Consider the following 115,343-nt stretch of genomic DNA (forward strand, 5'->3'; position numbering starts at 1 on the left):
CCGCAGGACATCGACCACGTCAAGTACGGGCAAACCGCGATGGTGCGGTTGACGGCGCTGAACCAGCGCATCACGCCGATGGTCTCCGGAGATGTCGTGTACCTGTCGGCCGATACGCTTGCGGACGAAAAGAAGTCCCAACAGGTCGGGCCGACCGACATCTATCTCGTCCGCGTCAGGCTCAACGGCGAGGAGAGCAGGAATGTTCCGAATTTCAGTCCGACGCCCGGCATGCCGGCCGAGGTCTACATCAAGACATCGGAGCGAACTTTCTTCCAGTACATCGTCAGGCCGATCCACGACAGCATGACGCGCGCATTCCGGGAGCGCTAGTCATCGCGTGAGAAGTGTAACAAGCACATTGGAAAGGCGGTCGCCGTGCATATCGACATCATCGAAGACCTGCCGTCGCTGGCCAGGCTCGAGGACAACTGGAACGCCGTTTACGACGAGGATCCCGAGGCCCAGATATTCCTGTCGTGGAAGTGGCTGCACGGCTGGCTGTCCTGCATCCATGGGCCGTGGTTCATTCTGGCGGCAAAGGCCGGCAAGGCCGCCGACCTGCCTTATGTTGCGTTCTTTCCGCTGCGGCTGCAGACCACGATCGAGGACGCCGACATTATCCATGACATGAGGATGGCAGGCAATTTCGGCGCGGACTACACCGGCATCGTCTGCAGGCCCGAGGTGGAGAACAAGGTTCTCCCCGCCTTTGCCCGCTACGTCAGGCATATGAACTGGGCGCGCTTGAATCTCGACAATCTACGAATGTCGGAGCGGCGGGTGCGGCTGCTGCTGGCGTGCTTTCCGAAAGCCAGTTTTCGTTATCGGGAGGCCAACGCAGTCAACAAGGTCGACGGAATCGATAACAGCCTCTGCCCCTATGTGACGCTGCCCGGGGACTGGAATGCCTACCTCGAAACGCTGAGCACCAACACAAGGCAGAAGATTCGGCGCCTGCTGAAGCAGATCGACGCGCCGGGCGAATATCGGATATCGGTCTCCACATCAGAAACTTTCGAGCAGGACCTCAAGACCTTGCTGCGGTTCTGGGAGACAAAGTGGCGTCTCCGCAAGGGGGACCGCACCGACAGCCTCGTGCGCTCGAACGGCGCGATGCTGACGCGCAGTTTCCAATCCGGTCTGGTGTACCTGCCGACGTTCTGGCATGGCGAGCGTGCGGTTGCGGCGCTGGCCACGCTGGTGGATCCGCGCAAGCGGACCTTCTCATTCTACATGACCGGACGTGACGAGACGTTCGAGGGACCGCCGGCGGGAGTGATCCTGCATGCCTTCAGCATTCGCCACGCCATCGCGAACGGCTTTTGCGAATACGACTTCCTGCGCGGCAACGAGCCCTACAAATATTCGTTTGGCTGCGCCGAGCGCAAGATCCGCAACACGATCCTGGAGACCAGGGACGGCAGGAATCTTCGCACCGGCATCGATCCGCGGAGCATTCCGGACGTGTTGCAGAAGGCAACCGAACTGCACAGAAAGGGAAAAATTGCTGAAGCCGAGATGGGATACCGGCGGATTTTAGCCGCGCAGCCGAAACACGCCGACGCGTTGCACCGGCTGGGCCAGTTGTTGGCGGCGAAGGCTGATTTTGTCGCAGCCAAGCGGGTGTTCCGTACCTTGACCGCGGTTCGCCCCGGCGCCGCCAAGGCGTGGCAGTGCCTGGGCCAGGTCTGCGAAAGTCTCGGTGAGCATGAGCAGGCGCTGCGTCAGTATCTCGAGTTCATGCGGTTGCTGCCGGATTCGCCCGACGGGTTTGTCGCGGTCGCCAGATGCATGGCGAAGCTCGGGCGAATTGCGGAAATCAATGCCGCGCTGTTGGCCGCAATCGAACCGGCGAGCGGACCGTCGGTGAGGAAGTGGCGCGATTGGCGAAGCATACCGGATCGGCAGGCCCCGGAACGTTCGATCTCGGCGTAGGACGGGATTGATGAATTCCGCAAAAGCGCTTGGTCCCAGAACCGGATCCCGCAAAGGGTCAGCCGATCAACAGCCTCCGCTGTCTGCAGGGACCCGTGTCAGGACGAGTGCGGTCGGAGCAATGCGATGCCCAAATCTCGCCGGCCGGGAAGCGGTTGTCATCGGCTCGGGCCGTTATCGCAGCACCATCCGCGTCATGTTCGACGGTTTCAAGTCGCCGACATCGCTGCATAACAGCTACATCGAACCCGTGGTGGAGGAAGAAGGTTCTTCCGCTCGGGCCAGCGCGGTACGCCTGGGCGCCGGTTCTACCCGACAGGGAGAAGCCGGCGTCCACGTGCGGGGCCGGCGATTTCATTGAAGCCCGAGTCGAGGAGGGGCCAAGTTCCGCACGGCTGGAACCGTCCTGCCCGCAAAACGTTGATTTACCGGCGGGCGGACGTACGCTTTTCGATCCCGCATCTGCTTCCACGTTTTGTCGAGGTGTCGCCTGCTGCGAAGCTCATCGATCCTCATCCCGGGTAAAACCGTCTGGAGAAGGTGCAAGGCAAGGCGGCTGGCAATTCTCAACGACGCAGCCGCGTATTTCGCCGCTTTGCGGGAAGCGCTGCTGCTCGCGACGCGGCAGGTCTACATCATCGGCTGGGACATCCACAGCCTGACCCGCTTTGTCGGGCCTTCCGGGCACGCCGATGATGGTTATCCGGAAGGACTCGGGGCGTTTCTGAAAGCGCTCTTGAAGGCGAAGCCCGAACTGCGCATCAACATCCTGAGCTGGAATTTTCCGGCGCTGTATGCGGCGGAGCGGGAGTGGAATTCGGCCGCCAAATTCACCGCGGAAGCATCGGACCGGCTCTGCTTCTGTTTCGATTCCAGTCTTCCTCTGGGGTCAGCGCAACATCAGAAAATCGTCGTCATCGACGGCGCGCTGGCGTTTTCCGGCGGCCTCGATCTCACGATCCGGCGCTGGGACACCAGCGAGCACAAAACCCATCACCCGCTGCGGACCGATCCCGACGGCAAGCCGTATCCGCCGTTTCACGACGTGCAATGCATGGTGGATGGCGAAGCCGCGGCCAGTCTGACGGAAGTGGTGGAGAACCGGTGGCGGGCCGCCGGCTGTACCGTCGAAACTTCAGAGGCGGTCGCGGGCGACCGCTGGCCGACCTCGGTGCCGGTACAATGCCGGGGCATGACGGTCGGCATTGCCCGCACTGAGATCGCGACCGCAAGCGATAACGGCGTCAACGAGGTCGCGCGGCTGTTCGAGGCCTCGATCAACGCCGCCGATCGTTTCATCTATATCGAAAACCAGTTCACCAGCGCCACCGACATCGCGCGCCTGTTGGCGCAGCGGATGCTGGACGTGCCACAGCTTCGCGTCCTGATCGTCACGCCGAAGATGCATTCGTCCTGGTTCGAATCGCAGGCGATGCAGAGCGGCCGCGGCGGATTCATCGCGGCATTCGTGGCGGCCGGCGTCATGGACCGGATCCGCTTTCTCTATCCATCGACGCAGGAAGGGGACGAAGCCGCCGCCGTCATGGTGCACAGCAAGGTGATGATCGTCGACGACCGCATCCTGCGCGTCGGCTCGGCCAACCTCAACAATCGCTCGATGGGGGCGGACACCGAATGCGATCTCGCGTTCGAAGCCACGTCCGAGGCGCATCTCAAATGTATCGCCCGGCTTCGTCGTCAACTGATCGGCCATTTCTGCGGCGTCGACGAACGGGAAATCGCAAGCAACGAAGCTGACCTGTTCGGATATCTGGATCGTCTGGCCGAAGGTGGCGGCGCGAAATCGTTGCGGCCGATCGATCCGGCCGCGACAGCCGGCAGCATGGCGACCATGGTGCAGCCGGTCGCCGATCCCAGGGAGCCGCTTCATCTCGACCGTGCCGCGACGCGCATGTGGACGCCGAGAACGATTTTGGCCGTATCCGGATTGGCCGCGGCGCTCGCCGGCCTCGCGCTGGCCTGGCAGTATACATCGCTGCGCGATTTCACCGATGTCGGCTTCGTCTCCTCGGTCATTTCGCAGCCTGCGCGGTCGCAATTCGCGCCGCTGTTCGCGATTGCCGCCTTCGTGGTCGGTGGGCTGGTGGTGTTTCCCGTGCTGGTTCTGATCGCCGCGACATCGGCGGCGCTCGGGCCCTGGATGGGGTTCTTCAGCGCCGGCGCCGGCGTGCTGCTCAGCGCGCTCACACTGTTTTCGATCGGCCGCGTGCTGGGTCAGGCGCGGTTGCAGCGGCTGCTCGGCCGGCGGGCTGCAAGGGTTCAGGGCCGCATCATCGGCAAGGGGGTCGTTGCGGTGGCCATGATCCGGATGGTGCCGATCGCCCCGTTCTCGATCGTCAACGTGGTAGCGGGCGCCAGCAAGCTGAGCCTGCGCGATTTCCTGCTTGGCACCGTGCTGGGTATGGCGCCGGGGATCGCCGTGATGGCTGCGCTCGGCGCGCAGATCGCAGATCTCGCCCGAAATGCCTCATGGACGAATGCGCTGCTGCTGGCGCTGGCAATCCTGGCCTGGATCGCGCTGTGCCTTGGCGTCCAGTTCCTGGTGACGTGGATGGCGGGACGACGACCGTGACGGCTACGCTGCGCATCATGACGTGGAACGTGCACGGCATCTTCCACCTCAATCCGGGTTTCGATCTGGACGGCGTTTGTTCCGTCATCCGCCACTGGTCGCCTGATGTGGTGGCGCTGCAGGAAGTCGATTCACGCGGACGAACCGACGACCCCTTTGCCCTTCTCGCGAAGGCCGTCGGCGACCACAGCGTCGACGCAAGATCGATTGTCACGCAGGACGGCGACTACGGACAGGTGCTGTTGAGCCGCTGGCCCTTCGCCGAGCCGCCAACAATCTCCGACGTCTCCTATCAGGAGCGCGAGCCCCGCCGCGCCATCGCCGCGCGCATATTGTCGGACTTCGGGGAGATGAAGGTCATTGCCACCCATCTCGGCTTGAGCATTCATGAACGGCATGCTCAGGCGCACGCTTTGGTCGACCTGGTGCAGCCGACGCGAACGATCGTGCTCGGCGATTTCAACGACTGGTTCTGGGTGAAGTCGGTGCGGGGCGTGCTGGCGCGGATCTGCCCGGTCCGGACGCGGCTACGGACGTTTCCCGCAAGATTGCCGATGATGCGGCTGGACCGGATCTACGCCTCGCGCGATCTGATCATCCGCTCGGCCTGGACCGATCGCAAGGCCCGCGCCTATTCGGACCATCTGCCCGTGATCGCCGACGTCATGTTTCCGGACTGAATGGTGACATCAGGCGGGCTTGGCCGGATGCTGCGTTCTCGGATGGCGCTCATGCAACAGCCTCGCCAGATCGTGACGCAACTCCGACCGGTCGCGCATGGCGGTCTCGAACAGCGCTTCCTGGATGTCGCGCGGCATGTCGCCCCAGACCGCCATCGCAGCCTCGCCGAGCAATGATGCAAAGGTCTGTTCGCTGGTCATGTCGATCCTCCCGATCTTCGACGTTTGACCGGAACGAAGGTTCCATCGACGGGAATCAATCCCGTTTCGTCCGTTGACGAATATGGAGTTACGGACCGGCCTGCAGACCCAGCCGACCGACGCCGGGCAGTTTCAATGCGGGGCGGCGGATGTCGAAGCCGAGGACGCCGCCGAAGAGATTGAGCTCGAACCCCTCGATCCATCCGATCGTCAGCCCGAGATAACCTCCGAGCGAAGCAAACACGCCGGTGCGCGATGGCGTGAAGCCGACCCAGTCGCCATGGTAAGGGTAATCCTTGCCGATCGCAGTCGGCGGCAGCACGGCTTCGAGTTCCGGAACGGCGTTCAGGATCGCCTGGATGAAAGTGTTGGAGTTCGGACCAGGCCAGGCGCTGTAATCCCCATTGGCGCGAAACCTGTAGGTTTCGATGACCGAGCGGATTTTGGGAATGAGCGCTTCCGCCTTCGGACCGTCGACGCTGACGACGGTTTCGGGGATCGCGCCAAACCAGCGTCCGTCGGCCTGAAATCCGTCGATCCGGATCGGCTCGCCCCAGGCCGTGTAATCATAGCGGCTGTAACGGCTGGCGCCGCGCTCCTTCACCACGATCCAGGTGTGAACCGCGAATATCCCGCGCCAGCGTACGGTCCTTGCCGCGAAAACCCGGATGACGGCATCCGCATGCTCAGAGGCCTTGGGAAGCAGCCCGGCGCTTGAACGGTCCGCCGTCTGCCAGTTCTCACGCCTGTCGCCGAGCAGATATTTCACGGCGGAAACAGCCACGGGAACGAGCACGAGGAGCAGAAAAATGACCAGGTATCTTTTCACGGCGGGGATCAATTGGAACGGATTGCAGGCTCTTGATGTAGTCGCTCCAATCCTGATTTCCAGTTCAGCCCTGCCAAGGTAGCAAAACGGGATCAAAAGTGCAGAAAGCCCAGGGCCATAAGCAGAGCGAAGGTCACGGCTGCCGAAAGCAGCAGCGAGCCGAGACATCCCAGCCGGTTCGAGAAAAACAGGAACATTTGGTTGCCTGATTAAGATTTCGCTTCCCCGATCGTGTCCGCCATCGTCGCGCCGCGTCGACCCAGTGGCTTGTTTCCGCCCTCGGTGCTGTCGACTGCGGTCTGATGCTCGATCTCCGAATTGAGTTCAGCGCCGAACAACACGACGATCGTCGACATCCACATCCACATCATCAAGCCGATAGCCGCGCCGAGCGAACCGTAGGTCGCGTCGTAATTGGCGTAATTGGCAAGATAGAACGACAGCAAGGCAGAGCCGGCAAGCCACGCGAGCGTTGCAAGCACGCTGCCGACGGTCAGCCACCGCCATTGCGCCGCGCGGCGGCTTGGTCCGAACCGATAGAGCACGGCGAGGCCCAGAAGCATGGTCAGGACCAGAACGGGCCATCGTCCGAACCGGAACAGAGCATCGGTAACGGCCCCGAGCCCGATGGTTGACAGAACGATCGGGAGTGCGACTACGGAGCCGATGGCGAGAAGTACCGCAACAAGTCCGCCAAAGGTCAACGCGAGGGAAACCGCGTTGAGCTTGAAGAAACCACGCTTCTCGTCCTCGTCATAGACGACATTGAGCGCATCCATGATGGCCTTCAGCCCGCCATTGGCGCTCCACACGGCAAGCAGGAAGGAGAACAGAAAGGCTAGTCCGAGCCTGACCTCACCCTGGGCCAGCACCCGTTCGACCTGATCCCTGACGATGCCGAGAGCGCCTTCCGGCAAGATGCCCGCAAGCATCGTCATGTGGTCGTTGATCGTGCTTGCATCGGCGAAAAGTGCATAGGACGAGACGAGGGCGGTAATCGCCGGGAACAGCGCGAGCAGCCCATAGAAGACGACGCCCGCGGCGACCGCGAGAACGCGGTCCTCGCTGACCTGCTGGTAGGTCCGGATCAGGATGTCCTTCCAACCCCTCCAGGGAATTTGCCACGGCGATACCGCACGGCGGCCGCGGCCCTGATCGTCTGACGACGCTGAAGCGTCCGGCTCGCGCCGCGCCGGTTCAGGCGTCGTGTCGTGCACGTAACTCAGATTGCTCATGCCGGACCGTTCCACGTCTCTACGCCTTAATGCGCACGGAGCGGTGACGTTCCTCGGATCAAGTCGGGCAAGCAGTTAGCGCGGTGCCGGATGACGGTGGCGATCTACCGTCCCCAGCGCAACACCACGGGATCGAGCTGGCGGGCGATTTCGATGAGACCGGCGCGGGCTGCTGGGTGAACCCTTTGCAGGGGATGACGAACCGCGTCCGAGCCGATCACGCCGCCTTCCTTCATCAGGATTTTTGCGGCCTGCAAGCCGCACTGGCGGTTTTCGTAATTGATCAGCGGCAGCCAGCGGGCATAGGCCGCCATCGCTTCGTCGCGGCGCCCCGCGAGATAGGGATCGATGATCTGCCTGATGCCATCAGGATAGCCGCCTCCCGTCATGGCGCCGGTCGCCCCGGCGTCGAGATCGGCCATCAGCGTGATGGCTTCCTCGCCGTCCCAGGGCCCTTCGATGCTGTCGCCGCCGGCGGCGATGAGATCGCGCAGCTTCGCCGCCGCCATCGGCACTTCGATCTTGAAATAGCGGATGTTGGAAATTTCCCGCGCCATCCGCGCCAGCAGATCGACCGAAAGCGGCGTCCCGGCAACGGGAGCATCCTGGATCATGATCGGGATATCGATCGCGTCGGACACGGTGCGATAGAAGTCGAAGATTGCCTTTTCCGGTACGCGGAAAGTGGCGCCGTGATAGGGCGGCATGATCATGACCATCGCGGCGCCTGCGTCTTGCGCCTGGCGGCTGCGCTCGGCGCAGATGCGCGAGCCGAAATGCGTCGTCGTCACGATCACCGGCACGCGGCCGGCAACGTGCTCCAGCACCGCGTGCATCACCTGTTCGCGCTCGGCATCGGTCAGCACGAACTGCTCGGAGAAATTGGCCAGAATGCACAGCCCGTTCGAGCCGGCATCGATCATGAAATCGATGCAGCGCCGTTGCCCCGCAAGATCGAGCTCGCCCCGCTCGTCGAAAATGGTGGGAGCGACGGGGAAAACACCACGATAGGGCCGTTGTGCAGTCGAGGTCATTTAAGGAGGTTCCGTTCGAGGGAGATCAGTGATTGTATGGTCGTCCAGTTCATTCATCAACATGCTAGAAGGCCCGGCACAACCGGGCTGGTAGACAAGGAAAGAGATCGATGGGGGGAGTTCTGGAGGGCGTTCGCGTCCTCGATTTCGGGCGCTATATCGCGGGGCCCTATTGCGCGACATTGCTGGCTGAATTTGGCGCGGAAGTCATTCGCGTGGAAAAGCGCGACGGCAGCGAGGACCGTTTTGTCGCGCCGGTCGGGGCAGGCGGCGAGGGTGCGCTGTTCCTGCAAGTCAACCGCAACAAGAAGTGCATCACGCTCGATCCGATGAAGCCGGAAGGGCAGGAGGTGATGCGCCGGCTGGTTGCTACCGCCGATGTCGTTGTCGCCAATTTGCCGCCGCAGACGCTGCGGGCGATGAAGCTCGACTACGACTCGCTTAAAGCCATCAAGCCGGACATCATCCTGACGACCGCGACCGCCTTCGGTAATCCCGGGCCGTGGTCCGACCGCGTCGGCTTCGACGGCGTCGGCCAGGTGATGTCGGGCTCGGTGTACATGACGGGCAAGGGCGATCCGCCATACCGGGCCGCGGTGAACTGGGTCGATTTCGGCACTGCGCTACATTGTGCGTTCGGCACGCTCGCCGCCCTGATCGAGCGCGGCAAATCCGGGCGCGGGCAGATCGTCGAGGGCGCGCTGCTCGCAACCGCGCTGTCCTTCACCAACGCGACGCTGATCGAGCAGGCGGTGATCGCGGCCAACCGCGTGCCATCAGGCAATCTCGGCCAGACCGCGGCGCCCGCCGATATCTACCGCACCCAGGACGGCTGGGTGCTGTGCCAGGTCACCGGGCACCCGCTGTTTATCCGCTGGGCCAAATTGATGGGCGAGGAGGATCAATGGCTGGGTGATCCGCGTTTTGCTGACGACATCAAGCGCGGCGACAATGGCCCCGTCATCAGCGAACGGATGGCGCGCTGGTGCGCCGAGCGCACCACGCAGGAAGCCGTCGATACGCTCGGCAAAGCGATGATTCCGGCGGGTCCCGTGCTGAGCCCGCAACAGGCGCTGGAGCATCCGCATATCCGCGCCACCGGCTTCATGCAGGATGTCGACTATCCCGGCTTGCCGAATCCCGCGCCGACGGTGCGTGCCGCGGTGCGGCTGTCGGAAACTCCCGGCGAAATCGTCACGCGCCCGCCAACGCTCGGCGAACACACCGACCGCGTGCTGGCCGATATCGGCTATGATGCGGACGCTATCGCCGCGCTCCGCAACAACAGGATCATCTAGATGCAGCGGCAGACGACCCGGCGCCTTGTTCGTTGCTGTGAGGCGATTCTTCGCCTAACCGGCGCGTGGTCGCCTTCGCCATGACGCTCGTGTCGATACCGGTCAATCCTGTTCCAAAGGGCGCGCTTGCCGGAACGATCGGGGCACCGGACGGCACCGCGTTGCGTTTTGCGCGTTGGCCGGCGCCGGCCAAGGGCAGGGGCACCGTCTGCGTGTTCACCGGGCGCGGCGAGTGCATCGAGAAGTATTTCGAGACGGTGCAGGACCTGCGCAAGCGAGGCTATGCGGTAGCGATGATCGATTGGCGCGGGCAGGGCCATTCCGCGCGCCGGCTGCTCAATCCGCTGAAGGGCCATGTGCAGAGTTTTTCGGAGTACGAGACCGATGTGACGGCCTTCGTGAAGCAGGTGGTGCTGCCGGATTGTCCGGCGCCCTATTTTGCGTTGGCCCATTCGATGGGCGGTGCGGTGATGCTGCGCGTTGCCCATGCCGGCAACGACGTGTTCGAGCGCTTCGTGCTCTGCGCGCCCATGGTCGGCCTGCCAGGCCCGCGCGCATCGCTGCCGATGCGTGGTCTGATGCGCACGCTGCGAGCAGCCGGAATGGGCGAGCGGTTTATTCCAGGCGGCAACGTCGACTTGATGAAGCCGACGGGTTTTCCCGGCAATCCCCTGACCTCGGACCCGCGCCGCTATGTCCGCAACGCGGCCATCCTGGAGGCGGACCCGACGCTCGGCATTGCGTCGCCGACCGTGGCGTGGCTCGATGCGGCCTTCGCGGCGATGGGCGAGTTTCGTTCGCCGGAGTTTGCCCGCGGGATTCGCCAGCCTGTCCTGATGCTCGCGGCAGGCAACGACACCATCGTCTCGACCCCTGCCAATGCGGCGTTTGCCCGGCATCTGCCAGCGGGATCGCATCGCCTGATTGCGGGCGCGAAGCACGAAATCCTGCAGGAAGACGACCGCTATCGCGAGCAGCTCTGGGCCGCATTCGATGCCTTCATGCCGGGCTAGATTAGTTAGGGCGTGGACCCATCAGCACGCAGCCAAATTCGGATTGAAGCGCCATGAATCTACTTCCGCTTTCCGGGCATACTGGACACCGGACATGCCGCTGGCTCGACCCGGTCGCGAATGACCCCACACCGGACATCGACGACCAAAGTCGGCAACCGGCACCTGCTGGTCTCCGGAACTTTGGGGTGATTCCGGGAGTTATGAATTGAGCGGTATTGTGCGATTTCGCTTTCGGCTCAACACATATGCCGTCTGTAGTCGCACACGGCGGCATCGCAGGAGGCTCTCATGAGTATCAAGCGAATCCTGGTTCCACTTCCCGGCTCAGCCAGTCACACCGGTCAAATTGAAACGGCCCTGTCTGCCGCGAAGGCATTTGGGGCCTAACGGCCACCGAAATGGGACAAACGGTGACCGCCGCATCGGTGAACTGGTACGCCGAGGAACGCGAGCGAGCTACGCGGCATGCGCGCGAGGTTTTCGCGCAGGCCTGCGCGGTAGTCGGCATCCCGATGCTATCGGCGAACGACGAGCCCGGCAGCCCACTCGCAGCATCCTGGCGCGAAGCCGAGGGATCGTATGTCGAAATCGCGGCGCAACGGGCCGCTGCCTTCGACCTAATCGTCGCCGCAAGCGCCACCGTGATGGAATCGTTCATGGCTATTGCCGAGCAATCGCTGCTGCAGACCCGTCGCCCCGTGCTGTTGGCGCCGGCTCGCCCGCAGAGCGATATGACCGACAGCGTGATGATCGCCTGGGACGAGAGCCCGGAATGCTGGCACGCGGTCTCGGCTTCTATACCGTTCATGCAACTCGCCAAATCAGTGCAGGTCATAAGCGTTGATCGGGACGCCAGCAATCGCCAAGCCTCGCAGGCGGAGGTGCTTGCCTATTTGCGCTGTCATGGCATCGGTGCGACCGCGCAGGTGGTTGCACCGGAATTGCGCTCGGTGGGTGATACGCTGCTCGCGGCGGGGGCAGAGCATGAAGCCGGCCTGCTGATCATGGGCGCCTATTCCCATAGCCGCCTGCGCGAGATGCTTCTGGGCGGGGCCACGCGCCACATCCTTAAGAACGCTTCGGCGCGCCCCGTTCTCTTGGCGCATTAGCCCTCGTCAGAGCGCAATCCCAGTCAGGTTGCCGCCGACGCCAACGCTATGGCCTCACTCGCCGACGGCGGGTTGGGGGGCCGTGCGATTAATGCACCGACGCTGCCAAACGCATCGCCCTCCTCCCCAGCGAATTGGGTCTCCCGAGTTCGGCATTTATGGCAGATCGTGGTCGGGTCGATTTGATCGGTGTCGGTTTGTGGCACCTTTGAGACATGCCGACGGACTCTGAACTTGTCTGCTTATCGGGATAGACCGGAAGTGCTTGGCGCTCCGTCAGAACGACGCGAATGACCCTCAACGGATAGGCGCGTTCAGTGCTCTTCATGAGAGCGCAGACATTTCCTGCCGTTAGCGTGTTCCGCTGCTACGCGCGGGAGCCGTTGCAGAGCAAATGACCGGTTACCATTCAGCGGCCTGAAGCTGAACTAGAATGGTGTTGAAGCCGTGCGCCTCTAGCATCCGATGGCTTGCCCTTCGAAGTGCAGGATCTGTTTGCGAAACTGCTAGAAAAACGATTTGACCGTCAGCCCTGCTGCGCGGGCATCCTGTATGAATGTATGCGCTTCCTCATTGGACATTGTAAGGTCAACGCCGCCGAGGAATTTCTCTCCTTCGGGCGTGTTCGCACGGAACGTCGTCTCGTGTCTGCCTATATGAACCGTATAATCAATGTCGCTTGGTGCTTCGGGCATGGCATCCTCCTCGATCCCGAAGCGAGTATATTGTGTCCATTTCAACCGCTCCTACAAGGCGGCAATTGCGAGATAACGCTGCGGCGCGGTCGATCGTGATTGTGGGGTGAGGAAGCGTGATCAGTATGTCTGCGGGCAGACCTGCCGTATTGATCCGCTTGTGGCACATCGCGTTACTTGGTTGCGATGCGGAGCTTGGTCGCTATCCGGAGCATAGCGGACATCGATCAGGCAGCGCCGATCAAGCTCGATTTTGAGTACGTACCCTGGTTCGAACGAACGTCGTCGATATCGCGGTTGCGAACACAGCGGCCGATCGCGGGGAATCGGCCGATCTCGATGCTTAGGACGCTTGTCACAATGGAGTTCCAGACCGTATCGTGACGTCGCGCAGCGAGCGCGGACGGGGCGATATCGGGGTTTTGCATGGGCTCGCAGGTAAGCTTGCCGCTCTGGGTCGTCGTCCTGATGGCGATCCTCGCAATCCTGGCGGCGCTGGATCGCATCCTGATTCCCAGCGTGCGCTGGGCGCTGCGGCGCCGCGCCAATCGTGCGATCGAGGAACTCAACACCAAGCTCAAACTTCGCATTCAGCCGTTCAAGCTGACCGAGCGTCAGGTGCTGATCGATCGGCTGGTGTTCGACCCGGAAGTGCTGCGGTCGGCCGAGGAGTATTCGATCCAAACCGGCGTGCCGAACGAAGTCGCGATGGAAAAGGTGCGGCGCTACGCCCGCGAGATCGTTCCGGCGTTCAGCGCCTATGCCTATTTCCGCATCGGCACGCGGATCGCGCGCGCCGTTTCCCATATGCTGTACCGGGTGCGGATCGGCGTCCGCAATGACGAGGCGCTGGCCGCCGTCGATCCAGCCTCATCGGTGATCTTCGTCATCAACCATCGCTCGAACATGGATTACGTGCTGGTGACCTACGTCGCCTCGACCTCGTCGGCGCTGAGCTACGCCGTCGGCGAATGGGCCAAGGTGTGGGGCCTCAGCAATTTGATCCGCTCGATGGGCGCCTATTTCATCGCGCGCGATTCCGGCGAGGGGCTCTATCGCAAGGTGCTGTCGCGCTATGTGCACATGGCCACCGCTGCGGGCGTCACGCAGGCGATTTTTCCGGAGGGTGGGCTCAGCCGCGACGGCAAGCTGCGTCCGCCGAAATTCGGACTGCTGAGCTACATGGTGGCGGGCTTCGATCCGCACGGACCGCGCGACGTGGTGTTCATCCCGGTTGCCGTCAACTACGACCGCGTGCTGGAAGACCGCATGCTGACTTCGGCGGCCAACACCGAGCCAGGAAAGAAGCCGGTGTTCGGCTTCAACTTTGCGACCTTTGCACGCCATTTTTTCCGCCATATCTGGCTGGCCATGCGCGGCGAGTGGTATCGCTTCGGCTACACCTGCGTGAGTTTCGGTGTGCCGGTGTCGCTGCGAAACTATGTCGAGGCCAGGAAGATCGACTTTCGCGTTCTCGCAGCCGAGCCGCGCCGCCTCGAGGTCGAGTGGCTCGGCAACGAACTGATGGAGGCCGTTGGCCGCGTGGTGCCGGCGCTGCCGGTATCGCTGGTCTCGACCGCGATCCTTGCGGCTGGCGACCAGCCGCTGACGCTGTTCGAAATCAAGGGCCGCGTTTCGGCGCTCATAGGCGATCTCGAACGACTGGGAAGCTACGTTCACATCCCGCGCGCCGACCGCGACTACGCCATCTCCGTCGGCTTGCGGATGCTGACGCTGCGCCATCTGGTCATCGAGACCGACGACACCTACCGCGCCAACCCGAAAGAGCTCGGACTGTTGCACTACTATGCGAACGCGATTGTTCATCTGTTCAAGGGTGAGGAGGCGAATATCGGCGGCGATGTCGCTGCGCGGTGGACGGAGAGGGTTGCTCCCCCGTAGGGTAGGGCAAAGGCGCGCCAGCGCCGTGCCCACCATGTATGCAACCGCGAGCGCGCCGCCTGGTGGTGGGCACGCTTCGCTTTGCCCACCGGACGTCTGCTGCCGACGGAGCTCTGCATCCACCGTCATTGCGAGGAGCGAAGCGACGAAGCAATTCATCTATCTCCGCGTCGAAATATGGATTGCTTCGCTTCGCTCGCAATGACGCGGATAGGTCGCGGCGTACTGGATACCCCCGCCTGCGCGGGGTATGACGGTCCGGGGCCTTCCTTGCAAAAGCTTGAAGTTTAAAATATATGCTGAACCTTCATCCTGGAGGCCTGACCGATGTCCCAATTGTCGCGTTCCTCCCATGCGCTCGTCACCGGTGGCGGGCGGGGCATTGGTCTTGCGATATCGGCGGCGCTGTCGAAGGCCGGTGCGACGGTCACGGTGCTCGGCCGCAACCGCGCGACGCTCGATGAAGCCGTTGCATCCGGCGTAGCACAGTTCGCGGCCATGGCCGATGTCGCCGACCAGGCGTCGGTCAAATCGGCCGTTACGGAAGCGGCCGCGCGGCAACCGATCGACATCCTCATTGCCAATGCGGGCGCGGCGGAGTCAGCGCCGTTCGGCCGTTCCGATGCGGCATTGTTCCAGCGGATGATGGACGTCAATTTCATGGGTGTGGTCCATGCCGCGCAGGCGGTCCTGCCTGGAATGGTGGAACGCCGCCGCGGGCGGATCATCGCCGTCGCGTCTACTGCGGGGCTCAAGGGCTACGCCTATGTCTCGGCCTACAGCGCGGCGAAGCACGCCGTCATCGGACTCGTCCGTTCACTGGCGCTGGAGACGGCGAAGAGCGGCGTCACCGTCAACGCCGTCTGCCCCGGCTTCACCGAAACCGACCTGCTCGAAGGCTCGATCGACAACATCATCAAGAAGACTGGGCGCAGCCGCGAGCAGGCGATCGCCGAACTGGCAAAGCACAATCCACAAGGACGCCTCGTCGCGCCGTCAGAAGTGGCCGACGCCGTGCTGTGGCTGTGCGGCGAGGGCGCAGGCGCCATCACCGGGCAGGCTATTGCCGTGGCAGGCGGAGAAGTCTGATCGGCCGCCATATTGATAACGATTGAATTCAGGGAGAGATCATGAGCAAGCCCGCAAACCCCGTCACGCTGCCGCTGGCGGATTATTCGCCGAAGCATTTTCTGCTCGCTGTCGTCGATCGCGTCGCGACCGTCACGCTGAACAGGCCCGAGCGAAAGAATCCGCTGACCTTCGAAAGCTATCGCGAGCTCACCGATTTCTTCCGCGCCTGCGCGATGGACGATGAGGTCAAGACCGTCGTCGTGACCGGCGCGGGCGGCAATTTTTCGTCCGGCGGCGACGTGTTCGAGATCATCGGTCCCTTGATCCAGATGGATACCAAGGGATTGACCGCCTTCACGCGCATGACCGGCGATCTGGTGAAGGCGATGCGCGCCTGCCCGCAGCCGATCGTGGCCGCCGTCGAAGGCATCTGCGCCGGCGCGGGCGCGATCATCGCGATGGCGTCCGACCTGCGGCTGGCGGCCACCGGCGCCAAGGTAGCGTTCCTCTTCAACAAGGTTGGGCTCGCCGGCTGCGACATGGGCGCCTGCGCGATCCTGCCGCGCATCATCGGCCAGTCGCGCGCATCGGAACTGCTCTATACCGGCCGCTTCATGACGGCGGAGGAGGGCGAGAAATGGGGCTTCTTCTCCAGGATCGTCACCCCGGAACAGGTGTTGCCGCAGGCGCAACTGTTGGGCAAGCAGATTGCCGAAGGGCCGACTTTCGCCAACACCATGACCAAGCGCATGCTGGCGATGGAATGGGCGATGTCGGTGGAAGAGGCGATCGAGGCCGAAGCCGTGGCCCAGGCGCTCTGCATGACCACGGAAGATTTCAATCGCGCGTTCGAGGCGTTTTCGAACAAGCGGACCCCGGCGTTCCAGGGAAGTTGAAGAACCATGTAGCCCGGGTGGAGTGCAGCGAAACCCGGGACCACAGCCTTTCAGGCGAGAATCCCGGGTTGCGCTTCGCTTCACCCGGGCTACGGGTAACCAACGGCCCCCTTGCCAAAAATTATTTTAGGCTTAAAGTAATTTCCGGACGAGCCCGACAGCCTGTTTCGGAGGCGGCAGATGAAGATCGCGATTATCGGCGGCGGACCGGCCGGTCTCTATGCCGCGATCCTCTTGAAAAAGCAGCGGCCGCAGGCCGAGATCACGGTCTATGAGCGCAACCGCGCCGACGACACCTTCGGCTTCGGCGTGGTGTTCTCCGACGCCACGCTGGACAATTTCGAGAAATACGATCCGCCCAGCTATCGCCGCATCACCGAGGAATTCGCCTATTGGGACGACATCGCGGTGCATTTCCGCGGCACCGTGCATCGCGTCGGCGGCAACGGATTTTGCGGCTGCTCGCGCCGGACGCTGCTGCTGATCCTGCAGGAGCGCGCCCGCGAACTCGGCGTCACGCTGTTGTTCGAAACCGACATCGATGACGAAGCCCGCTTCGCCGATACCGATCTGATCGTGCTCGCCGATGGCATCAACAGCCGCTTCCGCGACAAGCACATCGAGCATTTCCAGCCGCAGGTCGACCTCCGTTCCAACAAGTTCGCCTGGATGGGCTCGACCCGGCCGCTCGACGCCTTCACTTTCATCTTCCAGGAGACCGAGTGGGGGCCGTTCATCGCCCATGCGTATCAATACGAGGCGGGACGCTCGACCTGGATCTTTGAGACCGATGCGGAGACTTTTAAGCGCGCCGGCCTCGAAGGCCTGGATGAACAGCAATCCGCCGATCGGATGGCCAAGATTTTCGACTGGTTCCTCGACGGCCATCCGCTGCTGATCAACCGCTCGATGTGGCGCAATTTCCCGATGATCCGTAGCCAGCGCTGGGTCAAGGGCAACATGGTGCTGCTTGGCGACGCCAAGGCGACCGCGCATTTCTCGATCGGTTCTGGCACCAAGCTCGCGATGGAAGATGCGATTGCACTGGCTGACGCGATGGCGCAGGCGCCGACCGTCGACGCGGCGTTGCAGACCTACGAGCACGGCCGGCGCGAGGAGGTCGAGAAGACCCAGCACGCGGCCGACGTGTCGCTGGTCTGGTTCGAGCATGTCGACCGCTTCTGGGATTTCGATCCCGTGCAGTTCGCATTCGGCGTCATGACCCGCGCCAAGGCGATCACCTACGATAACCTCACGCTGCGCGCGCCGGGGTTCGTCCGCGAGGTCGACAAGGCATTTGCCAAGCAGGTGCGTGGCAAGGGCTTTGATGTCGATGTCGACAAGCCGGTCGCGCCGATGTTCCAGCCGTTGAAGCTTCGCGAGATGGAGGTCAAGAACCGCGCGGTTGTCTCGCCGATGTGCATGTACTCGGCGAAGGAGGGCGTACCGACCGATTTCCATCTGGTGCATTACGGCTCGCGCGCGATCGGCGGCGCCGGCCTGATCTTCACCGAGATGACCTGCGTCGGCCGCGATGCCCGCATCACGCCCGGCTGCGCCGGCTTATGGAACGACGAGCAGCAGGCCGCCTGGACGCGGATCGTCGATTTCGTGCACGCCAATTCTGCTGCCAAGATCTGCCTGCAGCTCGGCCATGCCGGCCGCAAGGGCGCGACCAAATTAATGTGGGAGGGAATGGACCGGCCGCTGGAGCAAGGCGGCTGGGACGTGATCTCGGCGTCGCCGTTGCCTTACTTCCCCGACAGCCAGGTGCCGCGCGAGATGGATCGTGCGGCAATGGACCACGTCAAGCAGGAGTTCGTGGCGGCCACCTTGCGCGGCGCGGCCTGCGGCTTCGACATGCTCGAGATGCACTGCGCCCATGGCTATTTGCTGGCGAGTTTCATCTCGCCGCTGACCAATCAGCGGACGGACGAATATGGCGGCACGCTCGCCAACCGGCTGCGCTATCCGCTGGAAGTGTTCGAGGCGATGCGCGCGGCGTGGCCGGCGCACAAGCCGATGTCGGTTCGCATCTCCGCGACCGACTGGGCCGCGGGCGGCATTACCGGCGACGACGCGGTCGCGGTTGCGCGCGCCTTCGGCGAGGCCGGCGTCGATCTGGTCGATGTCTCCACCGGCCAGACCGTGCGTGACGCGCAGCCGATCTATGGCCGCATGTTCCAAACGCCGTTCTCAGATCAGGTCCGTAACGAGGCCCGGGTCGCCACCATGTGCGTCGGGAACATCACGACCGCGGATCAGGTGAACACAATTCTCGCCGCTGGTCGCGCCGATCTGGTGGCGCTCGGCCGGCCGCATCTGGTCGATCCGTCCTTCACGATGCGGGCGGCGGCCTGGTATGGCGCCGATGTCGCCTGTCCGCCACAATATCTGCCCGGCAAGGAACAAATCTTCCGCAACAGCGTGCGCGACCGGCAGGATTTTGAAGACCTCAAAATTAAGGGTAAGCCGAAAACCCGCGCCGAGTTGAAAGCCGAAGCGACAAAGCCGCTTGCAGCCGAATAGGCCGAATGGCAGGCTCAGACTCTATCCCTCTCTCTCCCCGCCTTTCGCGGGGAGAGGGTCGGGGTGAGGGGCTTTCTCCGCGAGCAGTGAACGCGGCGAGTGCAGTATCCCCTTACCCGGATCGCAAGGGCGATCCGACCTCTCCCCCGCAAGCGGGCGAGGTTGAGGGAAGAGAGTGGAGTAGCGCATGAAAGCACTCATCGTCGGAGGCGGCATCGGAGGCCTCACCACCGCGCTGATGTTGCGCGCCCGCGGCATCGATTGCGAACTGTTCGAACAGTCCGACAGCATCCGCGAACTCGGCGTCGGCATCAACACGCTGCCGCATGCGATCAGGGAATTGACGGGCCTCGGGCTATTGGACCGGCTCGATGCGGCGGCCATCCGCACCGATCAATTGTATTACCTCAACCGCCACGGCCAGGAAGTCTGGCGCGAGCCGCGCGGGCTCGATGCCGGCCACGACGTGCCGCAATTCTCGGTTCATCGCGGCCGCCTGCAGAGCGTGATCCACCGCTCCGTCGAGGAACGGCTTGGTCATGAGGCGATCCACACCGGCTGCCGTCTCGGCGCATTCGCGCAGCATGAGGGCGGCGTGGTCGCGCACTTCTTCGACCGCAGCGGCGCCCATGTCAAAACCGCGCGCGGCGATATTCTGATCGGCGCCGACGGCATTCATTCGCGTGTACGCGAGGTGCTGTTTCCGGACGAGGGGCCGCCGTGCTGGAACGGGCTGATGCTGTGGCGCGGCGCGCGCGACTGGCCGGCGTTCCTGACCGGCCGCTCGATGATCGTGGCCGGCGGGCTGAACGCCAAAGTGGTGATCTATCCGATTGCGGAAGGATCGAGCCCGTCGAGCCGGCTGACCAACTGGGCCGTCATGGTGAGGATCGGCGACGGTAACGCGCCGCCACCGCGCCGCGAGGATTGGTCGCGGCCCGGCAAGCGCGAGGAACTGATGCCGCATGTCGAGCGGTTCAAGGTGCCGCACGTCGACGTGCGCAGCCTGATCTCGGCGACGCCGGAATTTTATGAATATCCGTGCTGCGACCGCGATCCGCTGCCGTACTGGACCTGGGGCCGGGTGACACTGCTCGGCGATGCCGCGCATCCGATGTATCCGGTCGGATCGAACGGCGCGTCGCAGGCGATTCTCGATGCCCGTGCGCTGGCCGACGAACTGGCGCGTAGCGAACATCCGCGTCAGGCGCTGGTGGCCTATGAGCAGAAGCGCCTGCCGATGACGGCGGAGATCGTGCGCGCCAACCGCCGCGGCGGTCCCGAAGGCGTAATCGACGCCGTCGAGCAATTGGCGCCGGATGGCTTTAGCGATATCGAGAAGGTGCTGAGCCACGCCCAGCGCGAGGCGATCGTCCGCGGTTATGCTTCCAAGGCCGGCTTTGCGGCGCCGCCGCTGGGATTGGCCGCAGTTCGGGGGTAATCAAACCCGTAGCCCGGATGGAGCGAAGCGAAATCCGGGGTTCGTTCAGCAGCAGCGGTCCCCGGGTTTTGCTACGCTCCACCCGGGCTACGCGGCGGCAGGAAGTGGATGTTGTGCTCGGCGGCCAGCGCCACCACCGCGTCCGGCGTCTGCTCCTTCATGTTGTGGATCGCCCAGAACAGATCGTACAGCCGCCGCGTCGGCGACACCCAGAACAGCGTCTTGGCGGTGCGGCCGGACTTGTTGAAGATGCCGTGCGGCTTACCCATCGGCAGCCGCACCAGATCGCCCGGGGTTGCCTGCGTGTCGGCGCCGTCGAGGAAGAAGTCGAGCTGGCCTTCCAGGATATAGAGATACTCGTCCTGGTCGGGATGAATATGCGGCGGCACGAAGGTATCGGGCGGGAACGTCGCGTGCCAGGAGAAGGAATGCTCGGTGACGTTTTTCGGCACATAGGTCTGGCCGAGAATGCTCCAGGAAATTCCCTGAATGCCCTCGTTGGCGCGGGTGATGCCGGCGATTTCGGTTTTCATCGTCTTGTTCCCTCCTGTTATTTGGCCGCGCAGTCCTTGGCGTAACGGTCGCCGTAGTTGGAAAACACCTTCTCGACGATCTCGGTCTGGAATTTTCCGTCCGGACGCTTGGCGACCTTGGTCAGATAGAAATTCTGGATCGGATAGCCGTTGACGTTGAACTTGAAGTCGCCGCGCAGCGAGGCGAACTCGGCCTTCTTCAGCGCCGCCGACACCGCCTCCTTGTTCTTCAGATCGCCCTTCACCGCCTTCACCGCGCTATCGATCAGCATGGCCGTATCATAGCCCTGCATGGCGTAGGTGCCGGGCACACTGTTGTAGGCAGCCTCGTAAGCGGCGACGAACTTCTTGCTCTGCGGGTTGTCCATGTCGGGTGCCCAGTTGGCGCCGCCGAACATGCCGACGGCGGCATCCTGCTGCGCGGGCAGGGTGGATTCATCGACGGTGAACGCTGACAGCACCGGGATTTTGTCGGCAAGGCCGGCCTGCCGGTACTGCTTGACGAGGCCAACGCCCATGCCGCCCGGCATGAAGGTGAAGAGAGCATCGACCTTGGAGGAGGCGATCTTGGTCAACTCGACCTGGAAATCCAGCGTGCCGAGCGGCGTGTAGCTTTCCTCCGCGATCTCGCCCTTGTAATCGAGCTTGAATCCGGCCGCCGAATCCTTGCCGGCCTGATAGTTCGGCACCAGCACATACATGCGCTTGTAGCCGCGATCCTGCGCGACCTTGCCGAGGATCTCGTGAACCTGGTCGTTCTGGTAGGAGGTCACGTAGAAGAACGGGTTGCACTCCTTGCCGGCATAGCTCGACGGCCCGGCGTTCGGGCTGATCAGGAACGTCTTGTTCTCGGTCACCGGCCGGTGAATCGCCTGCAAAATGTTGGAGAAGATCGGCCCCACCACGAAATCGACCTTCTCGCGCTCGAGCAGGCCCTTGGCCTTGGTCACGGCGCCATCGGGCTTGAGTTCATCGTCGACGACGACGACCTCGACATCTTTGCCGCCCATCTTGCCGCCGAGATCCTTGATTGCGAGCTGGAGGCCGTCGCGGGATTGCTGGCCGAGCACGGCTGCCGGGCCGGACAAGGTCGTGATCACGCCGATCTTGATTTTCTCCTGCGCTGCGGCGGGAGCCGCGGTAGCACCCAGCACAACGGTAAGTCCGGTCAGCTTCAACGACTGCTTCATGATTATTCCTCCGTTTCGCCTCTGCGGCCGAAACTCACGCCACACCAAATGCTTGAAGCGCAGCTTATTCTGACGTCGACTGCACCTGCAAGCAGAACGCTTCCATGCAAGCCATGCGCCAATTGCTTGAAACCTAAAGAAATCTGGGCAATGATCGCAGAGCTGCGCTCTGTTCGGATCGCCGAACACCCAAGCCGGACAAGATTTGCATCATGACCCTCGATTCAGAGACCAAGGCCGTCGAACTGCCGGAACATCATGGCGATGAGCTCAGGCTGTGGCTTCGCCTGCTGACCTGCACGACCCTGATCGAGGGCGAGGTGCGCAGCCGCCTGCGCGAACGCTTCGACGTCACGCTGCCGCGATTCGATCTGATGGCCCAGCTCGACAAGGTGCCGGAGGGCATGACGCTGTCAGACGTTTCCAAGCGGATGATGGTCTCGAACGGCAACGTCACTGGCCTGGTCGAGCGCCTCGTCGAGTCCGGGCATCTCGATCGCCGCACGTCGGACGCCGATCGCCGCGTTCAGGTGATCCGCCTGACCAAGGCTGGCCGCGTCGAATTCCGCAAGATGGCGGCGGAACACGAATTATGGATCGCCGATGTTTTCGGCGACCTGACACCAAAGGATGTTCGAGATTTGATGCGCCTGTTGGCCAAGACCAAGGCGTCGGCGCAGAAATCCGCGAAGGCGCGGACGGGCTGAGGCTGCGCGGGAAGGATGAAATGAATCATTTTCCGTCATGGCCGGGCATAGCCGTCTGAAGGACGGCGTCGCTTCCGCTCGCCTATGCCCGGCCATCCACGTCTTTTCTTGCTCGATGGGAATAAAGACGTGGATGCCCGGCACGAGGCCGGGCATGACGAGCCATAATCTTGAGATGACGCGTTAGTGCATCCTGCGCAGGGTCGCCGAGGGCGTCTCGCCGAATTTGGCGCGATAGGCGCTGGCCATTCGGCTGAGATGGGTAAACCCGAGCTCGAATGCGATGTCGGTGATGCTGTCGTCAGGGCAGGCGGCGGTCAATCTGCCGTTGAGATGCGCAAGGCGGATGTCGCGCAGCATCTCCGAGATCGATGTTCCGAAATGCCGTTGGAAGCCGAGTTGCAGGGCACGGACGCCTGTGCCGGCGGCTGAAGCAAGCTCTGTGAGGTCGAGCGGCTCGTCCGCATGCGCAGAGAGGAATTCGCGCGCCCGCCGTAACGATTGCGGCAGCGCTTCGGCCCGGCCGCCAAACCGGTCGATCGCGTCGCTCGCGCTGTGGCGCTGGCCGTGGAGCAAGCCGCCCAACAGCGTCTCGCGCAGATCGGCCGCCGCTATCGGCGAAAGCGGCCGTTGCGGTCCAAGGCGTTCGGCGAGATCGACGAACTCCAAAATCCGCGACTGAAGTGCCCGGCCGGCTGCGGAGGAGAGATCGATCGCCGGCTCGAACTCGACCGCGCCTGCCGGCAGGCCCGATAGCGCCGCGGCCCGATGTTCCAGGAGACGGCGATCGACCAGCACAATGATCTGGGCGCAATTGCTCTCCCAGGTCATTCGCGTGGGAATCGTCGGGGATAACAGCGAAGCAAGAGCGCCAGGAAAGGTCGCGATGTCGCGCGAGGCGGTTCGGATCCGCGCTGCGCCGTGCACGGGAAGCTGCAGCAGGAAGAAGCGCTCGAGACAGCCGGGATCAATCGACACCGATCCGCCATAGGCGACATAGTTGACGGACAGGCCGCCAAAGACCGCGCTGTTGTGCAGAGCAAAGAATTCGGGTGACGTGTTGTGTTCGGGCGTCAGTCGATGCGGGCAGAATATCCGCCCGACCGCGTCGGCGGCAGCATCGACACTGTCGGTCGAAACGCGGTTGAACGCGGTCAGCCGAACCGTCGGATCATGCCTGACAATGCTGGTGCCCGTCGCCACGGCTCGGCTCTCCGCATTATTTGAAGCCTATAATATCTGCCGGCGACCGGGTTGGAAAGGCGATTTGGTGGTTGCTGGTGCCTGATCGGAAGGCAGCCGGTGCGATCACGCAGCCTCCCGTTCGCGCCGCAACAATCCGAAATTTTCGTTGCCGGGTCGCGCAGATTCGTTTTGCGGCTAGACGGTCGCCGCGGCCCGATCCAGCCTGCGCGGACCATTCGCAACGTCGCAACCACATCAACCCGCGATACAGGAGATGACAATGGCAGCGCTCGAAAAAGGCATCACCGCCAACGGCACCGGCTATGGCGGCAAGACCTGGAACATCCTGGGTCAGGTCTACTTCCCCAAGGCGGTCACCGATTCGACCTTTGCCTTCGAGACCAACAGCGAGCCCGGCCAGTTCGTGCCAGTGCATGTCCACCCGACGCAGGATGAATTCATCCTGGTGCAGGAGGGCACCCTCGACCTCAAGCTCGACGGCGTCTGGGTGCAGGCCAAGGCCGGCGACCTTGTCCGGATGCCGCGCGGCATCCCGCATGGCTACTTCAACAAATCCGACAAGCCGGCGCGCGCGCTGTTCTGGGTGTCGCCGATGCAGAAGCTCGAGGCGCTGTTCAACCAGCTCCACAATCTGACCGACCCCGCAGAGGTGGTCCGGATCTCGGCGCAGCATGAAGTGAACTTCCTGCCGCCCGAGGCGAACGAGTAGAGCACAACAATCGAGTCCAGGCCAATCCTTGCGGGAGAGTTGTCATGATCAGGCGGAAACAGGTTTGTATCATCGGCGCCGGCGTATCGGGTTTGGCGGCTGCAAAAGCTTTCGCCGCGCGCGGTCATCAGATCACGATCATTGAGCGCAGCGGCGATCTTGGCGGCGTCTGGGAGCCGGCGCGATCCTATCCCGAGGTGCAAACGCAAAGCCCGAAGGATCTCTATCGTTACACCGACAAGGCGATGCCGGATTCCTATCCGGAATGGCCGAAGGGGCCGCAGGTCCATGCCTATCTGACCGAATACGCAAAGGACAACAATCTCCTCGGCGCGATCCGCTTCAACACGACGGTGGTGCAGATGGACCGTCGGCCGGACTCGAAACCGGGATGGCGGCTCGACCTGCGCGGGCCGGATGGCAGCACCAGCCACGCAGATTTCGATTTCGTCGCGGTCTGCACCGGGCAGTTCAACGAGCCGCAGACGCTTAGTCTGCCCGGCGAAGACGCCTTCAAGGCGCAGGGCGGGCGCATCCTGCACTCCTCGAAATACAACGATCCTGATATTGCCAAGGGCCGCAGGGTTGTCGTGCTCGGCGGTTCGAAATCGGCGACGGATATTGCCGTCAACGCGGTCAATTCCGGCGCCGCCGAAGTCACGCTGGTGTACCGCGAGCCGGTGTGGCGGATTCCCTATTTCATCGGCGGCCTCGTCAACTTCAAACGCATTCTCTACATCCGCGCGCAGGAGGAGATGTTCAAAAGCTGGGGTATCGGCGCGATGTCGCGCTTCGCGCATGCCGTCGCAAAGCCTCTTGTCTGGGCCAATTGGCGCGGGCTGGAGAGTCTCCTGAAGGTTCAGCTCAGGCTCGGCAAGTGCGACATGGTGCCGAAGGAGCGGATCGAGGATGGCGTCAACTGCTCGGTGCCGATCGCAACGCCCGGATTCTTTCCGATGGTCGCCGACGGCCGCATCAAGGCTATCAGAGGCAGCTTCGAACGTTACGAGGGCAATTCCATCGTGATGACCGGCGGGCAGCGCGTCCAGGCTGACGTCGCCGTGCTCGCGATCGGCTATAAATTAGGCGTGCCGTTCCTGCCGCAGGCATACCGTGAAAAACTCGTCGATTCCGACGGGCAGTATCGGCTCTATCGCCTGATCGCCAATCCAGACCTGCCGGAAATGGGATTCGTCGGCTTCAACTCGAGTTTCTGCACGGTGTTGTGCGCGGACCTCGCGGCGAACTGGCTGGTGCGTTACGCCGATGGCCAGCTCGCGCGTCAGCCCACGCTTAAGGAAATGCAGGACAACATCGAGATGATGCTGCACTTCAGGCGCGTCGAGCGGCCGGCGGCCGGTGTCTATGGCGGGCTGTGCGTCGCACCCTATCACTTCAAGCATTTTGACGAATTGCTCGCCGATATCGGCGTGTCCGGCCGGCGGGCTAATCCGCTGGTGGAGAAATTCACCCCGCCCGATGCCGCGGCCTATGGCCGCTTCCTCGCCGCGGCGCCCGCCTATCGGGCAGCTTGAGAGGCAGGTTCCCTGCAGGGGGTAACCCCTGCGGGCAGGAAGGCGCGATTCCACCCTTGATTCCGCGCTTGCGAAAAATTGTTTTAAGCCTAAAATGATTTGAGACGGCGTTGCCGGGCGTCCTCGATATTGATCTCGAGCCTTTCGTTGGAAGCGAGGGAGATGAAAATGTCAGGTAGAACTCCCAGCCGGACCGCTAGCCGGTCTCTTGGCCCGTCGGGCCATGTTGACGATTTTGCGCGGCGAAACCTGCCGCCATCGGAGCAATGGCCGGATCTGCTGCTCGACCGGCCGGAGTTTCAGTATCCGGAATATCTCAATGCCGCGGTCGAACTGACCGACCGGATCGTCGAAAAAGGCTGGGGCGATCGGATCGCGCTGATCGGGAACGGGCGCCAGCGCACCTACAAGGAACTGGCCGACTGGTCCAACCGCCTGGCGCATGCGTTGGTGGAGAACTACGGCGTCAAGCCCGGCAACCGCGTTCTGATCCGCTCCGGCAACAACCCGGCGCTGGTCGCGGCATGGCTGGCGGCCACCAAGGCCGGCGCCGTCGTCGTCAACACCATGCCGATGCTGCGCGCGGGCGAGTTGAGCAAGATCGTCGACAAGGCGGAGATTGCGCTGGCGCTGACCGACAGCCGCATCGCCGATGAGCTGGTCGCCTGCGCGAAGACCAGCCGATTCCTCAAGCAGGTGGTGAATTTCGACGGTACCTCCAACCACGATGCCGAGCTCGACCGGGTGGCGCTGAACAAGCCGGTGAAGTTCGACGCCGTGAGAACAGGGCGCGACGACGTCGCGCTATTGGGATTCACCTCCGGCACCACGGGTGAGCCCAAGGCGACGATGCATTTCCATCGCGATCTCATGATCGTGGCCGACGGTTATGCGAGTGAAGTCCTCAACGTTACCGAGGATGATGTCTTCGTCGGGTCGCCGCCGCTGGCCTTCACCTTCGGGCTCGGAGGATTGGCGATCTTCCCGCTGCGGTTCGGCGCGACGGCGACGCTCTTGGAAAACGCGTCGCCGCCCGAGATGATCAAGATCATCGAGACCTACAAGGCGACGATCTGCTTTACCTCGCCCACCGCGTACCGTGTGATGATGACGGCGATGGACAACGGCGCCGACCTGTCGTCGCTGCGGCTGGCCGTTTCCGCCGGCGAGACGTTACCGGCGCCCGTGTTCGAAAGCTGGACCCGCAAGACCGGCAAGACCATTCTCGACGGCATTGGCTCCACGGAACTACTCCACATCTTCATCACCAACCGCGTCGGCGATGCGGTGGCCGGGACGACGGGACGGCCGGTCGCAGGCTACGAGGCGAAGATCGTCGACGACGACATGAACGAATTGCCAGATGGTACCGTCGGCAAGCTTGCGGTGCGCGGGCCGACCGGCTGTCGCTATCTCGCGGATGCGAGGCAATCGAACTATGTGCGCAACGGCTGGAATCTGACGGGCGATTCCTTTGTTCGCGATGCCAATGGGCGGCTGTCCTTTGTCGCCCGCTCGGACGACATGATCGTTTCTTCCGGCTACAACATCGCCGGTCCCGAGGTCGAAGCAGCGCTGCTGTCGCATCCGGCCGTCGCCGAATGCGGCGTGGTCGGCGCGCCCGACGAGGCGCGCGGCATGATCGTCAAGGCTTACGTGGTTCTGGCGGGCGGCGCGGCGGCCGATGCCGCGCTGACGCAGGCGTTGCAGGATCATGTCAAACAGGCGATTGCGCCGTATAAGTATCCGCGCGCGATCGAATATGTCGCGCAATTGCCGAAGACCGAAACCGGCAAGCTCCGGCGCTTTGCGCTGAGGCAGATGGCTGCGGCCAGCCCGGCGTCGCCAGGCGTTGCCGCGGAATAATTGTAACCCTGATGGAGAAAAGCCGGTGATTGCCCCCAAGGGCCCCACGCTGAGCGTAGTGCATCATCCCAAGACCGATACAAAGACCGATACCCCGACGGCCACCCCGCAAGTGCTGCAGCCGAGCGGCTGGCCGATGCCGAAAGGCTACGCCAACGGCATGGCCGCCGATGGCCGGCTTGTGGTGACCGGCGGCGTGATCGGCTGGGATACCCAAGGGCATCTGTCACAGGACTTCGTCGCGCAGGTGCGCCAGATGCTTTCCAACATTGCCGAAATTCTTGCCGAGGGCGGCGCCAGGCCGGAGCACCTGGTGCGCCTGACGTGGTATGTCGTCGACATCGAGGAATATCTCGCCAGCCTGAAGGAGCTCGGCCGCGTCTATCGCGACGTCTTCGGCACGCATTATCCGGCCATGGCGCTGGTGCAGGTGGTGCGCCTGGTCGAGAAGGAGGCCCGCGTCGAGATCGAGGCGACGGCGGTGGTGCCGCGCTGAACCCCCTTGTCGGGGTGTCGTCTTAAAGCTCTGTTCTCAGCTTCCAGAGTTCCGGAAAAAGTTCGACCTCGAGCATCTTGCGCAAGTAGGAGACGCCCGACGTGCCGCCGGTCCCGCGCTTCAGGCCGATAATACGCTCGACCGTCGTGACGTGGTTGAAGCGCCAGCGGCGGAAATAATCTTCGAAATCGACCAGCTTTTCCGCAAGCTCGTAGAGCATCCAGTGTTTCGCCGGCGACGCATAGACGGTCTTCCAGGCCGCTAAAACCTCGTCGTTCGGTGTGCGCTTGACGCGCCAGTCGGTTCGGCGTGCGTCTTCGCCGATGTCAAAACCATTGCGCGCCAATAGCAGCAGCGCCTCGTCATAGAGGCCCGGCTCGGCGAGAATTTCCTCGAGCTTGGCCGTGATGTCGGCGCGGTGGGCGTGCGGGCCCAGCAGCGCCAGATTGCGATTGCCGGCGAGGAACTCGATCGCGCGGTACTGGTATGACTGGAAACCCGAGGATTGCCCGAGCTGATCGCGAAACTCCGAATATTCGCTGGGGGTCATCGTCCGCAACACGTCCCAGGCGGTATTGAGCTGCTCGAAGATCCGGGCGATGCGTGACAGCATCTTGAAGGCGGGCTGCAACTGGTCGTGGCGGATCGCCTTGATGGCGGAACGGATTTCGTGGATGGCCAGCTTCATCCAGAGTTCGGAAGTCTGGTGCTGGATGATGAACAGCAGCTCGTCATGCGCGTCCGAAAGCGGCTCTTGCGCGTCGAGGACGCGTTCCAGATGCAGATAATCGCTGTAGGACATCCGCCCTTCGAACGACATCTGGGCTCCCTCACGCGGGGGGTCGTCGGGCTTGCCGGTCATGTTACGAGCGCCTTCTTGCGGTATTCCGCGGTATCCCAGCGGCGATTGGTCAGGACGTCGGCGATGATGTCGACTGCCGCGCGAACCTCGGCTTCTCCGATGTAGAGCGGCGTAAGGCCGAAGCGCATCATGTCAGGCGCGCGGAAGTCGCCGATCACGTCGCGCGCGATCAATGCCTGCATGATCGCGTAGCCCTCCGGGTGACGAAACGAAACCTGGCTGCCGCGCCGCTTTCCGTCCCGCGGCGAAGCCAGCGTCAGTTCGGGACAACGTGCTTCGACTTCGCGGATGAACAGGTCGGCGAGCGCGATCGATGCATGGCGCACGTCGGTCATGCTGACGCCGTCCCAGACGTCGAGGGCGGCGTCGAGCGCGGCCATCGCAATGATCGGGGGCGTACCGACCCGCATTCGCTCAATGCCCGGGCCGGCCCGATAGTCGAGGTCAAAGGCAAAGGGCGCATGATGACCCATCCAGCCGGAAAGCGCCGGGCGCGCCGTATCGGCGTGCTTCGGCGCGACATAGATGAAGGCCGGCGCACCGGGACCGGCATTGAGATATTTGTAGGTGCAGCCAACGGCGAAATCGGCTTCGGCATTTTCCAACTCGACCGGAAGCGCGCCCGCGGAATGCGCCAAATCCCAGACCGTCAGCGCGCCGGCGGCATGCGCCTTGCGTGTCAGCGCGCGCATGTCGTGCAGCCGGCCGGTGCGATAGTCGACCTCGGTCAGCATCAGCACCGCGATGGTCTCGTCGATGGCGGCTTCGACGTCTTCGGGGGCAACGACCTTCAACTCGTAGCCACGGTCGAGCGATTCAAGCAGGCCGCTGGCGATGTAAAGATCGGAAGGAAAATTGCCGGTATCCGACAGGATCACGCGCCGCGACGGATTGAGCTCAAGCGCCGAGGCCAGCGCCTGGTAGACTTTGATGGACAGCGTATCGCCCACCACCACCGTGCCGTCGGCAGCGCCGATCAACCGGCCGATGCGGTCGCCGATACGCCGCGGCTGCGTCATCCACCCGGCGACGTTCCAGCCCTTGATGAGGTGCTTGCCCCATTCCTCCGATATCATGCGACCGACGCGATCGGCGGCTGCAACGGGCAGGGGACCGAGCGAATTGCCGTCCAGATAGATCACACCGTCGGGGATGGCGAACCGGGATTTTGTTCGCGTGAAATCGGTCATGTCATTCCCTGTTCCGCGCCCCCTGGAATTATTCGCGCTGACATCGATTATTTCAAGCTTAAAATTTATGGCGGGAGGCGCGCTTCCCGGTATAGACTGGTTGCGCGCGTATATCGATCCCGGCCCGACCCACAAGTTCGAATGGAAACAGAACCCGCGTGATTTTTCATCAGATTTCCGACTGGAGCGACGCCTACGCGAATGCTCCGAACATTCCAGGCGGCGACCGCTGGCCGGCCGCGTGGGTGCAGCCCGCGCAGGCCTATCGCGACACACTACAAAGCCGCGGCCGCGCGACGCTCGATATCAGCTATGGCGAGGGCGCACGAAACCGCTTCGATCTCTTTAGGCCCGAAGGCCGGCCCAAGGGTCTGGTCATCTTCGTCCATGGCGGATTCTGGAAGGCGCTCGACAAGAGCTTTTGGTCGCATCTCGCGCGTGGATCGGTTGATAGCGGCTACGCGGTGGCGATGCCTTCCTACACGCTGTGCCCGGCTGTGCGCATCTCCGAGATCACGCGCGAAATTGCCGCTTCCGTCGAGTGCGCCGCCGCAATGATCGAAGGCCGGCTTCTTCTGGCCGGCCATTCCGCCGGCGGGCACCTGGTGACGCGCATGATTTCGGCGACGTCGGCGCTCCCGGGCGATATCAAGGTGCGCATCAGCCACACCGTCTCGATCTCCGGCCTTCATGATCTTCGTCCGCTGATGAAGGCCGCCATGAATACGGAGCTGCGGATCGATGAGGCCGAGGCGCGCGCGGAAAGCCCCGCATTGCTGGAGCCGATGCAGGATGCGCGCGTGACGTGCTGGGTGGGCAGCGCCGAGCGCCCGGAATTCGTCCGCCAGAACGCGCTCCTCGCCAACATCTGGACCGGGCTCGGAGCGAAAACCCGCGTGATCGAAGAGCCGGGCCGGCATCATTTCGATGTCATCGACGGGCTCGCCGATCCCGATCACCAACTCACCAGGACCTTGTTGTCGCCGTAGCCTGCTGAGTTTCCGAAACGAACGGCGGCTGCGGTAGTTCTGATCTGCCGATCATGCTGCCTGAAACGTCCGTACGGCTTGTTGCGCGCCGACCTCGAACAGTTTTTCCAGCGCGTCGGTAACGGCGCTGCGCATGCGAGGATCGGCGCCCAGCGTGCCAAAGATCTGTTCCACTTCCAGCAATGCGGGAGCAAGCAGGTCCGCGACCGGACCCGCGCTCTCGGCGATGGCCTTTAGCTTCGCGGCAAGCGGATCGCGTACGTCGATCGCGCGGCCCTGTTCGTCGGTCCCGGTGACGTAACGCATCCAGCCTGCGACTGCGAGCGCGTGGGTATCGATCGGCAGTCCCATCCGCAGGCGGTCCTGCATCGTGGCGAGCAGCCGTTGCGGCAGTTTCTGCGATCCATCCATCGCGATCTGCCAGGTGCGATGGTGCAGAGCCGGATTGGAAAAACGCTTCAGCAGCGAAGCGCTGTAGGCCGCAAGGTCGGTCCCCTCGGGCATCGCCAGCGTCGGCGCCGCGTCCTGCATCACCCGCAAGGCAAACGCGGCAAAGCGCTCGTCGGTCATGGTGGCCGCGATGGTCTCAAAGCCCGCGAGATAGCCGAGATAGGCGAGCGCCGAGTGGCTGGCGTTGAGCAGCCGCAGTTTCATGTGCTCGAACGGCGTGACGTCGGGAACCAGTTGCACGCCTGCGGCCGCGAAGTCCGGCCGTCCGCCCGGAAAGTGGTCTTCGACGATCCACTGCGTGAACGGCTCGGTGACGACAGGCCATGCATCGGTCATCCCGAGCGCGGAGGAAACCGCAGCGCGATCGGCTTCCGTCGTCTCCGGCACGATCCGGTCCACCATGGTCGAAGGGAAGGCGACCTCGGTTTCAATCCATTTGGCGAGATTGCGCGATCGCAAGGCGGCGAACTGCGTCACGATGCGCCCGACGGTATGGCCGTTGGCGGAGAGATTGTCGCAGGACAGAACTGTAAAGGGAGCTGCGCCGGCGATCCGCCGGCGCGCCAGCGCGACTACCAGGAATCCGACGGCCGAGCGCGGCGTGCCCGGATTCTGCAAGTCGTGAACGATGTCGGGATGATGCTCGTCCAGATCGCCGGTCTGCGGCGTATGGCAGTAGCCCTTCTCGGTGACCGTCAGCGAAACGATGCGCGTCGCCGGGTTGGCCATGAGCGCGATCAACTGCCCAGGTTTCTCGGGCGCGACTTCGCTGGCGAGCACCGAGCCGATGATCCGGTGATCGGTGCCTGCGCCGGAACGAACAGCGAGTGTGTAGAGGCAGTCCTGCGGGGCGAGGGCATCGCGTGTCGTGGGGCTGCGCAGGCTCGCCCCAACGATTCCCCAATCCATCGCGCCACCGGCCAAGAGGTCGTCGATCACCACCGCCTGGTGCGCCCGGTGAAACGCGCCAATTCCGAGATGGACAATGCCCGGCGAGATCAGAGAGCGGTCATAGGCCGGCTGCCGGATCTGGCCGGGAAGCCGGCGAAGGTTGGCATTGCAGAGGCGAAAATCGCCGTCTTTCGAGCCAGATGGCGGGATTTTTGGCGTTTCGCTTGACATAGGGGATTCAATCTATCAATCTTTGGTCAATTGGTAAGGCCAATTGTCCAGATGTATTGGCCTTGGCCCGATCAAAGCAAGAAGAATCGATTCACTCAGGGGATCGTCAAGGGAGCCGAGCGTGCCGCTCGAAGCCGTGGAAGCGCGACGCCTTTATCGCCAGGTTGCCGATCAGCTTCGCGCCTTGATCGACAGCGGCGAATACCGCGTGGGCAGCCGTCTCCCCACCGAACGCGATCTTGCCGAACAATTGAAAGTGTCGCGGCCGACGGTGCGCGAAGCGTTGATCGCGCTCGAAGTCGAGGGCCGGGTGCGGATTCGCGTCGGCTCCGGAATTTATGTCAGCGAACCGGCGACGCTGGCGCCGCCCTTGCCGGCGGCGGCCGAGATCGAAGGCCCGTTCGAGCTGCTGCGTGCCCGCGAATTCCTCGAAGGCGCTATTGCCGAGCAGGCGGCGCGGGTGGCTACGCCAGAAGATATATCGCGCATCGACGCATCGCTCGAAGCAATGGCCACCGTGCAGCATCCCGGCGAAGCCTCGATGATTCACGACCGCGCGTTTCATGTCGCGGTCGCGGGCTGTCTCGACAATGCCGTGCTGGTCCGCGTGGTCGGCGAATTGTTCGACCAGCGGCTCAATCCCTACTTCGCCAAGCTCGCGCACTATTTCGAAAACCCGGCATCCTGGAATGCCGCGCTGGCCGAGCACCGCGCGATCCGCGATGCCATTGTTGCCCGTGATCCGGATGCGGCGCGCGTGGCGATGCGCGAGCATCTGGCGCGTTCGCAAGAGCGCTTCGCGCAAAATTTCGGAGCTGAAGCATCAGCCGCTTCCCGCGTACGCGCGAGCGGCTGAACTATACGGATTCGAACGGTTCGGCGAAGTGCCGAGCCGGTTGAGTAACAAAAGCAAATTGTAGCAACGGAGGAAATTCACGTGTTGAAGAAATTGACGATTGTATCAGCTGCGTCCGCTGCAGCGCTGTTGGCCGCGACCACTTCGGGCATGGCGCAGACCAAGCTCAAATGGGCTCACGTCTACGAAACTTCCGAGCCGTTCCACACCGCTTCCGTCTGGGCCGCAGGTGAAATCGGCAAGCGCACCAACGGGCGCTACCAGATCGACGTCTATCCGGCTTCGCAGCTCGGCAAGGAAACCGACATCAACCAGGGGCTCTCGCTCGGCTCGGTCGACATGATCATCTCGGGCTCGAGCTTCGCGGCGAAGAGCTTTCCGCCGATTGGCGTGACCTATTATCCCTACACCTTCCGCGATGCCGATCATCTGCTGGCCTACACCAAGAGCGACGTCTTCAAGGAGCTGGCCAAGGGCTATGAGGACAAGACCGGCCATCGCATCCTGGCGGTGACCTATTACGGCGTGCGCCAGACCTCGTCGAACAAGCCGATCAAGGCCTGTGCCGACATGAAGGGCCTCAAGATGCGCGTGCCCGACGTGCCGGCCTATCTGGCGATGCCGCGCGCCTGCGGCGCCAACACCGCGCCGATCGCGTTTGCCGAAGTCTATCTCGCCCTGCAGAACGGCACCGTGGAAGCCCAGGAAAACCCGCTCACCACGATTGAAGCCAAGAAGTTCTACGAAGTGCAGAAGCACATCGTGCTGACCGGCCACATCGTCGATCACCTCAACACCGTCATCGCCAGTGGCCTCTGGAAGAAGCTCTCGGAACAAGACCGCAAGATCTTCACTGACGTCGCCCAGGAGGCGGCCGCGAAAGCAACCGCGGAGATCAAGACCAACGAAGCCAAGCTGGTCGATTTCTTCAAGCAGAAGGGCCTGACGGTGACCGAGGTCAACAAGGACGAGTTCCGCGACACCGTGCTCAAGACCGTGAGCTTCGAGAGCTTCGACTACCGCAAGGCCGACTGGGAGCGCATCCAGGCGGTGAAGTGACGACGAAGTCGTCATTCCGGGCGACGCCTTAGCGTCGACCCGGAATCTCGAGATTCCGGGTTCGGCTCTCCGAGCCGCCCCGGAATGACGTGAGCAATCACGCGACCCTACTTGGGGAATAAATGCATGTCGACGGTTGAAGTGCACAAGCAAATCACGGCGGACGAGATCGCCCACACCTTCGAGGACGAAGTCCCCAAGGGCGCCGATCTCAGCGGATATGCGCCCGAGGACTGGCTGGCGCTGGTGATCTTCTGGATCATGGCGCTATCGGTCTTCCTGCAGTTCTTCACCCGCTATGTCCTCAACGACAGCTATGCCTGGACCGAGGAGATAGCGACCTACTGCCTGATCGGCGTGGTCTTCATCGGCTCTTCCATGTGCGTGCGGCTGTCGCGGCACATCCAGGTTGATCTCCTGTTCCGCTATCTGCCGCATACTGCGGGGCGCGCGCTTTCGACCGTCATCGATGTAATCCGGATCGCGTTCTTCGGCTACGCGATCAAGCTGGTCTGGCAATTCACAGAGATCATCGGCGACGAGCGGATGACCACGATCAAATTCCAAAAAGGTTTTGTCTATTACGCCGTGGTGCTCGGCTTCGTGCTGATGTTCGTGCGCTCGATCCAGATCGCGGTCGAGAACTGGCGACGGGGCTATTCGATTCTGGAGCGCCCCGGCGCATTCGACGGAACGGAAGGGTAGGGCGATGCTGCTGCTGCTTGGGGGATTTCTCCTGCTGATGCTGGTCGGCTTGCCGGTCGCGCTGGCCATGGCGGTGTCGTCGCTGGTCTACATTCTCGTCACCGGCATCACGCCTGACGTGACACTGGCGCAGCGCATGATCGCTGGCGTCGAGAGCTTTCCACTGCTCGCCGTGCCATTCTTCATTCTTGCTGGCAATCTCATGAACATCGCGGGCGTGACGGGGCGCATCTACAAATTCGCGGTCGCGCTGGTGGGCTGGATGCGCGGCGGGCTCGGCCACGTCAATATCGTCGGCTCCGTGATCTTCTCCGGCATGTCCGGCACTGCGATCGCGGATGCCGCAGGCCTCGGCACCATTGAGATCAAGGCGATGAAGGACCACGGCTACTCGACCGAGTTCGCCGTCGGCGTCACCGCGGCTTCCGCAACCCTCGGCCCGATCATCCCGCCGTCGTTGCCGTTCGTGATCTACGGCATGATGGCGAACGTTTCGATCGGCGCGCTGTTCCTCGGCGGCGTGATTCCGGGCGTGGTCATGACCCTGGCCATGATGGCGACGGTTGCGTACTTCGCACACAAGAACCGCTGGGGCAGCGATACGCCGTTCTCCTGGCCGCAAATCGGCTCGGCCGGTCTCGAGATCGTCATCGTGCTCGCATTCCCACTGGTCGTCTGGCTTTTGGTTGTCGCCGGGCTCTCGGTGAACATGGCTGTTGGTATCGGCCTCGTGGCGCTGTTGGCGCTCGACTGGTACTACGATTTCTCCGCCGTGATGGCGTTGATGGCCCCGGTCATCCTGATCGGCGGCATGACGCTTGGTTGGTTCACGCCGACGGAGGCTGCGGTTGCCGCGGTGATCTGGTCGCTGTTCCTCGGGCTGGTACGCTACCGCTCGATGACGCTGCAGACGGTGGCGAAGGCAACCTTCGACACCATCGAGACCACGGCGTCCGTGCTGTTCATCGTGACCGCGGCCTCGATCTTTGCCTGGCTGCTCACCGTGTCGCAGGCCGCGCAGACGCTGACGGACGCGATGCTCGGGATCACCCAGAATAAATGGGTGTTTCTGCTGCTGGCGAATATTCTGATCCTGTTCGTCGGCTGCTTCATCGACACCATCGCGGCGATCACCATTCTGGTGCCGATCCTGCTGCCGATTGTGCTCAAGCTCGGCATCGATCCGATCCATTTCGGCCTGATCATGACGCTGAACCTGATGATTGGGCTGCTGCATCCACCGCTCGGCATGGTGCTGTTCGTGCTTGCGCGCGTCGCAAAATTGTCCGTCGAGCGCACGACCATGGCGATCCTGCCGTGGCTGGTGCCGCTGCTCCTGGCGCTCGTCGCCATCACCTACATCCCGGAGCTGACGCTCTGGCTGCCAAAATACATGGGACTCTCAAAATGACATCGATGGCTTTGGCCGCAACGCTGTTCGGCCCGGAAGATCTGCGCATGGTCGAGCGGCCGCTCGATCCCTTGGCATCAGGCATGGTGCGCATCCGTTTCGGCGCGGGCGGCATCTGCGGCTCCGACATGCATTATTATCGCCATGCCCGCACCGGCGATTTCGTCGTGACCTCGCCGCTCGTACTCGGCCATGAGATCGCGGGCGAGGTGGTGGAGAGCGCAGGCGCCGCGCAAGGCGTGAAGGTCGGCGATCGCGTCGCCGTCAATCCGTCGCGCTGGTGCGGCCATTGCAAGCCATGCCGCGAGAACCGGCCCAATCTCTGCGAAAACATCTTCTTCATGGGCTCGGCCTCGAAGACCCCGCATATGCAGGGCGGCTTTGCTTCCTATTTCGACGCTATTCCGGCGCAGTGCGTAAAAATTCCGGACCATGTCACGTATCAGGCGGCGGCGCTCGCCGAGCCGCTCGCGGTGTGCCTGCATGCGGTGGCCCGCGCCGGTGACGTCACCGGCAAGCGCGCCGTGCTGTTCGGCGCCGGCCCGATTGGCCTCCTGACCATGCTGGCGGCGCAGCGCGCAGCGATTGCGGAGACGACCGTCGTCGACATCGCGGCGGCGCCGCTGGCGTTCGCCACGCGGCTGGGCGCCAACAACGTCGTCGATATCTCCGGCGGCGAGGAAGCGCTGAAGGCGGAGGCGGCTGCAAAGCCGTTCGACGTCGCGTTCGAGGTCTCGGGCACCGCGGCGGGCCTTGCCAGCGCGATCGGAGCCGTCAGGCGCGGCGGTGTCGTGGTTCAGGTCGGCAATCTGCCGGGCGGGCAGATTCCGGTGCCGGCGAATGCGGTCATGGCCAAGGAGATCGATCTCCGCGGTTCGTTCCGCTTCGGGACGGAATTCTTCACCGCGGTCGAGCTGATCGCCGACGGCAGCGTGGACGTGCTGTCGCTGGTGACAGCGCAACGGCCGCTCTCGGTCGCGCCGGACGCGGTGCGGTTGGCGCTCGACCGTTCGCAAAGCGTCAAGGTCGTGCTGACGGCTTGATTGCAATTGTAATCCAGGAGATCGCCCATGATGCTGCAGGGATGGCGGTGGTACGGGCCCAATGATCCCGTATCGCTCGACGATATCAGGCAGGCCGGCGCGACCGATGTGGTGACGGCGCTGCATCAGGTGCCGATCGGGGAGGCCTGGACGCGCGCAGCGGTCGAAGAGCGCAAGAACCTGATCGAGAACAGTCAGCCTGGTCGCTCGCCGCTGACTTGGTCGGTGGTGGAATCGATTCCGATACCTGACGACGTGAAGCGGCTCGGGGGCAAGGCGACGCGCTCGATCGAGGTGTGGATCGCCAGCCTCGAGGCGGTTGCGGCTAGCGGCATCAAGATCATCTGCTATAATTTCATGCCTGTGGTGGACTGGTGCCGCACCGATCTCGAATGGGAACTGCCGAACGGCGCCAAGGCCATGCGCTTCGACCAGGACCGGTTCGCGGCGTTCGATCTGCACATCCTGCAGCGCCCCGAGGCGCCCGCGGAATATTCCGAGGCCGCGCAGCGTCGCGCAAGGCAGGTCTATGAAGCGATGACGCAGGCCGATATCGATGTCCTCGTCACCAACATAGCCAGCGCGCTGCCGGGCTCCACCACCGATCCGCTGACGATCCCGCAATTCCGCGACCGCTTGCAGCAATACCGCGGCATCGATTCCAACGTGCTGCGCCAACACCTGAGCGAATTCCTCGCTCGCGTGGCGCCAGTCGCCGAAGGGCTCGGCGTGAAGCTGACGCTGCATCCGGACGACCCGCCGCGCCCGCTGTTCGGCCTGCCGCGCATCGCCTCGTCGGCGGAGGACTATCAGGCGCTGTTCGACGCCGTGCCGTCGAAAGCCAACGGCATCTGCTTCTGCACCGGCTCGCTCGGCGTGCGTGCGGAGAATGATCTGCCTGCGATGGCCAAGCGCTTTGCGCCGCGGATCGGCTTTGCCCATTTGCGCGCGACCAAGCGGGAGGCCGACGGACTGTCGCTCTTCGAGTCCGATCATCTCGACGGCGATGTCGACATGATCGCGGTGCTGAAAGCGCTGCTCACCGAGAACCGCACACGTTCGTCCAGCGACCAGATCGTGTTCCGGCCAGATCACGGCCATCGCATGCTCGACGATCTCGCCGCGACCAAGCGCACCAATCCCGGCTATACCGCGATCGGGCGTCTGCGGGGACTAGCCGAGTTGCGCGGCGCCATTCGCGCCATTGAACACGCCGGGTAACTGCGCGTCTGCCGGTTTCAGCCCCTGTTTGGCCGCCTCGAAGGCCGCCAGCCGCTCGGCGAATTTTCCGGTCGCCAGGCCGGCTCGCGCGAGAATGGTTGGTACGGGTATCGTTTCAAAGAAATGACAGGCCACGCGATGGCCGGATGCCGCTTCGCGCAGCTCCGGCTCCTCGGCCGAGCAGCGCGCCTGCGCATGGGGGCAGCGGGTGTGGAAGCGGCAGCCGGTCGGCGGTTTGAAGGGGCTCGGTACGTCGCCCTGCAGCATCACGCGTTTGGTGCGCAAGGCAGGATCGGGTTTTGGGATCGCCGCGAGCAGCGCCTGGGTATAGGGGTGCAACGGCCGGTCGTAGAGCGTCTTCTTGTCGGCGATTTCGACCAGCTTGCCCAAATACATCACCGCGACGCGATCGCTGATGTGCTTCACCACGGCCAGATCGTGGGCGATGAACAGATAGGAAAGGCCAAAGCGCTGCTGCAGATTCTGCAGAAGGTTGACGATCTGCGCCTGGATCGAGACGTCGAGCGCCGACACCGGCTCGTCGCAGACGATCAGATCGGGATTGGCGGCGAGCGCCCGCGCGATGCCGATGCGCTGGCGTTGCCCGCCCGAGAACTGATGCGGATAGCGCCTGGCATGCTCGGGCAGCAGGCCGACGATATCGAGGAGCTCACGGCCGCGGGCCTCGCGCGAGGCATCGTCGCCGATCTCGTGAACCCGCAGCGGCTCGGCCAGGATTTCGCCGACGGTCATGCGCGGATTGAGCGAGGCGTAGGGATCCTGGAAGATAATCTGCATGTGCCGACGCATCCGGCGCAACGCATCCTTGTCGAGATCGGCGATTTCCTTCCCCTTGAAACGCACCGAGCCGGAGGTCGGGTCCATCAAGCGCAGGATCAGGCGTCCGGTGGTCGACTTGCCGCAGCCGGATTCGCCGACCAGGGCCAACGTCTCGCCGCGGGCGATCTCGAAGCTGACATCCTCGACCGCGCGGACGAGGCCGATCGTCTTGCGGCGGATCAGGCCGCGCGTGACCGCAAAATGCTTGACCAGGCTGTCGACCTGCAAGACAGGGACATTGCTCGGCGCATCGCTCATGATGCCACCTCGACCGGAGCTTTCCAGCACGCCACCTGATGGCCGGGCGAGATCTCGCGCAATGGCGGCGGATCGAGCCGGCAGCGTTGGTCCGCGAACGGACAGCGCGGCGCGAAACGGCAGCCGGCCGGCTGGTTGTTCGGGCTCGGCACCGTGCCCTCGATGGTGGCGAGGCGCTTGCGGTCGACGTCGATGCGCGGGATCGAGCCGAGCAGGCCGATCGTATAGGGGTGCTGTGGATCGGCGAACAGGTCGTTGACGTCGGCGCTCTCGACGATGCGGCCGGCATACATCACCAGCACCTGGTCGGCGACTTCGGCGATGACGCCGAGATCATGGGTGATGATCAGGATCGCCATACCGAGACGCCGCTGCAGGTCGCTCAGGAGGTCGAGGATCTGGGCCTGGATGGTGACATCGAGCGCAGTGGTCGGCTCGTCGGCGATCAGCAATGCCGGCTCGCAGGAGAGCGCCATCGCGATCATGACACGCTGGCGCATGCCGCCGGACATATTGTGCGGAAAATCGTCGATGCGCTGCGCCGCGGATGGGATCCGCACCAGGTCGAGCATTTCGATCGCCCGCGCCCGCGCCGCTCGCGGCGTCATCGCGGTGTGGGCCAGGATCGCCTCGATGATCTGCTGGCCCACAGTATGGACCGGATTGAGCGAGGTCATCGGTTCCTGGAAGATCATCGACATCTTGCCGCCGCGCAGCTTGCGGCGTTCGTCGGCCGTGAGCTTCAGCACGTCGCGATTGCCGAACAGCACCGCCTCGGCCTCGACCTTGCCCGGCGGGCTCGGCACCAGGCCCATCACCGAGAGCGAGGTCACGCTCTTGCCGCAACCGGACTCGCCGACCAGGCCGATGGTGCGTCCGCGAGGCACGCTAAAGCTGATGCCGTCGACGGCGCGGAACAGGCCGCGATCCGTCGCGAAGTGGGTCTTCAGTCCACGAACCTCGAGCAGCGTATCCATCAGAACGAGTAATCCAGTCCCTTATAGAAGGTGTTCTGATAGAGCATGTGCGGCCTGACGCCCTTCATCTTCTTCGAGCTGGTGGTGTACATGGCAACGTTCATCACCGGCATCCACAAATGCTCGCTCATCACCTTCTCCTGCACGCGCGCGTAGTTGAGCGCACGCTCGGCGTCGGTCAATGCGGAGCGGCCGGCGCGCAGCCACTCGTCGGTGTCGGCGTCCTTCCAGTTCATGCGGTTGGGGGTGGGGATGTTCTTCGAGTTGAAATAGATGTTCATCAACTCGCCCGCCGACAGATAGGGCACCGTCACCGTCCACAGTTCGTAATCCTGCTTGCCCATCTCGGCCGGTGCAATCGTGGAATCGAAGCCGACGATCTTCCAGTCGACGCCGATCTTGCGCATATAGCCCTGGATCGCCTCTGATACGCGTGGGAAGTAGGACACCTGCGTGAACAGCACACGAGGCGCGAGCTTCATGCCGTCCTTCTCGCGGATGCCGTCACTGCCGACCTTCCAGCCGGCCTCGTCGAGAAGCTTCTTTGCGCGTTCGACGTCCTCCTTGATGACGCCCTTGGTCTTGTCGGCGAAGTCGAGCGCCTTGGGATCGACGAAGGTGAACGCCGGCTCGGCATTGCCCAGCATGACGCCCTTGACGATGTCGGCGCGGTTGATGGCGATGTTCATCGCCTCGCGCACGCGCTTGTCGGATACCATCGGGCGCGTGATCTTGTAGCCGTAATACATCAGCTGGAAGTTGGGCTTGGCTTCCTGGACGGTGAGGTTGGGCGCAGCCTTGACCTGCTCGATGAATTGCAGCGGAACCTGGTGGGTGAGGTCAAACTGCCCGCCCATGATGGCGGCGACGCGGCTGGCGTCCTCGGGCACGATCTTGATGCTGAGCTTCTCGAATTTTACCGGACCCTTGTTCTGGTACATCGAAGGGCCCCATTTGTAGGCGTCGTGGCGCTTCAGCACGATTTCGGTGCGCGGCTGCCAGCTCTCGAAGCACCAGGGTCCGGTGCCGTCGATGCCCTTGATTCCGTAGTCCTTGCCGAGCTGCTCCACGCTCTCCTGATTGTGGATCGCGTTGGTGTACATGGTGAGTTGCAGCAGCAGCTCGGAATAGGGCTCGTTGAGCTCATATTCGACGGTGTAGGGATCGGGCGCGCGCAGCTCCTTGATCTCGCCGGCGCGCCAGGCATAGGGCGCCTTGGTTTCCGGATCCTTCAGCCGCTTGAAGCTGTAGATGACGTCGGCGGCGGTAAACTTCTTGCCGCTGCAGAACGTCACGTCGTCGCGCAGCTTGAAGGTATAAGTTCTGCCGTCCTCGCTGATCGTCCACGACTTGGCGAGGTAGGGGATGGTCGTCTGGCCGTCCCAGTCGAGCGCCACCAGCGTGTCCTGGAACATGTTGACGATGTCTGATGTCGGCGACCAGGTCGTGCGCTGGCCGTCGTAGTGCGGCGCGTCCAGCGACTTCATCACCCGCAAGGTCTGCGCCTCGGCCGCCGCGCACATTCCGGCTGCTCCCAGCAGCGCCGCAATGCCCGTCAAAATGTTGCGCATCGTGTTCTCTCCCTTGTTATTTCTTATTTCTGGCGCGACACGTCCAGCCCTTTGTAGAAAGTGTTCTGGTAGATCATGTGCGGCCTGGCGTCGGTGATCTTTTTATTGGCCACCTGATCCATGTTGATGTTGAGCACCGGCATCCACAGATGCTCTCGCATCACCTTCTGCTGCACCAGCGCGTAATATTTGGCGCGGTCGGTGTCGGTCAGCGCGGAGCGGCCCTGCTTCAGCCAGTCGTCGGTCTCGGCGTCCTTCCAGTTCATCCGGTTGGGCGTCGGGATGTTGCGGGAATCGAAGTAGATGTTCATGAGGTCGCCGGCCGATAGATACGGCACGGTCACCGACCAGATTTCGTAGTCCTGCTCGGCCATTTTGGCGGAAGCAATGGTCGAGTCCCAGGGCTGCAGTTGCCACTGCACGCCGATGCGGCGCAAATAGCCCTGGATCGCCTCGGCGACCCGCGGCGTGTTGCCGGCCTGGGTGTAATAGACCTTGGGCTGTAGCTTGATGCCGTCCTTCTCGCGGACGCCGTCGCTGCCGATCTTCCAGCCGGCTTCGTCAAGCAGGACTTTTGCGCGCTCGATGTCCTCCTTCACGATGCCCTTGGTGCCGGCGTCGTGATCGAGCGCGTCGGAATCGACGATGGTGAAGGCCGGATCGGCATTGCCGAGCAGCACTCCCTTGGCAATCTCGGCGCGGTTGATGGCGATGCTCATCGCCTCGCGCACGCGCTTGTCCGATACCATCGGCCGCGTTGTCTTGAAGCCGAAATAGAGCAACTGGAAGTTCGGCTTTGCCGGCGTCACGGTCAGCATCGGAGCGGCCTTGGCCTGCGCGATGAACTGCGGCGGGAACTGATGGGTCATGTCGAACTGCCCGGCCATCATGGCCGCCACGCGGCTGGATTCCTCGGGCATGATCTTGACGCTGAGTTTTTCGAATTTCACCGGGCCCTTGTTCTTGTACATCGACGGACCCCACTTGTAGGCGTCGTGGCGCTTCAGAACGATCTCGGTGCGCGGCTGCCAGCTCTCGAAACACCAGGGCCCGGTGCCGTCGGCGCCCTTGATGCCGTAATCCTTGCCCAGCGCTTCGACGCTCTCCTTGTTGTGGATGACGTTGGTGAACATCGTGAGCTGCAGCAGCAGCTCGGAGTAGGGTTCCTCGAGCTCGTATTCGACGGTGGTGGGGTCGGTCGCGCGCAGCTCCTTGATGACGCCGGCGCGCCAGGCATAGGGCGCCTTGATCGCGGGATCCTTCAGCCGCTTGAAGCTGTAGACGACGTCGTCGGCGGTGAATTTCTTGCCGCTGCAGAACGAAACGTCGTCGCGCAGCTTGAAGGTATAGGTCCGGCCGTCCTCGCTGATGGTCCAGGATTTGGCGAGATAGGGGACCGGCGTGCGGCCGTCCCAGTCGAGCGCGACCAGCGTATCCTGGAACATGTTGACGATGTCGGAGGTCGGCCCCCAGGTCGTGCGCTGCGCATCGTAATGCGGCGCGTCGATCCCCTTCATCAGTTGGAGCGTCTGAGCCGACGCCGGGCCCGTCATGCACAGTGCCAAGGACATTCCCAGTGCTAGTCTGATCATGTCTGCAGCCTCGGATCGAGGACGTCGCGGAATGCGTCGCCCAGAAGGTTGGCGGCCAGCACGATCACGAAAATGGCACAGCTCGGGATCGTCGCGATATGCGGCGCCATGAACAGGAAGTCGCGGCCCTGCGCCGCCATCATGCCGAGTTCGGCGGTCGGCGGCTGCGCGCCCATGCCGAGAAAGCCGAGCGCGGCGCCGATCAGGATGATCTGACCGAAGCGCAGGGTGAGGAACACGAAGATCGTCGAAATGCAGTTGAGCGTCAGGTAGCGCCAGATCAGCTCGCTGTCAGAGACGCCGACGGCGCGGCCGGCCTCCATGAATTCCTGGCCCATCACGCCGATCGCCGCACCCCGCGCCACCCGCGCGACATCGGGCACGGTGGCGACGACGAGCGCAATCACCACCGCCGTCAGCCCGGCGCCAAAGATCGCGGCTACCGCGAGCCCGATCAGGATCGCGGGGAAGGCGAGCATCACGTCGACCAGTCGCATGATCCAGCCGTCCAGCCGCCGGTAATAGGCAGCGAGGATGCCGAGCACGCCGCCGATGAAACCGCCGACGATCACGCCGACCAGCCCGAGCATCAGCGTGTTGCGCGTGCCGTAGAGAACGCGGCTGAAGATGTCGCGGCCGGTATTGTCGGTGCCGAACCAGTGCTTGGCGTCGGGCGACTGCATCACCTTGGTGAGGTCGGTGAAGTAGGGATCGTAGGGCGCGACCCACGGCGCGAACAGCGCCGCCAGCACGATGGCCGAAAGCACCAGCCCGGCGAGCGCAGCGACCCGGTCGCGCGCCAGCCGGCGCAGCACTCCGGCGCGGGCGAATACGCCGCTTTCACTCTCCCTGGCAAAGCCGGTATCGAGGGCTTCGGCGCTCATCTTCGCTGCACCCTCGGATCTAGGTACACGTAAAGCACGTCCACGATGAGGTTGATGGTGAGGAAGGCCACTGCAAGGATCATGATCGCGCCCTGCGCGGTCGGAAAATCGCTGGAGACGATGGCGCCGACCGCAAGCCGGCCGACACCGGGCCACGAGAACATGGTTTCGGTGACGACAGCGCCGCCAAGCAGGAACGCCGCCTGCAGCCCGATCAGGGTGACGACGGGGATCATGGCGTTGCGCAGTGCGTGGTGAATGATCACCACCCGCTCACGCAATCCCTTGGCGCGCGCCGTGCGGACGAAATCGGCGCCGAGCACTTCCAGCACGGCGGTGCGCGTCAGCCGCGCGATCGGGCCGATCAGCACCGCGCCGAGTGTCAGGGCGGGGAGGATCAGGCTCGGCAATCCGCCGTCCCATACTGGCCCGGTGCGGCCGGTGAACGGCAACAGCGCCCATTTGAATCCGACGAACTGGATCAGGATCAGGCCGATGAAGAACACCGGCATCGACACGCCCGCGACCGAGCAAGCCATAATGATGCGATCGGTGAGGCGGCCGCGGTTGACCGCCGCAAGCGTCCCGAGCGCGAGCCCGATCGGCACCGCGATCAGCATCCCGCCCAGCATCAGCTCGATCGTGGGCCCGATCGTCATCGCCAATTCCTCGCTCACCATCCGGTTGGAGATGATGGAGCGCCCGAGATCGCCGCGCAGCACACGCAGGATGTATTCAAAGAATTGAACCGGGATCGATCGGTCGAGGCCGAGCTCCTGGCGGATCGCCGCGATGGTCTCGGCCTTCGCGTCAGGCCCCGCGATGATCATCGCGGGATCGGCGGGCACGACCTGCAACAGGCAAAAGCAGAGGAAGAGAACCCCGAGCAAGGCGGGGAACGAAATCAGCAGACGATGGACAATCTGTTGTCCCATGCGACGCCAGCGGACCGGTTAGGCCAAAAGGGAGCGCGTGCGTCCACGTCGACGCTTTGTTTCCCCCTTGGCAGCCGCGCTTCGTCCGACGTGCGCGACATTTGTTTATCGCTGGATAGTGACACCTGTCCGCCGTGGCGTCACGCCCAATCTGACAATTCGTTTTCGGCTGCGTCTTTTTGCGCCTCACATCCGTGATGAAATTCCGCAATGCGAGAATTTCGCCTCGCGGGAACGCATCCGTGCCGCTCGCGCGGCTTTGTCGATGGCGTGCACGGAAGTTGCGCACAACCAACAAGCCTCGTCCGGCCTATCGAGGCCGCAAGCCTTACTGGGTGACGCGGTCGTTCATCGCAACCTCCGGCATGCCGGCGCCGGCCGATGCCGTGCTTTTACGGGGACTCTGCACGATCGCTGCGCAGCGAGGAGTTCTTCTGGTTCCGCATCTCTCCCTTCGCTATAATCTAAGAATCCTTGATTGGTTAACCCGCAATGCCTGACGGCTCCGCTACTGCCCATACCTATCGCCCCAAGCTCCTCACCGTCCTGTCCGACGGATACGGTCTCGGGTGCTTTCGCAAGGACATGCTGGCGGCCCTGACGGTCGCCATCGTTGCTCTCCCGCTCTCGATGGCGATCGCCGTCGCCTCGGGCGTATCGCCCGAGCGGGGGTTATACGCCGCCGTCATCGGCGGCTTTTTGGTATCGGCTTTGGGCGGCAGCCGCTATCAGATCGGCGGTCCGGCCGGCGCGTTCATCGTCCTGGTATCGGCCACTGTAACGCGGTTCGGCCTCGAGGGGCTGCTGCTGACGGTTTTCATCTCCGGCTTCATGCTGACGCTGATCGGCCTTTTGCGGCTCGGCGCGCTGATCCGTTACATTCCACATGCGGTGACCGTCGGCTTCACCTGCGGCATCGCGGTTACGATCTTTGCCAGCCAGCTGCGGGATCTCGGAGGGCTGAAGCTTCCGGCGGTCGAACCCGGACCGCTGCTGCCGAAACTTGCAATGCTGGCGCAGTCCTTGCCGACCATCTCGCCGGCCGCGGTCGCGATTGGCATCGGTTCGGCGGCCCTGATCTTCCTGCTGCGGCGGCTTTCACCGAATTCGCCGGGAATGTTGATCGCGGTCGTGCTGGCCGCGGTGGCCGCTTGGCTGTTCCATCTGCCGGTCGAGACGATCGGCAGCCGTTTCGGCCAACTTCCGGATGGACTCCCAGGGCCACGCCTGCCGGCGATCTCCTACGCCACCGTGCTCGAAGTGCTGCCTGCCGCGCTTTCTTTCACGTTGCTAGGCGCCGTCGAGAGCTTGCTGTCCGCAAAGGTCGCCGACGGCATGACCGGGCGCAAACATCGTTACAATATGGAGGTGGTGGCGCAAGGCATCGCCAACGTCGCCTCCGCCTTGTTCGGTGGCATCAGTGTCACCGGCACGATTGCCCGTACGGCAACCAACATCCGCGCGGGCGCGTGCAGCCCGGTTTCCGGCATGGCGCACGCGTTGTTTGTGCTGGTGTTCATGGTGCTCGGAGCCCGGCTCGCAAGCTTCGTTCCGTTGTCGGCGCTGGCCGGCGTGCTGGTGGTGGTGTGCTGGAACATGGCGGAGAAGGAAGAGTTTTTTCGCCTGCTTCGCGGCTGGCGCAGCGCCGCGGTGCTGATCGCCACCTTCGGCCTGACCGTGGTCGAAGACCTGACCGTCGGCATCATCGCTGGATGCGCATTGGCCGCGGCGTTTGCGATCTACGATCGCATCAGGGCTGCGCGGTAGGTCGAGCTGCCTGGCTGGTTGCGAAAGCGGATCGGCGTTCGCTTCCCGACAGCATGACGCCGGGGCAAAGGGCCGGCATTTCGCCAGGTTAGCGATACATCGATAGTGAATTTTCGTAGCGGACAAAGTAAACGTGCATGCACGGCCGATGTCTGTCGGCAAGAATTTCCAGGATGTGAGAAGCAATGGCTCGGCAGTCGGAACGATCGGCGGCGACGATTGAGGGAGTGTTAGGCGCGGCTCAACGGCTCTTCATGACTCGAGGGTTCGATGCAGTCAGCATTGATGAGATCGCTGCAGCAGCCGGCATCGCGAAAGGCGGTTTCTATCACCACTTCTCGTCCAAACAGTCTGTATTCGAGGCGGTGCTCGATCGTGTACAGGCAGAGTTGGCGAGTCAGCTTGAATCGCGCCTTAAATCGAACACGGGGAAGCGCACACCCGAAACTATCGCGATGAATATTCTCGCCTATCTGAAGGCGGCCAGCGCCCCCGGATTACGGCAGCTAATTCTGATCGATGGGCCTGTCGTGCTGGGCTGGAAGCGATGTTGGGAGATCGATGATCATCACTTCTTTGCTTCGATCCATAGCGGCCTCGTCGCAATCATGGGACCGAAAGCTTCTCGGCGGCAAGTTGAGTCTGCCGCCCGGCTTGTTGCCGGAGCAACCATGGAAGCCGCGCTGGTGACTGGTAGCTCCGAAAACCCGGTTGCGGTCGCCCGGGTTTACTGTGCGACCTTGCGGAGCATGCTGTACGGACTCCAGAAACATCCGTGAAAAATCGCTGCGGACAGCCTCCGTCTTCCTCTTCCTGACTTACCGACTGAGAGTCTGTAACTGTATCCTCCATAACAAACCAACTGGGAGGGTGGACGTGAGAGCAATTGCCGAACAAAGCAACGATCTGGAAAAGCTGTTTGCCCGCTATCATGTCGGGTGGACGACGCGTAATCCAGATTTGATTGCATCGCTTCATTCCGATGACACCGTTTTCTGGGTGCACGACGGATCGGAGCCGGTGAACGGACGCGAAGCGCTCCGGCAACATTGCATTGGATTGTTTGCCAAGTATCAGTTCGGCCTTGAAGAGGGGCGAAAGCTGTTTGGCGCCGATCACTGGATCTTTGAGGGGTCCATGACCATGGATCTGTTGGATCCGAACGGCAAACCGTTTCCCGCCAAGGTCGAGATGGTCGATGTCGTCACCGTGAATGAAAGCGGTGAAGTGACCCGTAAGGACGTTTATCTGAACGGTTCCCAAAAGGACGCCGCTTTCAGTCGCGCCGGTCTCGACGCCGGCCGCGGACATCAAGGCTGACCGCTGCACGATGCCAGCGAAGAAGCGTCGGCTCCCTTGAATCAATCTGATCAGGAGTTTATCGGATCACGCATTAATCCCTCGCCGCCGGCTTGGTCGCGAACTGCGGGAACATCGCGGCGACTACGGGTCCGTCGGTGCGCCAGGAATGGCAGCCGCCGATGAAGAATGGACGCTCACCAGAGTTCTGCTGGTTCTCCAGCGTGTCGCGTCCCTCCGGTTTCCTGCCATAGGACATGGTCTGGTACAGCGTGGTCACGGCGGGGCCGAGCAATTCCATCAGGTGCGTGCAGGTCTCCAGCCGGCCGATCTTGCGCCGCACCGTTTCGCGCCAGCCCGGGCCGATGCGCTCGCCGATCAGGCGCCGCAGGATCGGCTCGACCTCGACACAAGTCGGGTAGGGCGTCGCGCGCATCATCGTCTGCGCCTCGTGGATGATCATGCCTTCATCGATGGCGAGCCGCACGCCGATGTCATGCACGGGATCGCCCGGCTTCAATTCCTCGCGAAAACGATCGGCGCGCTGGGTGAACGGTTTCGTGTCCCGCAGCCACGCCTCGACTTCCCAGAGCCCGTCGTCGCGCAGAAAGCCTTCGCACTCGACCGATCGCGTGTGCATCAGGCGGCGCGATTTGTTGGCATTTTCCAGAGACATCAGCAAATATCCTCGACGCGTCGCTCAGCCTAATTTGATGATCATCTTGCCCAGCGCCGATCGCGACTGCATGGTCTTGAACGCCTCGCGGAAATTCTCGAACGGCACGATCTTGCCGACCACCGGCTGCAATTTGCCGGATGCCAGCCAATCGAACAATTGCGCCATCAGCCGGGTGTGAGTCTCCGGCTCGCGCCGCTGGATCTGCGCCAGATCGACCCCGAGCAGGGCGCCGCCCTTGAGCAGCGGCAGGTTGAACGCCAGCGCCGGGATGGTGCCCGAAGCGAACCCGACCACGAGATGCCGTCCGCGCCAGGCGATCGAGCGAAACGCCTGCAGCGATACCTCGCCGCCGACGGGATCGTAAATGACATCGGGCCCATGGCCGCCGGTCAATTCCTTTAGCGTGTCGCGCCAGTCCGCCTTTGTGTAGTCGATGGTCTGATCGGCGCCGAAGCCAGCCGCGAAGTCGCGCTTCTCGGCCGTTGAGGCGGCTGCGATCACCCGCGCGCCCATCAGCTTGCCGATCTGAACGGCGGCGATGCCGACCCCGCCGGCCGCGCCCAGCACCAGCAATATCTCGCCGGCCTGAAGCGAGGCGCGGGCCTCCAGCGCGTAAAGCCCGGTCAGATAATTGGCCTGAAACGACGCGCCGGCCTCGAACGGCACCTGTGGCGGCAAGTGCTTGAGCGCGGCAGATGGCACCGAGATATATTCGGCGAGCGCGCCGGAACGGGCCATGCCGATCACCGGCATGCCCGGCTTGAAGGCGCTGACATTGTCCGCGACGTCGTCGACCGTTCCGGCAAACTCCGTTCCCGGCACGAACGGCAGCGGATCCTTGGTCTGGTAGAGACCCTGTACCTTCAAGCCATCGACGAAGCCGACCGCCGCCGCGCCGATCCTGACACGGACTTCGCCCGCGGCGAGGCCGGGCGTATCGATCTCCCTGATCGAGATACCGTCAATCGAATTGTAGTTGTCGACAACGACGGCCTTCATGCAAAATCTCTCATGCGGTTTCCTGGTCAACCTCAAGGCCTTGCGAAGGCATCTTGAGGTGCGTGCGGATTGTTGAGGTGAACTCTATTCGGCCGCCTCGGCCTGCCGGTCGATCGCCAGCGCACCTTGCTTGATGAGCGGAATCAAGTCACGGCCGATCGCCATCGTGTCGTGCGGATTTTCGAAACCGCGTAGCAGGAAGGAGTGAATGCCGAGCCGGTAATACTCCAGCACCGCCGCCGCAATCTGCTCGGGCGTGCCGACCAGGCATGACGTGTTGCCCGGCGCACCGGTGGCGCGGGCAATTCCCATCCACAGCCGCTCGTCATGTACGTCGCCTCGCGCGGCGTAGCCGAGCAGGCGTTCGGCGGAATGGTTGGTCGGTTGCGGCGCGGCGCCGGTCTTGCGCTCGACATCCGCCAGCAGCGCATTGGCCTTGTCCCATGCCGCGCCTTCGGTATCCGCCATGATCGGCCGCAGCGACATGTTGAAGCCGACCTGGCGCCCGAAGACGGCGGCACGCCGGCGGAAATCCTGCACCCGCTCGCGCGTCTCCTTCAGCGGCTCGCCGAAGATCGCGAACACGTCGCAATGCTTTGCGCCCATCTCCAGCGCGCCCCCAGAAGAGCCGCCGAAGAAGAGGGTGGGGTAGGGCTGCTGATGAGGCTTGATGTCGGAGAAACCGCCCTCGACGCGGTAGAACTCGCCCTTGTGATCGATCGGGCCGTCGCTGGTCCAGAGCTTCTGCATCACCTCGAGATATTCGCCGGCGCGGCGGTAGCGGTCGTTCTTGGGCAGGAAGTCGCCTTCGCTGGCCTGGTCCGCGTCGCTCGTGCCGGCGATGATATGCAGCGCCAGCCGGCCCTGCGTGAGCTGGTCGAAGGTCGCGACCTGCCGCGCGGCGAGGGCCGGCGCCACCGAGCCCGGCCGGTGCGCGATCAGGAACTTGATCCGCTCGGTGTGGTCGGCCGCATAGAGCGCAATCGCAAAGCCTTCGGCGGCGGAGGCATAATATCCGACCAGCACGGAATCATAGTTCCACTGCTCATGCAGCCGGGTGAAATCGATCACCCATTGCCGCGAGATCTGTCCCTTGATCAGGTGAACCGCGACGCCCTCCTGCTGGGTGCCGATCATTCCGATGATTCTTGCTGGCATTGGTGCGTCCCTGGTTCCCTCATGTTTGTTCCGAATGAAACGCGCAAGGCGAAGGGAAAGCAAGCAAACCCGTCGAATAGCGAAATGCGCTCAGTGAATTGCTGCGCTGCGTCAGATGCGGGACCAATGCACGGATCAATGCGTTAGCGGCCGAACGGCGCTACGCAGCGGGGAATCTTGCATGGAAGATCTTCTGTCAAAATTCGAACAGATATTTGGCTGGGTGCCGCAATGGGCAATCGGTCTCGGCCTCGTCGTGGGAGCTATTTTCATTGCACTGTTCGTCTACGGTATTGCCGCCAGAATCGTCAGGCGCGTAGTCGCAGCGCGCTGGCCGGCGGTGACGTTGCTCCTGCAGCGGATCGCCGGACCGAGCCGGCTGGCGCTCTGTCTGGTGGCGGTCGCGCTGGTGCTGCCGCTGGCGCCGCTGAACGACGTGCTGCGCGAACAGCTCCGGCACTTTTTCGTCGTCGCCGTCATCGCCCTGATCGGATGGATCACGGTTCGCGCCGTCGACATGGGGGCCGCCCGCTATCTGCAGCGGTTCCGCCTCGACACCGATGAGAACTTTCTCGCCCGCAAGCACGTCACCCAGGTTCGTGTCTTCAAGCGCGTGATCGATACGCTGATCATCCTCATCGCGATCTCGACCGCCTTGATGACTTTCGAATCCGTCAAGCAATACGGCGTCAGCCTGTTCGCGTCCGCCGGCGCCGCCGGCCTGATCGTCGGTCTGGCCGCAAGGCCGCTGCTCTCAAACCTGATCGCGGGGGTCCAGATCGCGATCACGCAACCGATCCGGATCGAGGACGCCGTCATCATCGAGAACGAATGGGGATGGGTCGAGGATATCGCCTCGACCTATGTCGTGGTCCGTCTCTGGGACTGGCGCAGGATGGTGGTCCCGCTGTCCTACTTCATCGAGCGTCCGTTCCAGAACTGGACCCGCGACACCCAATCGCTGATCGGGGCCATCGCCTTTCATGTCGATTACTGCACCGACGTCTCACGGATCAGGCAGCGGCTCGAGCAGGCCGTGCGCGAGTCCAAATTGTGGGATGGCGCCGTGGTCAATCTCCAGGTGATCGAGGCCAGCCCGCGGGCGATCGAACTCCGGGCGCTGGTCAGTGCCAGATCCGCACCGCAATCCTGGGATCTGCGCTGCGAGATCAGGGAAAAGCTGCTGGCCTTCATTCGCGAGGAAATGCCCGAAGCATTCCCGCGCGAGCGCGCCATGGTATCGCCCCCGATCGCCGATTTCGGCGGCGCGTTCGAGCATGGCGATGAGCGGTCGCGGCCGGTGCCGGCGCGGGCTCATAGCTGAGCACCACGGATGATCGGTTCAATCAAACCGAAAGGGCTCTAGACAATGCCGTGCTGCTTTAGAAGCGCCTGCTCATCGCCCGACACCCAGCCGAAGACCTTTGCCTCGCCGTTTAGCTTCTGGACCAGATAGTGAACATCGAAGTCTATTGTTGTGTCCTTCTGATCCTTGCGAGCATAAGTCGCGGTCCAAGAGACGTGGGCCACGCAGTGATACTCATCGATCGGTGAGAGACGAATATGACGAATCCGCATCCCCTTGGTCCCGATCGCGCGATAGTGCGCGTATCCTTGTGCCATGACCTGCTTTAGCTGATCGTCGTTCTTCCCGGTCATAACCCCGGCAGGCGAGGCCGCGATGAAATGCGAGGCATACAGCGACGCGACCTCATCCATATCCGAGTTCCCTTCGAGGGACTGATTGAAAAAGCTCTCGTATCGCTCGAATAGCTTCCTTACAGCGTTCTCCATCAGTTGTTTTCCCTAGGTTGAAGTCTCGCGCCTCCAACAACACCGATCTCAGGCAATTCGGTCCATGCTCCTCCAACTCAGCCCCGACGGGGCCGGAATGGGCCTTGCTTCCGCTGGTTCCGGCTGTAATGGATACGGCTGAACTTTCGTCCTTTACCTGTATCCAGAAGAAGAGATCGATGAGCCAACTGATTGTCCGCGCCGGTGAATTCACCTTTGAGGCCCGTTTCGAGGAGCAACTGGCGCCGAAGACGGTCGCCGCCTTCCGGAAGGCGATGCCGTTCGAGAGCCAGGCGATCCATGTCCGCTGGAGCGGCGAGGGTGTCTGGATGCCGCTCGGCGATCTCGATTTCGGCGTCTCCTACGAGAACCACACCAGCTACCCCGCGCCCGGCCAGATCATTCTTTATCCCGGCGGCATCAGCGAGACCGAAATCCTCTTGGCCTATGGCGGCGTGCATTTCGCCAGCAAGATGGGCCAGCTCGCTGGCAACCACTTCATCACCCTGACCTCGGGCCTTGAGAACCTGACCGCGTTCGGCAAGACCGTGCTGTGGAAGGGCGCGCAGAAGATCCGCTTCGAGGAAGTCTGAGCATGGCCGCGCCGGTCTACCCGCGCGACTTCCGCGGCTACGGGCGCAACCCGCCCGATCCGAAGTGGCCCGGCAATGCGCGGGTCGCCGTCCAGTTCGTGGTGAATTTCGAGGAGGGGGGCGAGAACAATATTCTCGATGGCGATCCTGCCTCGGAAGCGTTTCTGTCCGACGTACTGGGCGCGAAGCCCTGGCCCGGACAGCGCCACGCCAATATCGAATCGATGTTCGAATATGGTTCGCGCGCCGGCTTCTGGCGGCTGTGGCGGATGTTCACTGAGCGCAATCTGCCCGCCACCGTGTTCGGCGTCGCCAAGGCGCTGCAGCGAAATCCGGACATCGTCGCCGCCATGAAGGAGGCCGGCTGGGACATCGCCAGCCATAGCCTGCGATGGATCGAGCACAAGGACATGTCGGAAACCGAGGAGCGGACCGAGATCGCAGCTGCAATCCGCGTCCACACCGAGGCGACCGGCGCACGTCCGCTCGGCTGGTATACCGGCCGTTCCTCGATCAACACATTAAGGCTTCTGATGGAAGCCGGCGGTCTGCTGTATCTCTGCGACTCCTATGCCGACGACCTGCCATACTGGATCAAGTCGCGCGGCTCGAAGCCGCATCTGGTCATCCCCTATACGCTCGATGCCAATGACATGCGGTTTATCAACGCGCAGGGCTTTGGCGGCGGCGACGAATTCTTCACCTACCTCAAGGACAGCTTTGACGTTCTTTATGCGGAAGGCGAAACCGCGCCGAAGATGATGTCCGTCGGCCTGCATTGCCGGGTCGTCGGCCGCCCCGGCCGCGCCGCGGCGCTGATGCGGTTTCTCGACTATATCGGAAAGCACGAGCGGGTCTGGGTGCCGACGCGGCTGGAGATCGCGCAGCATTGGCACGCCAATCTGGCCCATCTCGCCGACGATGCTTTCGATATTGGATGAAGCCATGCTCGGCGATGAAATCGTAAGCCGCATCAATCAGCTCGGAGCGATTTCCGAGACCTCCGATAATCTGACGCGGATCTTCCTGTCGCCCGAGCATCGCAGCGCGGCCGACCTCATCCTGTCCTGGATGCGGGACGCCGGCATGGCCGCGCATCTCGATGCCATCGGCAATGTCTGCGGCCGCTACGAAGGCGAACGTGCCGGACTGCCGTGCCTGATGCTCGGCTCGCATTACGACACCGTGCGCGACGCCGGCAAATGGGATGGGCCGCTCGGGGTGATCACGGCGATTGCCTGTGTCGCCGATCTGAACCGGCGCGGCGTGCGGTTGCCCTTCGCGGTCGAAATCGTCGGCTTTGCCGACGAGGAGGGCGTGCGGTTTGCCTCCACGCTGCTCGGCAGCCGGGCCGTCGCGGGCACCTTCGACGAAAGCGTGCTCAACACGCGTGACCGTGACGGCGTCTCGATGCGCGAGGCGCTTGCGCAGTTCGGCCTCGACCCTGACCGCATCGGCGCGGCCGCGCGGGTGCGCCGCGAACTGCATGCCTATGTCGAACTGCACATCGAGCAGGGGCCGGTGCTGGAACAGCAAAACATTCCCGTCGGCGTGGTGACGGCGATCGCGGGCGCCACGCGGCTCGCCGCGAACCTCTCCGGCATGGCCGGCCATGCTGGCACGGTGCCGATGGCGCTGCGGCGCGATGCGCTGGCGGGCGCCGCCGAATGCATCGTCGCGGTCGAGCAATTCTGCAGGGACGACGGCTCGGGCCTGGTCGGCACCGTCGGCGCCATCACCGCGCTGCCGGGCGCGACCAACGTCATTCCGGGCAAGGTGTCATTCACCCTGGACATCCGCGCGCCGACCGACACCCACCGCAAGAGCGCTGTCGCCGAGATCGTGCGGCAGATCGAGGCGATCGCAAAGCGCCGGGAACTGTCGCTCCAGATCGACGTGACCCACGAAAATCGTACCGTGCCCTGTGCGCCCTGGCTGAAAGCGCAAATGGCGGAAGCGGTTGCGGCCGAAGGTTTCGGCGCGTTCGAACTGCCGAGCGGAGCGGGGCATGACGGCATGGCGATGATCGATATATCAGATGTCGCCATGCTGTTCGTGCGCTGCCGCGGTGGCATCAGCCATAACCCGGCCGAGCATGTCGAGCCCGCCGATGCCGATGCGGGGGCACGCGTGCTGCTGCGGCTGATCGAGAATTTCCGGCCAAAGGTATAAGGGCGGAGCCGCCTGATCGTAGGATGGGTAGAGCGCAGCGAAACCCATCACCTTGCCAGGGCTGGCCAACGCAAACTTGCAGCTGTGAGCGAGGGCAATCGGGAAGGCATGGTGGGTTTCGCTGAGCTCTACCCACCCTACAGGCTACAGGGCTTCCCGCTTTTATGACAACGCGATGACATCATGAGTCATCTGGCAGAAATACGAATCGGCGATGTCTGGGGCACCAACCCGTGGTAATCGAAACCACGGAAACCACGTTCGTCAAGGCAGATGCACCGTCACATTTCATTTTCATCTCATCGCGAGTACCGATTTTACCAGGGTCCGATTGCCACCTGCGTTGCCAACGGTATTCAGGCTGTCAATTTTCTCGGCGACCGGTTCCTGAGAAAATATCAGACATCGGCGGGGATCGAGGAGCTGTACAGGCGCTCGGTCGACAACGCCTTTTCTCCGCAGGAAGCCTTTCTGGTCACGGGGGCGCCGCACGCATCCGCCTACTATCCTCGGGACTTTGCCTGGTTTTATCCCGATGTTCTCGATCCTGAGACCATCCTGGATTCCGAGGATGCCGTCCGCAGGGTTCGCCTGCTCGAAAAGAGCGTCCGGCTGATGCTGGAGGCCGTCCGCGCCGATGTCGTCACCACGACCATTGTTCCCGCAGGCGGCGATCGGTACATCGGCGTCAATTACTTCTCGCTGCCGTCGGATACGCTGCTGGGCATCCTCGCCGGTCTGGAACAGATCATACGCGCCGACCAAAGGGCATCTTCAAATCTGGCGATGGCGCAAGGTGCTCATGCCGGCCGCATGTTGCTCGCCGGGTACCGTGAGGACCTGAAGAAGGCGATACTTCACCTCGCCAGCGCCCTGCAGCCGTTCGACGACAACGGCATCGCGGCTCTGCTGTGTGACCTAAACGCACCTCGTTCCGCGGCGACGGATACCCGTGCCGAGCGCAGGCGTTTCGTCACCAATGCATGCGTCTACGCGACCTTTGTGCGCGGCATTCGGTTGGGGGTGGTCGACCAGACGGAGCTGGAGGGGCTGATTGGACGCGCGCTTTCGCAGTACAAGAAGGAGCTTCTGCGGTTGTTCGGCAAGCACGGCCATATCCAGCATGCCTTGGATTCCAGACATCAGCCGGCGGCGTCTGCCATTGCGCTCGATTTCGTCAATGTGCACCAGGGATTTTGGGATCTCGGTGACGAGAGCGAACGCGCGCTGTTCGCAGCCACGACCGATCTGATACTTGGCGAGCCGCAGTTTCGAATTCCGGATACGTCTCACTTCCTGGTATCCGTGGATAATCCGCAGACCAAGATGATCCACAAGATCGCGGCTTCGGCCTACCAGGGGCGTTCCTGCTGGCCGACGTTTAACGTCGAATTCGCCGACCGCATGCTGGACTACGATGAACATTCCGGCACCGACACGTACCGGTCCTGCGCCCGCGATATATTGAGGGACATCCGTACCGCGACCGAAACGCACGGCGGATATCAGGAGCTGCTGTCGGAGAAGGGCCTCAAGTACCGCACATGGGCTTATCAGAGCGCCGTCGCGCACTCCTGGTTTCCACGTTTTCTGTCGGTCTGGCAGCGGGCATTCGGGGCGCCGCTGCTTAACAGGAACTAGACCGTCCCTTTTTTGGCCGGACTTGCGTTACCGCCTGTCGAGATTTGCGCCGCGCGCCAATGCGGCCGCAGTCTCGAGCCCGACATGGCGGACGAGCGGGTCGGCATGGCGGTGAACCAGCCACCATTGCCCGCCTTGCCTGCGATAGACCAGCGTCACCCGCAGCGACCAGTCCTGGTCCGGCAAGCCGCCGACCTCGCCGTGCTGCCGCTCGATCACGACAAGCACGGCCAGATCGCCTGATGCATAGGATTGGACGAGTTCGACCTTGGCGTCGCCATTCGCAAAATAGCTGGCGAGCCGCGCCAGCCGCTCGGGACTCATGTCAAAACCCCGGCTGGCTTCGCCGCCAAACGGCTGCATCAGTGTAAAGTCATCCGAGATGCGCGTCAGGCCGGACCATCTGTCCATGTCGCCGCGCATGAACGCCGAAGCCCGGGCCTCGGTCTTGCTGACCAGATCGACAAGTTCCTGTTCCGAACTTGCCCACATTGGCTCCTGTGCGGCGCCGGCCGACAGTGGCATTGCAAGCGCGGCCTTCAGAGCCAAACGCCTCCAGCGGTTCGATTTGAACATTTGGGTATCTCCATTCGGGTTGGGCCAGCCACTGACCGGCGGTGCCGCCGAAATGTCATTTCGTTGGTGCTGAATCCAGTGATATGATTTCAGCATTATGCTGAACCAAATTGATCTATCCCGCATCGACCTCAACCTGCTCGTGCTGTTCGAGATCGTCTTTGAGGAGCGGCATGTCGGCCGCTCGGCGGAGCGGCTGCATCTTTCGCCGTCCGCCATCAGCCACGGTCTGGGTCGCCTTCGCACGCTGCTCGGCGACCCCCTGTTTCTCAAGACCCCGAAAGGCGTCGTTCCGACGGAGCGCGCTCTCCAGCTAGCGACATCAGTTGCCGAAATTCTCGCGCGGATCCGCGGCGTCGTTTCGACGGTTACGCCGTTTGATCCGCGGCATTCGACGCGCCGCTTCGTCATTGGCGCGCCGGATGGCGTGTCGTCAGTCATCCTGCCTTCGCTGCTGGAGACGTTGCGTGGGGTGGCGCCGGGCGTCGATGTCGGAATCCGGCAGCTGCTGCCGGTGCAAGGCTTCACCGTGCCTCATCTGGCGTGGAAGGATGCGTTGAAAGAGCTCGAAGACCGGACGTTGGATATTGCGATCATTCCCTTCGACGATATTCCGGTCCGTTTCCATAAACAGAAGCTCTACGAAGAGGAGTTCGTTATTGCCGTACGAAAGGGGCATCCGTTCCAGCGTAACCCGACCCTCAAACGCTACTGCGAGATGGAGCATCTCGTCGTTTCGCACACCGGAGATGTTTCCGGATTCGTGGATGTTGAGCTCGCCAAGAAAGGCTTGGCCCGGCGCGTGGCCCTGACTGTGCCAAATTTCAATTTCGCACTTTCCGTGCTTTCCGAAACCGAGATGGTTTCGGCGCTGCCGAGATCGTTCGTGGAGATCCATGGCGCCCGCTTTGATGTCGTCGCCGTCAAGACGCCGCTGCCGCTGCCGCGCTTCTCGATCAATATGGTTCTGCCGAAAGTTGCGATGATGGATGCCGGGCTTGCCTGGCTGGTCGAGTTGCTGGGACAGGTGCGAGCAGGAAATGGCGGATCGTCCGTTCTTCGTTCGGGCAAGCGCAATCGCAGCATGCACAGCTAATGAGCAACTGCCCGCTTGTGGTGCGTTCGATGAAGGCGAGCCAAGACCAGCATCGGTGAGTAAAGGACTGACAATACGATTGATTTTCTCCGGAGCCGGCGCGCGACCCCATTGTACACAATGGCATGCGCCTTGCTTGCCTCACCGCGAGACTTGTCTCGTTCGGGGCGCGTACGTCATGGCGATCTCAGCAAAGCTCGCAGCGGAGCCGGAGCCGATCGAGCTCGACTGGACAGTCACCGCGCTTCTCATCATCGACATGCAGCGCGATTTCATGGAGCCCGGCGGCTTCGGCGAGACGCTCGGCAATGACGTCAGCCAGCTTGCGCGGGCGGTTAAGCCGATCGCATCCGTGCTGGATGCGGCGCGCGGGGCCGGCATGCTCGTCATCCACACCCGCGAAGGTCATCTGCCCGATCTCTCCGACGCGCCGCCGGCCAAGGTCGAGCGCGGCGCGCCGTCGCTGCGCATCGGCGATCCCGGCCCGATGGGGCGGATCCTCATTCGTGGTGAAGCCGGCCACGACATCATTCCTGAGCTTTATCCGCTCGACAGCGAGATCGTGATCGACAAGCCGGGCAAGGGCGCGTTCTACGCCACGGAGCTTGGCGAGGTGCTGCAGCGCTACGGCATCGAGAACCTTTTGGTGTGCGGCGTCACCACCGAGGTTTGCGTCAACACCACCGTGCGCGAGGCCAATGACCGCGGCTATCGCTGCGTGGTGCTGGCGGACGGCTGCGCCTCCTACTTTCCGGAATTCCACGAGATGGGCCTGAAGATGATCAAGGCCCAGGGCGGCATCTTCGGCTGGGTCTCCAATTCGGCCGCGGTGCTGGAGGCGATTTCACCGGAGATTCCAGCAACGGCAGTAGCGGGGGCATCACGATGAGCACCACGGGGACATCAGCATCATCCACCTTCAAGCCGGCATTGTGGACGCCGGGCGACTGGAACGCGCTGTTCGGCTTCGGCACCAACATCCTCGTCAACATGCTGGTGCTGACCGGGCTGTTGCGCTTCGTGCTGAAGATGCCTGACTCGATTGTATTCGGCCGCATCCTGCCGGCGCTCGGCCTGATGATGTGCCTCTCCACGTTCTATTATGCGTACCTTGCCTACAGGCTCGCACAGAAGACCGGCCGCAACGACGTTTGCGCGCTGCCATCAGGCGTCAGCGTGCCGCACATGTTCATCGTCACCTTCGTGATCATGCTGCCGATCACGCTGAAGACCGGCGATCCCGTCAAGGGCTGGTCGGCGGGTCTCGTCTGGGTGTTCTTCCAGAGTTTTATTCTGATGATCGGCGGTTTCATCGCGCCGTACATCCGCAAGATCACCCCGCGTGCGGCGCTGCTCGGCACGCTCGCCGGCGTCTCCGTCACCTTCATCTCGATGCGGCCGGCGCTGGAAATGTACATGACGCCGCAGATCGGGCTGATCTGCTTTGCCATCATTCTGGTGGCGTGGTTCGGCGGTGTAAAATATCCGAAGGGAATTCCGGCCGGCCTCATTGCCATTGCCGCCGGCATGCTCATCGCCTGGGGTTCAAATCTGTTCGGGCTCGGGCTCGGTGGCTTGAGCCTGAAGGGTGTCGGCGACGCCTTTGCCAATTTCGGCTTCTCGGTGCCGCTGCCGGCTCTTGGCCACGTCTTCTCCGGCTTTGAATTCCTCGGCATCATTCTGGTGACGGCGATTCCGTTCGGCATCTACGATCTCGTCGAGGCCATGGATAACGTCGAAAGCGCGGAAGCGGCGGGCGACGAATATCCGACTACCCGCGTGCTCACCGCGGACGGCGTTGTCAGCCTGATCGGCTGCCTGATGGGCAATCCCTTCATCAACGCGGTCTATATCGGCCATCCCGGCTGGAAGGCGATGGGCGGGCGCATCGGCTATTCGGCGGCGACAGGCATCCTGGTGGTGCTGCTATCGTGGTTCGGCATCATCTCGGTGCTGCTGGCGCTGGTGCCCGTGGTCGCGATCTCGCCGATCCTGCTCTATATCGGCATGCTGATCGGCGCACAGGCGTTCCAGACCACGCCGGTCAAGCACGCGCCCGCGATCGTGCTGGCGCTGACGCCGCATCTTGCCGCGTGGGCCAAACTGCAGATCGACACCATGTTGGCCTCGACCATGACCGCGGCGCAGACGGTGGGCGGGCTTGCGGCCGACAAGGCGGACGCGGTGAAGGCCGCCGCCATCGCGGCGCTGCCGCAGCAGGGCGTGATCTATCACGGGCTGGAAGTGATGGGCGGCGGCTCGATCCTCGCCGGCCTCGTTCTCGGCGCAATCGGCGTGTTCGTCATCGAGCGGGACTTCATGAAGGCGTCAGCCTTCGCGCTCGCCGGTGCGGTCATGACCTATTTCGGCTTCATGCACGGCGAAGCCGTCGGCATCGGCGGCGGTCTTGGTGTCACGCCGGGCGTGGCGCTCGCCTATGCGGTGGTGGCAGCGGGCATGTACGCGCTGGCGAAGAATAGTCCGAGCGTGGACTACAGCGCGCATTCGGAAGTGCCGGCGGCGGCGCCGGCGGAGTGAGCTTCCAACTCCTCATGGTGAGGAGCGCGAAGCGCGTCTCGACCATGAGGCCACAGTCGGGCCTCTTCCTTCGAGACGCGCGTTCCGCGCTCCCCGGGATGAGCGGAGCGCGAAACGGCGCCAACTTTCATTCCCACCTTCGACCGCGGGCAAGTCATTGCCGGCCAGCGAAATCTGTTGCGGTCCAACTCAAATAATGTACTATAAGTACAGTAATTAGAGGCCCTGGAACTGCGGCTATGACAACTCGCAGCGACTATCATGTCTTCGAGGCGGGAGACGTCCTGCTCCAGTCGGGCGTCGCGTTCCCTTCGATGCAGCTCGCCTACCAGACCTATGGCACGCTGAGCGCGCGCAAGGACAATGTGATCGTCTATCCGACATCGTTCAGCGCGCAGCACTATGACACCGAATGGCTGATCCAGCGCGGCGGCGCGCTGGATCCCGATCGCTACTTCATCATCATCCCGAATCTGTTCGGCAACGGCCTGTCCTCGTCGCCGTCCAATTCCGACGTCACGCCGTTTCCGGCGATCAGCTATCACGACGCGGTCGCGGTTCAGCGCCGCCTGCTTGTGGAGCAATTCGGAATCTCGAAAATCGCGCTCGTCTATGGCTGGTCGATGGGCGGCATGCAGGCCTATCACTGGGCCGCCTGTCATCCCGATATGGTGGAGCGGGCGGCCGTCGTCTGCGGCAGCGCCAGATGTTCGCCCTATAATCACGTATTCCTTGAGGGCGTGAAGACCGCGCTCACGGCGGACCCGGCTTTCCGCGACGGCCGTTTCATCGCAAAACCTTCCGCCGGACTTCGCGCCATGGGACGCGTCTATGCGGGCTGGGCGATGTCGCATGCGTACTACCGCGACGAGGTCTGGCGCGAGGCCGGCTTTACAAGCCTCGAGGATTATCTGGCGCGCTCGTGGGACGTTGCTTTCGCCAGGCGCGACGCCAACGATCTGCTGGCGCAGATCGCCATCTGGCAGCGCGGCGATATCAGCCGGTGTGACGAATTCGGCGGCGACATCGACCGCGCGCTCGCCGCCGTCAGGGCGCGCATCCTGCTGATGCCCGGGCAGACCGATCGCTATTTCGACATGCGCGACAACGAGGCCGAACTGGGCCGGCTCGTCAATGCAAGGTCAGCCGAACTGCATCCGATTCCCTCGATCCACGGTCACCGTGCCGGAAACCCGATCAACAACGCCACAGATCGCGCTTTCATCAATGCCGAGATCTCGGCGCTGCTGCTGGCCTGAAAATCATCTATCGGAGGCGACGACGACATGAGCACTGCGATTACGGCAACAGGGGAGAAACCGCTGACGTCGGCCGAACTCCGCGAGCTTTCAGTGCGTTCGGACCTTCAAGGCGCCATTCGCACCATCAGTCACTACGGTGCGATCGCGGTGGTCGGCGCCCTGATATGGCTGGTCTCTACGACTTACGGACTGGCGTGGGCCTTGCCCCTGATCGTCGTGCAGGCCTATTTCGTGGCCTTCCTGTTCATGCCCATGCACGAAACCGCCCACAAGACTGCGTTCCGCAGCCGCGCGCTCAACCTTGTCGTCGGCCATCTGTCGGCTTTCGTGATCGCGAACCGCTATGAATATTATTGCCTGTTTCACTGGGACCATCATCGCTACACCCAGGATCCCCAGCGCGATCCGGAGCTGATCGTTGGGCCCAAGCCATCCTCTGACACGCAATTGGCGATTGCCTATACCGGCCTTGTCCAGCTCGCCGGGCGAGAGTTGTTGATGCTGCGTCACGCCTTGACCGGCAAGGTCGCGCTTCCCTGGGTTCCCGAAAGCAAGCGCCACATCGTCGTCAGGGAAGCGCGCTTGTATCTGACGGGCTATGTCCTGCTGCTGCTCGCTTCGCTCGCTTTGCACACGGCGATTCTGCTCTGGGTCTGGATCGTTCCGCTGCTTCTCGGCCAGTTGATCCTGCGTCCGTACCTTTATGCCGAGCACACCGGCTGCCACCGGACGCGCAGCGCTTTCCAGAACACCCGCACCACCTACACCGGCATGGTCATGAAGTGGTTCGCATGGAACATGCCCTATCACGTCGAGCACCACGCCTATCCGTCCATCCCGTTCCACGCGCTGCCCAAGTTGAACCGGATCGTTGATGGTCAGATCAAATTCCGGGGCAGGGGCTATCGGGCGGTGACGCGGGAGACCTGGGCCTGGTTCCGCCAGGCTCGCGTTAGTCCGGCGAGCCGCCCTAGCGATCTCTAATCATCAGGAGGGTGTCGACGAGGTTGCGAGCCTGCGCGGGCGAGATCGGCTTGATGCCGAAAATGTAGCGGTAGAACAGGCTCCCGTAGATCGCATCGTAAAGGTCTTCCGGCGCGCCTGTTGCGCCGATGCTGCCGTCCCGCTGGCCGGCCGCGATCAGTTCGATCAGCGCAGTCCGGCGATGGTCGAGATAACGCTCGTAGAAGATCTCCGCTGATCCGGTCCTGGAGATGCATTCCGAGATCACCGCGAGCTGCACCTTGCCGAACTCGCCCTGCAGCGCTTCGGCATAGGCGGCGGCGTGGCGTCTAAAGCGGGCCGCCGGCTGACCGGTGCCTGAGATCGGCAGCATCATCGACGCCTGATTCAGAAATGCGTCGATCAGAAGTGCCTCGCGCGACGGCCACCATTTATAGATGGTCATCTTCGAAACGTTCGAGTGCCGCGCAATCGCGTCGATGCTGGTGGCGGCAAGACCTGTGCTCGCCATCAGCGTATAGGCGCTTTGCAGGATTGCGTTTGTCGTTTCGGCAGAACGGGGGCGGCCGCGGCGGGCGGCCGCCGCGTCACCTTCCGTTGTCATCTTGCCCTTCGCCATCGTCCGGATTTCCAGCCCCTGAACCGGTGCGGCGCGATCGATGCGCTTGGCTACGCCACAAACGCCAGCAGCGTGCCGTTGCCTGCAGCCGGCGGCACCACAACGCCGCCGGCGCTCTTCACACCGGTCGCACCGAGCGCCTTCTCCGCCGCCGCGACGTCGGCGCCGATCACCAGACCCGCGCCGCCGCGCTCGGGCAGGCCGGCCAGCGACACGCCGGGATAGCGCTTGCCGAGTTGATCTTTCGTCAGGAACACGAAATCCGCGCGGTCGCCACCTGAGGGCACCGCGACCGCGCCATCAGTCTCGTTGCGCGTCTCGCGGTCGATCATCTTTGACAGATGCGCGGCTTCCGTGGCCGGCTCGGGCGCGACCATCAGCACCTGCTTCAGCCGTTTGGCGCCATTGGCGTGCTTCATCAGTTCGGGAATCCAAACCGTCTCGCGGGTCTTGTGCTGGCAGGCGAAGATGCGTACGCCGCCCGGCGCTTCCGCCGTCGGCCACTGAAACGTCCGGAATTTTGCTGCGGACACCGTTCCATCAGGCATCGTCACCGGCCGCTCGAAATCGGTGGGGCCGACCGGCGGATAGCCGCGCGCGCGAATTTCCTCGGCGCCTTCGGCCGAATCCACCGCCGTGAACGCAATGCGCTCGATGCCATCGCCGTTCTTTTCGAGATAGGCCCGCGCCGGAGCATTATGTTCCGTCGGCGTCAGCACGCCGAGCAATTCCATATAGTCGGGATCGAACATGATGGTGTAGTTGCCCGATCCCATATGCGCGCTGTGGGTGCCACGCGGCGACACGGTGAAGCCGAGCCGCTTGTAGTTTTCGGCGGCTTTGTCGAGATCTTTCACCATGATCACGGCGTGATCGATTCCGATGACGTTTTTGAGTGCCACTCTTTTATTTCCCTGGATGCGGTTGGGGAGCTAAACTAAGCAGAACGAAAAGGCCGCCGCAAGAAAGGATACCGATGAATACGAGCAACGTCCGCTGGCCCAATTCGCTATGGGCGGCCGTGACGCCATCAGGGCCGGAATTGCCCGAACTGACCGGCACGCAGCAGGCGGATGTCATCGTGATCGGTGGCGGTTTCACCGGCCTCTCCACTGCGCTGCATCTGCGCGAAGCGGGCGTCGATGTCGCCATCGTCGAAGCCGCGGAGCCGGGGTGGGGCGCTTCGGGGCGCAACAACGGGCAGGTGATCCCGACGCTGTCGCGGCCCGACCCTGAGGACATTGTTGCGAAGCACGGCGAGGCGGGAGAACGTTTTGTCGGCATGCTGCGCGACAGCGCGTCTTATCTGTTCGACATGACAAGGCGCCATAACATTGACGCCGAGGGAGAACAGGCCGGATGGGTTCAGCCCGTGCATTCGCCGGGCCGCATCAAGATCGCGGAGCGGCGCGTGCGCCAATGGTCGAAATTCGGCGCACCTGTTGAGCTGCTGTCGCGCGAGCAGACGCGCGATATGCTGGGCTCCGATGCGTGGTTCGGCGGCTTCTGGAACAAGACCGGCGGCCACATCAATCCGCTGGCGCTGGCCCGCGGCCTCGCGCGCGCCGTGCTTGGGTTGGGCGCACGCATCTATGCGCGCTCACCGGCCGAGAGCTTTGAGCGCCGAGGCGACCGCTGGTTAGTCAAGACGGCGAGGGGAGAGATTTCCGGCCGCGCGCTGGTCGTGGCGACCAATGCCTATAGCGGCGAGTTTTCAGAGTCGCTGGTGCCTGAGATTGCGCGCGAGGTGATGCCGGTGCTGTCCTGGCAGATGGCGACGCAGCCATTGTCCGATAATGTCCGCAAAACCATCATCCCGGGACGGCAAGCGATGTCGGACACCCATGGCGAACTCTACTTTGCGCGTTACGACGCGCGAAACCGTCTCGTCACCGGCGGCGCGGTAATCGGCCCCGGCAACAAGGTCGAGCGGATCAAGGCGCGCGTCACTGAGCGGCTGCAGCGGCTGTGGCCGCAGATCGGCGAGGTCTCGTTCGACCATGTCTGGAACGGCTATGTCGGCATGACCACGGACTTTTTGCCGCGCATCCACAAGCTCGGGCCCAACGCCTATGGCTGGACCGGCTGCAACGGCCGTGCGGTGGCGCTGACGATGCCGCTCGGCAACGAACTGGCAAAGGCCGTCCGCGGCGTGCCGCAGAACGAACTGGCGCTGCCGTTCACCGAGCCGGTACCGATCGTTGCCCACGGCGTCCTGCGCAAGCTCGCGCCGCTGATGCTGCTGGTGTATCGCCGGCGAGATGCCAGGGAGATGGCGTGATCCGAGCAGGCGAGGCGCCACTTCTCCCTCGCCCCGCTCTTGCGGGGAGAGGGAGAGAGGCCGCACCGCCGTCCTGTCATGAAGCTACACCGCCTCTGTCGCGTGCTCCCGCGCAAACTCCCCGCCTGGGATCGAGTCCAGCAGCGCCTGCGTGTACGGATGCCGTGGACTGCCGAACACCTCTGCCGCCAGCCCATGCTCCACAACTTCGCCGTCCTTCATCACCGCGACGAGGTCGCAGATTTGCGCGGCGACGCGCAGATCGTGGGTGATGAACACGATCGAGAGCCCGAGCCGCTGGCGCAGTTCCGCAAGCAGCTTCAACACCTGCGCCTGCACGGAAACATCCAGCGCGGACACCGGTTCGTCCGCGACCAGCACGTCCGGCTTCAGCGCCAGCGCACGCGCCAGGCCAATGCGCTGACGCTGGCCGCCGGAGAACTCGTGCGGATAGCGGTCGCCGGCAGAAGGATCGAGCCCGACCAGTGCGAACAGCTCCTTCGCATCAGCAATCGCCTTTGCCCGCGGCGTGCCATGCACGATCGGGCCTTGCGCCACCAACTCGGCGGCCTTGCGGCGCGGGTTGAGCGAGGCGAACGGGTCCTGAAACACCATCTGGATATGGCGCGTCTCGCGGCGAACTTCTTCGCGCGACATCTTCGCCCAGTCGTGGCCATCGAGCACGATCGATCCGGTATCGGGATCGATCAGCCGCACGATGCAGCGCGCCAGCGTCGATTTGCCCGAGCCGGATTCGCCGACGATGCCGAGCGTCGCGCCGCGGGGCAGGGTGAGCGAGACGTTCTTCACGGCAGGCGTCACCCGCGCGCCACGGCCCAAGAAGCCGCCCGTGCGGTAGGTCTTGGATACGTCCGTGATCGCCAGGATATTGTCGGTCGCCAGCACACGCGGTGGCGGCGCCTTCAGCGGCGGAACGGCAGCGATGAGCTGTTTTGTGTAGGCATGCTGCGGATGGTGCAGCACGTCGGAAGCCGTGCCCTGTTCGACGATGACGCCATGCTGCATCACCACCACGCGGTCGGCGATCTCGGCAACCACGCCGAAATCATGGGTGATGAACATGACGGCCGTCCTGCGGCGCTGCTGCAGGTCGCGGATCAGTTTCAATATCTGCGCCTGTGTGGTGACGTCGAGCGCGGTGGTCGGCTCGTCGGCAATCAGCAATTTCGGATCGAGCGCCAGCGCCATCGCGATCATGGCGCGCTGGCGTTGGCCGCCGGAGAGCTCATGCGGATAGGCCTTTGCCGCCACCTTGGGATCGGGGATGCGGACGTCTGCCAGCAGCGCCAGCACTCGCGTGTTGATTTCTGCCTTCGATAGACCGGTGTGGATCGAGAACATCTCGGCGATCTGGTCGCCGATGGTGCGGAGCGGATTGAGCGCCGTCATCGGCTCCTGGAAGATCATGGCAATGCCGTCGCCGCGCACCTCGCGCATTTCCGCAATCGACGCGGCGCAGAGGTCGCGGCCCTCGAACATGATCCGACCGTCGTCGATCGTCACCTCATTGGGCAACAGCCGCATGACGGCGTTCGCCATCATCGACTTGCCGGAACCGGATTCGCCGACCACGCAGAGGATTTCGTTGGAAGCGATTTCCAGCGACACGTCCCTGAGCGCATGTGTTCTATCGGCGCCGCCGGGCAGGCGGACGCTCAGGCGATCGAGCGAAAGGATGGTCTCGTGCTCGCTCATCGGCCCTTCAGCCTCGGATTGAGCGCGTCGTTGAGGCCCTGGCCGACCAGCGACACCGCGAGCACGGTGACGAGGATGGCAATCCCGGGGATTGCCGAGACATACCATTGCACGCGAAGTACATCGCGCCCCAAGCCGATCAGGTTGCCCCACGACGCCACGTTGGGGTCGGATAGCCGCAGGAAGGCGAGCGCGCTCTCCAGCAGGATTGCGACCGCCATCACCACGCTGGCATAGACGATGACCGGCGGCAGCGCATTGGGCAGGATCTCCCGGAAAATGAGCTGGATGTTCTTCATGCCGAGCGTCCGGCCGGCCTGGACGAACTCGCGGCTGCGCAAGGACAGGAACTCGGCGCGGGTCAGCCGCGCCGGCGCCGGCCACGACACCACGCCGACCGCGATGGTGACGGTGGTCAGCGTCGAGCCGAACACCGCGACCAGCACCAAGAGCAGCACGAAGTTCGGCAGCGTCTGGAACGCCTCGGTGATCCGCATCAGCACATTGTCGACCCAGCCGCCATAATAGCCGGCGAAGGCGCCGACGAGGATACCGATCAGGATCGCGATGGCCGTAGCGACGCCGCCGATCAGAAGCGATATCCGCGCGCCGTAGAAAATTTGGGCGGCGATATCGCGGCCGGAATTGTCGGTGCCGAGCAGGAAGCGCGGGTTGGAGAACGGCCACACCAGCGGACGTCCGGCGAGCGCCAGCGGATCACGCGGATAGAACCAGCCGGCCGAGATTGCCATCGCGATCACGATCACGAGCAGGATCAGGCCGGCGACGGCGGCGGGGCTTCGGAAATAGCGCTTGACCGCATCCATCGCGCTAGCCCTCAGCCGTAATGCGCGGATCGAGCCGCGCATAGATGAGATCGACGATGAAATTCACTGATATGACGAGCAGCGCCGAGACGAACACGATGCCGAGTAGCGTGTTGAGGTCGCGTTGCACCACCGATTCATAGGCGAGCCGCCCGAGCCCCGGCAGCGAGAACACGCTTTCGACCACTACCGAGCCGCCCAGCATGGTCCCGGCCTGCAGGCCGATCAGCGTCACCATCGGCAACAGCGCATTGCGCAGCACGTGCCGCGTCACCACCCGCGTCTCGTCGAGGCCTTTGGCGCGCGCCGTACGGACGTAGTCGAGGTTGAGCACCTCCAGCATCGAGGCGCGCATGATGCGCAAATAGATCGCCAGGAAGATCAGCCCAAGCGTCAGCGTCGGCAGCACTAGATGGCTGGCGATATCGAGCACGCGCCAGATGCCGGTCCGCATCGTTCCGATATCCTCGAAACCGCCGGGCGGCAGCCATTGCAGGTAGACCGAAAACACCACGATCGCCATCAGCCCGAACCAGAACGAGGGCGTCGCATAGAAGATCAGGCCGAGCGTCGAGATCAGCGTGTCCGGCCAGCGGTTGACGCCGCGGGCGGCGATGACGCCGAACACCAGCCCGAAGAAGAACGCGAACGACAGCGACGCGGTCATCAGAAGAATCGTCGGCGGCAGCCGCTCGATAATCACGGACGCCACCGGTTTGCCGTAGATCGAGGAAAAGCCGAGATCGAGCCGCACCAGCCGCCACAGGTAATTGCCGAGCTGGGCCGGGATCGAGAGATCGAGGCCGTAGAACTTGCGCAGCTCCCGGGCGGTCGCGGCATCGCCGCCGCCCATCTGCGCCATCATGGCGTCGACGGTGTCGCCCGGCGCGAACTGCAGCAGCAGGAACACGCCGATCAGGATCAGGACAAGAGTCGGGATCGAGGCGGCGAGCCGCCGCCCCGCAAGGGTCAGGATACGCATACGCCTATTCTGACGGAGATAAGGTCATGCGGAAAGCCAAAGATCGTGCCAGCTCGTCGAACCCCAGCGCGGGGTGTTGGAGTGGTTGCGCGCCTTTGCCGTGATCGTGGTGAGGAAAATCTGCTCGATCGGCATCCAGACCGGCAGCTCGGTATTCACCTCCTTGACGAACTGGGCATACAGCGCCTTGCGCTTGGCTGGATCGACTTCAGTCGCAGCGTCGTCGATGGTCTTGTCGACGTTCTTGTCTTCCCAGCCCCACTGGTTGGTCCACGGTGCGCCCTTCGGCTGGCCGGAGCGATACCAGACCGTGGTCGAGACCGCGGGGTCGTTGCGGTACTGGTGCCAGCCGGTGGCGATGTCGAAGGCGTGCTCGTCATAGACCTGCTTGAGGAAGCCGCCGCCATCGTTGCGCACGATCTCGACGGGAATGCCGATCTCGCCCAGCGATTGCTGGATGAAGGTCGACCACAGCGAGATGTCCTCGCCCCATGGGGCGGGCAGCAGCCTGAGCGAGAAGCGCGCGCCGCCACGTGCCGCCTTGAAGCCGGCTTCGTCCAGCAGCGCGGCGGCCTTGGCCTTGTCGTACGGATATTGCGGCGTGTTCGCTCCCGGATAGAAGTCGGTCGAGGTCGACGGGATCGGGCCGGTGCCGAGCTTGGCGAAATCGCCAAGGAAGTTTTCGATGAAGAACGGCACGTTGATCGCATGGGCGATGGCGCGGCGAACCCTGATGTCGGACAGCTCCTTGCGGCGGAAGTTGAACTCCAGCGTGTTGGTCCGCGCGTTGCCTTCATTGCCCTTGGTGGAGACGATGAAGCGCTTGTCCTTGCCGAGGCGAGCGAGATCCGAGAGCGTAAGGCTCGAGAATGGCGCGTAGTGAAGTTCGCCGGCTTCCATTTGCGCCGCCGCCGCTGCGCGATCGGTGATCACCTTCCACACGATGCGATCGAGGTAGGGCGCGTTGGGCCGCCAGTAATTCTCGTTGCGGTCGGCGATGATGTATTGCCCGCGCTCATATTTGACGAATTTGAACGGCCCGGTGCCGACAGGAGCAAGATTGGTCGGGTTCTGCCTGATATCGCCACTCTCATAGAGGTGCTTGGCCGAGACATAGCCGAGGTCGGGCAGGGCGCGCAGCAGCAGGTTCAGCGGCATCGGCCGCTCGTATTTAAAGATTGCGGTGTGCGGATCAGGCGTTTCGACCGCGGTCAGGAACAGCTGCAGCGTCGATCCGTAATTGAGGATCTTCTTCCACATGTTCATGGCGGTGAATTCGACGTCGGCCGAGGTGAACGGCTTGCCGTCGTGCCAGGTGATGCCCTTGCGTAGCTTGAAGGTCACGGTCTTGCCGTCGGGGGTGGCTTCCCAGCTCTCGGCGAGCACGCCGACCGGCTGGCCGCTGGCATCAAGATCGACCAGGTTTTCCTGGATCTTGCCGCTGATGATGTAGACGCCGGTGGAAGCCTGGATGCTCGGGTTGAGCTGGCGCTGCTCGGCGGCGTAATGGACGTTGAACACGCCGCCCTTGCGCGGCGCTTCCTGGGCGAAGGCCCGCATCGGATTAATGACGTTGGCCGCGATGGCCGCCGACGTCAGCAGCGCGGTGCGGCGATTGATCTCAAGGCGCGTCAAATCCATGCGAAGTCTCCGAAGGTGATATTGATGGCGAACCATTAAGGCGCCCGCCTTAGGGGCGATTTTACGATGGAACGCCAACGCGAGTCATTTTCAAATCAACGCGCAGGGCGGAAAATCCTTCCTGAAAACAAGGTGCTTACCGGCCGATCAGTCTGCGCATTTTGTCCTGCCAGAAGGCAAATCGCGGCTCGCTCCGATAGAGGTGGAAAGGGGAGAGCAGCCCGGGATTGTCCTGAAACGGGACCTCAGAGTGCGCAGAATCCCCCTAAAAATAGGCTCCGGAGGCTTCCGATGTTAAAAAAACCCGGAAAAATTGGACGAATCACTGCAACTCGACTAGCGAGATAGTTGTGCAGATTGTCGAAAGCCCTATTTTCTAGGCGTTTTTCGCCATATCGTCGCCTGTGCCAGAATCAATGGAGCAACCATGGCCACCCAAATGTCTAAGTCGCAGCTGATCGAGAAGATCGCGACCACCACCGAACTTTCGAAGAAAGAGGTCAAGAACGTGATGGACACGCTCGTTGACGTCGGTCACAAGGAGCTCAAGAAGAACGGGCTATTCCTCGTTCCTGGCTTCGCGAAGTTCGTCGTGGTCAAGAAGCCCGCGACCAAGGCTCGGAAGGGCACCAACCCCTTCACGGGCGAGGAAATGATGTTCAAGGCCAAGCCGGCCCGCAAGATCGTCCGGGCCCGCCCGGTCAAGGCTGCCAAGGACGCGGTCTAAGAATCTCTCCCTCTCCCCGTTCTTCACGGGGAGAGGGTTGGGGTGAGGGGCGGCCTCCGCAAACTCTTTGAAAGAGGTGTTCGTGGAGAGTCCCCTCACCCGAAATTCAAGCTGTGCTTGAATTTCGACCTCTCCCCGCAGGCGGGGCGAGGTGATTTGAGTGTGCCGCGCCCTTCGCGCCAGATGCGCTACACCACCGGCGACCGGCCGCCATCGACATTGATGGCGGTGCCGGTGATGAACGATCCCTGCTCGGAGGCGAGGAAGCAGGCGAGGTTCGCAAATTCCTCCGCCGTGCCGATGCGCCCCAGTGGGGTGCCCTTGGCGAGGTTTTTCGCAAACACCTCGAAATCCGTGTCCGGCGCCTGCGCCGCGTGCCGCTTCACCCATTGATCGCTCATGATCAGGCCGACCAGCATGGCGTTGACCAGAATGTTGTGCTCGCCGCCTTCGCTTGCCATCACCTTGGTCAGCGCCATGCCGGCCGCCCGCGATACCGAGGTGGGGGCCGAGGACGCCGCCGGCGCCTTGGCGTAGGTATTGAGCACGTTGATGATGCGGCCCCATTTGCGCGCCTTCATATCGGGCCAGACCAGCCGGCTGAAACGGATCGCGGCGAATAGTTTGAGGTCGAGGTCTTCCTGCCACGCCTCGTCGGAAATGTTCTCGAACGCCATCGTCCGCGCCGTGCCCGCATTATTGATCAGGATGTCGACCGGGCCGAGGTCGCCGACAATCTTCTCGTGCGCCTTGGAGATGTCCGACGCCTTCGAGACATCGCAGACATAGTCGCGCACCGCGAGCCCGTCCTTGGCGAGCAACTCCCGCGCCGCTTTCAGGTCGGCCGCGCCGCGTGCGAGGATCGCAACCTTGGCGCCGGAGGCGGCGAATTGCCTTGCGACCGCGAGGCCGATGCCCTTGCTGCCACCGGTAACGACGGCGACTCTGTCCTTGATCGTGACTTGCATGTGGTTCTGCCTGTGAATTGAGCGGGAACTGGTCGAGTGAACTTATTGTTGCCGTGCCTCGTCGCCGCGTCAACGCGCTCTCACATAATGACGAACGCGTGAGCGCCGGAAATACCGTGCGGTTCAACAGGCATCTTCGAAAAGGATTTTCCCTGTTTGCCGCCGCTCGCAATGGCAAATTTGCTATTTTCGAAAGCGCCTTGTCGGGTTCGGCGGCCGGTCCAAAATCTAACAGAACAACAATGGAGTCCAGGAGAACACCATGGGCCTGCAGCAAGCCAAACTCGAATCGCTTCCCTTCGTCACCGCCGAACTGAACTATCTCGCGCCCGTCGTGGGAAAGCCTCGCACCTACGCCTTCGATCCGCCGCCGGGCGAACCCAAATCCACCGCGCTGCCTGAGCCCCACAACGTTCCGATCTTCGACGCGCGCCTGATCGCCGCAAATCTATCGCTGGACCGCGAAGGCTTTTCGCTGGTCCGCCATCCCACCATCGTCAAGGACTTCTACGACGATAAGGAAGTGCGAAACGTCTACTATCCCGCCGTCGAAGCCTTCCTGAAGGCGACGCTGAAGGCGGATCGCGTCTTCATCTTCGACCACACCGTTCGCAAGCGCGTCGAGGGCGCCGCCGACATCAGAGGCGCCGGGCCGCGCCAGCCGGCCACGCGGGTCCATGTCGACCAGACCGATAAATCAGGCGCCAACCGCGTTCGCGAACATCTGCCCGAGGAGGCCGACGAGCTTCTGAAGGGACGCGTGCAGGTCATCAATGTCTGGCGGCCGATCCGGGGACCGCTGCGCGATGCGCCGCTGGCGATGTGCGACGGCCAGACCGTCGAGGCGGGTGATCTCGTCGCTTCCGACCTGATCTATCCGAACCGCAGCGGCGAAACCTATTCGGTGAAATACAATCCGAACCATCGCTGGTACTACATTCCGGAAATGCGGACCGACGAGGCGCTGCTGTTGAAGTGCTACGATTCCGCAACCGACGGCCGCACGCGGTTCGGGCCGCACACCGCCTTCATCGATCCGACCACGCCTGCCGATGCGCCGCCGCGCGAGAGCATCGAGCTGCGGACGCTGGTGTTCCATAGGAACTGATCGCCGCAAGGTGGGCGGATTCGCGTTCCCACCCCATTGGTGATACCTCGCCCCCCAGACAGTTTTGGGGCGAGACGGGTTCATGGACGGCAAGGCCGATAGCGCGGATGGCAACTTCCGCGCCCTGATTTTTGCGCTGCTGGCGCTGGCCTGCGGCCACATGCTGTCGACGCTGCTGCGGACCATTCCGGCCATCAGCCTCGACGTAATGGCCGCCGATTTCAGAACGCCGCCGCAGACGCTGGCGAGCCTCACCTCGATCTATCATTTCGCCTTCGCGGCCTCGCAGATCCCGGTCGGCGCCGCGATGGATCGCTTCGGCGTCCGCCCGGTTTCCTTGAGCCTGCTCGTGGGAACCATCATCGGCGCGCTGGCCTCGGGACTGGCGACGGGGCCGGAGAGCTTTCTGGTTGGCCAGTTCCTGCTCGGCGTCGCCACCTCGGGCATGCTGATGTGCCCGATGACGCTGGCGGCGAAGCAGATGTCGGCGGCGCGCTTCGGCCTGTGGTCCGGCATCATCCTCTCGATCGGCAATATCGGCATGCTGCTGTCGGCGAGCCCGCTGGCTTTCGTCGTCGAGCATTTTGGCTGGCGGATGGGATTCTGGATTTCCGCCGGCTTCGGCGCCGCCGTAGCGCTCGCGGTGTTCGCGCTGGTGCCGAAACAACCGGCCGCGCATGCCGATCCATCCTCGCCGCTGTCGCAAATGGCCGAAGTGCTTCGTATCGGGCTGTCGCGGCCGCTGCGAGGTCTGATCGGGTTGGCGCTGGTCTCGCTGGCGGCCTCGCTGGTGTTGCGGGGATTGTGGGGTGGGCCATGGCTGATGGAGATCAAGGCGCTCGGCCGCATCGAGGCCGGCAATGCGCTTGGCCTGTTCACGCTGGCGCTGATCGCCGGCCCCGTGCTGATGGGGATTGTCGATCGCAGCATCGGCCATCGCCGCGAGATGCTCGCCGCCACGCATTCCCTTGCCGCGTTGTTGCTGGCACTGATGGCGGCCGGCGCGCCGCATTATCCGCTGTCGGAACTGCTCGGATTGAAGGCCGTGCCGGCGCCAATCGACGGCGTGCTGTTAGTCCTGATCGGCATCGCGATATCGACGCAGCCACTGCTGTTCGGCATGACACGGCAAATGGCGGGGGCGCAGAACGCCGGCAAGGCGCTCTCCGCCATCAACCTCGCGTTCTTCCTCGGCGCAGCGCTGATGCAATCGGCCACCGGCGTGGTGGCGACGATCTTCGGCCTTCCCGCAGTGCTGCTATTCATGGCCGCGACCTTGATCATCGGGACGATTGTGTTTTTGATGTACACCTGACCCCTTTGGGAAATGGCACATGTACCCGGATCCTGACTCGTCATCGCAGAAAATGTACGACCGCGCGCTGGCGAGCCTGCCCGGCGGCAACACGCGAACGACCGTGTTCATGAAGCCCTATCCGATCTATGCCGCGCGCGGGGAGGGCTGCCGGGTCTGGGATCTCGACGGCAACGTCTATATCGACTGCATCAACAATTTCACCTCGCAGATTCACGGCCACGCGCATCCCGCGCTGGTGAAGGCGGCGACCGCGCAACTGGCGCTCGGCTCGGCATTCGGCCTGCCGACCGCGTCCGAGGTCGATCTCGCTGAACTCTTGGCGTCGCGATTGCCGTCCGTCGATCAGGTGCGGTTTGCCAATTCCGGCACCGAGGCCGTGATGATGGCGCTGAAGGCGGCGCGCGCGCATACTGGCCGTCCCAAGATCGCCAAATGCGAAGGTGCCTATCACGGCTCCTATGATTACGCCGAGGTGAGCCTCGATCCGACACCGGAAGCCTGGGGCCGCAACGCGCCGGTCTCGGTCGCCTATGCCAAGGGCACGCCCGACAACGTGTTGGCCGATGTCGTCACCATTCCCTTCAACGACACCGAAGCGGCCGTCAGCCTGATCCGCGAGCATGGGCGCGAACTCGCCTGTGTGCTGGTCGATCCCATGCCCAACCGTGCCGGTCTGGCGCCGGCTGACCGGGCCTATCTGGAGGCGCTGCGCAAAGTGACGCGCGAGGTTGGCGCGCTGCTGATCTTCGACGAAGTCATCACGTTCCGCCTCGGCTATCGCGGTGCGCAGGGTATCTGGAACATCGACCCAGATCTCACCACGCTGGGAAAGATCATCGGCGGCGGTTTTCCGGTCGGCGCGATCGGCGGCCGCAGCGATGTCATGGCGGTATTCGATCCGCGCGCAGGCAAGCCGGCGCTGCCGCATGGCGGCACGTTCTCCGCCAATCCGGTGACGATGCGCGCCGGGATCGTTGCGATGGAACTGCTCGACGAGGCCGCCTTTGCGCGGCTCGATGCGATGGGCGAGGCGGTTCGCTCCGGCATCGACGCCGCATTCAGGCGCCACGGTGTGCCCGGCGGCACGGTCGGACTCGGCTCCTTGCTCAAGATTCACTTCGCCGACGGGCCAGTCCGCGACTATCGCTCAGCCTACCTGAGCGAGGAGGAGGCGCGGCGCCAGACAGTATTCTTCCGCGCATTTATCAATCGCGGCGTGCTGTCCGCGGGCAATGGCTTGATGGCGTTGTCGACCCCGATGACGGATGCCGATATCCATGCCATCATCGATGCGGCGTCGGGCGCGCTCGAAGAAGTCGCAAGGACGTTGTGACCATCAAGCTGTGGGATGGGTGGAGCGAAGCGATACCCATCATGTGCAGACATCATGCACTGCCCGTGTTAGTGATGGGTTTCGCAAGGGCTCAACCCATCCTACGAATAGACGCCTACGAATGTCCGCCAAGATCGATCCCATCACGCGCTCCGTCGTCCAGCACCGTCTCAGTTCGATCGTGAAAGAGATGGGCGAGGCCATGCTTCGCACCTCCTATTCGCAGATCCTCAACTCCAGCCGCGACTTTTCGTTGGCGATCTGCGACACCAGCGCACGGCTGATCGCGCAGGCGGATCACCTGCCGGTCCATGTCGGCGCGCTGCCCTGGGCGACGCTCGCGGTCGAGGAACGCTTCAAGGACGTAGCGCAGGGCGACGTCTTCCTGCTCAACGATCCCTATTATGGCGGCAGCCATCTGCCCGATCTCACCGCCTTCGTCCCGGTCTTCGCCGACGGCAAGCGTCTGCTCTGGACAATCGTGCGCGCGCACCAGAGCGATATCGGCGGCGCCACCCACGGCGCCTATAATCCCGCCGCGACCGAGATCTTTCAGGAAGGCCTGCGCGTTCCGCCGATCAAATTGTATGAAGCCGGCAAGCTGCGCGACGATCTGCTTGATCTCCTGGCGCTGAACATTCGCAACCCCCGCGAATTCCGCGGCGACCTTGCCGCAATGCTGGGCGCGGCGCATCTCGGCGAGCGTCGGCTGTCGCGTTTGTTTTCGGAGTTCGGGGCACCGGTGGTCGAAGCCGCCGTCGAGGCGATCCTCGATGCAACGGAGCAGCAGACGAGGGCGGTGGTTTCGACGTGGAAGGACGGCGTATTCCACGGCGAGGCATTTCTCGATGACGACGGCCATGGCCGCACCGACATCCGCATTGCCGCGAAGGTGACCAAGAAGGGCAGCGACGTCGAGGTCGATCTCTCCGATTCCGATCCGCAATCCACCAGCTTTGTGAACTCCTCGCACGCCAACATGCAGGCCGCCGTCGCGATGGCGTTCGCCTATCTAATCGACGCCGAGATTCCCAAAAACACCGGCGCGTTGCGGCCGCTGAAGGTGATCGCAAAGCAGGGCACGGTGGTGTGGGCCGATCCCGGCCGGCCGGTGACGCTGTGCACCAGCCACCCCTCCAATGAAATCGTCGAGGCGATCGTGAAGGCGCTGTCCGCGTCCTGTCCGGAGCGCGCAATGGCCGGCTGGAGCCGGCGCTTTCGCATCGCGATCCAGGGCGAAGATCCGCGCACCGGAAAGAATTTCATCTGGCACCTGTTTCAGGCGCGGCCCGGCGGCGGCGCGTCGTCGGGCGGCGACGGCTGGTCGTCGATCGGCGAGTGGCACTCGGTTGGCGGGCTCAAATTCGGCAGTCTCGAAGTCGCCGAAGTGCGCTTTCCCCTGCATTTCCGCACCCATGAATTCCGCCCCGGCTCGGGCGGCGACGGCCAGCATCGCGGCGGTCTCGGCGTGTCGCTCGATCTGGTGCTGGAGACGGCAAAGCCCGCAAAGGGCAACACCGCCGGCGACGGCGCACGCCACGGTCCCTGCGGTATGCTCGGCGGCGAGGATGGTAAGCCGCACCAATATCGTCTCTTGTCCGAAGGCCGCGAGCCGCGCGTGTTGCGCACCAAGGAGGTCGGCATCGAGTTGCACCCCGGCGATTGCCTTGAGATACGATCCTCCGGCGGCGGCGGCTGGGGGCCGCCCGCCAAGCGATCGGAAGAGGCCCGCCGTCGCGACCGCGAGCAGGGCATGACCGAAGTCCCGGCGGAGCAGCGTAGCTAATCATGTTCAGGATAGGCGTTGACGTCGGCGGGACCTACACTGATCTCGTGGCTACCGACGAGAGCGGGCGAACCGTGTTTGCAAAATCCCCGTCCACCCCGGCGGATCAATCGATCGGCGTGATGGCAGGACTTGAGGAGCTGGCGCGGCGTCTGAATGTCACGCGCGCCGAAATGCTCGCCGCGACCGATCGCCTCGTGCACGGCACCACGGTTGCTACCAATGCGCTCCTGGAGCGCAAGGGCGCCAAGGTTGCGCTTATTACCACTGAAGGCCATCGCGACGTCATCGAGATGCGCGAGGGCCTCAAGCCGGACCGCTACGACCTGCGCTCGCCGCCGCCGGCGCCGCTGGTGCCGCGCGATCTGCGCTTCGGTGTGAAAGAGCGGCTCAAGGCCAACGGCGAGATTCTGATTCCGCTCGAGGCGACATCGCTCGACGACGCCATAGCCGGGATCAAGCGATCAGGCGCGACCTCAGTCGCGGTGTGCTTCTTGCATTCCTATCTCAATCCCGTTCACGAACTCGCCGCCGTCGAGCGGCTGAAGCAGGCGCTGCCTGGCATCAGCATCTCCCGCTCCAGCGACGTGCTACCGCAGATCAAGGAGTATGAGCGCGTCTCGACCACGATCGTGAACGCCTATGTCGAGCCGATCGTACGGCGCTATCTGACCAATCTCGAAACGCGGCTCGGCGAGGCCGGCTTCAAGGGCAGCCTCTTTGTCGTGCTCTCGCATGGCGGCATGGCGCCCGTTGAAGAAGCCTCGCAGCTTGCCGCGGGCACCGTGCTGTCGGGACCCGCGGGCGGCATGTCCGGCGGGCGCCGCTGTTCTGATCTGGTCGGCATTCCCGACCTGGTGCCGTTCGACATGGGCGGCACCTCGACCGACATCTCGCTGATCTCCGGCGGGCAGGCGTCGCTATCCGCCGACGGCATGCTGGCCGGCCAGCGCATCGCGCTGCGCAGCCTCGACATTGCCAGCATCGCGGCGGGCGGCGGCTCGATCGCCAGCGTCGATGGCAGCCGCACGCTGAGAGTCGGCCCGGAGAGCGCGGGCTCGGTGCCGGGCCCGGCCTGCTATGGCAATGGCGGCGAGGCCGCGACGGTTACCGACGCCAATGTCGTACTCGGCTATCTCGATGCCTCAGCCTTCATGGGGGGAAAACGCCCGCTCGACCGCGCAGCGTCGGAAGCGGCGGTCGATCGCATCGCTGCCGCGATGGAGCTGTCGCGCATCGAGGCCGCCGCCGGCATCTACCGCATGATCAATTTGAACATGGCCGACGGAATCCGCCTGATGACGCTGCGTCGCGGCGTCGATCCCAGACGCTTCGCGCTCCTGAGTTTCGGCGGCGCGGCCGGCCTGCACGCGGCGGAAGTGGCGCGTGAGCTCGAGATCAAGCGCATCATCGTGCCGACGGTGGCTTCCGTGCTGTCGGCCTGGGGCATGCTGACAAGCGATCTCCGCTACGAAGTCAGCCGCACGCATTACGGCGCCGGTGCGCGCATCACCGCCGATGAAGTGCGCGAGCTGTTCGCCGGGCTGGAACAGCAGGCCGCCGGCAGGCTGCGCTCGTGGTTTAGCGGAAAGATTTCAATCGAACGCTCCGCCGAGATGCGCTACGGCGAACAGATTTTTGAGATCGACGTCTCGCTCGATGGCCTCGACTGGAACGCCGTCGATCTCGTCGAGCGGATCGAGGACCGCTTTCATATCAGGCACGAGGAACTGTACACCTACGCCTCGCGCGGCCAGGAAGTCGTCTTCGTCAACGCCCGCGTCGCCGCCGTCGGTGAAGTCGCGCGGCTGGATGAGGGCGCGCGGGAGGCCGCGGCATCCAACGCCTGTTCGCCACGCGGCAAACGCCAAGCCTTCTTCGGCGGCTGGCGCGAAGTGCCGGTCTACGCACTCGATGAACTGCGGCCGGGGCATACCCTGACCGGTCCGGCCATCATCGAAGCTGAGACCACGACCGTGCTGGTCGACACCGGCGACCGCGTCACGGTCAATCCGTTGGGATGGCTGGATATTTTGTTGCGCTGATCGCGGGCCAACATTTCATTTTCAATGGCCCCGCTTTCGGCGCTATCATCGTGATTGCTGGGTGGCGTCTCCCGCGAGCTTGGCGTTCGAGGCCGCGTCGATGAGAACAAGAATAAAATGGCTGCTACCAACCTTCTTCGCCGCATTGTTGTTGGCCGCCCTGCAGCCGGCCCGGGCTGCCGGCGTCACCGACACCGAAATCCGCATCGGCAACATCATGCCCTATACCGGACCGCTGGCCGCGTTCGCTTCGATCGGCCGGGCGGAAGCCGCCTATTTCGACATGATCAATGAGCGCGGCGGCATCAACGGACGCAAGATCAAATTCATCTCGCGCGACGACAGCTCAAACCCGAGAACCGCGATCGAGCAGACCCATGAGCTTGTCGAACAGGAGCGCGTGCACCTGATGTTCGGCTCGTTCGGCACGCCGAGCAATCTGGCGACTCGAACCTATCTCAATGAGAGAAGTATCCCGCAGCTTTTCGTCGCCTCCGGCGATGAGGAATGGGCGCATCCGAAGCGGTTTCCGTGGACGATGGGCTGGCAGCCGACGTTCCGCGCCGAGGGCCGGATCTATGCCAATTACATCCAGGCCGCCTATCCGAGCCGGAAGATCGCCGTGCTCTGGCAGAACGATCAGTTCGGCCGCGATCTGTTCCGGGGATTGCAGGAGGGGCTCGGCTTCACGGCCAACATGATCGTAGCCGACATCGCCATCGAAGCGGATATGTCGATCGATACCCAGGTTGAAATCCTGAAGAACTCCGGCGCTGAAGTGCTCGTGCTCAATTGCGCGCCGCCGATCTCGGCGCGCGCCATCCGCAGGGCGGCCGAATTGGGCTGGCATCCGCAGCTCGTGCTGGTCAACGCGGCAGCGTCGATCGCGAACGCGCTGAGACCGGCCGGGCTGCAGAATTCCGTCGGCGTGATCTCCACTTCGTTCCTGAAGGATGCCAGCGACACCACCTGGAAAGATGATTCTGCCATCAAGGAGTGGCTGGCGTTCATGGACAAGTATTATCCCGATGGCGACAAGGAAGACAGCAACGCCATCTTCGGCTACGCGGCCGCTGAGACTCTGGCTCGGGTATTGACCCAGTGCGGCGATGACCTGTCGCGCGAGAACATCATGCGGCAGGCGGCGTCGCTGCGAAACTACCAGAGCACGGTCGCCTTCCCGGGAATAACGATAAACACCGGGCCGTCCGACTTCCATCCGATCGAGCAGATGCGGCTGGTGCAGTTCGACGGCAATGCCTGGCAGCCGATCGGCGACGTGATCGAGAGCGCGTTTCTGGGCGCGCCGGGAGATAAGTGAGTGTAGGGTGGGCAAAGCGTAGCGTGCCCACCATCTCTCCGATTGCGCAAACTGAATGGTGGGCACGCTTCGCTTTGCCTACCCTACGAAGTCTCTCCGTCATGGCCGGGCTTGACCCGGCCATCCACGTCTGGCTTGCCGATAGATCGAGAAGGCATGGATGCCCGGGTCAAGCCCGGGCATGACGACCGTGAGAGCGCTGGCAAATCTCGCCGCCTACTTCTTCTGCCCGTAATTCAGCAGCCCGCCCTTGCTCTTCGGCGGATGCGCGCGCAGGCCCTCTTCGTTGGGCTCGATGCCCCAGCCCGGGCGGTCCGGCATCACCAGGTGACCGTCGACGATCTCGGGCACGTGCGTGAACAGCTCATGGTCCCAGGCGAGGCGATCGATATCGGTCTCCATGATGCGCAGATTTGGCACAGCCGCCGAGAAATGCGCGTTCATCATGGTACAGAGATGGCCGTAGAAATTGTGCGGGGCCACGTTGACCTCGAAATGTTCGGCGGCAGCGGCAATCTTCATCGATTGCCACACGCCGTTCCATGGCGTGTCGACGATGGCGACGTCCATCGCCTGTTCGTTGAAGTAGGGCAGGAACTCGCGCAGGCCCAGCAGCGTTTCGCAGGATGAGATCGGGTGCGGGCTCTGGCGGCGGATATAGCCCAGCGCCTGCGGGTTGAAGGTGTCGATCTCCACCCAGAACAGATCCATGTCCTTGATGGCGCGCAAAATCTTCAGGTAGCCCTCGGTCTTGGCATTGAAGTTGAGGTCGAGCAGCAGATCGACATCGGGACCGGCGCCGTCGCGGATCGCTTCCAGGTGCGTGCAGAGATTGCGCAACACGGTGCGGTCGACATTGAGCTCGGGTTCGAACGGCGAGCCGAAGCCGGGCCGCCAGCCCTGCGGCTTGCCGTCGGTGTAGACGAAGATGTTGGTCTTCATCGCCGTAAAACCTTTTTCGCGCACCTCGCGGCCGATCGATTTGACGCCGTCGAGATCGGTAATCGCCGGCTTGAACCAGTCGGGATGGTTGATGCGCCAGGTCGCGCAATGCGACCAGTAGACCCGGATGCGGTCGCGGATCTTGCCGCCGAGCAGTTCGTAGCAGGGCACGCCCAGCGCCTTGGCCTTGACGTCGAGCAGCGCGTTCTCGATCGCCCCTAACGCCAGCGCCACCACGCCGCCCGCGGCCGGCCGCGTCGCCGCAAACAGCTCCACGTAGATCCGCTCATGCTGAAACGCATTCTTGCCGACCACGCGCGCGCCAAGCCGCTCGATCGCCGTGGTCACGCCGGGCGCGCCGAAGCCTTCGTCATACTCGCTCCAGCCGACGATGCCGTCCTCGGTCGTGATCTTGACGAAGTGGTAGTTCCGCCATCCGGCGTCGCAGGCAAGCGTTTCGACGCTGCGCACGGTCGTGGCCTTTTTCATGATTTCCTGCCCCGGGGCTTGTTGTTGTGGTTGGTCCGATAACAACAACGGATCGGTGGGGTGTCAATTGCAGGGCAGCGCATGAGGCAGAGCATGGCCTGCATGGTTCGAGACTCACGAAGCGTGGTCTCCACTTTTCGTCATGGCCGGGCACAGCCGTCTGAAGGACGGCGTCGCTTCCGCTCGCCTATGACCCAGCCATCCACGTCTTTCTTGCTTGTGTCGAACAAGAACGTGGATGCCCGGACATCTAGTGCGAAGACGCGCTTCGCGCTTCTGCCCGGGCATGACGGAGACTTCTACGCCTCCGGCCGAAACAGCGTCGCCTTCCGCCGCTCGAACACCTGCCGCCCGTTCTTGAATCCCATCAGCACGTCGGGCAATTCCGCAATCGCATTGGTCCCGCTGTCGGTATCGAGGACGATCAGGTCCGCCGGGTTGCCCGGCGCGATGCCATAGTTCCGCAGGTTCATCAGCCGTGCCGGCAGTTCCGTGACGAGATCGAGGCAGGCGTCAAACTCGCTGATCCCGGCATGCGCGACATTGGCGTAAAAGTTCGCCATCCGCAGCAGCGAGGCGTCGCCGAACGGCGTGAACGGATTGAGCACGTTGTTGGTCGCGACCGAACAGACAACGCCGTCCTCGACCAGCTTGTGCGCCACTGTCAGTCCGCGCGGTACATTGTGCGCGGCATCACGGCCCATCAGGTACAGATCGGTCGCGGGTAGCACAGTCACCGCGACGCCGGATTTGGCCAGCCGCGCCGCCGCCGCCTTCAGCCGGTCCGGCGGCAGCGCCGACAATTTGGTGGCGTGGCCGATCGCGACGCGGCCCTGATAGTTGCGCCGCTCGGTCTGCCGGCAGACTTCTTCGAGATGCCACCACGACGGATCGAGATCGAAATCGAGATGCAGGTCGACATCGATGTCGAACTGCTGCGCCAGGTCGAATACCTTTTCGAGATGCGCGTTCGGGTCGGTGTCCATATAGGGACAGCCGCCGATCGCCTCGCCGCCATCGCGCAGCGCCGCGATCAACAATTCCTCGGCGCCGGGATCGTTGGTCAGGCCTTCCTGCGGGAACACGCAGATCGAGAGATCGATCGCCCAGGCATAGTCGCGTTTCAGCGCTTTCACCGCCTCGAAGCCGCGCAAGCCGATGCGTGGATCGATTTCCACATGGGTGCGCATCCGCGTCGTGCCATGCACGATGGCGCGTTCGATCACCCGCGCGCCGCGGGCATAGACGTCTTCCACCGTGAAGTTGCGCTTCATGGCGGCGACCGCGGCAATAGCTTCACCGACGCTGCCATGGTTGTGCCCGCAGCGGCCGAGCAGGCAGGCCTTGTCCAGGTGAATATGGGTGTCGACGAAACCGGGCAGCACCAGCCTGCCGCCGACGTCGATCTCGGCGGTGTCGCAGGCTAGCCGTGGCCCGATGGCGGCAATGCGCCCGCCGGCAACGCCGATATCGACCGGCGTCGCTGCGGCCCGGGTCTTGGCGTTGCGGAAGATCAGATCGAAGGCGGTTTTCGCGGTCATCGGGCGTCAGGCTGGAGAGGGCTTCAACCTACCGGAAGCGGGGAGGCCGGGCAGCTCCAGATTGTGTGCAATTTGACGGTCAAATTGTTCAAAAAATGTGCATGCAGTTTGGTGGCTGGACTGTAGTATCCGCGGGCATCAGGAGAACCCGCCATGTCCACCGCCGCCAAAGCCGAACGCAAGGGAATGTCCGATGCCGAGGTGGTCGAGGCCTATCTTACGGCGTCGATGATCCCGGATCCCGATGCCGCATCGGCCTATATGAAGCCCGGCACCATCATCACCTTCACCGGCGGGCGGGAGTTCGACCATCCGCGCGGGCCGACCGGCTTCAACGCAAAACGCTATCGCTGGGTCAAGAAGCAGATGGACCGTTTCGACGTCTGCCCCGGCGCGGAGGAGACTGTCGTCTACAGCATCGGCACCCTCTACGGCGAGTGGATCGACGGCACGCCGTTCGAGGGCAACCGCTATGTCGACCGCTTCGTGGTCAGGGGTGGCCAGATCGTGAAGATGGACGTCTGGAACGACAGTGCCGAGCGAATTCTGCTGCAGCGTGGGATCGAGGCGTAGGGGTTTCTCGTCATTGCGAGGAGCGAAGCGACGAAGCAATCCATCTCTCCGCGCGCGTGGAGAGATGGATTGCTTCGACTTCGCTCGCAATGACGGTGGAAACTACCGCGCCCTGACCACCTTCGGCAGCTTCACCACGCGCTCGCCTTCGCCTTCCTCGGCATAGGGCGCCAGAATATCCAGCAAATCCCGGCCGCGCTGTGGGGCAGGGGCCACCAGCGCGCGGCTGGCGACCGAATCCAGATGGCTGTGCATCAGGCTCATCACCTTGACCTCATCCCCCTTGACCAGCGCAGCAATGATCGCGCGGTGCTCGTTGATCGCGCATTCCGACGAATGCGGGCGGCTGTAGAGCGATAGCGTCAGGCAGCAGCGATAGGCGACCTCGCTGACATAGCGCACCAGGATCGGGCTGTTCGTCATGTTGGCGAGCAGGATGTGGAATTCCGTCGCGAGGCGAATCGAGACCGCATCCACGCCGTCGCGGGCGCGGTCCTCGGCATCGACATGGGCGTTCAGCTCGGCAATCTGGGCCTTGGTGAGTTTGCCGGCGAGCTGGCGCACTACCAGCCGCTCGAGCTCGATCCGGATATCAAAGGCATCGCGCGCTTCCTGCCAGCTCGGCGTCGCCACTACCGCAATGCGATTGCGGCGAAGCTCGACGAGACCTTCGGCGGCCAATTGGCCCAGCGCGTGGCGGGCGATGGTGCGGCTGACGCCGAACCTCTCTCCTAGGGAATCCTCCGGCAGTTTCGCCCCCGGCGCCAGCGCCTGCTCGATGATGGCGCGGCGAAGCGCGCGGCAGATCAGCCCGACCTTGTCGGACGGTTCGGCGGTCTTGCTGGCGGGGCGGGGCGCCATCGGCGAATCCTTAGAGGACGTGCTGCGAATGGCGCCTCTTATCACAATTGCCGACCAATTGTGCGCCTCAATTGCATGCAGTTTGAGGGCGGAATTGCACAAAAGGAATCCGCTGGATTGGGCGGCAGATCGCAGGACCATTGATTTCAAAGGCGAGTTTCGCTGGCATCCGGCTTGCATGCACTTCCAGCCATGATGCGCATGCAGCCACACTCCGAATTCGCCGGCTCACCCGTTTCGGCGGCCGCCGCCCCGATCGCCATCGAACTATCGGAAACCTCCGTCACCTTCGGCCGCGGCGCCCGGGCGGTGCCGGCGCTGTCCACCACGACCTTGCGGATCGCCGACGGCGAGTTCGTCGCGCTGGTCGGCCCCTCCGGCTGCGGCAAGTCGACCATCCTGCGGCTGGTCAGCGGCCTGGTGCAACCGTCGTCGGGCGTGGTCATCGTCGGCGGTCGGGAAGTTGCGGCGCGCGCCATGCGCGTCGGCATGGCGTTCCAGAACCCGACCATGCTGCCGTGGATGTCGATCGAGCGGAACATCATGCTGCCGCTCAAGATCGTCGAGCCGTTCCGCTCGCAATTCCGCAAGCTGCGCAAGACCGAATTCCGCGACAAGGCCAACGCGCTTCTTGAGCAGGTCGGCCTCAAGGGGTTCGGCAACCGCTACCCCTGGCAACTCTCCGGCGGCATGCTCCAGCGCGCCAATCTCTGCCGCGCGCTGATCCACGAGCCGCGCATGCTCTTGCTGGATGAGCCCTTCGGCGCGCTCGACCAGTTCACGCGGGAAGAACTGTGGTCGATCCTGCAGGAGCTCTGGATCGCCCACAAGCCGACCGTGCTGCTGGTGACGCACGATCTGCGCGAGGCGGCGTTCCTCGGCAGCCGCATCTGCGTGATGAGCGCGCGCCCCGGCCGCATCCTCGACGACAGCCGCGTCGATTTCGTTCGGCCGCGCACGGTGGCGATGACCTTCGAGCCGGATTTCGTCGCGCTGAACCAGAAGCTGCGCGCCTTCATCGTCGACGCGAGAGGCGCGGCAACCAAGGGGACGGCCTGAGATGTCCGAGTTCGATTATCGCCAGAAGGTCTGGTCGGCGGGGCTGATCGTCCTGTTCTTCGTCGCCTGGGAATTGTTCTGCCTGATGACAGGGATGTCCGACCTGGTGCTGCCGCGGCCGTCGCAGGTGTTCGTCACGCTGTTCGAGAAATTCCCGATCCTGTGGCCGCATATCCTGCAGACGCTGGCGACGACGATGATCGGCTTCGTGCTTGGCGTGGGCCTCGGCGTCGTGCTCGGCGCCATCATCGGCGTTTCCAAGACCGCGTATGACACAGCCTATCCGCTTCTCGTCGGCTTCTCCTCGATTCCGAAGGTCGCTGTCGTGCCGATCTTCGTGCTGTGGTTCGGCTCCGGCACGGTGCCGGCGGTTTTGACCGCGCTCTCGATCTGCTTCTTTCCGATCGTGGTCAACATCGCGACGGGCCTCGCCACCACCGAACCCGAACTGGAAGACGTGCTGAAGGCGTTAGGGGCCAGCAAGCTCGACATTCTCTGGAACGTCGGGCTGCCGCGCACCATGCCGTTCTTCTTTGCTTCCCTGAAGGTTGCGGTTTCCTACGCCTTTGTCGGCGCGGTGCTGTCGGAGACTGTCGCCTCGAACCGCGGCATCGGCAACGTCATGATGACCGCGTCCTCGAATTTCAACGTGCCGCTGGTGTTTGCCGGCCTGTTTGTGCTCGCCGGCCTCGGCGTCGCGCTCTACGTCATCTTCTCGTTGATCGAGGGACGCGTCACCGGCTGGGCCACCCGCAAGAACGACGTGATCACGACATGAACCAGGATTCCGTCAACCGCCATCCAACCCTTATCGAGGAGATCGCCATGTTAGCCAGAGTAACCGCCGCGCTGCTGGGAGTTGCCCTGTTCGCCGGCACCGCCAGCGCGCAGGAGACGACGATCAAGTTCACTCTGGGCTGGAAGACGCAGGGGTCGGACGCCGCATTCTTCTATGCCAAGGACCACGGCTTCTTCAAAGAGGAAGGCCTCAACGTCGTGATCGACCAGGGCGAGGGCTCCGGCGCGACAGTGACGCGCATCATGTCCGGCGCCTATGACGCCGGCTTCGGCGATGTCAACGCCATCATCCAGAACGCCTCGACCAAGCCGCAGGAAGCGCCTGTGATGGTCTACCAGATCTGGAACCAGCCCCCATTTGCGATCGTCACCAAGAAGACCAGCGGCATCAACACCATCAAGGATTTCGAGGGCCGCACGCTCGGCGGCGCGCAGGGCACGCCGACCACGCGGCTGTTGCCGGTGTTTGCCAACAAGAACAAGCTGGAAGGCGAGAAGATCAAGATCTCCAACATGGCGCCGAACCTGCAGGAGCCGATGCTGATCAAGGGCGATATCGACGCGGCGCTGGTGTTCAACATCACGAGCTATTTCAACCTGGTGCTGAACCGTCAGGATCCGGACAAGGACTACAAATGGTTCTCGTTCGGCGATTACGGCCTCGACCTCTATTCCAACGGCCTAATGGTGTCACGCAAGCTGCTCGCGTCCAATCCGAAAGCCGTCGCCGGCCTCGTCCGCGCCGTCAACAAGGCAATGATCGCGATCGCCAAGGACCAGAACGCGGGCATGAAGTCGGCCGTGAACTACGACAATCTCATCAACGTCGATGTCGAGAAGCGGCGCCTGCAGTTTTCCTTCGACAAGCTGATCGTCTCGCCCGAGATGAAGGAGATCGGCGTCGGCGACGTCAAGGACGACCGCATGGCCCGCGCCATCGGCATCATCGTCGAAGGCTACCAGCTCGCCCGCGCGCCTGCGCCGTCGGAGATTTTCTCGCGCGAATTTTTGCCGCCGCGCGCGGAAAGGGAGCTGGTGTATACAGCGAATTGACGCTTGGTGTATCCATTCGTCATTGCGAGCCAACGGGTCGGCGCGAAGCGCCGCCCGATGACAGGCTTCGCGAAGCAATCCATGCCTCTGCACGGGGATAGATGGATTGCTTCGTTTCGCTCCTCGCAATGACGGAGTGCGACTATGATGATGGACGTTCCGGCACACAGCCTGTTCTCCGGCCCGGATCGCGGCTTGCTCAATGACGTCGTGCTGCGGCACGACAACGGGCTCATCACCCACATTTCCGAGGGGGCGCGACCAACAATCGGTCCGCGCACTCTCATCCTTCCCGCCTTCGTCAACGCCCACGACCATGCCCGCCCGGCCGCCTCGTCCTTCGGCGCGCTCGGCATGCCCTTGGAAAGCTGGATCCTCCGTTCCGCGCTCGGCACGCCGGTCGATCCCTACCTGACTGCGGCCTCGGCATTGGCGCGCTCGGCGCGGGCCGGTTGCGCGGCGATGATGATCCATTACACCCGGCCGAGCGGGGCGATGCCGCTGGTCGAGGAAGCAAAAGCCATCGCGCGGGCAGCGTCTGATGTCGGCATCCGCATCGCCTTTGCGCTCGCCGTCCGCGACCAGAATCCGGTGGTGTATGGCGATAGCGAGCCGGTGCTCTCGGAACTCGCGGGCGATGATCGCAAGACGATCGAAGACCTGTTCGTCCGCGCGCCGATGGCGCCAAAGGCCTATATCGAACTGACCGACGCCATCGCCTCTGAGATCGCCGGGCCAAAGATCGATGTGCAACTCGGCCCGGCCGGCGTGCAATGGTGCTCAAAGCCGCTGCTGGAGGCGGTGGCTGAAAATTCGGCGCTGACCGGCCGGCGCATTCACATGCATCTCCTGGAAACTATCTATCAGCGCGCCTGGGCCGACCAGCATTTTCCCGGTGGCGTCGTCCGCTACCTCCGCGACATCGGCTTCCTGTCGGAGCGGCTGACGCTGGCGCATTGCATCCATGCCCGTCCCGACGAAATCGAGATGATCGCAGCGTCAGGCGCGCGCATCGTCACCAATTTCAGTTCCAATTTGCACCTGCGCTCCGGCCTTGCCCCGATCGCCGCGGCGCACCGATGCGGCTGCGCCATTGCGGTCGGGGTCGACGGGCTGGCGCTGGACGAGGATGACGACGTGCTGCGCGAGATGCGGCTGGTGCAGATGATGCACGGCGGCCTCGGCTTTGAGCGAACCTGGACCGCGTCCGAATTCCTGGCGCTCGCGATCGCCAACGGCCGCAAGGCGACGGGTGCCCCCGGAACCGGCGCGCTCCTATCAGGCGCACCGGCCGATTTCGTCACCCTCGATCTCGACCGGCTCGACCGCGACCGCATCATGCCGGTCGATCCGATCGATCTCCTGTTCGCGCGCGGCAACGCCTCGCTGCTGCGCGACGTGGTGGTGGGCGGCCGAAAGATCGTCAGCGATGGCCGCTGCACCGGCGTCGATCTTCCTGACATCGAGCAGGAACTTCGCGGCATCTACCGCGCCAGCGCCGGCAAGCTCTCCGGCTTTCAGCGCGCCTGGCCACAGCTGTCGGCCTCGCTGCAGCGCTGGTTCGAAACCCACCTGGATTGCCGCTAGGCCATCGCGCCTTCAGGCGAAGCATTCCCCTGGAGCCGGGAGCGAACACCCGCGCGCGCATACTTTCAGTGATTTCCGTTTTGCGGAACAAAATTCCACTTGCATCGGATTTCGCGCAAGGTTGTCATGTTCACCAACAAGAATCTGAATTGACAGCGATTTTGCGCCGGAGAATTCGGATCGCGAACGCGAGGGGCACCGGGAACGTCCATGTCTTTCCACAAGCTGCTGATCGCCAACCGCGGCGAGATCGCCATCCGCATCGCGCGTGCAGCAGGCGACGCCGGGCTCGCCACGGTGGCGATCCATTCCGCCGCCGACGCGCAATCGCTGCACATCCGCGCCGCCGACTCGGCCTGCGAAATCCCCGGGCGCGGCGCGCGGGCGTATCTCGATATCGAGGCGGTGATTGCGGCCGCCAAGGCGACCGAGTGCGACGCGGTGCACCCGGGCTATGGTTTCCTCAGCGAGAATGCCGCGCTCGCCCGGCGCTGCATCGAGGAAAGCATCGTCTTCGTCGGGCCGTCGCCGGATGCGCTCGACCTGTTCGGCGACAAGGCGCGGGCCAAGGCGCTGGCCAGGCAATGCGGCGTTCCCGTCATCGAGGGCACCAGCGGGCCGACCAGCCTGGAGGAGGCCAAAACCTTCCTGCAATCGTTGGGTCCGGGCGGCGCCGTCATGATCAAGGCGATCGCCGGCGGCGGCGGCCGCGGCATGCGCATCGTCGATGACGTGGAGCGGCTGGAAGAGGCCTATGCGCGCTGCCAGTCCGAGGCCAACGCCGCCTTCGGCAGCGACGGCGTCTATGTCGAGCGTCTCATCCGCAATGCCCGCCATATCGAGGTGCAGATCATCTGCGACCACCACGGCGCGATCAGCCATCTGTGGGAGCGTGAATGCACCATCCAGCGTCGTAACCAGAAACTCATCGAGGTCGCGCCAAGCCCATCGCTGAACGATGCGCTGCGCACGCGCATCATCGACGCCGCCAAGGACCTCGCGGCTGCCGCCAACTACGACAATCTCGGCACCTTCGAATTCCTCGTCGACAACGACGCCCGGGGAAGCGACAAGGCGTTCGCCTTCATCGAGGCCAATCCGCGGCTGCAGGTCGAGCATACCGTGACCGAGGAGGTGCTTGGCCTCGATCTCGTGCAGTCGCAGCTTGCGGTCGCGGCCGGGGCCACGCTCGGTTCGCTCGGCTTGGCCCAGGGCTACATCCCGCGGCCGCGCGGTTTTGCGATGCAGCTCCGCGTCAACATGGAGGTGATGGACGAAACCGGCGGGACGAAACCCACCGGCGGGACGCTGGCCGTATTCGACCTGCCGTCCGGACCGGGCGTTCGTGTCGACACGTTCGGTTACTCAGGCTACCGGACCAGCACAGCCTTTGACTCGCTGCTCGCAAAAGTCATCGTGCATTCGCCGGGCGGCAACTGGACCGACGTCGTGCACAAGGCCACGCGCACGCTGCGCGAGTTCCGGATCGACGGCGTCGCCACCAACATCCCCTTCCTCGCGGCGATTTTGGCGCATCCGGATTTTGCCGAGAACCGTCTCAGCACCGGCTTCATCGACAAGCACGTCGCGTCCCTGGTTGGCGAGGCCAACTCGACGGCGGAGACGGAACTGGTCGAATCCGGCAGCGCCGCCGATGACGAGACGCTCGCGGCCGCCGTCGTGGCGTCGGCAACCGGCCCGGCGGGTTCGGTCGCGGTGCCGGCGCCGCTGCAAGGCACCATCGTCGCGATCGACGTCGAGGAGGGAGACCTCGTTCGCCCCGGCCAGCAGATCGCCGTGCTCGAATCCATGAAGATGGAGCATCTGGTCACGGCGCCGCATGGCGGCCGGGTGTTGCAGATCGCAGCCGGCTCCGGCATGACGCTGATGCAGGACGAGGCGATCCTCTATCTCGAACCGGCCGAACTCGACGCCCATGATATCGCCGAGGATGAGGACGTCGATCTCGATCACATCCGTCCTGATCTGGCCGAACTGATCGAGCGTCGCGCCATCACGCTGGACGAGAACCGTCCGGCGTCGGTCGAACGCCGCCGCAAGACCGACCAGCGCACGGCGCGCGAAAACGTCGCCCATCTCGTCGATGAAGGATCCTTTGTCGAATACGGATCGCTCGCCATCGCCGCGCAACGTCGCCGCCGCACGGTCGACGATCTCATACGCAACACACCGGCCGACGGCCTGATCTCCGGCGTCGCCACCGTGAACGCTGAAAAATTCGGCGCGGATGCCGCCCGCTGCATGGTGATCGCCTACGACTACACCGTGCTCGCCGGCACGCAGGGACATATGAACCACAAGAAGATCGACCGCATGCTGAGCCTTGCCGAGCAATGGCGGTTGCCGCTGGTGTTTTACGCCGAAGGCGGCGGCGGCCGTCCCGGCGACACCGACCGGCTCGGCATGACCGGTCTCGACGGCCCATCCTTCGTGCAGTTCGCAAAACTCTCAGGATTGGTGCCGGTGATCGGCGTCGTCTCCGGCTACTGCTTCGCCGGCAACGCCGCGATGCTCGGCTGCTGCGATGTCATCATCGCCACGAACAACACATCGATCGGCATGGGGGGACCTGCGATGATCGAGGGCGGCGGCCTCGGCGTCTATCACCCGGCGGAAGTAGGGCCCGTGTCGTTCCAGTCGCCGAACGGCGTCATCGACATCCTGGTCGAGGACGAGGCGGAAGCGACGAGCGCCGCGCAAAAGTACCTGTCGTACTTCCAGGGAGCGATCGCCGACTGGAAGGCGCCGGACCAGCGCCTGTTGCGCCGGGCGATCCCGGAAAACCGCCTGCGTGTCTACGACATCCGCAATGTCATCGATCTCCTCGCCGATGAAGGCTCGGTCCTGGAGATCCGCCGGGATTTCGGCGTCGGCATGATCACCGCCTTCATCCGCATCGAAGGCAAACCGTTCGGCCTGATCGCCAACAATCCAAAGCATCTCGGCGGCGCGATCGATGCGCCGGCCGGCGACAAGGCCGCGCGCTTCATGCAGCTTTGCGACGCCTTTGACATCCCGATCGTCTCGCTGTGCGACACGCCGGGCTTCATGGTCGGGCCCGAAGCGGAAAAGACCGCGATCGTGCGCCATGTCGCGCGCATGTTCGTGACCGGCGCCAGCCTCACCGTGCCGCTGTTCGGCATCGTCCTGCGCAAGGGCTATGGTCTCGGCGCGCAATCCATGATCGGCGGCGGCTTCCACGCCTCCTTCTTCACGGTGGCCTGGCCGACCGGCGAATTCGGCGGCATGGGCCTGGAGGGCTATGTCCGGCTCGGCTTCCGCAAGGAGATGGAAGCGATCGAGGATCCGGCCGAGCGCGAGGACTACTACAAGTCCAAGGTCGCCGAGCTCTACGCCAACGGCAAGGCGGTCTCGATCGCCTCGGTGCTGGAGATCGACGAGGTGATCGATCCCGCCGACACCCGGCAGTGGATCATGGCGGGCCTGCGCTCGGTGCCGAAGCCGGAAGCGCGCACGACCAAGAAACGGCCGTGCATCGATGCGTGGTAGTTTCTCCCCGTCATTGCGAGGAGCAAAGCGACGAAGCAATCCACGCGTCCGCGAGTGCGGAGGGATGGATTGCTTCGCTTCGCTCGCAATGACGATGTGGAGGCAGCAAAGATCGTAGGATGGGTAGAGCGAAGTCGCGTAGGTGGGCAAAGGCGCGATAGCGCCGTGCCCACCATCCATCGAACGCGATTCGCGATGGTGGGGACGCTTCGCTTCGCCCAATCCTACGGGTACCGACATCTGTGATCTCGTGTGTGACTGCCCGACAGGCAAATCAAAAAACTTGTCCAGCCCCTTGCTCAAAAATATTCTGCTTTCGTTCTCACCCAAATCAGTTGCATAACTCCGCCCGTCTCGCGGCAAGATGAGGGGCGTTGGCCATCGTCACGAACGCGCGGTGAGATGCGATGGACACGAGAGCCATGACCGACGTGCGTGGCTGTTGTGTACGGCGAAGTCGTGTGGTTCGGACGCCGCGGTGCTGGCGTTAAGTTCTTAAGAAGCGAAGCTTCTCAGGGATGACGGAGGCAAAAGAGCCGTTCTCCGGGGAGAGCACGAAATAAGCCGTAAAGCCATTGCGCAGGGAAGGCCGGAGTGTTTCCGCTGTACCTGTATGCTCGTGTGCGTTTTTCCTTATGCGCAACGGCACACGAGACCTCGGGTGCAGCAAGCACCCGGTCTTCCCTGCGCCCTCTGCATCGAGGGCAGGAAAGAAGATACAAACCTCGGGCGATCAGCGTCGCGAGACCGCGAAACTATATCCACGTCATTGCGAGCGCAGCGAAGCAATCCATCTCGCGGCGTAACGGAAGAATAGATTGCTTCGCTGCGCTCGCAATGACGGGGGACGGAGCGGCGCTTCGCCGAGTCAGCCAAAATGCTACCCCAACCGCAACTCCTCATACCCCTTCGCCGCCACCTCATCGCACCTTGCGCGATACGCCGGTGCGCTGCCGCTGTAGCGGGCGACGATGCGGGTCTGCTTGCCTTCGACGTTGGAATTGATGCCGGTCATCCACGAATTGACCTCGTTGGACAGCAATCCCTCGCCGAGCGCCTTGACGTGATCGGTCCAGGATTTCACGCCCTCGGGCGTCGCCTCCAGCCGGGTCAGCCCCTTCTCCATCGCGAACAGGATCAGCCCGGTCACCCAGTCGACACTGTATTCGATGCTGCGCGGGATATTGCCGAGCGCGGTGTGCGGTCCCATCAGCATCAGCATGTTCGGAAACTCATGCACCATGATGCCGAGATAGGTTTCAGGTCCGCGCCTCCACTTGTCCTTCAGCCGCACCCCGCTGCTTCCGCGAAAATCGATCTTGTCGAAACTGCCGGTGATGGCGTCGAAGCCGGTCGCATAGATGATGATGTCGAATTCGTATTCGCGGTCGCTGGTCTTGATCCCCTTGGACGTAATCCGCTCGATCGGCGTTTCGTTGATGTCGACCAGCTCGACATTGTCCTGGTTATAGACCTCGTAATAGAAGGTCTCGAGCGGCAGCCGGCGGGTGCCGAAACCGTGATTTTTCGGGATCAGCCTTTCAGCCACCGCCTGGTTCTTCACGCGCTGGCGGATCTTGCGCGCGACGAAATCGGAGATCGTGGCATTCGCCTTGCGGTCGATCAATATGTCCTTGAAATTGCCCTGCCAGATGCCGAAGCCGCGCTCGCCGTAGAGCTTTTCGTAAAATGCCTCGCGCTCCTCGTCCGACACCTCGAACGCGCCGCGTGTATCAGGCGTATGCAGGAAGCAGGCGAAGGTCTCCTTGCAACGGGCGAAGATCTCGGGATAGCCCGCCTTGATTTTCGCCTGCGTCTCGGCGTCGATCTCGCCGTTGTGCAGCGGCGCGCACCAGTTTGGCGTGCGCTGGAACACGGTGAGATGGCCGACCTGTCCGGCAATGGTCTGGATGGTCTGCACGCCGGTAGCGCCGGTGCCGATCACGGCGACGCGCTTCCCGGCGAAATCCACCGGCTGCTTCGGCCACCGCGCGGTGTGGAAGGAGGCACCCTTGAAATCGTCGCGGCCCTCGATCCGTGGCAGCGTCGGCGCGGACAGCGGCCCGATCGCCGTGATCAGGAAACGCGTGCTGTGCTCAGCGCCATCCTCCAGCGTGATCGTCCACGTCCGCGTTTCCTCATCATAGACCGCGGCCGTCACCCGGCTGCGAAACTGGATATCGCGGCGCAGGTCGAACTTGTCGGCGACATAGTTGAGATAACGCAGCGTTTCCGGCTGGCCCGCAAAATGCTCCGACCATTCCCATTCCTCCAGCAGCTCCTTCGAAAACGAGTAGCCGTAGGAATAGCTTTCGGAGTCGAAGCGCGCGCCGGGATAGCGGTTCCAGTACCAGGTGCCGCCGACGTCGGTGCCCGCCTCGAACACCCGCACATGCAAGCCTCGTTCGCGCAAGCGGTAGAGCTGGTAAAGCCCCGACATGCCCGCACCGATGATGATGGCGTCGAAATCCGAAATCGGCGTCGCTCCCGCGTTTATCGTTTGCGCCAAGGCTATCCGCTCTCGCAGCCGTGGACAAACCCCGCATGGACGCGTGGCAGGGTTGCAGGTTTGCCGCCAGCCTGCGCCCTTCGGCTTTACTCGCGACCGCATCTACCCCTATCGTCAGGGTACCGAGCGCCCGGCAAGCGGCGACGGCAGGAGGGGAGGGAAACGATGGCTGAGGCGCTGCGTAAGCTGGCCTCGATCGATGTCAGCGATCCCCATCTCTATCAGGACGATATTTGGCGTCCGCTGTTCGCTCAACTGCGCCTTGACGATCCCGTGCATTATTGCGAGGCGTCGGCGTACGGGCCTTACTGGTCGGTGACGCGTTACGATGACATTTTTGCGGTCGAGCTCGATCATGAGAATTATTCGTCGAGTTCGGAGCTCGGCGGTATTCAGGTGGCCGACCAGCCCAAAGGGCGCGAGATCTCCAATTTCATCCGGATGGATCCGCCCGGTCACACCGCGCAGCGACGCACCGTCGCGCCGATCGTGGCGCCGTCCAACCTCGCCAATTTCGAGCCGCTGATCCGCAAGCGTACTTCCGACGTGCTGGACGCGCTGCCGCGCAACGAGACATTCGACTGGGTCGAGCGGGTCTCGACCGATCTCACCAACATGATGCTGGCGACGCTGTTCGATTTTCCCTGGCAAGATCGCATGAAGCTGACCTGGTGGTCGGATGTCGCAATCGCCAATGTCGATTCGCCTGATGCCGTGGTGCATTCGGAAGCCGAGCGTTACGATGAACTGGCCAGGATGGGCGAGTACTTCCGAAAATTGTGGGATGCGCGTGCGAATGCGCCGCCGACCTTCGACCTGATCTCGATGTTGGCGCATTCCGAGGCGACGCGTCATCTGCAGCCGCGCGAGTTCATCGGCACGATGGCGCTTCTGATCGTCGGCGGCAATGATACCACCCGGAATTCCATGAGCGGCGGCTTGATAGCCCTGGTGGAAAACCCTGAAGAGTTCGAACTGGTCCGCGCACGGCGCGACTTGATCCCGAACCTCGTCTCCGAAATCATCCGCTACCACACGCCGGTGCTGCACATGCGCCGCACGGCGCGCAATGATGTCGAACTCGCCGGTCGCCGCATCGCCAGGGGCGACAAGGTGGTGATGTGGTACATCTCCGGCAATCGCGACGAGAGCAAGATCGACCGCGCCGACGAATTCATCATCGACCGCGCCAAGCCACGGCAGCATCTTTCCTTCGGCGCCGGCATCCACCGCTGCGTCGGCGACCGCTTGGCCGAGCAGCAGATACGCATTCTCTGGGAGGAAATATTGGCAAGAGACCTTCGTTTTGAAATCATGAGCCCGCCGCAACGCCTCTACTCAAACTTCATCCGCGGCATCCGCTCGCTTCCGGTGAGGATTGTAAGCTAGCTCGTCATTCCGGGGCGATGCGTCAGCATCGAACTATGGTGCGCAATTGCGCACCTGAGAATCTCGAGGTTCCGGGTTCATCGCTACGCGATGCCCCGGAACGACAGGAGAGAGATTTAAGGACCAAGAATGAACAAGAACGATCCCGTTGACGTCCTCATCATCGGCGCCGGCGCATCCGGTGCGGCGGTGGCGTGGAGTTTGGCCGAAACGAAAATGCATATCCTCTGTCTCGACCAGGGCGGCTGGATGAAGCCGTCGGAATATCCGAGCACCGGGCGCGACTGGGAGGCAAAATTCTACGGCGAGTGGTCAACCAGCCCGAACATCCGCGGCCGGCCCGAGGACTATCCGATCAACGACGACAACTCGCCGATCAAGGTCGTGAACTTCAACGGCGTCGGCGGCTCGACGGTGATGTACACCGCGCATTGGCCGCGGCTGCACCCGTCCGATTTCAAGGTGCAGACGCTCGACGGCGTCGCTGACGACTGGCCGATCGATTACGACGCACTCACCCCGTTCTTCGAAGAGAACGACCGGATGATGGGCGTCTCGGGTCTGTCGGGCGATCCGTTGTCGCCGCTGACGCACCCGCCGATGCCGCCGCAGCCGCTCGGGCTCTCCGGTCCGTTGATCGGCAAGGCCATGAACAAGCTTGGCTGGCACTGGTGGCCATCGGATACGACGGTCGCGACGATGGATTACGAGGGCAGGGCGCGGTGCATCAATCTCGGCCATTGCACGCCGGCCTGCGCGCAAGGCGCAAAGGCCTCGACCGACATCACCTATTGGCCGCAGGCGATCCGCGCCGGCGTCGAGCTGAAGACGCATTGCCGCGTGCGCGAGATCCTGACCAATGAGCATGGCATGGCCTCCGGCGTCGTCTACTACGACCAGGATGGCATCGAGCAGTTCCAGCCCGCCGAGGTCGTCATCATCGCCTGCAACGGCGTCGGCACGCCGCGGCTGCTCTTGAACTCGGTCTCCGGCCGCTTCCCGAATGGGCTGGCGAATTCATCCGGCCTGGTCGGCAAGAACCTGATGTTCCATCCCTATGCGCAGATCTACGGCTACGTGAAGGAGCCGACCGACAGCAACCGCGCGCCGCCGACTTGCCTGTGGAGCAAGCAGTTCTACGACACTGACCTGTCGCGCGGCTTCGTCCGCGGCTACGGCATCCAGTTCGTCCGCGGCGCAGGGCCGGTGTTCGAGGCCGTGGCGAGCGAGCAAAAAGGGATTCTGCCGTGGGGCGCGGATCATCACCGCGTGTTCCGCAAGCTCAACGGCCATCGGCTCGGGGTCTCCGCGATTTGCGAGGATCTGCCCGAGGAGCACAACCGCGTCACGCTCGATCCGGTGCTGAAGGACAGCCACGGTATCCCGGCGCCGAAGATCGATTACACGATCAGCGAGAACAGCCGGAAGATGATGGAGCATGGGCTGGCGCGCGGCCGGGAGATTCTCGAAATCGCCGGCGCCACCGACATCTGCATCAACAATCCGATTCCCTGGGGCGGCTGGCATCTGCTCGGCACCGCGCGAATGGGCAACGACCCTGCGCGCTCCGTGGTCAACGAATGGGGCCGCTCGCATGACGTGAAAAATCTCTTCATCGTCGACGGCAGCGTGTTCGTCACCTCGGGTGGCGTCAACCCGACCTCGACCATCCAGGCGATCGCGCTCTACATCGCCGACCAGATGAAGCAACGCCTTGCCAACCTCTTCGACTGAGAACGACATGTCCGTAAGCATTGAATTGACCTCAACCCAACGCGACGATCTTCGCACCGTCGCTGCGATGATCATTCCCGCCAGCGACGAATACAAGGTGCCCGGCGCCGACGATCCCGCGATTCAGTCCGACATGCTGGCGACGCTAGGCCGCGACACCGCGCTGGTCGCGCGGGCGCTCGATCATATCGCGCGTCTCGCAGGCCAACCGCTCGCCGAACTCGACACGGCCAAACGCGATGCCGTCGCGACCGAGTTCCGCGCTACTGGCGGTGCCGCGGCGGCGACGCTCGTCCGCGTCGTCCTGCAATGCTACTACCGCGACGACCGCGTGCTGCGCTCGCTCGGACTCGAACTGCGCGCCCCATTCCCGAAGGGCTACACGCTGGAGCATGGCGACTGGGCGCTGCTCGATCCCGTCAAGGCGCGCGCGGGGAAGCTGAGGCGGGCCTAGCAGGCCAGCCCTGCGCCCATCGCAGGCACCTTGCGCAAGCGGTTCCCGGCCACCATCTGAGGAAGCCGAAGGAATCTCGCCATGTTGGATTTTACCTCAAATATCGCCGATGACGAGCTGTCATCGCGAACGGCCGAGTCTGCCCAGGATAACGACCGGGCTCTGCTCGATGCCTATTCCAATGCCGTCATCGACGTCACCGAACGCGTCGGTCCCGCGGTCGTGCGTGTCGAAACCGGGCCGAAGGTACGCAGTGCGCGCGAGCGCGGCGGGCTTGGTTCGGGCATCGTCATCTCGCCCGATGGTCTCGTGCTGACCAACAGCCACGTGGTCGGGTCGGCGAAAGAGATCCGTCTGCGCGACACTGAAGGCTTCGTCACCGACGCGCACGTGCTCGGCGTCGATCCCGACACTGATCTGGCGCTGTTGCGCGCCGATGGCGCGCGCGATCTGCGCTATGCCTCGCTCGGCAATTCCAAGAGCCTGCGCCGCGGCCAGCTCGTGGTCGCGATCGGCAATCCGCTTGGGTTCGAATCGACGGTGACCGCCGGCGTGGTTTCCGCGCTCGGCCGCTCGATCCGCTCGGTGAGCGGGCGGACCATCGAGGACGTGATCCAGACCGATGCCGCGCTCAATCCCGGCAATTCCGGCGGGCCGCTGGTGTCGTCGGCATCTGAGGTGATCGGCATCAACACTGCGATCATCAGCGGCGCGCAGGGCATCTGCTTTGCGGTCGCCAGCAACACCGCGCAGTTCGTGCTGTCGGAGATCATCCGCCACGGCTATGTCCGCCGCGCCTATATCGGCGTCGCTGGCCAGACCGCGCCGATTCCGCGGCGCCATGCGGTGGTCGCCGGCGTCGACAACAAGATGGGCGCGCTGCTGGCGCAGATCGAGCCGGACAGCCCGGCGGCAAAAGCCGGCCTGTTGCCGGGCGATGTCGTGATCAGGTTGGACGGCGTCGAGATCAACGGCGTCGACGATCTGATCCGCGCCCTCGACCGCGACCGCATCGGCCGCACGCTGGCAATGGACGTGCTGCGGATGGGCCGCCTGCGTGCTGTCGACATTCATCCGGTGGAGCGGAAGCCGGCGGCGAGGCAGTAACGACTGCGACGCCGAGCACTGCTCACCCTCTCCCCTTGTGGGAGAGGGTGGATCGAATGAGCGAAGCTCATTCGAGACGGGTGAGGGGTTCTCTCCGCGAATGCAGGACCCCTCATCCGGCGCGGATTGCATCCGCGCCACCTTCTCCCACAAGCAAGGGGAAAAGGGAAGAAGAAGCATGCTACTGTTGCAACGCCGCCAGCAACTCGTCGGGCGCTTCGGCCATGATCATGTGGCCGGCGCCGGGAACGACGACGGTGCGCGAATTCGGCGTCGCCGCTGCAAGAGTCTTGCCGGCCCTCGCTGGCGTCATCATGTCGCACTCGCCGAGAATGAAGGTCGCGGGCACCTTGACCTGCGCAGCGGCCGCGAGCGCATTCTGATAGGTGTTGCAGGCGTTGAGATCGCTGTACAGCACGCCCGGCCGCGTCTGCTGCAGCACGCGCTGCGCGCCCTGATGCATCCACAGTCCCGGCGCGAGGCTGCCGCCGAGTTCGGCCTTGAAGCCGAGGCCCCAGATCGAGACCATGTCGATGGCATCGGGATTGTTGACCTCGGCGGCTTTGAGCAGGTCGGGGCCGACGGTCATTGTGGCGGCGGTACCTATCAAACTGAGCCCGGAAACCTTGTCGGGATGCCGCGCGGATGTCTCCAGCGCGATCAGCGATCCCATCGAGTGACCGATCAGCTTCGCCTTCGGCGCACCGGCCGCATCGAGCAGCGCGGCGGTCCAGTCCGCCATGTCGGCAATCGTCGGCAGCGGGCTGCCGCCCGAGCGGCCGTGCCCCGGCAGATCCGGCGCCAGCACGGAATAGCCGTGATGCGCGAACCAGCGGCTGTGCAGCGCCCAGGTCGAATGATCAAAACCGGCGCCGTGCAGCATTACCACCGCGGGCAGCGACGGATCGAACGGACGGCCCCCGGTCGCAACGAAGACATCAGCACCATTCACGGACAACTGCATGGCTTAAACCTTCTGCGATGCGCGAAGCGCCTGGCCGAGATCGTCGATGATGTCGGAGACGGTTTCGATACCGACCGACAGCCGCACCAGCTCCTCGCCAATGCCTGCGGCCTTGAGTTGCGCGGCGTCCATCTGCTGATGCGTGGTGCTGGCGGGATGAATGACCAGCGTCTTGGCGTCGCCGACATTGGCGAGGTGGCTGATCATCCGTAAGGACTCGATGAATTTTTTGCCCGCTGCGCGCCCGCCCTTGATGCCGAAAGAGACGATCGACCCCGCGCCGCGCGGCAGCAGCCGCTTCGCAAGCTGATGATCGGGATGATTTTCCAGCGCCGGATGCAGCACCCAGTCGACCGCCTTGTTGGCGGTCAGCGCCTCAAGCACCGCGAGCGTATTGCTCATGTGGCGCTCCATGCGAACGCCGAGTGTCTCCACACCCTGGAGCAGTTGGAATGCGTTGGTCGGCGACAGGCAGGCGCCGAAGTCGCGCAGGCCTTCGGTTCGGGCGCGCATGATGAAGGCGGCCTGGCCGAACTGTTCGTCGAAGACGATGCCGTGATAGCCGGCATAGGGTTCGGTGAGCTGCGGGAATTTGCCGGAGGCGTGCCAGTCGAACCGTCCGCCATCGACAATGACGCCGCCGATCGCAATGCCGTGGCCGCCGATCCACTTGGTCGCCGAGTTCATCACGATATCGGCGCCGAGCTCGATCGGGCGGCTGAGGAATGGCGTCGCAAAGGTGTTGTCGATCAGAAGCGGAATCTTCGCGTCATGTGCGATCTGCGCGACATCAGGAATATCTAGCACTTCCATCCCGGGATTGCCGATGGTCTCGCCGATCACGAGCCGCGTGTTCGGCCTGATCGCGGCGCGGAATTCATCAAGCGCACGCGGCTTGACGAACGTCGTCGTGATGCCGAAGCGCGGCAGCGTGTGGGCCAAGAGGTTGATCGTGCCGCCGTAGAGCGAAGAGGAGGCGACGATGTGGTCGCCGGCGTTGAGGATCGTTGCGATCGCCAGATGCAGTGCGGCCATGCCGCTCGCCGTGCAGATCGCGCCGACGCCGGCTTCCAGCGCGGCGAGCCGCTCCTCGAGCACCGCCGTCGTTGGATTGGAAATGCGCGTGTAGATGTGGCCGGCGCGCTCGAGATTGAACAGCGCCGCGGCATGGTCGGAATCCTGGAACACGTAGGACGTGGTCTGGTAGATCGGAACGGCGCGGGCGCCGGTGGCGGGATCCGGGCGCTGGCCGGCATGCAGGCTCAGGGTTTCAAAGGCAGGCGGCTTGGGTGCGGGCATGCGAGGCTCGTCAGATCAATGGGTGGCGGGAAAGTATTTGATAGCTCAGACGTGCACGGCGGTGCGGACGCGCCCGGCATTACCGAACACGCGCAAGTAACGCTCGATCTCGGACGGCGTGCCGGTCGCTTTCTCGGGATTGTCGGACAGCTTGACCGCGGGCCGGCCATCGACCGACGTCACCTTGCAGACCAGCGAGATCGGATCGAGATCGGCCGATCCGTCCGGCGCGCAGCCGACGAAATCATTGGTGAGGTTGGTGCCCCAGCCGAAGGAGATGCGAACGCGTCCGGTGAAGTGGCGGTAGGTCTCCTCGATGGAATCGACATCCATGCCGTCGGAGAACACGAGCAGCTTCTCCTTGGGATCGCGGCCCTTCTGCTTCCACCACTTGATAATCTCCTCGCCGGCGGTGATTGGCGGCGCGCTGTCCGGGCGAAATCCGGTCCAGTCGGCGACCCAGTCCGGCGCGTCGCGCAAAAACACCTTGGTGCCGAAGGCGTCGGGCAGGGCGATCAAGAGGTTGCCGCCGTAGGTATGGCGCCATTGGTCGAGGATACGATAGGGCGCCCAGCGCAGTTCCTCGTCCGAATTGGCGAGCGCGGCAGCGACCATCGGCAGTTCATGCGCGTTGGTGCCGATCGCTTCGAGGTCGTTGTCCATCGCCAGCAAGACGTTGGAGGTGCCGGTGAACGATGGGCCAAGACCCTCCTTGACCGCTTCGACGCACCAGCGCTGCCAGAGATGGCCGTGACGGCGGCGGGTGCCGAAGTCGGAGAGCCGCAGGCCTTCGAGCTTGCGCAACCGCTCGACCTTGGACCACAGCTTGGCCTTGGCGCGGGCATAGAGCACGTCGAGCACGAAGCGTCCCTGTCCCTTGGTCGCCTGCCGCGACCGCAGCTCGTTCATGATCGCGAGCGCCGGGATCTCCCACATCGTGGTGTGGGTCCACGGCCCGTGGAAGTGCAGCTCGTACTGGCCGTCGACCTTGTTCAGCTCGTATTCGGGCAGGCGGAAGTTGGCGAGCCAGTGGATGAAGTCGGGCGAGAACATCTGGGTCTTGCCGTAGAACGTATTACCAGCGAGCCAGATCAGCTCCTTCTTGGTGAACCGAATGGTGCGCGCGTGGTCGAGTTGCGCGCGCAATTCGCCCTCGTCGATGATCTCGGCGAGGCGAACCTGCTTGCTTCGGTTGATGACGGAAAAGGTGACGCGCTGAGCCGGATAGAGATCGCGGATCATCTGCAGCATCAGCAGCTTGTAGAAATCGGTATCCAGCAGGCTGCGCACGATCGGGTCGAGCCGCCAGCCGTGGTTATAGGTTCGGGATGCAATATCGGTAACTGCCATGGCGGAACTCTACCGTGCCGACGGCCGCCCAACCAGTGGGTTTTGCCCCCGGCATGGCAGCTCAGCGCACATGTTCCCGCCGGATACGGTCAATCGCAGCATGAATATCCTTCCAGACCGGCTTATCCGGAGCAAATTGTTGCCTGAGATAGCCGACGAGTTCGGCGACCTGGCCGTCGGTCAGGCTGTCCCTGAAGGCCGGCATGTAGCCGAGGTCCGTTGTGGCTGGCTTGGCGATGCCGTGCAGGATGACCTGAACCAGATTGTCAGGCGCGGCGCTGTGCAGATTGCTGTTCAGCGCCAGCGACGGCCGGCTGCCGAACAGCGGCGCACCGCCGACCTCGTGGCACACGGCGCAGGCGCCCTGGTAGATCCGGGCGCCGACACCAGAGGCGGCTGACGCGCGCGTGACGGTCGAGGCCTCCAGTTTTGCGGCGAGCGCCTCCTGCGTCGCGCGATCTATCGATGCGGCGTTGAACGAAGCGAGATAGATCGCCATGGCGCGGATATCGGAATCCGGCAATGCGGCGAGCTCCTTCACCACCGGCGCCATCGGCCCCGCAGCGACGCCGTGAAAGCGCGACTCGCCGGTTCGTAAATAGGCGTACAACTCGTCTTCGTTCCATGGGATCGGTGCCTGCGAGAGCGAGGTCAGTGCCGGCGCTTCCCAGCCCTCGGCGAATCCTCCGGCAAGATGAGCGCCAGCCATTTCCGCGCCGAGCGCATTGCGCGGCGAATGGCAGGCGCTGCAATGGCCGAGGCCTTCGACGAGATAGGCGCCGCGATTCCAGATCTCGGACTTGGTGGGATCAGGTTGAAAAACCGCGGGTTGGTGGAAGAGCGCATTCCATCCCGCCATCAGCGGACGAAGGTTGAACGGAAACGCCAGCGCATTCTGCGGCGTCTCCGCACGCACCGCCGGCTGCGCCATCAGATAGGCGTAGAGCGCCTGCATGTCGGCGTCGGTGGTCTTGGCGAAATGAGTGTAGGGGAACGCGGGATAGAGATGCCTGCCGTCGCGATGGATGCCCTCGCGCATGGCGCGCTCGAACGCCGGATAGGACCACGCACCGATGCCGGTCTCGACATCGGGCGTGATGTTGGTCGAATAGATCGTACCGAACGGCGTCGGCAGCGGCTTGCCGCCGGCATTGAGGACGCCGTTTGTTGCGGTGTGGCAGACCGCGCAATCGCCGAGCGCGGCGAGTTGCTGGCCGCGCGCGATGGTCGCGGCCGAATAGACGGACGCATCGGGACGCGCGATCGGCGCGATTGCGCGCCACGGCAGCGTCGCGGCGCCGATGCCTATCATGGCGGCGCAGAGGGCCGCGGCGGTTGCAAACACGCTGCCGCGTATGGTGAACGGATTCTGCCATGTGCGCGATGAGGGAGCGGGTTGCGGAGACGGTGCGGGCAATGCTTCCGGCGCTGCCTGCTCCTCGCCGCGCAGGCCTCGCAAAATGCGTTCCGGTGTGAATGGCAATTCACGGAAGCGCACGCCAGTCGCATCGTAGATTGCGTTGGCAATGGCGGCCGCACTGGGTACGGACGCAGACTCGCCGACGCCGAGCGGCGGCTGGTCCTGCCGCGGCAGCATCAGCACGTCGATCTCAGGCACTTCGGGGAATTTGATGATGGGGTAGGCGCCCCACTCGCGCGCCGTCACGGACGTTCGGTCGAACGATACTTCCTCCATCAGCGCACGGCTGGTCGACTGGATGACGTTGCCGTGGATCTGATGGCGGACGCCGTCCGGATTGATCATCAGGCCGGAGTCCTGGCCTGCCACTACCCGCGTCACGCTGACATCGCCGGTGGCCTTGTTCACCGCGACGTCGGCGATCCATGCCGACCATGCCGCGCCGTAACCGGGAAACTTGCTGTGGACATAGAGCGCATAGGCAAAGCCGCGCCCGCGCACGATATCGCCCTCGGCCACCGGCTCCTGCCGCACCGGCCGCGGCTTCCAGCCGGCGCGCTCGGCCACAGCATTGACGAGATCGACGGCGCGCGGGTCCTTCAGGTAGCGCAGGCGGTATTCGATCGGGTCGACGCCGGCTTCATCAGCGCATTCGTCGATCCAGGATTCATGCGCAAAGGTATTCGGCAGCGCCGAGACGCCGCGCAGCCACGCGGCGCGCACGATCGGCGGCATGTCGTTCGCCACCACCCGCAGATTCTCGTAATCGTAGGGCGGGATCGCGGTGCGATCGCCCATCTCGAACACAACAGGCGTGTGCGGGATGGTGCCGGTCAGCAGCAGCGCCAGCGTCGGCGCACCGTTCGATGGATAGCGGGTCGCGAAGTCGTAACCGGCGACGCTGCCGTCGGCGTTCAATCCGCCGTTGACGTCCATCAATTGTGCGGTGCCCTTGGGCTCCCAGGCGTGCTCCTGCTCGCGCGTCAACTGCACGCGAACGGGCCGGCCGACGGCGCGCGATAGCAGCACCGCATCGGCAGAGACGTCATCGGCGCAGTTGCGGCCGTAGCAGCCGGCGGCCTCCATTCGGATCACCTCGATCTCGGCTTCGCGGCGATGGATCAGCCGTGCCAGCTCGGTGCGCAAATGGTGCGGATTCTGCGTCCCGGACCAGACCCTGGTCTCGTCCTCCTGATAGTCGGCGACCGCGCAGGATGGGCCGATCGAGGCGTGCATCTGGTAGGGCCAGATATAAGTGCGCTGCATCGGCTTGGCCGCGCCTGCGATCGCCGCCTCGATGTTACCCTTGTCGATCAGCGTTCGCGGTGTCGACGGATTGGCGCGCAGCGCAGTCTCGATGTCCTTCAGGTCGGGCAGCGTCGGCACTGGCTTCCAGCTCACCTTGAGCTGCGCCGCCGCCTTGATCGCATTCTCCTCGCGCTCGGCGACGATGCCAACGAAATCGCCAATCCTGACGACAGCAACAATTCCGGGGATGTCGCGTACCGAGGACTCGTCGACCGCAATCAGGCTGTTGCCGATGAAGTCGCCGACATCGACGCCGGCATAGGGCGGACGGACGACGCGGCCGTGCAGCATGCCGGGAACGCGCATATCGTGGACGTACACCAGTTCGCCTGTTGCCTTCGCCGGCAGATCGACGCGCGGAACGGATCGACCGACGATGCTGTAGGCGCTGGCGGGCTTGACCGGAACGTCGTCCGACAGTTCAAGGCGGATGGTCTCACCCGCAATCAGTTCGCCATAGCTGATGCTGCGATTGTCCTTGCCGCGGATCAGGCCGTCTTCAACGATGATATCCTCAATCGGAAGTTCCAGTCTCGCCGCGGCGCGCGCGACCAGAAACTGCCGCGCCTGTGCTGCGGCCTTGCGCAACGGCACGGCGGTGATCTGGATTGTTTCGCTGGCAATCGTTGCGCCCTGATTGGGAACAAGCGATGTATCGCCAAGTACAACGACGACACGGGCAAAGGAGACGTCAAGCTCCTCCGCGACGATCTGGCCGAGCGCGGTGCGGATGCCGGTGCCGAGATCGACATGGCCGTTATAGGCTGTGACCGATCCGTCAGCGGTGATCTTGATGAATGTCTCGAACTTGACGGCCTCGACGGGTGAGGCGGGACGAAAGACCGACAGCGTCCCCTGCGGCCGTTCACGATCCCCGGGAGAATTCGGCGCTGTCATCAGGTCTGCGCCTCAACCGCACGGCCTGCAGCTCGCATTGCCGCACGCATGATTTCGACATGAGCACCGCAGCGGCAGAGATGATGACGCAGCGCTTCCAGCACTTCGTCCTCCGACGGGCGAGGGGAGCGCAGCAACAGGGCCTTGGTCGTGATGATCATGCCGTTGAGGCAATAGCCGCATTGCGCGGCCTGTTCGCTGATGAAGGCCTGCTGCACGGGATCGGGATGTTCGCGCGTGCCGAGTCCTTCGAGCGTCACAATGTCGCGGCCGATGCAGCCCTCGATCGGGATCACGCAGGAGCGCGCGGCAACGCCGTCGATCAGCACGGCGCAGGCGCCGCATTCGCCGAGCCCGCAGCCGTATTTCGGTCCGTTCAGTTCGAGGTCGTTGCGAAGCACGTAAAGCAATGCAGTGTCCGGAGCGGCGCCGACATCGTACGCTTTGCCGTTGACGGTCAGGCGCATCGTGGTCTGCGTCATGCTCCCTCAAGCCCTCGCTGCGTTGCAAAATTCTGCGCTGGACGTTCGCGAAAGATACCGTTTGTGTACAAACGTGCAAGCCGTGCGATCCCGCGCTGCAGCGCGTTGCTCGCTTTATGAACAACGGGCGAGGCAAATGCGGTATTATACGGCAACTGTGCTTATCGACCTCGATGGCCGCTTGACAGCGTTTCAGTCCGCGCGCAACATCGTTCGTATACGAACAAATGATCGAGCCCGTGCAGACGCGGCTATGATCGGCGCCTCGAACGAGCAGGCTTGTTCATGACTGACGCTACCGTCGCCGCCGGCGACAAGATCCGCTGCGATGCCTGTCCGGTGATGTGTTACATCAAGCCGGGCGCGGCAGGCGCGTGCGATCGCTATGCCAACCACAATGGCGAGCTGGTGCGCGTCGATCCGCACATCGTGCTGGAGCGAACGGTGTCGCATGGCGGACGGTTGGTGCCGTTCCAGGCCGGCGGCGACTGGGATGGCAAGCTGGTCCACGAGCCCAGCGTGTTCGTCACCGCGATCGGCGCCGGCACCACCTATCCCGATTACAAGCCTGCTCCCTTCATCGTGTCGTCGGAAGTTGAAGGCGTCGACATGGTCACGGTCGTGACCGAAGGTATTTTCAGCTATTGCGGCGTCAAGGTGAAGATCGACACCGACCGCTATCTCGGTCCCGAGACGGCAGCGGTCCGCGCCGAGGGCGAAGCGATCGGTCATGTCACGACCAGCGAATACGGTTCGCAGATGCTGTCGCTCGGCGGCGTGCATCATCTAACCGGCGGTTCCAAGAAGGAGGGGCGCGTCACCTGCGATGCGTTGATGGACCTCTCCAACTGCAAGCCGGTGGAACTGACGATCGATGGCGGCGCCACGGTCGTAGTGCAGGCCGGCCGGCCGCCGATCGTCAACGGCGTTGCCGAAGAGCGCATGCGGGTGGGGTGCGGCTCGGCAACCATCGGCATGTTCGCCAAGCAATGGCACGGCAAGGTCGATGAGGTCGTGGTCGTCGACGACCACATTACCGGTGTTCTCAGCGAACATCAGGCTGGCAAGCTGCTCGATATTCCCGATACCGGGATCAAGATGAAGGGGCGGCGCTCGACCCCCGGCCGCTATTTCCAGGTTGCCGATCCCGGGACGGGATGGGGCGGCACCAATATTTCCGATCCGCTGGCGGTGCTGGGACCGTTCAATCCGAAGGAGGCGCGGCCGGGCCTCACCATGCTGATGGTTTCGACCACGGGCGAGCACGCGGCCTATTACGAGCTCGACGAGGCGCTGCGGCCGATCGAGAAGCAGATGCCGCCCGATCTGCAATTCTCCGTCGAACGGATCCAGGAGAATTGCGAACCGGCGCTGTGCACGGTGCTGTTCATGGGCGGTGCGGGCGGCTCGCTGCGCGCCGGCGTCACCGACAATCCGGTGCGGCTGACGCGATCGGTCAAGGACGCGCTGACGCGAGTCACCAGCGGCGGCGCGCCGGTTTATGTCTGGCCTGGCGGCGGCATCACCTTCATGGTCGACGTCACGCAGATGCCGGCGGGTGCATTCGGCTATGTGCCGACGCCGGCGCTGGTGGCGCCGATCGAGTTCACGCTGAAACTGTCCGACTACGCGGCGCTTGGCGGCCACATGGATCATGTGCGCTCGCTGGCTTCCTTGCGCGAGAACAGCGAATTCCGGCCGATGCCCTTTATCCCCGGACGGCGCGCATGAAACGGCTCCCGCAAATGGCGCTTCTTCCTGACGGCAAGCGGCTGCATTTGCAGGACGGCCCGATCGACCTGATCATCGAGGCGAAGGGGACTGAGCGCGAGGTGCGCGCCGCCTACGAAGCTGCGGCACGGCGCTTCACCGGCCTGCTCGATGAGCTGTGTGGAGAGTTGGTCGAGTTGCGGACGGCTGCCGATCCGGCCCGATGCACGCTGAACGGCGTCGTCGCGCGCCGGATGCACGCAGCGGTCGCGCCGTTTGCGGCCGAGCATTTCATCACGCCGATGGCGGCGGTGGCGGGGAGCGTCGCGGAAGAAATTCTCGACGCGATGCTGGGCGCGGCGCGGCCTGATCGCGCCTACGTCAATAATGGCGGCGACATCGCTTTGTATCTGACCGGTGCCGAACAATTCACCATCGGGCTGATGGACCGGCCTGACCATCACGGCGTGATGCAGACCATCAGCATCGGTGCCGACGACCCGGCCCGCGGCATCGCGACCAGTGGGCGTCACGGCCGCAGTTTCTCGCTCGGCATTGCCGATGCCGTCACCGTGCTGGCGCGAACTGCGTCGCAGGCCGATGCCGCGGCCACCATCATCGCCAACGCCGTCGACCTGCCTGGCCATCCTGCCATTATGCGCTGTCCGGCCAACGAACTGCAGCCCGACAGTGACCTCGGCGCGCGCCCCGTCACCCGCGACGTCGGCAAGCTACGCGAGGAGGAAATCGACGATGCGTTGCGGGTGGGGGCGAGCCGGGCGCAACAATTGCTTGTCGCAGGATTGATCGAAGGTGCGGCCTTGCGTCTACTTGGCGAGACTGTGATGGTGGGAGCAATTGGGACCAAGGCGGAAGCGCTGCCGGCGTTTCATCGAAGCGCGATAGAGAGAGTGGCGCATGGTTGATCGGGAGCGAGGCGAATAATATGAGCGCGATCATTCGCAAGATCGTCACGGTGGTCGAGGAGACCCATCTGGAGATGGGGCAGAAGGTTGCGCCGCCGACGCGGCGGGCAGCCGCGATTGCCGTGATCGAAAATCCGTTTGCAGGCCGGTACGTCGAGGATCTCTCGCCGCTCATCGAAATCGGCGAGGAGCTCGGCGACGTGCTTTCAAAAAGAGCGGTGGCGGCGCTCGGCATCGACGGTGCCAAGGCACACAGCTACGGCAAGGCCGCGGCCGTCGGCGAGAACGGCGAACTCGAGCACGCGGCAGCAATCCTGCATCCGAAAATGGGCGCGCCGGTGCGCAAGGTTCTGAGCAAGGGCGCGGCGCTGATCCCTTCGTCGAAGAAGCGCAGCGGCCCTGGGACCACGTTGGACATTCCGCTCGGCCACAAGGATGCGGCGTTCGTGCGCAGCCATTTCGACGGCATGGAAGTGCAGATCAACGACGCGCCGCGCGCCAACGAGATCATGGTCGCGGTCGCGGTCACCGACAGCGGCAGGCCATTGCCGCGCGTCGGCGGACTGACAGTTTCGGAAGTCAAAGGCGAAGACGGTTTGAGATAGTTCCACAGTACATTGGAGGTAGGGATGCGACGGAGACACTTACTGGGCGCGGGACTGGCGATCGCAGTGGCGGGCATGGCGGGCAGCGCCATGGCACAAAGCGAAATCAAGATCGGCGAGATCAACAGCTACTCGCTGTTGCCGGCCTTCACCGAGCCCTATCGCAAGGGCTGGCAGCTCGCGGTCGAGGAGATCAATGCCGCGGGCGGCATCAACGGCAAGAAGCTCGTTGTCATCTCCAAGGACGACGGCGGCAAGCCGGCGGATGCGACGACGGCCGCCAACGAACTGGTGTCGAGCGAGAACGTCGCGATGCTGACCGGCACGTTCCTGTCCAATATCGGTCTCGCGGTCTCCGACTTCGCCAACCAGAAGAAGGTGTTCTTCCTGGCCGCGGAGCCGCTGACCGACGCCATCACCTGGTCAAAGGGCAACCGCTACACCTTCCGCCTCCGCCCCTCAAACTACATGCAGGCCGCGATGCTGGTGGAGGAAGCCGCCAAGCTGCCGGCCAAGCGCTGGGCAACGATTGCGCCGAACTATGAATACGGCCAGTCGGCGGTCGCGGTGTTCAAGAAACTGATGTCGGAGAAGCGGCCGGACATTCAGTGGGTCGACGAGCAGTGGCCGCCGCAGGGCAAGATCGACGCCGGTCCGGTGGTGCAGGCGGTTGCGGCCGCCAACCCCGAAGCGATCCTCAACGTCACCTTCGGTGCGGACCTCGTCAAACTCGTGCGCGAAGGCAACACCCGTGGCCTGTTCAAGAACCGCTCGGTGGTCTCCTTCCTCACCGGCGAGCCGGAGTATCTTGATCCGCTGAAGGATGAGACGCCGGAAGGGTGGATCGTCACGGGATACCCCTGGTACGACAT

At 63.4% G+C, this 115,343-nt stretch carries 96 protein-coding genes and 1 pseudogene (2 of these 97 cut by a window edge); 59 read left to right on the plus strand and 38 right to left on the minus strand.

Going from position 1 to position 115,343, the window contains the following annotated elements:
* The 4 genes from ACH79_RS20875 to ACH79_RS20890 form a co-directional block, all read left to right on the plus strand.
* Positions 1-333: the 3' portion of an HlyD family type I secretion periplasmic adaptor subunit gene (locus tag ACH79_RS20875; protein WP_161852662.1), read on the plus strand. It extends 1,032 nt beyond the left edge of the window; the window shows 333 of its 1,365 coding nt (coding positions 1,033-1,365); the start codon falls outside the window, past its left edge; its stop codon occupies positions 331-333.
* Positions 334-378: 45 nt separating this feature from the next.
* Positions 379-1,938 carry a GNAT family N-acetyltransferase gene (locus ACH79_RS20880; protein ID WP_161852663.1) on the plus strand — a complete coding sequence of 520 codons (1,560 nt, stop codon included), beginning with the start codon at positions 379-381 and terminating at the stop codon, positions 1,936-1,938.
* A gap of 595 nt (positions 1,939-2,533) precedes the next feature.
* Complete coding sequence (locus ACH79_RS20885) at positions 2,534-4,531, plus strand: VTT domain-containing protein (RefSeq protein WP_246738621.1); 1,998 nt, start codon at positions 2,534-2,536, stop codon at positions 4,529-4,531.
* On the plus strand, positions 4,528-5,211 hold the full coding sequence (locus ACH79_RS20890; RefSeq protein ID WP_246738622.1) for an endonuclease/exonuclease/phosphatase family protein: 684 nt from the start codon (positions 4,528-4,530) through the stop codon (positions 5,209-5,211). Before ACH79_RS20885 ends, ACH79_RS20890 begins: the two co-directional genes overlap by 4 nt.
* 9 nt (positions 5,212-5,220) lie before the next feature.
* Here the strand turns inward: ACH79_RS20890 and ACH79_RS20895 are convergent, their stop codons facing one another.
* The 4 genes from ACH79_RS20895 to ACH79_RS20910 all read right to left on the minus strand — a co-directional run bounded on the left by ACH79_RS20895 (position 5,221) and on the right by ACH79_RS20910 (position 8,510).
* Positions 5,221-5,412 carry a hypothetical protein gene (locus tag ACH79_RS20895; RefSeq protein ID WP_057833427.1) on the minus strand — a complete coding sequence of 64 codons (192 nt, stop codon included), beginning with the start codon at positions 5,410-5,412 and terminating at the stop codon, positions 5,221-5,223.
* 88 nt (positions 5,413-5,500) lie between these two features.
* Positions 5,501-6,229 (minus strand): DUF3750 domain-containing protein, encoded by a 729-nt coding sequence (locus tag ACH79_RS20900; RefSeq protein ID WP_161856481.1) that lies wholly within the window; start codon positions 6,227-6,229, stop codon positions 5,501-5,503.
* A 221-nt stretch (positions 6,230-6,450) separates the two neighbouring features.
* On the minus strand, positions 6,451-7,476 hold the full coding sequence (locus ACH79_RS20905; RefSeq protein WP_161852664.1) for a YihY/virulence factor BrkB family protein: 1,026 nt from the start codon (positions 7,474-7,476) through the stop codon (positions 6,451-6,453).
* A gap of 104 nt (positions 7,477-7,580) precedes the next feature.
* Positions 7,581-8,510: a dihydrodipicolinate synthase family protein gene (locus ACH79_RS20910; protein WP_161852665.1), complete on the minus strand. Its 930-nt coding sequence runs from the start codon at positions 8,508-8,510 to the stop codon at positions 7,581-7,583.
* Positions 8,511-8,620: 110 nt separating this feature from the next.
* Here ACH79_RS20910 and ACH79_RS20915 point away from each other — a divergent pair, with 110 nt between their 5' ends.
* From ACH79_RS20915 to ACH79_RS20925, 3 genes are all read left to right on the plus strand, one after another.
* A complete protein-coding gene (locus tag ACH79_RS20915) occupies positions 8,621-9,808 on the plus strand; it encodes a CaiB/BaiF CoA-transferase family protein (protein WP_161852666.1) in 1,188 nt (395 codons plus the stop codon).
* Positions 9,809-9,888: 80 nt separating this feature from the next.
* Positions 9,889-10,821: an alpha/beta fold hydrolase gene (locus tag ACH79_RS20920; RefSeq protein WP_161852667.1), complete on the plus strand. Its 933-nt coding sequence runs from the start codon at positions 9,889-9,891 to the stop codon at positions 10,819-10,821.
* 413 nt (positions 10,822-11,234) lie between these two features.
* Positions 11,235-11,933, plus strand: a complete 699-nt coding sequence (locus ACH79_RS20925) for a universal stress protein (protein ID WP_161852668.1) — start codon at positions 11,235-11,237, stop codon at positions 11,931-11,933.
* Positions 11,934-12,439: 506 nt separating this feature from the next.
* Here ACH79_RS20925 and ACH79_RS20930 read toward each other — a convergent pair.
* Positions 12,440-12,628: a hypothetical protein gene (locus ACH79_RS20930; RefSeq protein ID WP_161852669.1), complete on the minus strand. Its 189-nt coding sequence runs from the start codon at positions 12,626-12,628 to the stop codon at positions 12,440-12,442.
* Between the two features lie 426 nt (positions 12,629-13,054).
* Between ACH79_RS20930 and ACH79_RS20935 the strand changes: the two genes are divergently transcribed.
* From ACH79_RS20935 to ACH79_RS20955, 5 genes are all read left to right on the plus strand, one after another.
* Positions 13,055-14,530, plus strand: a complete 1,476-nt coding sequence (locus ACH79_RS20935) for a 1-acyl-sn-glycerol-3-phosphate acyltransferase (RefSeq protein WP_161852670.1) — start codon at positions 13,055-13,057, stop codon at positions 14,528-14,530.
* A 327-nt stretch (positions 14,531-14,857) separates the two neighbouring features.
* Entirely contained in the window at positions 14,858-15,619 is a 762-nt protein-coding gene (locus ACH79_RS20940) for an SDR family NAD(P)-dependent oxidoreductase (RefSeq protein WP_161852671.1), read from the plus strand.
* Positions 15,620-15,660: 41 nt separating this feature from the next.
* On the plus strand, positions 15,661-16,497 hold the full coding sequence (locus ACH79_RS20945; protein ID WP_161852672.1) for an enoyl-CoA hydratase family protein: 837 nt from the start codon (positions 15,661-15,663) through the stop codon (positions 16,495-16,497).
* A gap of 180 nt (positions 16,498-16,677) precedes the next feature.
* Complete coding sequence (locus tag ACH79_RS20950) at positions 16,678-19,026, plus strand: bifunctional salicylyl-CoA 5-hydroxylase/oxidoreductase (RefSeq protein ID WP_161852673.1); 2,349 nt, start codon at positions 16,678-16,680, stop codon at positions 19,024-19,026.
* 187 nt (positions 19,027-19,213) lie between these two features.
* Positions 19,214-20,467, plus strand: coding sequence for a flavin-dependent oxidoreductase (locus ACH79_RS20955; RefSeq protein ID WP_161852674.1), 1,254 nt, complete (start codon positions 19,214-19,216; stop codon positions 20,465-20,467).
* Positions 20,468-20,538: 71 nt separating this feature from the next.
* Here ACH79_RS20955 and ACH79_RS20960 read toward each other — a convergent pair whose 3' ends face one another.
* Positions 20,539-21,000, minus strand: a complete 462-nt coding sequence (locus ACH79_RS20960; protein ID WP_161852675.1) for a cupin domain-containing protein — start codon at positions 20,998-21,000, stop codon at positions 20,539-20,541.
* A 17-nt stretch (positions 21,001-21,017) separates the two neighbouring features.
* A complete protein-coding gene (locus ACH79_RS20965; protein ID WP_161852676.1) occupies positions 21,018-22,190 on the minus strand; it encodes an ABC transporter substrate-binding protein in 1,173 nt (390 codons plus the stop codon).
* Positions 22,191-22,402: 212 nt separating this feature from the next.
* On the opposite strand from ACH79_RS20965, the gene ACH79_RS20970 reads away from it, so the two are divergent.
* Positions 22,403-22,897, plus strand: a complete 495-nt coding sequence (locus tag ACH79_RS20970) for a MarR family winged helix-turn-helix transcriptional regulator (RefSeq protein WP_161852677.1) — start codon at positions 22,403-22,405, stop codon at positions 22,895-22,897.
* A 183-nt stretch (positions 22,898-23,080) separates the two neighbouring features.
* Here the strand turns inward: ACH79_RS20970 and ACH79_RS20975 are convergent, their stop codons facing one another.
* Positions 23,081-24,100: an AraC family transcriptional regulator gene (locus ACH79_RS20975; RefSeq protein ID WP_161852678.1), complete on the minus strand. Its 1,020-nt coding sequence runs from the start codon at positions 24,098-24,100 to the stop codon at positions 23,081-23,083.
* Positions 24,101-24,362: 262 nt separating this feature from the next.
* On the opposite strand from ACH79_RS20975, the gene ACH79_RS20980 reads away from it, so the two are divergent.
* The 4 genes from ACH79_RS20980 to ACH79_RS20995 all read left to right on the plus strand — a co-directional run bounded on the left by ACH79_RS20980 (position 24,363) and on the right by ACH79_RS20995 (position 28,709).
* The gene (locus ACH79_RS20980; protein WP_161852679.1) at positions 24,363-24,812 is read left to right on the plus strand and encodes a cupin domain-containing protein; all 450 of its coding nucleotides are present in this window, start codon (positions 24,363-24,365) and stop codon (positions 24,810-24,812) included.
* Positions 24,813-24,856: 44 nt separating this feature from the next.
* Entirely contained in the window at positions 24,857-26,347 is a 1,491-nt protein-coding gene (locus tag ACH79_RS20985) for an NAD(P)/FAD-dependent oxidoreductase (RefSeq protein WP_161852680.1), read from the plus strand.
* Positions 26,348-26,515: 168 nt separating this feature from the next.
* Complete coding sequence (locus ACH79_RS20990; RefSeq protein ID WP_161852681.1) at positions 26,516-28,213, plus strand: benzoate-CoA ligase family protein; 1,698 nt, start codon at positions 26,516-26,518, stop codon at positions 28,211-28,213.
* A 25-nt stretch (positions 28,214-28,238) separates the two neighbouring features.
* Positions 28,239-28,709, plus strand: coding sequence for a RidA family protein (locus tag ACH79_RS20995; protein ID WP_371419439.1), 471 nt, complete (start codon positions 28,239-28,241; stop codon positions 28,707-28,709).
* A 22-nt stretch (positions 28,710-28,731) separates the two neighbouring features.
* On the opposite strand, the gene kynA is transcribed toward ACH79_RS20995, so the two are convergent.
* Both kynA and kynU read right to left on the minus strand, forming a co-directional pair.
* Positions 28,732-29,571: a tryptophan 2,3-dioxygenase gene (gene kynA, locus ACH79_RS21000; RefSeq protein ID WP_161852682.1), complete on the minus strand. Its 840-nt coding sequence runs from the start codon at positions 29,569-29,571 to the stop codon at positions 28,732-28,734.
* On the minus strand, positions 29,568-30,761 hold the full coding sequence (gene kynU, locus ACH79_RS21005; protein WP_161852683.1) for a kynureninase: 1,194 nt from the start codon (positions 30,759-30,761) through the stop codon (positions 29,568-29,570). The genes kynA and kynU overlap by 4 nt, the downstream gene beginning before the upstream one ends.
* A gap of 158 nt (positions 30,762-30,919) precedes the next feature.
* Here kynU and ACH79_RS21010 point away from each other — a divergent pair, with 158 nt between their 5' ends.
* A complete protein-coding gene (locus ACH79_RS21010) occupies positions 30,920-31,750 on the plus strand; it encodes an alpha/beta hydrolase (RefSeq protein WP_161852684.1) in 831 nt (276 codons plus the stop codon).
* Between the two features lie 51 nt (positions 31,751-31,801).
* On the opposite strand, the gene ACH79_RS21015 is transcribed toward ACH79_RS21010, so the two are convergent.
* Positions 31,802-33,322 carry a mannitol dehydrogenase family protein gene (locus ACH79_RS21015; protein ID WP_161852685.1) on the minus strand — a complete coding sequence of 507 codons (1,521 nt, stop codon included), beginning with the start codon at positions 33,320-33,322 and terminating at the stop codon, positions 31,802-31,804.
* A 121-nt stretch (positions 33,323-33,443) separates the two neighbouring features.
* On the opposite strand from ACH79_RS21015, the gene ACH79_RS21020 reads away from it, so the two are divergent.
* The 6 genes from ACH79_RS21020 (at position 33,444) to uxuA (ending at position 39,617) form a co-directional block, all read left to right on the plus strand.
* Positions 33,444-34,178: a FadR/GntR family transcriptional regulator gene (locus ACH79_RS21020; protein ID WP_161852686.1), complete on the plus strand. Its 735-nt coding sequence runs from the start codon at positions 33,444-33,446 to the stop codon at positions 34,176-34,178.
* Positions 34,179-34,262: 84 nt separating this feature from the next.
* On the plus strand, positions 34,263-35,237 hold the full coding sequence (locus ACH79_RS21025; RefSeq protein ID WP_371419464.1) for a sialic acid TRAP transporter substrate-binding protein SiaP: 975 nt from the start codon (positions 34,263-34,265) through the stop codon (positions 35,235-35,237).
* Positions 35,238-35,363: 126 nt separating this feature from the next.
* Entirely contained in the window at positions 35,364-35,942 is a 579-nt protein-coding gene (locus tag ACH79_RS21030) for a TRAP transporter small permease (protein ID WP_161852687.1), read from the plus strand.
* 4 nt (positions 35,943-35,946) lie between these two features.
* Positions 35,947-37,353: a TRAP transporter large permease gene (locus tag ACH79_RS21035; RefSeq protein ID WP_161852688.1), complete on the plus strand. Its 1,407-nt coding sequence runs from the start codon at positions 35,947-35,949 to the stop codon at positions 37,351-37,353.
* On the plus strand, positions 37,350-38,396 hold the full coding sequence (locus ACH79_RS21040) for an L-idonate 5-dehydrogenase (RefSeq protein WP_161852689.1): 1,047 nt from the start codon (positions 37,350-37,352) through the stop codon (positions 38,394-38,396). Before ACH79_RS21035 ends, ACH79_RS21040 begins: the two co-directional genes overlap by 4 nt.
* Positions 38,397-38,426: 30 nt before the next feature.
* Positions 38,427-39,617, plus strand: a complete 1,191-nt coding sequence (gene uxuA / locus ACH79_RS21045) for a mannonate dehydratase (protein WP_202639321.1) — start codon at positions 38,427-38,429, stop codon at positions 39,615-39,617.
* Here the strand turns inward: uxuA and ACH79_RS21050 are convergent.
* From ACH79_RS21050 to ACH79_RS21075, 6 genes are read right to left on the minus strand one after another with little or no spacing between them, the layout of a single operon-like run.
* Complete coding sequence (locus ACH79_RS21050; RefSeq protein ID WP_161852691.1) at positions 39,570-40,715, minus strand: ABC transporter ATP-binding protein; 1,146 nt, start codon at positions 40,713-40,715, stop codon at positions 39,570-39,572. The two genes, uxuA and ACH79_RS21050, sit on opposite strands and share 48 nt — an antisense overlap.
* Positions 40,712-41,692 carry an ABC transporter ATP-binding protein gene (locus tag ACH79_RS21055; protein ID WP_202639286.1) on the minus strand — a complete coding sequence of 327 codons (981 nt, stop codon included), beginning with the start codon at positions 41,690-41,692 and terminating at the stop codon, positions 40,712-40,714. Before ACH79_RS21055 ends, ACH79_RS21050 begins: the two co-directional genes overlap by 4 nt.
* A complete protein-coding gene (locus ACH79_RS21060; RefSeq protein ID WP_161852692.1) occupies positions 41,692-43,263 on the minus strand; it encodes an ABC transporter substrate-binding protein in 1,572 nt (523 codons plus the stop codon). Before ACH79_RS21060 ends, ACH79_RS21055 begins: the two co-directional genes overlap by 1 nt.
* Before the next feature lie 23 nt (positions 43,264-43,286).
* Positions 43,287-44,816, minus strand: a complete 1,530-nt coding sequence (locus tag ACH79_RS21065; protein ID WP_161852693.1) for an ABC transporter substrate-binding protein — start codon at positions 44,814-44,816, stop codon at positions 43,287-43,289.
* A 35-nt stretch (positions 44,817-44,851) separates the two neighbouring features.
* Positions 44,852-45,739 (minus strand): ABC transporter permease, encoded by an 888-nt coding sequence (locus ACH79_RS21070; RefSeq protein WP_161852694.1) that lies wholly within the window; start codon positions 45,737-45,739, stop codon positions 44,852-44,854.
* Complete coding sequence (locus ACH79_RS21075) at positions 45,736-46,674, minus strand: ABC transporter permease (protein ID WP_161852695.1); 939 nt, start codon at positions 46,672-46,674, stop codon at positions 45,736-45,738. Before ACH79_RS21075 ends, ACH79_RS21070 begins: the two co-directional genes overlap by 4 nt.
* A gap of 492 nt (positions 46,675-47,166) precedes the next feature.
* On the opposite strand from ACH79_RS21075, the pseudogene ACH79_RS21080 reads away from it, so the two are divergent.
* The 3 genes and pseudogenes from ACH79_RS21080 to ACH79_RS21090 form a co-directional block, all read left to right on the plus strand.
* Positions 47,167-48,414 (plus strand): annotated as a pseudogene (locus ACH79_RS21080) (SulP family inorganic anion transporter); the annotation flags it as partial.
* Between the two features lie 212 nt (positions 48,415-48,626).
* Complete coding sequence (locus tag ACH79_RS21085) at positions 48,627-49,220, plus strand: TetR/AcrR family transcriptional regulator (RefSeq protein ID WP_161852697.1); 594 nt, start codon at positions 48,627-48,629, stop codon at positions 49,218-49,220.
* Between the two features lie 97 nt (positions 49,221-49,317).
* A complete protein-coding gene (locus tag ACH79_RS21090; RefSeq protein ID WP_161852698.1) occupies positions 49,318-49,761 on the plus strand; it encodes a nuclear transport factor 2 family protein in 444 nt (147 codons plus the stop codon).
* Between the two features lie 73 nt (positions 49,762-49,834).
* On the opposite strand, the gene ACH79_RS21095 is transcribed toward ACH79_RS21090, so the two are convergent.
* From ACH79_RS21095 to ACH79_RS21105, 3 genes are all read right to left on the minus strand, one after another.
* Positions 49,835-50,416 carry a DUF2889 domain-containing protein gene (locus ACH79_RS21095; protein ID WP_161852699.1) on the minus strand — a complete coding sequence of 194 codons (582 nt, stop codon included), beginning with the start codon at positions 50,414-50,416 and terminating at the stop codon, positions 49,835-49,837.
* Between the two features lie 24 nt (positions 50,417-50,440).
* Positions 50,441-51,418, minus strand: coding sequence for an NADPH:quinone oxidoreductase family protein (locus tag ACH79_RS21100; RefSeq protein ID WP_161852700.1), 978 nt, complete (start codon positions 51,416-51,418; stop codon positions 50,441-50,443).
* Positions 51,419-51,502: 84 nt separating this feature from the next.
* Positions 51,503-52,576 carry an LLM class flavin-dependent oxidoreductase gene (locus tag ACH79_RS21105; RefSeq protein WP_161852701.1) on the minus strand — a complete coding sequence of 358 codons (1,074 nt, stop codon included), beginning with the start codon at positions 52,574-52,576 and terminating at the stop codon, positions 51,503-51,505.
* Between the two features lie 181 nt (positions 52,577-52,757).
* Here ACH79_RS21105 and ACH79_RS21110 point away from each other — a divergent pair, with 181 nt between their 5' ends.
* Positions 52,758-53,900, plus strand: a complete 1,143-nt coding sequence (locus tag ACH79_RS21110; RefSeq protein WP_161852702.1) for a mechanosensitive ion channel family protein — start codon at positions 52,758-52,760, stop codon at positions 53,898-53,900.
* 38 nt (positions 53,901-53,938) lie between these two features.
* Here the strand turns inward: ACH79_RS21110 and ACH79_RS21115 are convergent, their stop codons facing one another.
* The gene (locus ACH79_RS21115) at positions 53,939-54,370 is read right to left on the minus strand and encodes a nuclear transport factor 2 family protein (RefSeq protein WP_161852703.1); all 432 of its coding nucleotides are present in this window, start codon (positions 54,368-54,370) and stop codon (positions 53,939-53,941) included.
* Positions 54,371-54,549: 179 nt separating this feature from the next.
* On the opposite strand from ACH79_RS21115, the gene ACH79_RS21120 reads away from it, so the two are divergent.
* From ACH79_RS21120 to ACH79_RS21135, 4 genes are all read left to right on the plus strand, one after another.
* The gene (locus ACH79_RS21120; protein ID WP_057833489.1) at positions 54,550-54,963 is read left to right on the plus strand and encodes a DUF3830 family protein; all 414 of its coding nucleotides are present in this window, start codon (positions 54,550-54,552) and stop codon (positions 54,961-54,963) included.
* 2 nt (positions 54,964-54,965) lie between these two features.
* Positions 54,966-55,904 carry an allantoinase PuuE gene (gene puuE, locus ACH79_RS21125; RefSeq protein ID WP_161852704.1) on the plus strand — a complete coding sequence of 313 codons (939 nt, stop codon included), beginning with the start codon at positions 54,966-54,968 and terminating at the stop codon, positions 55,902-55,904.
* Between the two features lie 4 nt (positions 55,905-55,908).
* On the plus strand, positions 55,909-57,135 hold the full coding sequence (locus ACH79_RS21130; protein ID WP_246738623.1) for an allantoate amidohydrolase: 1,227 nt from the start codon (positions 55,909-55,911) through the stop codon (positions 57,133-57,135).
* Between the two features lie 273 nt (positions 57,136-57,408).
* Positions 57,409-58,776 carry a hypothetical protein gene (locus ACH79_RS21135; protein WP_161852706.1) on the plus strand — a complete coding sequence of 456 codons (1,368 nt, stop codon included), beginning with the start codon at positions 57,409-57,411 and terminating at the stop codon, positions 58,774-58,776.
* 27 nt (positions 58,777-58,803) lie between these two features.
* Here ACH79_RS21135 and ACH79_RS21140 read toward each other — a convergent pair whose 3' ends face one another.
* On the minus strand, positions 58,804-59,352 hold the full coding sequence (locus ACH79_RS21140) for a DUF4440 domain-containing protein (RefSeq protein ID WP_202639287.1): 549 nt from the start codon (positions 59,350-59,352) through the stop codon (positions 58,804-58,806).
* A 97-nt stretch (positions 59,353-59,449) separates the two neighbouring features.
* Between ACH79_RS21140 and ACH79_RS21145 the strand changes: the two genes are divergently transcribed.
* The 5 genes from ACH79_RS21145 (at position 59,450) to ACH79_RS21165 (ending at position 65,232) form a co-directional block, all read left to right on the plus strand.
* Positions 59,450-60,448 carry a LysR family transcriptional regulator gene (locus ACH79_RS21145; RefSeq protein ID WP_161852707.1) on the plus strand — a complete coding sequence of 333 codons (999 nt, stop codon included), beginning with the start codon at positions 59,450-59,452 and terminating at the stop codon, positions 60,446-60,448.
* Between the two features lie 178 nt (positions 60,449-60,626).
* Positions 60,627-61,337, plus strand: coding sequence for a cysteine hydrolase family protein (locus ACH79_RS21150; RefSeq protein ID WP_161852708.1), 711 nt, complete (start codon positions 60,627-60,629; stop codon positions 61,335-61,337).
* Entirely contained in the window at positions 61,334-62,986 is a 1,653-nt protein-coding gene (locus ACH79_RS21155; protein ID WP_161852709.1) for a regulator, read from the plus strand. The genes ACH79_RS21150 and ACH79_RS21155 overlap by 4 nt, the downstream gene beginning before the upstream one ends.
* 239 nt (positions 62,987-63,225) lie before the next feature.
* Positions 63,226-64,245 (plus strand): alpha/beta fold hydrolase, encoded by a 1,020-nt coding sequence (locus tag ACH79_RS21160; RefSeq protein ID WP_161852710.1) that lies wholly within the window; start codon positions 63,226-63,228, stop codon positions 64,243-64,245.
* A gap of 27 nt (positions 64,246-64,272) precedes the next feature.
* Positions 64,273-65,232, plus strand: a complete 960-nt coding sequence (locus ACH79_RS21165; protein WP_161852711.1) for a fatty acid desaturase — start codon at positions 64,273-64,275, stop codon at positions 65,230-65,232.
* On the opposite strand, the gene ACH79_RS21170 is transcribed toward ACH79_RS21165, so the two are convergent.
* Both ACH79_RS21170 and ACH79_RS21175 read right to left on the minus strand, forming a co-directional pair.
* Positions 65,219-65,830 (minus strand): TetR/AcrR family transcriptional regulator, encoded by a 612-nt coding sequence (locus ACH79_RS21170; protein WP_161852712.1) that lies wholly within the window; start codon positions 65,828-65,830, stop codon positions 65,219-65,221. The two genes, ACH79_RS21165 and ACH79_RS21170, sit on opposite strands and share 14 nt — an antisense overlap.
* Positions 65,831-65,880: 50 nt before the next feature.
* Positions 65,881-66,732 carry a VOC family protein gene (locus tag ACH79_RS21175; RefSeq protein WP_161852713.1) on the minus strand — a complete coding sequence of 284 codons (852 nt, stop codon included), beginning with the start codon at positions 66,730-66,732 and terminating at the stop codon, positions 65,881-65,883.
* A gap of 74 nt (positions 66,733-66,806) precedes the next feature.
* Between ACH79_RS21175 and ACH79_RS21180 the strand changes: the two genes are divergently transcribed.
* Positions 66,807-68,111, plus strand: coding sequence for an FAD-binding oxidoreductase (locus ACH79_RS21180; protein ID WP_161852714.1), 1,305 nt, complete (start codon positions 66,807-66,809; stop codon positions 68,109-68,111).
* A gap of 84 nt (positions 68,112-68,195) precedes the next feature.
* Here the strand turns inward: ACH79_RS21180 and ACH79_RS21185 are convergent, their stop codons facing one another.
* From ACH79_RS21185 to ACH79_RS21200, 4 genes are read right to left on the minus strand one after another with little or no spacing between them, the layout of a single operon-like run.
* Positions 68,196-69,827 carry an ABC transporter ATP-binding protein gene (locus ACH79_RS21185; RefSeq protein WP_161852715.1) on the minus strand — a complete coding sequence of 544 codons (1,632 nt, stop codon included), beginning with the start codon at positions 69,825-69,827 and terminating at the stop codon, positions 68,196-68,198.
* A complete protein-coding gene (locus ACH79_RS21190) occupies positions 69,824-70,654 on the minus strand; it encodes an ABC transporter permease (protein WP_161852716.1) in 831 nt (276 codons plus the stop codon). The genes ACH79_RS21185 and ACH79_RS21190 overlap by 4 nt, the downstream gene beginning before the upstream one ends.
* Before the next feature lie 4 nt (positions 70,655-70,658).
* Positions 70,659-71,636, minus strand: coding sequence for an ABC transporter permease (locus tag ACH79_RS21195; RefSeq protein ID WP_161852717.1), 978 nt, complete (start codon positions 71,634-71,636; stop codon positions 70,659-70,661).
* A gap of 24 nt (positions 71,637-71,660) precedes the next feature.
* Positions 71,661-73,277: an ABC transporter substrate-binding protein gene (locus ACH79_RS21200; protein WP_161852718.1), complete on the minus strand. Its 1,617-nt coding sequence runs from the start codon at positions 73,275-73,277 to the stop codon at positions 71,661-71,663.
* A gap of 427 nt (positions 73,278-73,704) precedes the next feature.
* Here ACH79_RS21200 and ACH79_RS21205 point away from each other — a divergent pair, with 427 nt between their 5' ends.
* Positions 73,705-74,004, plus strand: a complete 300-nt coding sequence (locus ACH79_RS21205) for an HU family DNA-binding protein (protein WP_028347431.1) — start codon at positions 73,705-73,707, stop codon at positions 74,002-74,004.
* A 188-nt stretch (positions 74,005-74,192) separates the two neighbouring features.
* Here the strand turns inward: ACH79_RS21205 and ACH79_RS21210 are convergent, their stop codons facing one another.
* Positions 74,193-74,972, minus strand: a complete 780-nt coding sequence (locus ACH79_RS21210) for an SDR family oxidoreductase (RefSeq protein ID WP_161852719.1) — start codon at positions 74,970-74,972, stop codon at positions 74,193-74,195.
* 262 nt (positions 74,973-75,234) lie between these two features.
* On the opposite strand from ACH79_RS21210, the gene ACH79_RS21215 reads away from it, so the two are divergent.
* The 6 genes from ACH79_RS21215 to ACH79_RS21240 all read left to right on the plus strand — a co-directional run bounded on the left by ACH79_RS21215 (position 75,235) and on the right by ACH79_RS21240 (position 83,883).
* A complete protein-coding gene (locus ACH79_RS21215) occupies positions 75,235-76,080 on the plus strand; it encodes a CmcJ/NvfI family oxidoreductase (RefSeq protein WP_161852720.1) in 846 nt (281 codons plus the stop codon).
* Between the two features lie 82 nt (positions 76,081-76,162).
* Positions 76,163-77,395, plus strand: a complete 1,233-nt coding sequence (locus tag ACH79_RS21220; protein WP_161852721.1) for an MFS transporter — start codon at positions 76,163-76,165, stop codon at positions 77,393-77,395.
* Positions 77,396-77,414: 19 nt separating this feature from the next.
* Entirely contained in the window at positions 77,415-78,731 is a 1,317-nt protein-coding gene (locus tag ACH79_RS21225) for an aspartate aminotransferase family protein (RefSeq protein WP_161852722.1), read from the plus strand.
* A 121-nt stretch (positions 78,732-78,852) separates the two neighbouring features.
* Entirely contained in the window at positions 78,853-80,517 is a 1,665-nt protein-coding gene (locus ACH79_RS21230; protein ID WP_161852723.1) for a hydantoinase B/oxoprolinase family protein, read from the plus strand.
* 2 nt (positions 80,518-80,519) lie between these two features.
* The gene (locus ACH79_RS21235) at positions 80,520-82,562 is read left to right on the plus strand and encodes a hydantoinase/oxoprolinase family protein (RefSeq protein ID WP_161852724.1); all 2,043 of its coding nucleotides are present in this window, start codon (positions 80,520-80,522) and stop codon (positions 82,560-82,562) included.
* Positions 82,563-82,662: 100 nt separating this feature from the next.
* A complete protein-coding gene (locus ACH79_RS21240; protein ID WP_161852725.1) occupies positions 82,663-83,883 on the plus strand; it encodes an ABC transporter substrate-binding protein in 1,221 nt (406 codons plus the stop codon).
* A gap of 216 nt (positions 83,884-84,099) precedes the next feature.
* Here ACH79_RS21240 and ACH79_RS21245 read toward each other — a convergent pair whose 3' ends face one another.
* On the minus strand, positions 84,100-85,314 hold the full coding sequence (locus ACH79_RS21245; protein WP_161852726.1) for a mandelate racemase/muconate lactonizing enzyme family protein: 1,215 nt from the start codon (positions 85,312-85,314) through the stop codon (positions 84,100-84,102).
* A gap of 299 nt (positions 85,315-85,613) precedes the next feature.
* The gene (locus ACH79_RS21250; protein ID WP_161852727.1) at positions 85,614-86,855 is read right to left on the minus strand and encodes an amidohydrolase family protein; all 1,242 of its coding nucleotides are present in this window, start codon (positions 86,853-86,855) and stop codon (positions 85,614-85,616) included.
* A gap of 153 nt (positions 86,856-87,008) precedes the next feature.
* On the opposite strand from ACH79_RS21250, the gene ACH79_RS21255 reads away from it, so the two are divergent.
* Positions 87,009-87,428 carry a nuclear transport factor 2 family protein gene (locus ACH79_RS21255; protein WP_161852728.1) on the plus strand — a complete coding sequence of 140 codons (420 nt, stop codon included), beginning with the start codon at positions 87,009-87,011 and terminating at the stop codon, positions 87,426-87,428.
* Positions 87,429-87,530: 102 nt separating this feature from the next.
* On the opposite strand, the gene ACH79_RS21260 is transcribed toward ACH79_RS21255, so the two are convergent.
* Positions 87,531-88,289, minus strand: coding sequence for a GntR family transcriptional regulator (locus tag ACH79_RS21260; protein WP_161852729.1), 759 nt, complete (start codon positions 88,287-88,289; stop codon positions 87,531-87,533).
* A gap of 195 nt (positions 88,290-88,484) precedes the next feature.
* Between ACH79_RS21260 and ACH79_RS21265 the strand changes: the two genes are divergently transcribed.
* From ACH79_RS21265 to ACH79_RS21285, 5 genes are all read left to right on the plus strand, one after another.
* Positions 88,485-89,348 (plus strand): ABC transporter ATP-binding protein, encoded by an 864-nt coding sequence (locus ACH79_RS21265; RefSeq protein ID WP_161856486.1) that lies wholly within the window; start codon positions 88,485-88,487, stop codon positions 89,346-89,348.
* Position 89,349: 1 nt separating this feature from the next.
* Positions 89,350-90,126: an ABC transporter permease gene (locus tag ACH79_RS21270; protein ID WP_161852730.1), complete on the plus strand. Its 777-nt coding sequence runs from the start codon at positions 89,350-89,352 to the stop codon at positions 90,124-90,126.
* Between the two features lie 47 nt (positions 90,127-90,173).
* Positions 90,174-91,199: an ABC transporter substrate-binding protein gene (locus ACH79_RS21275; RefSeq protein ID WP_161852731.1), complete on the plus strand. Its 1,026-nt coding sequence runs from the start codon at positions 90,174-90,176 to the stop codon at positions 91,197-91,199.
* 144 nt (positions 91,200-91,343) lie between these two features.
* Entirely contained in the window at positions 91,344-92,786 is a 1,443-nt protein-coding gene (locus ACH79_RS21280; RefSeq protein WP_161852732.1) for an amidohydrolase family protein, read from the plus strand.
* Positions 92,787-92,996: 210 nt separating this feature from the next.
* Positions 92,997-96,317, plus strand: a complete 3,321-nt coding sequence (locus ACH79_RS21285; RefSeq protein ID WP_161852733.1) for a carboxyl transferase domain-containing protein — start codon at positions 92,997-92,999, stop codon at positions 96,315-96,317.
* Between the two features lie 880 nt (positions 96,318-97,197).
* Here ACH79_RS21285 and ACH79_RS21290 read toward each other — a convergent pair.
* A complete protein-coding gene (locus ACH79_RS21290) occupies positions 97,198-98,826 on the minus strand; it encodes an NAD(P)/FAD-dependent oxidoreductase (RefSeq protein ID WP_246738625.1) in 1,629 nt (542 codons plus the stop codon).
* Between the two features lie 165 nt (positions 98,827-98,991).
* Here ACH79_RS21290 and ACH79_RS21295 point away from each other — a divergent pair, with 165 nt between their 5' ends.
* The 4 genes from ACH79_RS21295 (at position 98,992) to ACH79_RS21310 (ending at position 103,510) form a co-directional block, all read left to right on the plus strand.
* Positions 98,992-100,215: a cytochrome P450 gene (locus ACH79_RS21295; RefSeq protein ID WP_161852735.1), complete on the plus strand. Its 1,224-nt coding sequence runs from the start codon at positions 98,992-98,994 to the stop codon at positions 100,213-100,215.
* A 129-nt stretch (positions 100,216-100,344) separates the two neighbouring features.
* A complete protein-coding gene (locus tag ACH79_RS21300; RefSeq protein WP_161852736.1) occupies positions 100,345-101,949 on the plus strand; it encodes a GMC family oxidoreductase in 1,605 nt (534 codons plus the stop codon).
* A 7-nt stretch (positions 101,950-101,956) separates the two neighbouring features.
* Positions 101,957-102,403 carry a hypothetical protein gene (locus ACH79_RS21305; RefSeq protein ID WP_161852737.1) on the plus strand — a complete coding sequence of 149 codons (447 nt, stop codon included), beginning with the start codon at positions 101,957-101,959 and terminating at the stop codon, positions 102,401-102,403.
* An 81-nt stretch (positions 102,404-102,484) separates the two neighbouring features.
* Entirely contained in the window at positions 102,485-103,510 is a 1,026-nt protein-coding gene (locus ACH79_RS21310; RefSeq protein ID WP_161852738.1) for a S1C family serine protease, read from the plus strand.
* Between the two features lie 181 nt (positions 103,511-103,691).
* Here ACH79_RS21310 and ACH79_RS21315 read toward each other — a convergent pair whose 3' ends face one another.
* From ACH79_RS21315 to ACH79_RS21335, 5 genes are all read right to left on the minus strand, one after another.
* Positions 103,692-104,474, minus strand: coding sequence for an alpha/beta fold hydrolase (locus ACH79_RS21315; protein WP_161852739.1), 783 nt, complete (start codon positions 104,472-104,474; stop codon positions 103,692-103,694).
* 3 nt (positions 104,475-104,477) lie between these two features.
* A complete protein-coding gene (locus tag ACH79_RS21320; protein WP_161852740.1) occupies positions 104,478-105,773 on the minus strand; it encodes an O-acetylhomoserine aminocarboxypropyltransferase in 1,296 nt (431 codons plus the stop codon).
* Positions 105,774-105,818: 45 nt separating this feature from the next.
* The gene (pncB, locus tag ACH79_RS21325; RefSeq protein ID WP_161852741.1) at positions 105,819-107,123 is read right to left on the minus strand and encodes a nicotinate phosphoribosyltransferase; all 1,305 of its coding nucleotides are present in this window, start codon (positions 107,121-107,123) and stop codon (positions 105,819-105,821) included.
* A gap of 61 nt (positions 107,124-107,184) precedes the next feature.
* A complete protein-coding gene (locus tag ACH79_RS21330) occupies positions 107,185-110,748 on the minus strand; it encodes a molybdopterin cofactor-binding domain-containing protein (RefSeq protein WP_161852742.1) in 3,564 nt (1,187 codons plus the stop codon).
* Complete coding sequence (locus ACH79_RS21335) at positions 110,748-111,230, minus strand: (2Fe-2S)-binding protein (RefSeq protein ID WP_161852743.1); 483 nt, start codon at positions 111,228-111,230, stop codon at positions 110,748-110,750. The genes ACH79_RS21330 and ACH79_RS21335 overlap by 1 nt, the downstream gene beginning before the upstream one ends.
* 285 nt (positions 111,231-111,515) lie before the next feature.
* On the opposite strand from ACH79_RS21335, the gene ACH79_RS21340 reads away from it, so the two are divergent.
* The 4 genes in view from ACH79_RS21340 to ACH79_RS21355 are tightly spaced (at most 24 nt apart) and all read left to right on the plus strand, a layout consistent with a single transcriptional unit that may run on beyond the window.
* Positions 111,516-112,961 (plus strand): 6-hydroxynicotinate reductase, encoded by a 1,446-nt coding sequence (locus ACH79_RS21340; RefSeq protein ID WP_161852744.1) that lies wholly within the window; start codon positions 111,516-111,518, stop codon positions 112,959-112,961.
* Entirely contained in the window at positions 112,958-113,866 is a 909-nt protein-coding gene (locus ACH79_RS21345; RefSeq protein ID WP_161852745.1) for a UPF0280 family protein, read from the plus strand. Before ACH79_RS21340 ends, ACH79_RS21345 begins: the two co-directional genes overlap by 4 nt.
* Before the next feature lie 20 nt (positions 113,867-113,886).
* Positions 113,887-114,471, plus strand: a complete 585-nt coding sequence (locus ACH79_RS21350) for an amino acid synthesis family protein (RefSeq protein WP_161852746.1) — start codon at positions 113,887-113,889, stop codon at positions 114,469-114,471.
* Positions 114,472-114,495: 24 nt separating this feature from the next.
* Positions 114,496-115,343: the 5' portion of an ABC transporter substrate-binding protein gene (locus tag ACH79_RS21355; RefSeq protein WP_161852747.1), read on the plus strand. Its footprint extends 355 nt past the window's final position; 848 of the gene's 1,203 nt are visible here — the first part of the coding sequence; it begins with the start codon at positions 114,496-114,498; its stop codon lies beyond the right edge, outside the window.

This window comes from Bradyrhizobium sp. CCBAU 051011 (genome assembly GCF_009930815.1).
Lineage (GTDB): Bacteria > Pseudomonadota > Alphaproteobacteria > Rhizobiales > Xanthobacteraceae > Bradyrhizobium.

What these genes read in the sequence shown, in the direction of transcription:
- ACH79_RS20895 (WP_057833427.1), bottom strand. Translation starts at nt 5,412, where the DNA reads ATGACCAGCGAACAGACCTTTGCATCATTGCTCGGCGAGGCTGCGATG.
- ACH79_RS20905 (WP_161852664.1), bottom strand. Translation starts at nt 7,476, where the DNA reads ATGAGCAATCTGAGTTACGTGCACGACACGACGCCTGAACCGGCGCGG.
- ACH79_RS20910 (WP_161852665.1), bottom strand. Translation starts at nt 8,510, where the DNA reads ATGACCTCGACTGCACAACGGCCCTATCGTGGTGTTTTCCCCGTCGCT.
- ACH79_RS20915 (WP_161852666.1), top strand. Translation starts at nt 8,621, where the DNA reads ATGGGGGGAGTTCTGGAGGGCGTTCGCGTCCTCGATTTCGGGCGCTAT.
- ACH79_RS20920 (WP_161852667.1), top strand. Translation starts at nt 9,889, where the DNA reads ATGACGCTCGTGTCGATACCGGTCAATCCTGTTCCAAAGGGCGCGCTT.
- ACH79_RS20930 (WP_161852669.1), bottom strand. Translation starts at nt 12,628, where the DNA reads ATGCCCGAAGCACCAAGCGACATTGATTATACGGTTCATATAGGCAGA.
- ACH79_RS20935 (WP_161852670.1), top strand. Translation starts at nt 13,055, where the DNA reads ATGGGCTCGCAGGTAAGCTTGCCGCTCTGGGTCGTCGTCCTGATGGCG.
- ACH79_RS20940 (WP_161852671.1), top strand. Translation starts at nt 14,858, where the DNA reads ATGTCCCAATTGTCGCGTTCCTCCCATGCGCTCGTCACCGGTGGCGGG.
- ACH79_RS20945 (WP_161852672.1), top strand. Translation starts at nt 15,661, where the DNA reads ATGAGCAAGCCCGCAAACCCCGTCACGCTGCCGCTGGCGGATTATTCG.
- ACH79_RS20950 (WP_161852673.1), top strand. Translation starts at nt 16,678, where the DNA reads ATGAAGATCGCGATTATCGGCGGCGGACCGGCCGGTCTCTATGCCGCG.
- ACH79_RS20955 (WP_161852674.1), top strand. Translation starts at nt 19,214, where the DNA reads ATGAAAGCACTCATCGTCGGAGGCGGCATCGGAGGCCTCACCACCGCG.
- ACH79_RS20960 (WP_161852675.1), bottom strand. Translation starts at nt 21,000, where the DNA reads ATGAAAACCGAAATCGCCGGCATCACCCGCGCCAACGAGGGCATTCAG.
- ACH79_RS20965 (WP_161852676.1), bottom strand. Translation starts at nt 22,190, where the DNA reads ATGAAGCAGTCGTTGAAGCTGACCGGACTTACCGTTGTGCTGGGTGCT.
- ACH79_RS20970 (WP_161852677.1), top strand. Translation starts at nt 22,403, where the DNA reads ATGACCCTCGATTCAGAGACCAAGGCCGTCGAACTGCCGGAACATCAT.
- ACH79_RS20980 (WP_161852679.1), top strand. Translation starts at nt 24,363, where the DNA reads ATGGCAGCGCTCGAAAAAGGCATCACCGCCAACGGCACCGGCTATGGC.
- ACH79_RS20985 (WP_161852680.1), top strand. Translation starts at nt 24,857, where the DNA reads ATGATCAGGCGGAAACAGGTTTGTATCATCGGCGCCGGCGTATCGGGT.
- ACH79_RS20990 (WP_161852681.1), top strand. Translation starts at nt 26,516, where the DNA reads ATGTCAGGTAGAACTCCCAGCCGGACCGCTAGCCGGTCTCTTGGCCCG.
- kynA (WP_161852682.1), bottom strand. Translation starts at nt 29,571, where the DNA reads ATGACCGGCAAGCCCGACGACCCCCCGCGTGAGGGAGCCCAGATGTCG.
- kynU (WP_161852683.1), bottom strand. Translation starts at nt 30,761, where the DNA reads ATGACCGATTTCACGCGAACAAAATCCCGGTTCGCCATCCCCGACGGT.
- ACH79_RS21015 (WP_161852685.1), bottom strand. Translation starts at nt 33,322, where the DNA reads ATGTCAAGCGAAACGCCAAAAATCCCGCCATCTGGCTCGAAAGACGGC.
- ACH79_RS21030 (WP_161852687.1), top strand. Translation starts at nt 35,364, where the DNA reads ATGTCGACGGTTGAAGTGCACAAGCAAATCACGGCGGACGAGATCGCC.
- ACH79_RS21035 (WP_161852688.1), top strand. Translation starts at nt 35,947, where the DNA reads ATGCTGCTGCTGCTTGGGGGATTTCTCCTGCTGATGCTGGTCGGCTTG.
- ACH79_RS21040 (WP_161852689.1), top strand. Translation starts at nt 37,350, where the DNA reads ATGACATCGATGGCTTTGGCCGCAACGCTGTTCGGCCCGGAAGATCTG.
- uxuA (WP_202639321.1), top strand. Translation starts at nt 38,427, where the DNA reads ATGCTGCAGGGATGGCGGTGGTACGGGCCCAATGATCCCGTATCGCTC.
- ACH79_RS21050 (WP_161852691.1), bottom strand. Translation starts at nt 40,715, where the DNA reads ATGAGCGATGCGCCGAGCAATGTCCCTGTCTTGCAGGTCGACAGCCTG.
- ACH79_RS21055 (WP_202639286.1), bottom strand. Translation starts at nt 41,692, where the DNA reads ATGGATACGCTGCTCGAGGTTCGTGGACTGAAGACCCACTTCGCGACG.
- ACH79_RS21060 (WP_161852692.1), bottom strand. Translation starts at nt 43,263, where the DNA reads ATGCGCAACATTTTGACGGGCATTGCGGCGCTGCTGGGAGCAGCCGGA.
- ACH79_RS21065 (WP_161852693.1), bottom strand. Translation starts at nt 44,816, where the DNA reads ATGACGGGCCCGGCGTCGGCTCAGACGCTCCAACTGATGAAGGGGATC.
- ACH79_RS21070 (WP_161852694.1), bottom strand. Translation starts at nt 45,739, where the DNA reads ATGAGCGCCGAAGCCCTCGATACCGGCTTTGCCAGGGAGAGTGAAAGC.
- ACH79_RS21075 (WP_161852695.1), bottom strand. Translation starts at nt 46,674, where the DNA reads ATGGGACAACAGATTGTCCATCGTCTGCTGATTTCGTTCCCCGCCTTG.
- ACH79_RS21085 (WP_161852697.1), top strand. Translation starts at nt 48,627, where the DNA reads ATGGCTCGGCAGTCGGAACGATCGGCGGCGACGATTGAGGGAGTGTTA.
- ACH79_RS21095 (WP_161852699.1), bottom strand. Translation starts at nt 50,416, where the DNA reads ATGTCTCTGGAAAATGCCAACAAATCGCGCCGCCTGATGCACACGCGA.
- ACH79_RS21100 (WP_161852700.1), bottom strand. Translation starts at nt 51,418, where the DNA reads ATGAAGGCCGTCGTTGTCGACAACTACAATTCGATTGACGGTATCTCG.
- ACH79_RS21105 (WP_161852701.1), bottom strand. Translation starts at nt 52,576, where the DNA reads ATGCCAGCAAGAATCATCGGAATGATCGGCACCCAGCAGGAGGGCGTC.
- ACH79_RS21110 (WP_161852702.1), top strand. Translation starts at nt 52,758, where the DNA reads ATGGAAGATCTTCTGTCAAAATTCGAACAGATATTTGGCTGGGTGCCG.
- ACH79_RS21115 (WP_161852703.1), bottom strand. Translation starts at nt 54,370, where the DNA reads ATGGAGAACGCTGTAAGGAAGCTATTCGAGCGATACGAGAGCTTTTTC.
- ACH79_RS21120 (WP_057833489.1), top strand. Translation starts at nt 54,550, where the DNA reads ATGAGCCAACTGATTGTCCGCGCCGGTGAATTCACCTTTGAGGCCCGT.
- puuE (WP_161852704.1), top strand. Translation starts at nt 54,966, where the DNA reads ATGGCCGCGCCGGTCTACCCGCGCGACTTCCGCGGCTACGGGCGCAAC.
- ACH79_RS21130 (WP_246738623.1), top strand. Translation starts at nt 55,909, where the DNA reads ATGCTCGGCGATGAAATCGTAAGCCGCATCAATCAGCTCGGAGCGATT.
- ACH79_RS21135 (WP_161852706.1), top strand. Translation starts at nt 57,409, where the DNA reads ATGCACCGTCACATTTCATTTTCATCTCATCGCGAGTACCGATTTTAC.
- ACH79_RS21140 (WP_202639287.1), bottom strand. Translation starts at nt 59,352, where the DNA reads ATGTTCAAATCGAACCGCTGGAGGCGTTTGGCTCTGAAGGCCGCGCTT.
- ACH79_RS21145 (WP_161852707.1), top strand. Translation starts at nt 59,450, where the DNA reads ATGCTGAACCAAATTGATCTATCCCGCATCGACCTCAACCTGCTCGTG.
- ACH79_RS21150 (WP_161852708.1), top strand. Translation starts at nt 60,627, where the DNA reads ATGGCGATCTCAGCAAAGCTCGCAGCGGAGCCGGAGCCGATCGAGCTC.
- ACH79_RS21155 (WP_161852709.1), top strand. Translation starts at nt 61,334, where the DNA reads ATGAGCACCACGGGGACATCAGCATCATCCACCTTCAAGCCGGCATTG.
- ACH79_RS21160 (WP_161852710.1), top strand. Translation starts at nt 63,226, where the DNA reads ATGACAACTCGCAGCGACTATCATGTCTTCGAGGCGGGAGACGTCCTG.
- ACH79_RS21165 (WP_161852711.1), top strand. Translation starts at nt 64,273, where the DNA reads ATGAGCACTGCGATTACGGCAACAGGGGAGAAACCGCTGACGTCGGCC.
- ACH79_RS21170 (WP_161852712.1), bottom strand. Translation starts at nt 65,830, where the DNA reads ATGGCGAAGGGCAAGATGACAACGGAAGGTGACGCGGCGGCCGCCCGC.
- ACH79_RS21180 (WP_161852714.1), top strand. Translation starts at nt 66,807, where the DNA reads ATGAATACGAGCAACGTCCGCTGGCCCAATTCGCTATGGGCGGCCGTG.
- ACH79_RS21185 (WP_161852715.1), bottom strand. Translation starts at nt 69,827, where the DNA reads ATGAGCGAGCACGAGACCATCCTTTCGCTCGATCGCCTGAGCGTCCGC.
- ACH79_RS21190 (WP_161852716.1), bottom strand. Translation starts at nt 70,654, where the DNA reads ATGGATGCGGTCAAGCGCTATTTCCGAAGCCCCGCCGCCGTCGCCGGC.
- ACH79_RS21195 (WP_161852717.1), bottom strand. Translation starts at nt 71,636, where the DNA reads ATGCGTATCCTGACCCTTGCGGGGCGGCGGCTCGCCGCCTCGATCCCG.
- ACH79_RS21200 (WP_161852718.1), bottom strand. Translation starts at nt 73,277, where the DNA reads ATGGATTTGACGCGCCTTGAGATCAATCGCCGCACCGCGCTGCTGACG.
- ACH79_RS21205 (WP_028347431.1), top strand. Translation starts at nt 73,705, where the DNA reads ATGGCCACCCAAATGTCTAAGTCGCAGCTGATCGAGAAGATCGCGACC.
- ACH79_RS21210 (WP_161852719.1), bottom strand. Translation starts at nt 74,972, where the DNA reads ATGCAAGTCACGATCAAGGACAGAGTCGCCGTCGTTACCGGTGGCAGC.
- ACH79_RS21215 (WP_161852720.1), top strand. Translation starts at nt 75,235, where the DNA reads ATGGGCCTGCAGCAAGCCAAACTCGAATCGCTTCCCTTCGTCACCGCC.
- ACH79_RS21220 (WP_161852721.1), top strand. Translation starts at nt 76,163, where the DNA reads ATGGACGGCAAGGCCGATAGCGCGGATGGCAACTTCCGCGCCCTGATT.
- ACH79_RS21225 (WP_161852722.1), top strand. Translation starts at nt 77,415, where the DNA reads ATGTACCCGGATCCTGACTCGTCATCGCAGAAAATGTACGACCGCGCG.
- ACH79_RS21230 (WP_161852723.1), top strand. Translation starts at nt 78,853, where the DNA reads ATGTCCGCCAAGATCGATCCCATCACGCGCTCCGTCGTCCAGCACCGT.
- ACH79_RS21235 (WP_161852724.1), top strand. Translation starts at nt 80,520, where the DNA reads ATGTTCAGGATAGGCGTTGACGTCGGCGGGACCTACACTGATCTCGTG.
- ACH79_RS21240 (WP_161852725.1), top strand. Translation starts at nt 82,663, where the DNA reads ATGAGAACAAGAATAAAATGGCTGCTACCAACCTTCTTCGCCGCATTG.
- ACH79_RS21245 (WP_161852726.1), bottom strand. Translation starts at nt 85,314, where the DNA reads ATGAAAAAGGCCACGACCGTGCGCAGCGTCGAAACGCTTGCCTGCGAC.
- ACH79_RS21250 (WP_161852727.1), bottom strand. Translation starts at nt 86,855, where the DNA reads ATGACCGCGAAAACCGCCTTCGATCTGATCTTCCGCAACGCCAAGACC.
- ACH79_RS21255 (WP_161852728.1), top strand. Translation starts at nt 87,009, where the DNA reads ATGTCCACCGCCGCCAAAGCCGAACGCAAGGGAATGTCCGATGCCGAG.
- ACH79_RS21260 (WP_161852729.1), bottom strand. Translation starts at nt 88,289, where the DNA reads ATGGCGCCCCGCCCCGCCAGCAAGACCGCCGAACCGTCCGACAAGGTC.
- ACH79_RS21265 (WP_161856486.1), top strand. Translation starts at nt 88,485, where the DNA reads ATGCGCATGCAGCCACACTCCGAATTCGCCGGCTCACCCGTTTCGGCG.
- ACH79_RS21270 (WP_161852730.1), top strand. Translation starts at nt 89,350, where the DNA reads ATGTCCGAGTTCGATTATCGCCAGAAGGTCTGGTCGGCGGGGCTGATC.
- ACH79_RS21275 (WP_161852731.1), top strand. Translation starts at nt 90,174, where the DNA reads ATGTTAGCCAGAGTAACCGCCGCGCTGCTGGGAGTTGCCCTGTTCGCC.
- ACH79_RS21280 (WP_161852732.1), top strand. Translation starts at nt 91,344, where the DNA reads ATGATGATGGACGTTCCGGCACACAGCCTGTTCTCCGGCCCGGATCGC.
- ACH79_RS21285 (WP_161852733.1), top strand. Translation starts at nt 92,997, where the DNA reads ATGTCTTTCCACAAGCTGCTGATCGCCAACCGCGGCGAGATCGCCATC.
- ACH79_RS21295 (WP_161852735.1), top strand. Translation starts at nt 98,992, where the DNA reads ATGGCTGAGGCGCTGCGTAAGCTGGCCTCGATCGATGTCAGCGATCCC.
- ACH79_RS21300 (WP_161852736.1), top strand. Translation starts at nt 100,345, where the DNA reads ATGAACAAGAACGATCCCGTTGACGTCCTCATCATCGGCGCCGGCGCA.
- ACH79_RS21305 (WP_161852737.1), top strand. Translation starts at nt 101,957, where the DNA reads ATGTCCGTAAGCATTGAATTGACCTCAACCCAACGCGACGATCTTCGC.
- ACH79_RS21310 (WP_161852738.1), top strand. Translation starts at nt 102,485, where the DNA reads ATGTTGGATTTTACCTCAAATATCGCCGATGACGAGCTGTCATCGCGA.
- ACH79_RS21315 (WP_161852739.1), bottom strand. Translation starts at nt 104,474, where the DNA reads ATGCAGTTGTCCGTGAATGGTGCTGATGTCTTCGTTGCGACCGGGGGC.
- ACH79_RS21320 (WP_161852740.1), bottom strand. Translation starts at nt 105,773, where the DNA reads ATGCCCGCACCCAAGCCGCCTGCCTTTGAAACCCTGAGCCTGCATGCC.
- pncB (WP_161852741.1), bottom strand. Translation starts at nt 107,123, where the DNA reads ATGGCAGTTACCGATATTGCATCCCGAACCTATAACCACGGCTGGCGG.
- ACH79_RS21330 (WP_161852742.1), bottom strand. Translation starts at nt 110,748, where the DNA reads ATGACAGCGCCGAATTCTCCCGGGGATCGTGAACGGCCGCAGGGGACG.
- ACH79_RS21335 (WP_161852743.1), bottom strand. Translation starts at nt 111,230, where the DNA reads ATGACGCAGACCACGATGCGCCTGACCGTCAACGGCAAAGCGTACGAT.
- ACH79_RS21340 (WP_161852744.1), top strand. Translation starts at nt 111,516, where the DNA reads ATGACTGACGCTACCGTCGCCGCCGGCGACAAGATCCGCTGCGATGCC.
- ACH79_RS21345 (WP_161852745.1), top strand. Translation starts at nt 112,958, where the DNA reads ATGAAACGGCTCCCGCAAATGGCGCTTCTTCCTGACGGCAAGCGGCTG.
- ACH79_RS21350 (WP_161852746.1), top strand. Translation starts at nt 113,887, where the DNA reads ATGAGCGCGATCATTCGCAAGATCGTCACGGTGGTCGAGGAGACCCAT.